General features: G+C 69.2%; 107 protein-coding genes and 1 other RNA gene (2 of these 108 only partly in view). 45 read left to right on the top strand and 63 right to left on the bottom strand.

From position 1 onward, the window contains the following. Nucleotides 1–1,147 carry the 5' portion of a type I glutamate--ammonia ligase gene (gene glnA, locus OVA30_RS08180; RefSeq protein WP_003600520.1) on the bottom strand. Its footprint begins 263 nt before the window's first position, so 1,147 of the gene's 1,410 nt are visible here — the first part of the coding sequence; its start codon is at nt 1,145–1,147; its stop codon lies beyond the left edge, outside the window. 575 nt (nt 1,148–1,722) lie between these two features. On the opposite strand from glnA, the gene OVA30_RS08175 reads away from it, so the two are divergent. Beyond that, nucleotides 1,723–2,769: a glutamine synthetase beta-grasp domain-containing protein gene (locus OVA30_RS08175; RefSeq protein WP_003600521.1), complete on the top strand. Its 1,047-nt coding sequence runs from the start codon at nt 1,723–1,725 to the stop codon at nt 2,767–2,769. Between the two features lie 241 nt (nt 2,770–3,010). On the opposite strand, the gene OVA30_RS08170 is transcribed toward OVA30_RS08175, so the two are convergent. Both OVA30_RS08170 and OVA30_RS08165 read right to left on the bottom strand, forming a co-directional pair. Further along, on the bottom strand, nt 3,011–3,940 hold the full coding sequence (locus tag OVA30_RS08170; RefSeq protein ID WP_003600522.1) for a glutaminase: 930 nt from the start codon (nt 3,938–3,940) through the stop codon (nt 3,011–3,013). A gap of 86 nt (nt 3,941–4,026) precedes the next feature. Further along, nucleotides 4,027–4,365 (bottom strand): P-II family nitrogen regulator, encoded by a 339-nt coding sequence (locus OVA30_RS08165; protein ID WP_003600526.1) that lies wholly within the window; start codon nt 4,363–4,365, stop codon nt 4,027–4,029. A 184-nt stretch (nt 4,366–4,549) separates the two neighbouring features. On the opposite strand from OVA30_RS08165, the gene OVA30_RS08160 reads away from it, so the two are divergent. Continuing rightward, a complete protein-coding gene (locus tag OVA30_RS08160) occupies nt 4,550–6,073 on the top strand; it encodes an NAD(P)H-hydrate dehydratase (RefSeq protein ID WP_268175150.1) in 1,524 nt (507 codons plus the stop codon). A gap of 10 nt (nt 6,074–6,083) precedes the next feature. On the opposite strand, the gene OVA30_RS08155 is transcribed toward OVA30_RS08160, so the two are convergent. The 7 genes from OVA30_RS08155 to gap form a co-directional block, all read right to left on the bottom strand. Next, the gene (locus OVA30_RS08155; RefSeq protein ID WP_268175149.1) at nt 6,084–7,487 is read right to left on the bottom strand and encodes an amino acid permease; all 1,404 of its coding nucleotides are present in this window, start codon (nt 7,485–7,487) and stop codon (nt 6,084–6,086) included. Between the two features lie 229 nt (nt 7,488–7,716). Next, nucleotides 7,717–8,865, bottom strand: a complete 1,149-nt coding sequence (locus OVA30_RS08150; protein WP_268175148.1) for a tetratricopeptide repeat protein — start codon at nt 8,863–8,865, stop codon at nt 7,717–7,719. Further along, nucleotides 8,862–9,530 carry a thiamine phosphate synthase gene (locus tag OVA30_RS08145; RefSeq protein ID WP_268175147.1) on the bottom strand — a complete coding sequence of 223 codons (669 nt, stop codon included), beginning with the start codon at nt 9,528–9,530 and terminating at the stop codon, nt 8,862–8,864. The genes OVA30_RS08150 and OVA30_RS08145 overlap by 4 nt, the downstream gene beginning before the upstream one ends. 6 nt (nt 9,531–9,536) lie before the next feature. Then, nucleotides 9,537–10,604 carry a class II fructose-bisphosphate aldolase gene (fba, locus tag OVA30_RS08140; protein ID WP_268175146.1) on the bottom strand — a complete coding sequence of 356 codons (1,068 nt, stop codon included), beginning with the start codon at nt 10,602–10,604 and terminating at the stop codon, nt 9,537–9,539. 152 nt (nt 10,605–10,756) lie between these two features. Beyond that, nucleotides 10,757–11,959 (bottom strand): phosphoglycerate kinase, encoded by a 1,203-nt coding sequence (locus OVA30_RS08135; protein WP_268175145.1) that lies wholly within the window; start codon nt 11,957–11,959, stop codon nt 10,757–10,759. Between the two features lie 15 nt (nt 11,960–11,974). Continuing rightward, nucleotides 11,975–12,478 carry a hypothetical protein gene (locus tag OVA30_RS08130; RefSeq protein WP_268175144.1) on the bottom strand — a complete coding sequence of 168 codons (504 nt, stop codon included), beginning with the start codon at nt 12,476–12,478 and terminating at the stop codon, nt 11,975–11,977. Between the two features lie 194 nt (nt 12,479–12,672). Continuing rightward, nucleotides 12,673–13,680 carry a type I glyceraldehyde-3-phosphate dehydrogenase gene (gene gap, locus OVA30_RS08125; RefSeq protein ID WP_268175143.1) on the bottom strand — a complete coding sequence of 336 codons (1,008 nt, stop codon included), beginning with the start codon at nt 13,678–13,680 and terminating at the stop codon, nt 12,673–12,675. Nucleotides 13,681–14,142: 462 nt separating this feature from the next. Between gap and OVA30_RS08120 the strand changes: the two genes are divergently transcribed. The 7 genes from OVA30_RS08120 to OVA30_RS08090 all read left to right on the top strand — a co-directional run bounded on the left by OVA30_RS08120 (nt 14,143) and on the right by OVA30_RS08090 (nt 18,754). Further along, entirely contained in the window at nt 14,143–14,463 is a 321-nt protein-coding gene (locus OVA30_RS08120) for a DUF4164 family protein (protein ID WP_268175142.1), read from the top strand. Nucleotides 14,464–14,486: 23 nt separating this feature from the next. Next, nucleotides 14,487–14,858 (top strand): cell division protein ZapA, encoded by a 372-nt coding sequence (locus OVA30_RS08115; protein WP_268175141.1) that lies wholly within the window; start codon nt 14,487–14,489, stop codon nt 14,856–14,858. 101 nt (nt 14,859–14,959) lie between these two features. Beyond that, a non-coding RNA gene (ssrS, locus tag OVA30_RS08110) (6S RNA) lies at nt 14,960–15,116 on the top strand. Then, on the top strand, nt 15,106–15,696 hold the full coding sequence (locus OVA30_RS08105; RefSeq protein ID WP_268175140.1) for a 5-formyltetrahydrofolate cyclo-ligase: 591 nt from the start codon (nt 15,106–15,108) through the stop codon (nt 15,694–15,696). The genes ssrS and OVA30_RS08105 overlap by 11 nt, the downstream gene beginning before the upstream one ends. A 65-nt stretch (nt 15,697–15,761) precedes the next feature. After that, complete coding sequence (locus OVA30_RS08100; RefSeq protein ID WP_268175139.1) at nt 15,762–16,583, top strand: TIGR00282 family metallophosphoesterase; 822 nt, start codon at nt 15,762–15,764, stop codon at nt 16,581–16,583. 161 nt (nt 16,584–16,744) lie between these two features. After that, nucleotides 16,745–17,740, top strand: a complete 996-nt coding sequence (locus tag OVA30_RS08095) for a MotA/TolQ/ExbB proton channel family protein (protein WP_015950992.1) — start codon at nt 16,745–16,747, stop codon at nt 17,738–17,740. Further along, entirely contained in the window at nt 17,741–18,754 is a 1,014-nt protein-coding gene (locus OVA30_RS08090; protein ID WP_003602930.1) for a peptidoglycan -binding protein, read from the top strand. Between the two features lie 39 nt (nt 18,755–18,793). Here the strand turns inward: OVA30_RS08090 and OVA30_RS08085 are convergent, their stop codons facing one another. Then, on the bottom strand, nt 18,794–19,801 hold the full coding sequence (locus tag OVA30_RS08085; RefSeq protein ID WP_268175138.1) for a D-cysteine desulfhydrase family protein: 1,008 nt from the start codon (nt 19,799–19,801) through the stop codon (nt 18,794–18,796). Nucleotides 19,802–19,929: 128 nt separating this feature from the next. Then, nucleotides 19,930–21,786, bottom strand: coding sequence for an ABC transporter transmembrane domain-containing protein (locus OVA30_RS08080; protein WP_003602932.1), 1,857 nt, complete (start codon nt 21,784–21,786; stop codon nt 19,930–19,932). Nucleotides 21,787–22,082: 296 nt separating this feature from the next. On the opposite strand from OVA30_RS08080, the gene rpmE reads away from it, so the two are divergent. Then, nucleotides 22,083–22,337, top strand: coding sequence for a 50S ribosomal protein L31 (rpmE, locus tag OVA30_RS08075; RefSeq protein ID WP_003602933.1), 255 nt, complete (start codon nt 22,083–22,085; stop codon nt 22,335–22,337). 326 nt (nt 22,338–22,663) lie between these two features. Here the strand turns inward: rpmE and rcdA are convergent, their stop codons facing one another. Beyond that, entirely contained in the window at nt 22,664–23,197 is a 534-nt protein-coding gene (gene rcdA / locus OVA30_RS08070) for a protease adaptor protein RcdA (protein WP_253395852.1), read from the bottom strand. Between the two features lie 656 nt (nt 23,198–23,853). Here rcdA and rpmH point away from each other — a divergent pair. From rpmH to OVA30_RS08040, 6 genes are all read left to right on the top strand, one after another. Beyond that, entirely contained in the window at nt 23,854–23,988 is a 135-nt protein-coding gene (gene rpmH / locus OVA30_RS08065) for a 50S ribosomal protein L34 (RefSeq protein WP_012253788.1), read from the top strand. A gap of 75 nt (nt 23,989–24,063) precedes the next feature. Next, a complete protein-coding gene (rnpA, locus tag OVA30_RS08060; RefSeq protein WP_268175137.1) occupies nt 24,064–24,561 on the top strand; it encodes a ribonuclease P protein component in 498 nt (165 codons plus the stop codon). Continuing rightward, nucleotides 24,554–26,404, top strand: a complete 1,851-nt coding sequence (gene yidC, locus OVA30_RS08055; protein ID WP_056119762.1) for a membrane protein insertase YidC — start codon at nt 24,554–24,556, stop codon at nt 26,402–26,404. Before rnpA ends, yidC begins: the two co-directional genes overlap by 8 nt. 247 nt (nt 26,405–26,651) lie before the next feature. Continuing rightward, nucleotides 26,652–27,311, top strand: a complete 660-nt coding sequence (yihA, locus tag OVA30_RS08050) for a ribosome biogenesis GTP-binding protein YihA/YsxC (RefSeq protein ID WP_003606313.1) — start codon at nt 26,652–26,654, stop codon at nt 27,309–27,311. Then, nucleotides 27,308–27,679, top strand: coding sequence for a DUF423 domain-containing protein (locus OVA30_RS08045; protein WP_268175136.1), 372 nt, complete (start codon nt 27,308–27,310; stop codon nt 27,677–27,679). The genes yihA and OVA30_RS08045 overlap by 4 nt, the downstream gene beginning before the upstream one ends. Nucleotides 27,680–27,792: 113 nt before the next feature. Continuing rightward, nucleotides 27,793–27,933 (top strand): hypothetical protein, encoded by a 141-nt coding sequence (locus OVA30_RS08040; RefSeq protein ID WP_268175135.1) that lies wholly within the window; start codon nt 27,793–27,795, stop codon nt 27,931–27,933. Between the two features lie 67 nt (nt 27,934–28,000). Here OVA30_RS08040 and OVA30_RS08035 read toward each other — a convergent pair whose 3' ends face one another. The 4 genes from OVA30_RS08035 to OVA30_RS08020 form a co-directional block, all read right to left on the bottom strand. Next, on the bottom strand, nt 28,001–29,440 hold the full coding sequence (locus OVA30_RS08035; RefSeq protein WP_268175134.1) for a short-chain fatty acid transporter: 1,440 nt from the start codon (nt 29,438–29,440) through the stop codon (nt 28,001–28,003). Nucleotides 29,441–29,567: 127 nt separating this feature from the next. Beyond that, a complete protein-coding gene (locus OVA30_RS08030) occupies nt 29,568–30,242 on the bottom strand; it encodes a metallophosphoesterase family protein (RefSeq protein ID WP_268177468.1) in 675 nt (224 codons plus the stop codon). 176 nt (nt 30,243–30,418) lie between these two features. Continuing rightward, nucleotides 30,419–33,043, bottom strand: a complete 2,625-nt coding sequence (gene clpB / locus OVA30_RS08025; protein ID WP_012253781.1) for an ATP-dependent chaperone ClpB — start codon at nt 33,041–33,043, stop codon at nt 30,419–30,421. 228 nt (nt 33,044–33,271) lie between these two features. Further along, nucleotides 33,272–34,066, bottom strand: a complete 795-nt coding sequence (locus OVA30_RS08020) for an MOSC domain-containing protein (RefSeq protein WP_268175133.1) — start codon at nt 34,064–34,066, stop codon at nt 33,272–33,274. Between the two features lie 136 nt (nt 34,067–34,202). On the opposite strand from OVA30_RS08020, the gene OVA30_RS08015 reads away from it, so the two are divergent. Then, entirely contained in the window at nt 34,203–34,979 is a 777-nt protein-coding gene (locus OVA30_RS08015; protein WP_268175132.1) for an MOSC domain-containing protein, read from the top strand. 21 nt (nt 34,980–35,000) lie between these two features. On the opposite strand, the gene OVA30_RS08010 is transcribed toward OVA30_RS08015, so the two are convergent. Next, nucleotides 35,001–35,225 (bottom strand): hypothetical protein, encoded by a 225-nt coding sequence (locus OVA30_RS08010; RefSeq protein WP_012253778.1) that lies wholly within the window; start codon nt 35,223–35,225, stop codon nt 35,001–35,003. Between the two features lie 399 nt (nt 35,226–35,624). On the opposite strand from OVA30_RS08010, the gene argB reads away from it, so the two are divergent. The 3 genes from argB (at nt 35,625) to OVA30_RS07995 (ending at nt 37,792) form a co-directional block, all read left to right on the top strand. Next, the gene (gene argB, locus OVA30_RS08005; protein ID WP_268175131.1) at nt 35,625–36,521 is read left to right on the top strand and encodes an acetylglutamate kinase; all 897 of its coding nucleotides are present in this window, start codon (nt 35,625–35,627) and stop codon (nt 36,519–36,521) included. Between the two features lie 87 nt (nt 36,522–36,608). Beyond that, nucleotides 36,609–37,355, top strand: a complete 747-nt coding sequence (locus OVA30_RS08000; RefSeq protein ID WP_003605285.1) for a pyrimidine 5'-nucleotidase — start codon at nt 36,609–36,611, stop codon at nt 37,353–37,355. Beyond that, the gene (locus OVA30_RS07995) at nt 37,352–37,792 is read left to right on the top strand and encodes a metallopeptidase family protein (protein ID WP_268175130.1); all 441 of its coding nucleotides are present in this window, start codon (nt 37,352–37,354) and stop codon (nt 37,790–37,792) included. Before OVA30_RS08000 ends, OVA30_RS07995 begins: the two co-directional genes overlap by 4 nt. Before the next feature lie 4 nt (nt 37,793–37,796). On the opposite strand, the gene OVA30_RS07990 is transcribed toward OVA30_RS07995, so the two are convergent. The 5 genes from OVA30_RS07990 to OVA30_RS07970 form a co-directional block, all read right to left on the bottom strand. Beyond that, nucleotides 37,797–39,029: a hypothetical protein gene (locus tag OVA30_RS07990; protein ID WP_056460786.1), complete on the bottom strand. Its 1,233-nt coding sequence runs from the start codon at nt 39,027–39,029 to the stop codon at nt 37,797–37,799. A gap of 129 nt (nt 39,030–39,158) precedes the next feature. After that, nucleotides 39,159–39,689 carry a DUF2937 family protein gene (locus tag OVA30_RS07985; RefSeq protein ID WP_012253775.1) on the bottom strand — a complete coding sequence of 177 codons (531 nt, stop codon included), beginning with the start codon at nt 39,687–39,689 and terminating at the stop codon, nt 39,159–39,161. Between the two features lie 66 nt (nt 39,690–39,755). Next, the gene (locus OVA30_RS07980; RefSeq protein ID WP_060769846.1) at nt 39,756–40,016 is read right to left on the bottom strand and encodes a hypothetical protein; all 261 of its coding nucleotides are present in this window, start codon (nt 40,014–40,016) and stop codon (nt 39,756–39,758) included. A 10-nt stretch (nt 40,017–40,026) separates the two neighbouring features. Continuing rightward, nucleotides 40,027–41,031, bottom strand: coding sequence for a WD40 repeat domain-containing protein (locus OVA30_RS07975; protein ID WP_268175129.1), 1,005 nt, complete (start codon nt 41,029–41,031; stop codon nt 40,027–40,029). A 17-nt stretch (nt 41,032–41,048) separates the two neighbouring features. Further along, nucleotides 41,049–41,723 (bottom strand): YoaK family protein, encoded by a 675-nt coding sequence (locus OVA30_RS07970; RefSeq protein WP_015822797.1) that lies wholly within the window; start codon nt 41,721–41,723, stop codon nt 41,049–41,051. A gap of 267 nt (nt 41,724–41,990) precedes the next feature. Here OVA30_RS07970 and OVA30_RS07965 point away from each other — a divergent pair, with 267 nt between their 5' ends. Continuing rightward, nucleotides 41,991–42,410, top strand: a complete 420-nt coding sequence (locus tag OVA30_RS07965) for a response regulator (RefSeq protein WP_268175128.1) — start codon at nt 41,991–41,993, stop codon at nt 42,408–42,410. Between the two features lie 33 nt (nt 42,411–42,443). After that, a complete protein-coding gene (locus OVA30_RS07960) occupies nt 42,444–42,803 on the top strand; it encodes a photosystem reaction center subunit H (protein WP_268175127.1) in 360 nt (119 codons plus the stop codon). Between the two features lie 6 nt (nt 42,804–42,809). On the opposite strand, the gene bioD is transcribed toward OVA30_RS07960, so the two are convergent. The 10 genes from bioD to ileS all read right to left on the bottom strand — a co-directional run bounded on the left by bioD (nt 42,810) and on the right by ileS (nt 53,929). Then, nucleotides 42,810–43,487, bottom strand: a complete 678-nt coding sequence (bioD, locus tag OVA30_RS07955) for a dethiobiotin synthase (RefSeq protein WP_268175126.1) — start codon at nt 43,485–43,487, stop codon at nt 42,810–42,812. 291 nt (nt 43,488–43,778) lie between these two features. After that, nucleotides 43,779–44,552 (bottom strand): ferredoxin--NADP reductase, encoded by a 774-nt coding sequence (locus OVA30_RS07950; protein ID WP_003599169.1) that lies wholly within the window; start codon nt 44,550–44,552, stop codon nt 43,779–43,781. Nucleotides 44,553–44,721: 169 nt separating this feature from the next. Further along, nucleotides 44,722–45,654, bottom strand: coding sequence for a ring-cleaving dioxygenase (locus tag OVA30_RS07945; RefSeq protein ID WP_056152494.1), 933 nt, complete (start codon nt 45,652–45,654; stop codon nt 44,722–44,724). An 82-nt stretch (nt 45,655–45,736) separates the two neighbouring features. Further along, nucleotides 45,737–46,144: a type II toxin-antitoxin system HicB family antitoxin gene (locus OVA30_RS07940; protein WP_268175125.1), complete on the bottom strand. Its 408-nt coding sequence runs from the start codon at nt 46,142–46,144 to the stop codon at nt 45,737–45,739. A gap of 37 nt (nt 46,145–46,181) precedes the next feature. Further along, nucleotides 46,182–46,385: a type II toxin-antitoxin system HicA family toxin gene (locus tag OVA30_RS07935; RefSeq protein WP_268175124.1), complete on the bottom strand. Its 204-nt coding sequence runs from the start codon at nt 46,383–46,385 to the stop codon at nt 46,182–46,184. Nucleotides 46,386–46,595: 210 nt separating this feature from the next. After that, nucleotides 46,596–47,879 carry a M16 family metallopeptidase gene (locus OVA30_RS07930; protein WP_268175123.1) on the bottom strand — a complete coding sequence of 428 codons (1,284 nt, stop codon included), beginning with the start codon at nt 47,877–47,879 and terminating at the stop codon, nt 46,596–46,598. A 71-nt stretch (nt 47,880–47,950) separates the two neighbouring features. Continuing rightward, a complete protein-coding gene (locus OVA30_RS07925; RefSeq protein WP_268175122.1) occupies nt 47,951–49,333 on the bottom strand; it encodes a M16 family metallopeptidase in 1,383 nt (460 codons plus the stop codon). Nucleotides 49,334–49,525: 192 nt separating this feature from the next. Further along, complete coding sequence (locus OVA30_RS07920; protein ID WP_268175121.1) at nt 49,526–50,230, bottom strand: hypothetical protein; 705 nt, start codon at nt 50,228–50,230, stop codon at nt 49,526–49,528. Nucleotides 50,231–50,390: 160 nt separating this feature from the next. Then, nucleotides 50,391–50,906 (bottom strand): signal peptidase II, encoded by a 516-nt coding sequence (gene lspA / locus OVA30_RS07915; protein WP_268175120.1) that lies wholly within the window; start codon nt 50,904–50,906, stop codon nt 50,391–50,393. After that, the gene (gene ileS / locus OVA30_RS07910; protein WP_268175119.1) at nt 50,903–53,929 is read right to left on the bottom strand and encodes an isoleucine--tRNA ligase; all 3,027 of its coding nucleotides are present in this window, start codon (nt 53,927–53,929) and stop codon (nt 50,903–50,905) included. The genes lspA and ileS overlap by 4 nt, the downstream gene beginning before the upstream one ends. A gap of 482 nt (nt 53,930–54,411) precedes the next feature. Here ileS and OVA30_RS07905 point away from each other — a divergent pair, with 482 nt between their 5' ends. The 4 genes from OVA30_RS07905 to thrS all read left to right on the top strand — a co-directional run bounded on the left by OVA30_RS07905 (nt 54,412) and on the right by thrS (nt 59,682). Continuing rightward, on the top strand, nt 54,412–55,809 hold the full coding sequence (locus OVA30_RS07905) for a dicarboxylate/amino acid:cation symporter (RefSeq protein ID WP_056119805.1): 1,398 nt from the start codon (nt 54,412–54,414) through the stop codon (nt 55,807–55,809). A gap of 22 nt (nt 55,810–55,831) precedes the next feature. Beyond that, on the top strand, nt 55,832–56,734 hold the full coding sequence (locus tag OVA30_RS07900) for an ROK family protein (protein ID WP_268175118.1): 903 nt from the start codon (nt 55,832–55,834) through the stop codon (nt 56,732–56,734). After that, nucleotides 56,713–57,489, top strand: a complete 777-nt coding sequence (locus OVA30_RS07895) for a hypothetical protein (RefSeq protein WP_268175117.1) — start codon at nt 56,713–56,715, stop codon at nt 57,487–57,489. The genes OVA30_RS07900 and OVA30_RS07895 overlap by 22 nt, the downstream gene beginning before the upstream one ends. 165 nt (nt 57,490–57,654) lie before the next feature. Further along, nucleotides 57,655–59,682 carry a threonine--tRNA ligase gene (gene thrS / locus OVA30_RS07890; RefSeq protein WP_268175116.1) on the top strand — a complete coding sequence of 676 codons (2,028 nt, stop codon included), beginning with the start codon at nt 57,655–57,657 and terminating at the stop codon, nt 59,680–59,682. 1 nt (nt 59,683) lies between these two features. Here the strand turns inward: thrS and OVA30_RS07885 are convergent, their stop codons facing one another. Together OVA30_RS07885 and OVA30_RS07880 are read right to left on the bottom strand one after the other, a co-directional pair. Further along, nucleotides 59,684–61,984: a spermidine synthase gene (locus OVA30_RS07885; protein ID WP_268175115.1), complete on the bottom strand. Its 2,301-nt coding sequence runs from the start codon at nt 61,982–61,984 to the stop codon at nt 59,684–59,686. Between the two features lie 71 nt (nt 61,985–62,055). Continuing rightward, complete coding sequence (locus OVA30_RS07880) at nt 62,056–63,450, bottom strand: aminotransferase-like domain-containing protein (protein WP_268175114.1); 1,395 nt, start codon at nt 63,448–63,450, stop codon at nt 62,056–62,058. 126 nt (nt 63,451–63,576) lie between these two features. Here OVA30_RS07880 and OVA30_RS07875 point away from each other — a divergent pair, with 126 nt between their 5' ends. After that, complete coding sequence (locus OVA30_RS07875) at nt 63,577–63,708, top strand: hypothetical protein (protein ID WP_003599152.1); 132 nt, start codon at nt 63,577–63,579, stop codon at nt 63,706–63,708. 186 nt (nt 63,709–63,894) lie between these two features. Here OVA30_RS07875 and OVA30_RS07870 read toward each other — a convergent pair whose 3' ends face one another. Beyond that, on the bottom strand, nt 63,895–64,287 hold the full coding sequence (locus OVA30_RS07870) for a hypothetical protein (protein ID WP_056460827.1): 393 nt from the start codon (nt 64,285–64,287) through the stop codon (nt 63,895–63,897). Nucleotides 64,288–64,292: 5 nt separating this feature from the next. Beyond that, nucleotides 64,293–65,213, bottom strand: a complete 921-nt coding sequence (locus tag OVA30_RS07865; protein WP_042508835.1) for a hypothetical protein — start codon at nt 65,211–65,213, stop codon at nt 64,293–64,295. Between the two features lie 156 nt (nt 65,214–65,369). Between OVA30_RS07865 and OVA30_RS07860 the strand changes: the two genes are divergently transcribed. Beyond that, nucleotides 65,370–65,957, top strand: a complete 588-nt coding sequence (locus OVA30_RS07860; RefSeq protein ID WP_268175113.1) for a nitroreductase family protein — start codon at nt 65,370–65,372, stop codon at nt 65,955–65,957. Nucleotides 65,958–65,967: 10 nt separating this feature from the next. Further along, the gene (locus OVA30_RS07855; protein ID WP_012253755.1) at nt 65,968–66,573 is read left to right on the top strand and encodes a flavin reductase family protein; all 606 of its coding nucleotides are present in this window, start codon (nt 65,968–65,970) and stop codon (nt 66,571–66,573) included. Between the two features lie 432 nt (nt 66,574–67,005). On the opposite strand, the gene OVA30_RS07850 is transcribed toward OVA30_RS07855, so the two are convergent. From OVA30_RS07850 to OVA30_RS07835, 4 genes are all read right to left on the bottom strand, one after another. Then, nucleotides 67,006–67,998 carry a catalase family peroxidase gene (locus tag OVA30_RS07850; RefSeq protein WP_268175112.1) on the bottom strand — a complete coding sequence of 331 codons (993 nt, stop codon included), beginning with the start codon at nt 67,996–67,998 and terminating at the stop codon, nt 67,006–67,008. 219 nt (nt 67,999–68,217) lie between these two features. Next, on the bottom strand, nt 68,218–69,090 hold the full coding sequence (locus OVA30_RS07845) for a hypothetical protein (RefSeq protein WP_268175111.1): 873 nt from the start codon (nt 69,088–69,090) through the stop codon (nt 68,218–68,220). Nucleotides 69,091–69,109: 19 nt separating this feature from the next. After that, nucleotides 69,110–69,721 carry a glutathione S-transferase family protein gene (locus OVA30_RS07840; protein ID WP_268175110.1) on the bottom strand — a complete coding sequence of 204 codons (612 nt, stop codon included), beginning with the start codon at nt 69,719–69,721 and terminating at the stop codon, nt 69,110–69,112. Nucleotides 69,722–69,759: 38 nt separating this feature from the next. Beyond that, nucleotides 69,760–70,422 carry an aldolase/citrate lyase family protein gene (locus OVA30_RS07835; RefSeq protein ID WP_268175109.1) on the bottom strand — a complete coding sequence of 221 codons (663 nt, stop codon included), beginning with the start codon at nt 70,420–70,422 and terminating at the stop codon, nt 69,760–69,762. A gap of 179 nt (nt 70,423–70,601) precedes the next feature. On the opposite strand from OVA30_RS07835, the gene OVA30_RS07830 reads away from it, so the two are divergent. Together OVA30_RS07830 and OVA30_RS07825 are read left to right on the top strand one after the other, a co-directional pair. Further along, the gene (locus tag OVA30_RS07830) at nt 70,602–71,720 is read left to right on the top strand and encodes a transglycosylase SLT domain-containing protein (protein WP_268175108.1); all 1,119 of its coding nucleotides are present in this window, start codon (nt 70,602–70,604) and stop codon (nt 71,718–71,720) included. Further along, nucleotides 71,717–73,414 (top strand): DUF2336 domain-containing protein, encoded by a 1,698-nt coding sequence (locus tag OVA30_RS07825; protein WP_268175107.1) that lies wholly within the window; start codon nt 71,717–71,719, stop codon nt 73,412–73,414. The genes OVA30_RS07830 and OVA30_RS07825 overlap by 4 nt, the downstream gene beginning before the upstream one ends. A gap of 60 nt (nt 73,415–73,474) precedes the next feature. Here OVA30_RS07825 and OVA30_RS07820 read toward each other — a convergent pair whose 3' ends face one another. The 6 genes from OVA30_RS07820 to OVA30_RS07795 all read right to left on the bottom strand — a co-directional run bounded on the left by OVA30_RS07820 (nt 73,475) and on the right by OVA30_RS07795 (nt 79,419). Then, nucleotides 73,475–74,059 carry a cyclase dehydrase gene (locus OVA30_RS07820; RefSeq protein ID WP_082290456.1) on the bottom strand — a complete coding sequence of 195 codons (585 nt, stop codon included), beginning with the start codon at nt 74,057–74,059 and terminating at the stop codon, nt 73,475–73,477. Nucleotides 74,060–74,201: 142 nt separating this feature from the next. After that, a complete protein-coding gene (locus OVA30_RS07815) occupies nt 74,202–75,374 on the bottom strand; it encodes a zinc-dependent alcohol dehydrogenase (protein ID WP_012253746.1) in 1,173 nt (390 codons plus the stop codon). A gap of 270 nt (nt 75,375–75,644) precedes the next feature. Then, nucleotides 75,645–77,102, bottom strand: coding sequence for a UdgX family uracil-DNA binding protein (locus OVA30_RS07810; protein ID WP_268175106.1), 1,458 nt, complete (start codon nt 77,100–77,102; stop codon nt 75,645–75,647). Continuing rightward, the gene (locus tag OVA30_RS07805) at nt 77,102–78,313 is read right to left on the bottom strand and encodes a putative DNA modification/repair radical SAM protein (protein ID WP_268177467.1); all 1,212 of its coding nucleotides are present in this window, start codon (nt 78,311–78,313) and stop codon (nt 77,102–77,104) included. The genes OVA30_RS07810 and OVA30_RS07805 overlap by 1 nt, the downstream gene beginning before the upstream one ends. A gap of 106 nt (nt 78,314–78,419) precedes the next feature. After that, a complete protein-coding gene (locus OVA30_RS07800; RefSeq protein ID WP_012253743.1) occupies nt 78,420–78,851 on the bottom strand; it encodes an OsmC family protein in 432 nt (143 codons plus the stop codon). A gap of 85 nt (nt 78,852–78,936) precedes the next feature. Continuing rightward, a complete protein-coding gene (locus tag OVA30_RS07795) occupies nt 78,937–79,419 on the bottom strand; it encodes a RecX family transcriptional regulator (protein ID WP_309247841.1) in 483 nt (160 codons plus the stop codon). Between the two features lie 248 nt (nt 79,420–79,667). Between OVA30_RS07795 and OVA30_RS07790 the strand changes: the two genes are divergently transcribed. Further along, nucleotides 79,668–81,077 (top strand): TAXI family TRAP transporter solute-binding subunit, encoded by a 1,410-nt coding sequence (locus OVA30_RS07790; RefSeq protein WP_056506426.1) that lies wholly within the window; start codon nt 79,668–79,670, stop codon nt 81,075–81,077. Between the two features lie 6 nt (nt 81,078–81,083). Here the strand turns inward: OVA30_RS07790 and OVA30_RS07785 are convergent, their stop codons facing one another. From OVA30_RS07785 to OVA30_RS07760, 6 genes are all read right to left on the bottom strand, one after another. Then, nucleotides 81,084–82,277 carry an ATP-binding protein gene (locus OVA30_RS07785; RefSeq protein WP_268175104.1) on the bottom strand — a complete coding sequence of 398 codons (1,194 nt, stop codon included), beginning with the start codon at nt 82,275–82,277 and terminating at the stop codon, nt 81,084–81,086. Between the two features lie 83 nt (nt 82,278–82,360). Continuing rightward, complete coding sequence (gene gorA, locus OVA30_RS07780) at nt 82,361–83,761, bottom strand: glutathione-disulfide reductase (RefSeq protein ID WP_268175103.1); 1,401 nt, start codon at nt 83,759–83,761, stop codon at nt 82,361–82,363. Then, on the bottom strand, nt 83,758–84,927 hold the full coding sequence (locus tag OVA30_RS07775) for an O-antigen ligase family protein (protein WP_268177466.1): 1,170 nt from the start codon (nt 84,925–84,927) through the stop codon (nt 83,758–83,760). The genes gorA and OVA30_RS07775 overlap by 4 nt, the downstream gene beginning before the upstream one ends. 171 nt (nt 84,928–85,098) lie before the next feature. Further along, complete coding sequence (locus OVA30_RS07770) at nt 85,099–85,695, bottom strand: DUF2059 domain-containing protein (RefSeq protein WP_015950948.1); 597 nt, start codon at nt 85,693–85,695, stop codon at nt 85,099–85,101. 41 nt (nt 85,696–85,736) lie between these two features. Next, nucleotides 85,737–86,447, bottom strand: coding sequence for a ribose-5-phosphate isomerase RpiA (gene rpiA / locus OVA30_RS07765; protein ID WP_268175100.1), 711 nt, complete (start codon nt 86,445–86,447; stop codon nt 85,737–85,739). Between the two features lie 180 nt (nt 86,448–86,627). Then, a complete protein-coding gene (locus tag OVA30_RS07760) occupies nt 86,628–87,125 on the bottom strand; it encodes a hypothetical protein (RefSeq protein WP_015822764.1) in 498 nt (165 codons plus the stop codon). Between the two features lie 195 nt (nt 87,126–87,320). Here OVA30_RS07760 and gph point away from each other — a divergent pair, with 195 nt between their 5' ends. The 3 genes from gph (at nt 87,321) to OVA30_RS07745 (ending at nt 89,255) form a co-directional block, all read left to right on the top strand. Next, entirely contained in the window at nt 87,321–88,022 is a 702-nt protein-coding gene (gene gph / locus OVA30_RS07755; protein ID WP_268175098.1) for a phosphoglycolate phosphatase, read from the top strand. 195 nt (nt 88,023–88,217) lie between these two features. After that, the gene (locus OVA30_RS07750; protein ID WP_268175096.1) at nt 88,218–88,883 is read left to right on the top strand and encodes a hypothetical protein; all 666 of its coding nucleotides are present in this window, start codon (nt 88,218–88,220) and stop codon (nt 88,881–88,883) included. A gap of 87 nt (nt 88,884–88,970) precedes the next feature. Continuing rightward, entirely contained in the window at nt 88,971–89,255 is a 285-nt protein-coding gene (locus OVA30_RS07745; protein WP_268175095.1) for a DUF4424 family protein, read from the top strand. Nucleotides 89,256–89,457: 202 nt separating this feature from the next. Here OVA30_RS07745 and OVA30_RS07740 read toward each other — a convergent pair whose 3' ends face one another. Continuing rightward, the gene (locus tag OVA30_RS07740) at nt 89,458–90,699 is read right to left on the bottom strand and encodes an argininosuccinate synthase (protein WP_003604474.1); all 1,242 of its coding nucleotides are present in this window, start codon (nt 90,697–90,699) and stop codon (nt 89,458–89,460) included. Nucleotides 90,700–90,873: 174 nt separating this feature from the next. On the opposite strand from OVA30_RS07740, the gene OVA30_RS07735 reads away from it, so the two are divergent. Then, nucleotides 90,874–91,500 carry a 2-hydroxychromene-2-carboxylate isomerase gene (locus OVA30_RS07735; RefSeq protein ID WP_003604476.1) on the top strand — a complete coding sequence of 209 codons (627 nt, stop codon included), beginning with the start codon at nt 90,874–90,876 and terminating at the stop codon, nt 91,498–91,500. 4 nt (nt 91,501–91,504) lie between these two features. Here the strand turns inward: OVA30_RS07735 and OVA30_RS07730 are convergent, their stop codons facing one another. Then, nucleotides 91,505–93,454 carry a putative bifunctional diguanylate cyclase/phosphodiesterase gene (locus OVA30_RS07730; RefSeq protein WP_076644513.1) on the bottom strand — a complete coding sequence of 650 codons (1,950 nt, stop codon included), beginning with the start codon at nt 93,452–93,454 and terminating at the stop codon, nt 91,505–91,507. A 280-nt stretch (nt 93,455–93,734) separates the two neighbouring features. Then, nucleotides 93,735–95,045, bottom strand: coding sequence for an MFS transporter (locus OVA30_RS07725; protein ID WP_268175094.1), 1,311 nt, complete (start codon nt 95,043–95,045; stop codon nt 93,735–93,737). Nucleotides 95,046–95,292: 247 nt separating this feature from the next. Between OVA30_RS07725 and rlmH the strand changes: the two genes are divergently transcribed. From rlmH to OVA30_RS07685, 8 genes are all read left to right on the top strand, one after another. Next, entirely contained in the window at nt 95,293–95,790 is a 498-nt protein-coding gene (gene rlmH / locus OVA30_RS07720; RefSeq protein WP_003604480.1) for a 23S rRNA (pseudouridine(1915)-N(3))-methyltransferase RlmH, read from the top strand. Next, complete coding sequence (locus OVA30_RS07715; RefSeq protein WP_015822757.1) at nt 95,787–97,187, top strand: murein hydrolase activator EnvC family protein; 1,401 nt, start codon at nt 95,787–95,789, stop codon at nt 97,185–97,187. The genes rlmH and OVA30_RS07715 overlap by 4 nt, the downstream gene beginning before the upstream one ends. Then, entirely contained in the window at nt 97,187–98,509 is a 1,323-nt protein-coding gene (locus OVA30_RS07710; protein ID WP_003598707.1) for a S41 family peptidase, read from the top strand. Before OVA30_RS07715 ends, OVA30_RS07710 begins: the two co-directional genes overlap by 1 nt. A gap of 151 nt (nt 98,510–98,660) precedes the next feature. Further along, complete coding sequence (locus OVA30_RS07705) at nt 98,661–99,866, top strand: divergent polysaccharide deacetylase family protein (protein ID WP_268175093.1); 1,206 nt, start codon at nt 98,661–98,663, stop codon at nt 99,864–99,866. 363 nt (nt 99,867–100,229) lie between these two features. Continuing rightward, nucleotides 100,230–101,918 carry a methyl-accepting chemotaxis protein gene (locus OVA30_RS07700; RefSeq protein WP_012253727.1) on the top strand — a complete coding sequence of 563 codons (1,689 nt, stop codon included), beginning with the start codon at nt 100,230–100,232 and terminating at the stop codon, nt 101,916–101,918. 144 nt (nt 101,919–102,062) lie between these two features. Further along, on the top strand, nt 102,063–102,650 hold the full coding sequence (locus OVA30_RS07695) for an RNA pyrophosphohydrolase (protein WP_268175092.1): 588 nt from the start codon (nt 102,063–102,065) through the stop codon (nt 102,648–102,650). Between the two features lie 27 nt (nt 102,651–102,677). Then, a complete protein-coding gene (locus OVA30_RS07690) occupies nt 102,678–103,334 on the top strand; it encodes a DUF2939 domain-containing protein (RefSeq protein WP_268175091.1) in 657 nt (218 codons plus the stop codon). Between the two features lie 199 nt (nt 103,335–103,533). Next, nucleotides 103,534–105,462: a potassium transporter Kup gene (locus OVA30_RS07685; RefSeq protein ID WP_268175090.1), complete on the top strand. Its 1,929-nt coding sequence runs from the start codon at nt 103,534–103,536 to the stop codon at nt 105,460–105,462. Nucleotides 105,463–105,469: 7 nt separating this feature from the next. On the opposite strand, the gene OVA30_RS07680 is transcribed toward OVA30_RS07685, so the two are convergent. After that, nucleotides 105,470–105,775: a hypothetical protein gene (locus OVA30_RS07680; RefSeq protein ID WP_268175089.1), complete on the bottom strand. Its 306-nt coding sequence runs from the start codon at nt 105,773–105,775 to the stop codon at nt 105,470–105,472. 210 nt (nt 105,776–105,985) lie between these two features. Beyond that, nucleotides 105,986–106,777, bottom strand: a complete 792-nt coding sequence (locus OVA30_RS07675; protein WP_268175087.1) for a hypothetical protein — start codon at nt 106,775–106,777, stop codon at nt 105,986–105,988. A 109-nt stretch (nt 106,778–106,886) separates the two neighbouring features. On the opposite strand from OVA30_RS07675, the gene OVA30_RS07670 reads away from it, so the two are divergent. Further along, a complete protein-coding gene (locus tag OVA30_RS07670) occupies nt 106,887–107,510 on the top strand; it encodes a Pr6Pr family membrane protein (RefSeq protein WP_268175086.1) in 624 nt (207 codons plus the stop codon). A 4-nt stretch (nt 107,511–107,514) separates the two neighbouring features. Here the strand turns inward: OVA30_RS07670 and OVA30_RS07665 are convergent, their stop codons facing one another. From OVA30_RS07665 to lepB, 5 genes are all read right to left on the bottom strand, one after another. After that, nucleotides 107,515–108,243 carry a pseudouridine synthase gene (locus OVA30_RS07665; RefSeq protein WP_268175085.1) on the bottom strand — a complete coding sequence of 243 codons (729 nt, stop codon included), beginning with the start codon at nt 108,241–108,243 and terminating at the stop codon, nt 107,515–107,517. Beyond that, on the bottom strand, nt 108,240–109,166 hold the full coding sequence (locus OVA30_RS07660; protein WP_268175084.1) for a class I SAM-dependent methyltransferase: 927 nt from the start codon (nt 109,164–109,166) through the stop codon (nt 108,240–108,242). The genes OVA30_RS07665 and OVA30_RS07660 overlap by 4 nt, the downstream gene beginning before the upstream one ends. Before the next feature lie 195 nt (nt 109,167–109,361). Then, complete coding sequence (gene era / locus OVA30_RS07655) at nt 109,362–110,342, bottom strand: GTPase Era (protein WP_003598769.1); 981 nt, start codon at nt 110,340–110,342, stop codon at nt 109,362–109,364. A gap of 20 nt (nt 110,343–110,362) precedes the next feature. Continuing rightward, the gene (gene rnc / locus OVA30_RS07650; RefSeq protein WP_012253717.1) at nt 110,363–111,133 is read right to left on the bottom strand and encodes a ribonuclease III; all 771 of its coding nucleotides are present in this window, start codon (nt 111,131–111,133) and stop codon (nt 110,363–110,365) included. 60 nt (nt 111,134–111,193) lie between these two features. Continuing rightward, on the bottom strand, nt 111,194–111,561 hold the end of the coding sequence (gene lepB / locus OVA30_RS07645) for a signal peptidase I (RefSeq protein ID WP_003598773.1). 439 nt of this gene lie beyond the right edge of the window; only the last 368 of its 807 coding nucleotides appear in the window; its start codon lies off the right edge, out of view — the gene reads right to left on this strand; it ends in the stop codon at nt 111,194–111,196.

Genomic DNA, 111,561 nt, shown 5'->3' with positions numbered 1-111,561 from the left:
TGCCGTCGAGGCCGGCCATCAGCAGCGCCGAGAAGGCGAGGTAGGGGTTGGCCATCGGATCCGGGAAGCGGACCTCGACGCGCTTGGCCTTCGGGTTCGTCGTCCACGGGATACGGCAGGAGGCCGAGCGGTTGCGGGCCGAGTAGGCGAGCAGCACGGGAGCCTCGTAGCCCGGCACCAGACGCTTGTAGGAGTTGGTGGACGGGTTGGTGAAGGCGTTGAGCGCCTTGGCGTGCTTGATGATGCCGCCGATGTACCACAGGCATTCCTGGCTGAGGTCGGCATACTTGTCGCCGGCGAACAGCGGCTTGCCGTCCTTCCAGATCGACTGGTGCACGTGCATGCCCGAGCCGTTGTCGCCGTAGACGGGCTTGGGCATGAAGGTGGCGGACTTGCCGTAGCTCTGCGCCACGTTGTGGATGCAGTACTTGTAGATCTGCATGTGGTCGGCGAGCAGGGTCAGCGTGTCGAACTTCATGCCGAGCTCGTGCTGGGCGCTCGCCACCTCGTGGTGGTGCTTCTCGACCTTCACGCCCATCGACTGCATCGCGGCCAGCATCTCGCCGCGCATGTCCTGGGCCGAATCCTGCGGCGGGACGGGGAAGTAGCCGCCCTTGGTCTGCACCCGGTGGCCGAGGTTGCCGCCCTCGTAATCGGTGAAGCCGTTGGTCGGCAGCTCGGTCGAGTCGAGCTGGAAGCCGGTATGGTAGGGGTCGGCGCCGAACTTCACGTCGTCGAACACGAAGAACTCGGCCTCGGGGCCGACAAAGATCGTGTCGCCGATGCCGGTGGAGCGCAGATACGCCTCGGCGAGCTTGGCGGTCGAGCGCGGATCGCGGGCATAGGGCTCGCCGGTCGAGGGCTCGAGCACGTCGCAGACGATCGACATGGTGGAGGCCGAGAAGAACGGGTCCATGCAGGCCGTGACCGGATCGGGCATCAGCAGCATGTCGGATTCGTTGATCGCCTTCCAACCGGCGATCGACGAGCCGTCGAACATGGTGCCGTCCTGGAACATCTCCTCGTCGATCAGGGAGACGTCGAAGGTCACATGCTGCCACTTGCCGCGCGGGTCGGTGAAGCGGAAGTCGACGTACTTGACGTCATTGTCCTTGATGGCCTTCAGCACATCGGCGGCCGTATTCATGCTGTGCGTCTCCTCGGCAAATTCTGGAAGCGGGGCGGCGAACCATCGGCCGGGTCCGGGCGCGGTCCGAGCCGGTCCGTTCCTGGGGCGCGATGGGCTGATCGGGAAAGCGGCATGTCTCGACGGGGCGGCTTCACGCCCGCGGCGTCGCTCCTGATCCGGGTCCGGCCCCCTCTCGCGTCCCCGGCCGGTCTCGCCGGCCGCGCGGACGATATCGTCCGCGCTTCGCCGTTGCCACCCGTCGGCAGGCAAAAAATCCACGCAATCGCGGGACGTTCGGACTGTTTCGTCTGCAGGACCGGCCCTTGGGCGGTCATATTTGCCGCATAGGCCGCCGCCTCGCGACCAAGGCGACTGGCACGCGACATGCTTAGGCGGAAACCGGAGCGTCCACCCGCACAGTGGCCGCTCGGGGGTCGGGCTGGCGCCCTGCTCGCCGGTGGATCGGCGTCTCGGATGCGGCGGGGAAGTCACCCGCCGGACGCTGCGATCCAACGGGCGGGCAGGTTCTCAACGACGCCGGTTCCGCAAAGGTTTCGTCAGGACACGGATCCTCAAGGTACGAGAGACTGGGAATGACCAAGTTTAAGCTCGAGTACATCTGGCTCGACGGCTACACGCCCACACCGAACCTGCGCGGCAAGACGCAGATCAAAGAGTACGACAGCTTCCCGACCTTCGAGCAGCTCCCGCTCTGGGGCTTCGACGGCAGCTCGACGCAGCAGGCCGAGGGCTCCTCCTCCGACTGCGTGCTGAAGCCCGTGCGCCACTTCCCCGACCCGGCCCGCACCAACGGCGTGCTCGTGCTGTGCGAAGTGATGATGCCGGACGGCAAGACCCCGCACCCGTCGAACAAGCGCGCGACCGTGCTCGACGATGCCGGCGCGTGGTTCGGCTTCGAGCAGGAGTACTTCCTCTACAAGAACGGCCGCCCGCTCGGCTTCCCCGAGACCGGCTACCCCGCTCCGCAGGGTCCGTATTATTGCGGCGTCGGCGCCTCGAATGTCGGCCCCGTGGCCCGCAAGATCGTCGAGGAGCATCTCGACCTCTGCCTCGCCGCCGGCATCAACCACGAAGGCATCAACGCCGAAGTGGCCAAGGGCCAGTGGGAATTCCAGATCTTCGGCAAGGGCTCCAAGAAGGCCGCCGACGAGATGTGGATGGCCCGCTACCTGCTCCAGCGCCTGTGCGAGACCTACGAGATCGACATCGAGTACCATTGCAAGCCGCTCGGCGACACCGACTGGAACGGCTCGGGCATGCACTGCAACTTCTCGACGACGTTCATGCGCGAGACCGGCGGCAAGGAGTATTTCGAGGCGGTGATGGCCAGCTTCGAAAAGAACCTCGACGACCACATCGCCGTCTACGGCCCCGACAACCACATGCGCCTGACCGGCAAGCACGAGACGGCGCCGTGGAACAAGTTCTCCTACGGCGTGGCCGACCGCGGCGCCTCGGTGCGCGTGCCCCACTCCTTCGTCAACAACGGCTACAAGGGCTACCTTGAGGACCGCCGCCCGAACTCCATGGGCGACCCCTACCAGATCGCCTCGCAGGTTCTGAAGACGATCTCCGAGGTTCCGCTCCCGGGCGAAGCCGCGCAGAAGGCCGTCGCGTAAGACTTTCGAGGCCGACAATAGCGTCTGAAACAGGCCGCCTCCGTCGAAAGACGGGGGCGGTTTTTTGTTTGGCTTATCCCGGTCTCGCCCTCACCCTGAAGTGCCGCAGCGAAGCGGAGGCCTCGAAGGATCCTCCAGTAGCCGTGCGATCCCTGGAGGATCCTTCGAGGGCCGCTGACGCGGCCACCTCAGGACGAGGGGAAGGATGCGGGGATCAGTGCGCTCGGGCGGCCGGCGCGCCTCACACCCCAAAAATCGACCAGCCAGTGCGTTTCACCAGCATCTCCAAGGCGATACGCCCGAGATGGGAGTTGCCGGCCGCATCCAGCCCCGGTGACCAGACGCAGATCGAGGCCTTGCCCGGCGCAACGGCCAAAATGCCGCCGCCGACGCCGCTCTTGCCCGGCAGGCCGACGCGGTAGGCGAAATCGCCCGAGCCGTCGTAGTGGCCGCAGGTCAGCATGATCGCGTTGATGCGCCGCGCCCGCTCAGCCGAGATCACCGAATGCCCGGCCAGCGGATGATGCCCGGAATAGGCCAGGAACAGCCCGGCGGTGGCGAGCTGGCGGCAGGTCATCGCGATGGCGCAATGATGGAAGTAGACGCCGAGCGTGTAATCGACCGGATTCTCGATCACGTCGAAGGAGCGCATGTAGTTGGCGAGCGCCGCGTTGCGGAAGCCCGTGCGCTTCTCGGAGGCCGCCACGCGCTCGTCGATCGTGATGCTGTCGTCCTGTGCCACGAACTGCATGAAGCGCAGGATCTCGCCCAGCGCCTCCCGCGGCTGATGGCCCGACAGGATCAGGTCGGTGACGGCGATGGCGCCGGCATTGATGAAGGGATTGCGCGGGATGCCGTGTTCCCGCTCCAACTGCACGATGGAGTTGAACGGGCTGCCCGACGGCTCGCGGCCGACCCGGCGCCAGAGCCGGTCGCCGACCATGCCGAGGGCCAGCGTCAGGGTGAAGACCTTGGAGATGCTCTGGATCGAGAAGGGGGTGTCGGCATCCCCCCCGGCTGCGACCCGCCCGTCGCCGTCGATCACGACGAGGCCGAAGCCTTGAGCGTCGACACGGGCCAGTTCGGGGATGTAGCTCGCCACCGCGCCGCGATCGGGGCGGGCCCGCATCTCCGCGGCGATGTCTTTGACGATACTGTCGAGATCGGGCACGGCGTCGCTCGGCTACGGCGCTTCACGGCAAGCGCGGACGCGGCCGGCCCTTCACGAAGCGGGCCAGGACAGCGGGGCCGACTGGATCAGATCGCGTCGGTGCCGGTCTCGCCGGTGCGGATGCGGATGGCTTCCTCGATCGTCGAGACGAAGATCTTGCCGTCGCCGATGCGGCCGGTCTGGGCCGACTTGCGGATCGCCTCCACGGCACCCTCGACCAGGGCGTCCGAGAGTACGATCTCCAGCTTCACCTTCGGGAGGAAGTCCACGACGTATTCGGCGCCGCGGTAGAGTTCGGTATGGCCCTTCTGCCGGCCGAAGCCCTTAGCCTCGATCACGGTGATGCCCTGGAGACCGACCTCTTGGAGGGCTTCCTTCACCTCGTCGAGCTTGAACGGCTTGATGATCGCCTCGATCTTCTTCATCCGGAAAAGCCTGATCCGCCTAGTCCCTCAGTCAGCCATTTATGTACCATCGCCGCCGCGTGACCGCCACGGCGATTTGGATGACGGGACCGGGAAGTTGCGCACGGAATATGCAAACAAAGCGGAATATGTAGGCAATTCCGCCAAAAACGATGAATTTAAAGGCATAGGGTGAGCCAGTTGCATGCATGAGCCGGTGAAATCCCCCCAAGCCTCGCATCGGCTGCTCACCGTTGAGGCGATGCGCCGGGTTGATGCCGCCGCGATCGCCGGTGGTACGCCGGGCCTGACGCTGATGGAGGCGGCGGGCGCCGCCATCGCCATGCGTGCCCGCGCCATGGCACCGGAGCGTGGCCGGGTGCTCGTGCTGTGCGGCCCCGGCAACAATGGCGGCGACGGGTTCGTGGCCGCCCACCTGCTGGATGAGGCCGGCTACCACGTCGATCTGCGTCTGCTCGGCGAGCGCGCCGCGCTCATGGGCGATGCCGCCCTCGCCGCCGAGGCCTGGACCGGCCCGGTGGGTGCCGTGGAGACCGCGATTCCGGCGGCCGACCTCATCATCGATGCCGTGTTCGGCGCCGGCCTCTGCCGCGATCTGGAAGGGGCAGCCCGCGCCCTCGTGGAAGCGGTGAACCGCTCGGGCATCCCCGTGCTGGCCGTGGATGTGCCGAGCGGCATCGACGGCGACAGCGGCGCGGTGCGCGGGCTCGCGGTGGAGGCGACCGAGACGGTGACCTTCGTCGCGCCGAAGCCCGGCCACCTGCTCCAGCCCGGCCGGACCCAGTGCGGCGCGCTGCACGTCGCCGATATCGGCACGGGCGAGGCCGCTTTCGCCGCCGGGATCGCCGGGGAGACCCGCGCGCTGTATCGCAACGCGCCCGGCCTGTGGGCGCTGCCGCGGCTCACCGCCGGCAGCCACAAATACACCCGCGGCCATGCCCTGGTGTTGTCGGGCCCCGCCTATCGCACCGGTGCGGCCCGGCTCGCCGCCCGCGGCGCGCTGCGGGTCGGCGCGGGGCTCGTCACCATGGCTTCACCCGCCTCGGCACTGGCGGAGAACGCCGCCCAGCTCACCGCGATCATGCTGCGCCCTTGCGAGAATTCCGACGACCTCGACGACATGCTCGCCGACGAGCGGCTGAACGCGCTGCTGCTCGGCCCCGGCCTCGGGACCGGCCCGGCGACCTGCGACCTCGTCGCGGTGGCGGCCAATGCCGGGCGCGCCCTGGTGCTCGACGCCGACGCGCTCACGAGCTTCCGCAGCGAGGTGCGCACCCTCGCCCGCCACATCCGCGACGGCGAGGCGCGGGCCGTGCTGACGCCGCACGAGGGCGAATTTGCACGGCTGTTCTCCGGCACGGAGGCCGTGGCGGAGGGGCTGACGAAGGTCGAGCGGGCCGCGCGGGCGGCGGAGATCGCCGGGGCGGTCGTGGTGCTGAAGGGCGCCGACACGGTGATCGCTGCCCCGGATGGGCGTGCGGCGATCAACGACCACGGCACGCCGCATCTCGGCACCGCCGGCTCCGGCGACGTGCTCGGCGGCCTCGTCGCCGGGTTGCTGGCGCAGGGGCTAGACCCGTTCGAGGCCGCCTGCGCCGCCGTGTGGCTGCACGGCGATGCGGGCCTGCGCTTCGGGCCGGGGCTGATCTCCGAGGATCTGCCGGAGATGATCCCGGCGGTTCTGCGCGACCTCGCCGACCGCGCCTGACCCGCCCCCGCTATGCGGCTGCGACCGAAGCGTTCTTCCGGCCATAAAGCGCGTAGAACACCAACCCGAGGACGTTCCAGACGGCGAACCAGAGTTGGGTCTTCGCGGGCAGGCTGAAGAACAGATAGCCGCAGCCCAAAATCGTGATCGCCCCGATGAGCCACGGGGCCGGTGCTCGGAAGGTGCGGGGAGCATCCGGTGCACGGACACGCATCACCAGCATGCAGGCCGCGACCGCAATGAACGCCGCCAGCGTTCCGGCATTGGCGAGTGCAGCGAGTTCCCCGAGTGGGACGAGCCCGGCAAGCACGGTCACCACGGCCGCCGTGAAGAGGGTGATCCGAACCGGCGTTCCGGCGGAGGAGAGTTTCGCCAGGCTCTGCGGCAGCATCCCGTCGCGGGCCATGGTGAAGAAGATCCGGCTCTGGCCGTAGAAAAAGGCGAGGATGACGGTGGGCAACGCGATCACCGCCGAGGCCGCGAGATACTGCGCCACCAGCGGCCGGCCGAGTTCGCGCAGGATCAGCGCCAGCGGCTCCGGACTGTCGGCAAAGCGCGTGTAGGACACGGCCCCCACCGCGGTGACCGCGACCGCGACGTAGATCACGACGCAGGCCGCCATCGATCCGACGATGCCGATAATCAGGTCGCGCCCTGGGTTGCGCGTCTCCTCCGCCGCGGTGGCGATGGCGTCGAAGCCGTAGAAGGCGAAGAAGATGATCGCCGCCGCCGCCATGATGCCGCGCTCGACCCCGTCGGCGCCCAGGCTCTTCACGAAGCCGAACGGGTTGAACGGTTCGAGATGGGCCGCGTCGAAGGCGGGCAGCGCGAAGACCACGAAGACGATCAGCGCGGCGATCTTCACCAGCACCAGCGCGGCATTGACGGTGGCGCTCTCCCGCGTGCCGCGCAGGAGCAGCACGGCGACGACGACGATGATCGCGACCGCGGGGAGGTTGACGACCCCGCCCGCATCCGGCCCCTGCATCAGCGCCCTGGGGAACCCGAACAGGTTTTCCAGCAGCGGCGCGGCGTAGCCGGACCAGCCGACCGCCACCGCGCTGACGACGAGCGAATATTCGAGGATCAGGCTCCAGCCGATGATCCAGGCGAGGATCTCGCCGAGCACGACATAGGTGTAGGTGTAGGCGCTGCCCGAGACCGGGATCATCGTCGCCATTTCGGCATAGGCGAGCGCCGCACAGGCGCAGATCGCGCCGGCAATGGCGAAGGACAGGATCACCGCAGGCCCGGCCTTGGCTGCCCCGACGCCGATGAGCGTGAGGATGCCGGTTCCGACGATCGCGCCGACACCGAGGGCCATGAGATGCGGCCAGCCGAGCGCTCGTGCCAGCCGACGCTCTTCACCGGGCTCCAGTTGCAAGGGCTTACGGCGAAGAAGGCTGGACGTCATTCGGGCTCCTGTCACGCGGTTGTCCGAGAGCATAGGGCAGCGTGACCGTCGCACCCTCGCGCAAGCGCCGCCGGATGCGCCAGCCCTCGGCCCAGCTTCTTCGTTTCAAACGCGCCGACAGTTCTACAATTTCTGCGGGCATCGCTCCGAACGGTGTTTGCCGGCTTTCGGGCGATGCCGGCGCGACGGCTCGGAGTCTCGTTCCGGATCCGATCTCGAGGACGATGCCTTAGGGCGCGAGGCTCACCCGGTCCGCCGCCAGCGCCTCGGCGCGCTTGCGCTCGTCGGGGTTGAGGCCGGCGGTCGCTTGATCGAGGCCGGCATCGGCGCGGCCCTGCGAGGCTGCGGTGAGGTTCCAGGCCGCCGCCTCGACCAGGTTCTTGGGCACGCCGCGGCCGGCGACGTAGAGCTTGGCGATCCGGTTCTGGGCGATGGCGTTGCCGCGCTGGGCCGCGTGCAGGAAGTAGCGGGCGGCGCGGGTCTCGTCCTTGGGAACGCCGTCGCCGTTGAACAGCCGGATCGCGAACTCGACCTCGGCGCCGAGATCGCCGTTGTCGGCGGCACGGCGAAACCATTGCGCCGCCTGGGTCGTGTCCTTGGCGACGCCCTTGCCCTGGAGGTAGAGCACGCCCAGCGCATATTGCGCGGCGGGGATCTCGGCCTCGGCCGCAGCCCGGAAATTGGCCAGGGCGGCGGCCAGATCCGCGGGCTTGTCGCTCGCGAGCTGGATCAGAGCGAGATTGTAGCAGGCGCTGGGCTGTCCCTTGCGGGCCGCCTGTTCGAGCCAGGTTCGGCCGGCCTTCTCGTCCTTGGGTTGCCCGCGCCCGTCCATCGCCATCAGGCCGAGGGAGGCCATGGCGTTGGGATCGTTCTGCACCGCCGCCAGCCGGTACCATTCGTGGGCGCGTTTTGGGTCCGGCTTGACCCCGAGTCCCTGGTTGTAGAGTTCGCCGAGCAGCGTCATCGCAGCGGCGTCCTTCGGATTCGCCTCGATCCGCTTGGTCGCCTCGCGGAAGGCGGTGACGTAGCGACCGCGCTGATAGGCGCCATAAGCCGCGTCGGCATTCGGATTCGCCGTCGTGGGCTGCGCCCCCTGGACGTTGGCCGAGTAGGGCGAGGGCAGCTCACGCTTGAGGTCGAACAGGTTCGGCTTGGCCGGCGTCTGCCCGACAGGCTCCTTCGGGGCGGGCTGCTTCGGGGCCGCGTGCAGAGCGCCGATGTCCAGCGCGAGGACGGCGCAGGCGCTCAGGACCGCGAGGGACAGGGTTCCGGCTCGGCGTGCGGCCTTCCCCCTGCGCCCACGCGCCCTTCCCTCCCCCCACAGAGGGAAGAGGGCATTGAAGGTCACTGCCACGGTCCAGTCTTCAGAAGAAATCATCGTGCCCGGTCGAGCTGCGCCTGTGCGGCCCTGACCCCTTCGGGATCGTCGAGCCACAGGGCGCCTTCCAGCCCGACGAATTCGGAACCGGTCAGGACGAGCGCCGCGACATCCTCGGCGGAGGTCGCCACCGCGATGCAGGGCGTCTCGAAGATCTCGGCCCACCACGCCGCGCGCTCGCGCACCTCCTCGGCATCGGGGGCGACGCCGTCGGGGAAGAGGCCGCCGACCATCAGGTAATCGACACCGGTCTCGCCCGCGACCATCGCCGCGTTGCGCGAGCCGAGCACGCCGCCGGTCCCGAGGATGCGCCCGTCCCGTAAGCGCCCGCGAAGATCGCGCAGCGCCTCTTCGTCCGCGCGGTCGAGATGCACCCCATCGGCCCCGCCGCGGGCCGCAACGGAGACGATATCGCCGGTAAAGCCGGGCACGGAGACGAGCACCGCCGCGCCGCGCTCCTGCGCCGGGGGGGACAGCCGCTTGACGAGGGCGACGAGGCTGCGCTCGTCGGACGCCGCCAGCCGCAGGATCACCGCCGCGACATCCCCCGCAGCGCAGGCGGCGTCGAGCGCCCGCGCGGTCGCCTCGGCCTCGGACGCGCCGAGACCGTAGGGGGTGAGGAGGGCGAGGCGGGGCCGGGGCGCGGCCGACTCTGATTCAGCCATGACGGATCAGGCGTCGATCTTCGGGTCGAGCGAGCCGTTGGCGTAGCGCTTCGCCATCTCGGCCACCGAGATCGGGCGGATCTTCGAGCCCTGACCGGCGGTGTTGAACTCCTCGAAGCGCTGGCGGCACAGCTTGGTCATCGCCTCCATGGCGGGCTTCAGGTACTTGCGCGGATCGAACTCGGAGGGGTTTTCGGTCAGCACCTTACGGATCTGGCCGGTCATCGCCATGCGGTTGTCGGTGTCGATGTTGATCTTGCGCACGCCGTGCTTGATGCCGCGCTGGATCTCTTCGACCGGCACGCCCCAGGTCGGCTTCATCTCGCCGCCGTACTGGTTGATGACGTCCTGAAGATCCTGCGGCACCGAGGAGGAGCCGTGCATGACGAGGTGGGTCGTCGGCAGGCGGCGGTGGATCTCCTCGATCACGCCCATGGCGAGCACGTCGCCGTCGGGCTTGCGCGTGAATTTGTAGGCGCCGTGGCTGGTGCCCATGGCCACCGCCAGTGCATCGACCTTGGTGGCGGTCACGAACTTCACCGCCTCGTCCGGATCGGTCAGGAGCTGGTCGTGGGAGAGCACGCCTTCCGCGCCGTGGCCATCCTCGGCCTCGCCCTGGCCGCTCTCTAGCGAGCCGAGCACGCCGAGTTCGCCCTCGACCGAGACGCCGGCCCAGTGGGCCATCTTGGTGACGTTGCGGGTGATCTCGACGTTGTAATTGTAGTCCGCCGGGGTCTTGCCATCGGCCTTGAGCGAACCGTCCATCATCACCGAGGTGAAGCCGTACTGGATCGCGGTGGCGCAGGTGGCTTCGTTGTTGCCGTGGTCGAGATGCATGCAGACGGGGATGTGCGGGTAGATCTCGACGAGGCCGTCGATGAGCTTGGCCAGCACCACGTCGTTGGCATAGGCGCGGGCACCCCGGCTTGCCTGGAGGATCACCGGCGAGTCGGTGGCATCCGCCGCCGCCATGATGGCGAGCCCCTGCTCCATGTTGTTCAGGTTGAACGCGGGCACGCCGTAGCCGTACTCGGCGGCGTGATCGAGGAGCTGCCGAAGGGTGATGCGTGCCATGGTTCGATCCTCGTGCGATGCGGCCTCAGCCGGGCCTGTCCCTTGCTGCGGCCTATATAGGTGAGCCGGTGCCGCCAGCCTGCGGCCCGGCGCTGAAAAATGCGCGCGTTTGTCGCCACCGCCGCCCGCGTTGCGGTGCGGCGGATCCGGCCTCAGCCCTGCGCGCGCAGCGCCTCGACGCCGGGCAGTTCCTTGCCCTCCAGCCATTCGAGGAAGGCGCCGCCCGCGGTGGAGACGTAGGAGAAGTCCTCGCCCACGCCCGCATGGTTGAGGGCCGCCACCGTGTCGCCGCCGCCCGCCACGCTGACGAGCTGGCCCGCCTTCGTACGCCGGGCGGCATGCTGGGCGACCGCGACCGTGCCGGTGTCGAACGGCGTCAGCTCGAAGGCGCCGAGCGGGCCGTTCCAGACCAGCGTCCGGGCTTCCTCGATGGCGCCGTCGATCGTGGCGATCGAGGAGGCGCCGACATCGAGGATCATCGCGTCGGAGGGCACGGCATCGACCGGAACGGTCTCGTTCTCGGCATTGGCCTTGAACTCGCGGGCCACCAGCGCATCGACCGGCAGGATGATGGTGCAGTTCTTCTCCTTGGCCGCAGCCAGGATGCGCTTGGCGGTCTCGGCGAGATCCTTCTCGCAAAGCGACTTGCCGACATCCTTGCCCTGCGCGTGCAGGAAGGTGTTGGCCATGCCACCGCCGATCACCAGCATGTCGACCTTGGCGACGAGATTTTCGAGCAGGTCGATCTTGGTCGAGACCTTGGCGCCGCCGACGATGGCGATGACCGGGCGGGCCGGAGCCTCGAGACCCTTGGTCAGGGCATCGAGTTCGGCCTGCATCAGGCGGCCGGCATAGGCCGGCAGCAGGCGGGCGAGTGCTTCGGTCGAGGCATGCGCGCGGTGGGCGGCGGAGAACGCCTCGTTGACGTAGATGTCGCCATTGGCAGCCAGCGCCTTGGCGAAGTCGGGGTCGTTCTTCTCCTCGCCCGCGTGGTAGCGGGTGTTTTCGAGGAGGATCACGTCGCCGTCCTTGAGCGCCGCGACGGCTGAAGCAGCGGCCTCGCCGACGCAATCCTCACCGAACGCCAACGGCCGCCCGAGCTTCTCCGACAACGTCGAGAGGATGGGCTTGAGCGAGTCCTTCGGGTCCGGCTTGCCCTTGGGGCGGCCGAAATGCGCCAGCAGGATCACCCGCCCGCCCGCATCGGCGATCTCGCGGATCGTCGGCACGACGCGCTCGATCCGGGTCGCGTCGGTGACGCGTCCGCCCTCCATCGGCACGTTGAGATCGACGCGCAGCAGCACGCGCTTGCCCTGGAGCGGGCCGGCATCGTCGAGGGTGCGGAAATCCGTCATGGCGGCGTCTGATTTCTACGGGTTGGAGGCAGAAGGATTGGCGGGCGTCGTCTGGCTCTGGCCGCCGAGGCTGTGCGGCAGCATTCGATCGAGGTTCATCCGCTGCACGGCAACCATCAGCGCAACGGTGAGCACGGCGGTGATGATGGCGGTGAGAACGAGGGCGCCGGTGCCGGGGAGGCGGCTGACCCGGTCGGACAGGGTGCGGACCTCGCTGCGCAGCGACGAGAGGTCGACCTGCCGGGCGGCATCGTTCATGCGGGTCGAGGCTGACTCGACCTTCTCCTCGACGCGCGAGAGCAGCGCCTCGGAGCGGGCGTACTTGTCCTCGATGCGCGCGGTCTTGTCCTCAATGCGGGCGAGCTGGTCGGCGTGGTTGACGGCGCCGGAGGCGGGCAGCGCGGCCTTGCCGGTGCTCGCCGCCGCGACTGCGGGCGTCACGGCGGGCGGCGCGGAGGAGGAAGCGGGAGCGGGGATGAAGTCGGTCCCGGAAGGCTTGGCCGGCGAGGTCTCGGTCATCGCGTACGCACCTTGAAGCTTCGGCGAGCCGGGCTCGCCTGAGTGTCTCTCACGAAACGCCCGCTTCACCGTCACGGCAGACGAGAGGCGGTCAGTCAGCGGGAGTTACGTGAGGGACTCTATGGGAACTCGAAGACAATCGGGGGCGGCCGGCCCGAACGTCCGGCCGCCCCTCGTCAGGCGTAGCTAGCGCGTCAGATCAGCTTGGCCATGGCCACGGCGGTATCGGCCATGCGGTTCGAGAAGCCCCACTCGTTGTCGTACCAGGACAGGATGCGCACGAAGGTGCCGTCCATGACCTTGGTCTGGTCGAGGTGGAAGGTGGACGAGTGCGGATCGTGGTTGAAGTCGATCGACACGTTCGGCCGGTCGGTGACGCCGAGCACGCCCTTGAGCGGGCCGGCGGCGGCCGCCTTGATCGCGTCGTTGATTTCCTGGACCGAGGTCGCGCGCTTGGCCGTGAACACGAGATCGACCGCCGAGACGTTCGGGGTCGGCACGCGGATCGCGGTGCCGTCGAGCTTGCCCTTCAGCTCCGGCAGGACGAGGCCGACGGCCTTGGCCGCGCCGGTCGAGGTCGGGATCATCGAGAGCGCCGCGGCGCGGGCCCGATAGAGATCCTTGTGCATCTGGTCGAGCGACGGCTGGTCGTTGGTGTAGGAGTGGATCGTGGTCATGAAACCGCGCTCGATCCCCACCGTGTCGTTCAGCACCTGTGCCACCGGCGCAAGGCAGTTCGTGGTGCAGGAGGCGTTGGACACGACGAGGTGCTCGCCCGTGAGCTTGTCGTGGTTCACGCCGTACACGACCGTGAGGTCGGCGCCGTCGGCGGGCGCCGAGACGAGCACGCGCTTGGCGCCGGCGTCGAGATGGGCCTTCGCCTTGTCCTTCGAGGTGAAGATGCCGGTGCATTCCAGCGCGACGTCGACGCCGAGCTCGCGGTGCGGCAGCTCGGCCGGGTTGCGCACGGCGGTGACGCGGATGCGCTTGCCGTTGATGACGATGTCGTCACCCTCGACCGCGACCTCGGCCGGGAAGCGGCCATGCACGGAATCGTAGCGCAGCAGGTGGGCGTTGGTCTCGACCGGGCCGAGATCGTTGATCGCGACGACCTCGATATCGGTGCGGCCGGCTTCGACGATGGCGCGCAGCACGTTACGGCCGATGCGCCCGAACCCGTTGATGGCAACCTTGACGGTCACGGCGTGACTCCTTCGAAATGGGGCGCACCCGCGCGCCGATGGAACAACGGTCGGGCCAGCCGGCGGCTTTCGCGCGCGGTGCCCGATGAAGGTGAGACCGCTCCAAGCGGGGCGGGACTGAACGGGGGATGAACCGTGAGGCGGCCCGCAGACGTCCGGTCGGCGGACGGTCTGATCGGGGAGCCGGAGAAAGTCACGGTCTTGAGAATCCGTAGGGCGGCCCCGCGCCGGGGGATCGGGGCCGGGCGCCGGCTCTCTAACATGGCGCCCGAGGCTGTCAAAGATCGGGGGCAAGCCTGTGAATTGTCTGGAATTTCGAATGCGCTTGGCTGAAACCTGTCCGCAGCGAGAGTTCGGAGTACCGCGAAAGTCCTTCCGCCGCCGGCCGTTTGCGTTCTGGCCGTCGCGGCGCGGGACGCGTTTCGTGGCCGACTCCGATGGGACGGCAACCGACGGGTAGATATGGCGCGAGCGGATACGAAGGCAGCGCAGGGCAGAAGGCAGGACGGCGTCGGGCTGGAAGAGGCGCTGAACCGGCTCGACACGGCGCTGGCGCTGCTCGAGACGGCGGTGGCCCGCAAGCTCGAAGCCGAGCGCAGCCGCGGCGACCGGGAGACGGAGTTCGCCCTGCTGGAGGAGGACCGGGTGCGGCTCGCTGCCGAACTCGATGCGGCGGGCGCGCGGCTCGCCCGGATGAATTCCACCACCGGCGAGGTCAACCGCCGCCTCGATCGCGCCATCGAGACGGTGGAAGACGTGCTGTCCGGCCCGTCCGGGCGCTGAGTTCGAGTCAGGTTCAAACGCGGATGCCGCACGTCAACGTCACCATCGCGGGCAAGAGCTACCGGATGGCCTGCGGCCCCGGCGAGGAAGACCATCTCGCGGCTTTGGCCAAGAGCTTCGACGACCGTGTCACCGAGATGCGCGGCACCTTCGGCGAGATCGGCGACATGCGCCTGCACGTCATGGCCTCGCTGACCCTGGCCGACGAACTGCTCGAAGCCCGCCGCCGCATCGCCGACCTGGAGCAGCACGCGGCCCAGGGCGCGGCCGATCAGGCGCGGCTCGCGAGCGGTGTGGGCATCGCCGCCGAGCGGATCGACCGGCTGGCGCGGGCGCTGTCGGGCCAGCCGGGCGGCTCTTCGAGCGGCAAGGGCGAGGCCGAGCGCGGCGGTTGACCCGTCCAACGTCGGTCGGATCGTCGCGCTGGCTTCGAATTTCTGAGGCATGACGCGATCGCCCCCTGGCGCCGGGACGCGAGCACGTCTATCTCTGGCGGGCGGGGCTGCAGAGTTCGTCAGGAGAACTTTCCCCGGGGCCTTATCGACTCCCCAGGGAGCTGTCACTGGCCTCGTCCGTGGACTTGGCCAACACGGCGCCCACCTACACTGTAGGTTTCCCGGGATCGACACTCCAACGGCTCAAGTGGCTCCGCACTCTTCTCCCGAACGCTCCCTGAAGGCGAGCCTCCGCGCCGAGGCACTCAGCCGCCGCGACGCGCTCTCGCCCGAGGCCCGCAAGGCCGGCTCGCTGCGCGCCGCCGAGACTATCGCGTCCATTCCCGAGCTGGCCGAGGCGCCGCTGGTCGGCGCCTTCTGGCCGATCCGCTCCGAGATCGACCCGCGCCCGCTGATCGAGCGCCTGTTCGCCCGCGGCCAGCGGGTCGCGCTGCCGAAGGTCACCAAGCAAGGCCTCGTCTTCCGCGAATGGCGCGCGGGCGAGGAACTGGTGAGCGGCGGCTTCGGCCTCAGCGAGCCCCGCGACGACCTTCCCCCGCTCGACCCCACCGCCCTGATCGTGCCGCTCGCCGCCTTCGACCGCGCGGGCCAGCGCATCGGCTACGGCGCGGGCTATTACGATCAGGCGATCGAGCGGCTCTCGAAGAACGGGCCGGTGCTGACCGTCGGCATCGCCTTCTCCGTGCAGGAGATCGCGCGGGTCCCGGCCGAGCCGCATGACCGCCCGCTCGACCATCTCGTGACCGAGACCGGTCCCGTGCCGCTCCGGCAAAGCTAGACCTTTCATTTGACTCGCATCGGCTCTTTCGAGACGCCGGCGACCACCTTTCGGGCCGATGCTGCATGCGCATCCTCTTCCTCGGCGACATTGTCGGACGCCCCGGCCGCCACGCCGTCACCGAACGTCTGCCGGGCCTGCGTGAGCGCTGGCGTCTCGATTGCGTCGTCATCAACGGCGAGAACGCGGCCGGCGGTTTCGGCATCACCGAATCGATCTGCGACGAGATCCTTCAGGCCGGCGCCGACGCGGTGACCCTCGGCAACCACTCGTTCGACCAGCGCGAGGCGCTCGTCTTCATCGCTCGCCAGCCGCGTCTGATCCGCCCGGCGAACTACCCGCCCGGCACGCCGGGCCGGGGTGCCACCGTGATCGAGACGCCCCGCGGGGCGCGCGTCCTCGTCGTCAACGTGATGGGCCGGATCTACCTCGACCCGCTCGACGACCCCTTCGCCGCGGCCGACCGGGAACTCGACGCCTGCCCGCTCGGCGCGGCGGCGGATGCGGTGATCGTCGACATGCACGCCGAGGCCACGAGCGAGAAGCAGGCCATGGGGCATTTCCTCGACGGCCGCGCCACCCTTGTGGTTGGCACACACACCCATGCGCCGACCGCCGATCACCGCATCCTGCCGGGCGGCACCGCCTACCTGTCGGATGCGGGGATGTGCGGCGACTACGATTCCGTGCTCGGCATGCAGAAGGACGAGCCGGTGCGCCGCTTCCTTCAGAAGACGCCGGGCTCAAGGCTTGAGGCGGCCACCGGCGAGGGCACCTTGTGCGGCATCGCGGTCGAGACCGACGACGCGACGGGGCTGGCCCGGCGGGTCTGGGCCGTGCGCCTTGGGCCGCATCTGGAAGAGACCTGGCCGCGCGAGTGGGATTGAGGCCGCTCGCGTCGCAGCCCCGGACGGGCCACGGTCGAATGCTCGTTGAACGATACGGCACCGCGACTTGATCGCGGCAGGCCGAGCCGCCACAGTGCCGCCGGTTTCGACACAGCGGTGCCGCCGGTCCCGGCGTCAGGCCCAACACGAGTATGGACCCGATGGCGGCCCGTTCCGCGTCCCTCGACACGCCTCCCCTCGCCAAGCCCGGCATGACGCTGGTGCGGATGCTGGTGTTCCTGGCGCTCGCGGGCTTCCTCGCCTTCGTCCTCTACAAGCAGATCACCCCGGCCTTCCTCGCCAATCCAGGCCTGAACGGGCTGATCCTCGGCGTGCTGCTGATCGCGGTGCTGCTCGCCTTCGGGCAGGTGACGCGGCTGTTTCGCGAGGTACGCTACGTCAACGCGGTTGCCGCCGGGCAGAACCCGAAGGACCGGCCGGCCCTGCTCGCACCGCTGCTGCCCGCCATCGCGGCGCGGCGCGATGGGATGACGCTGTCGAGCACCCGCGCGCATCTCGACACCACCGCCGTGCGGCTCGACGAGGGCCGCGAGATCCTGCGCTACATCGCCGGCATCCTGATCCTGCTCGGCCTGCTCGGCACCTTCTGGGGCCTGATCGAGACGCTGTCGGCGGTGGGCTCGGTGATCGGCGGCATGCGCGGCGGCGGCGACGCGGCGGTGATGTTCGATGAACTCAAGAGCGGGCTCGCCGTGCCGCTCTCGGGCATCGGCCTCGCCTTCTCCGCCTCGCTGTTCGGCCTCGCCTCCTCTTTGATCGTCGGCTTCCTCGACCTTCAGACCGGCCAGGCCCATTCGCGTTTCCACAACGAGTTGGAGGATTGGCTCGTCTCCGGCGAGGAGCAGGCGGTCGCCACGACCACCGTCGCGGCACGCCCGGCACCGGAGCACGACCCCGCCATCGCCCGCGAGCTGCAGGCGGCGGTGGACCGCCTGAGCGGCGTCATCGCCGAGGGCGCCGGGGGCCGGGGCGCGACCCAGGCCATGACCAACCTCGCCGAGGGCATCCAGGGGCTCGTGCAGCACATGCGCGCCGAGCAGCAGATGATCCGTGACTGGGTCGAGGCCCAGGCGGCCCGGGAGCGGGAGCTGAAGCAGGTGCTCGAACGGCTGGCGCGCGAGAAGGTCGGCTCCTAAATGGCCTCTGCCCGTGCCCGCTCGCAGCGCAGCCTCAACGTCTGGCCGGGCTATGTCGATGCGCTGGCGACACTCCTGCTCGCCGTCGTCTTCCTGCTCACCGTCTTCGTAGTGGGGCAGTTCTTCCTCTCGCAGGAGTTGACCGGGCGCGACGCGGTCCTGACCCGCCTCAACCGGCAGATCGCCGACCTCACCGACTTGCTGGCACTGGAGCGCTCCAGCCGCCGCGCCCAGGAAGAGGCGGCCTCCGGCCTGCGCAACACCCTGACCGCCACGGAAGCCGAGCGCGACCGGCTCCGGGCGCTCACCGATGCCAGCGAGGCGGCCCAGGGCAAGAGCGCCGACGTCGATGCCCAGCTCGCGGCCGAGCGCGGCGCGACGCAGCGGGCCCAGAATCAGGTCGAGCTTCTGAACGAGCAGATCCGCGCCCTGCGCCGACAGCTCGCGGCGCTCGAAGACGCGCTGGCGGCCTCCGAATCCCGCGACCGGGAAAGCCAAGCCCGCATCGCCGAACTCGGCAGCCGCCTCAACGTGGCGCTCGCCCAGCGGGTGCAGGAACTCGCCCGCTACCGCTCCGACTTCTTTGGGCGGCTGCGTCAAGTCATCGGCAGCCGCACCGATGTCCGCATCGTCGGCGACCGCTTCGTGCTGCAATCCGAGGTTCTGTTCGCGGCCGGCTCCGCCGCGCTGAAGCCCGAGGCCGGGCCGGAACTGGACCGAATCGCCGGGGCGATCCTCGACATCGCGCGGGAGATCCCCGCCGACATCCCCTGGGTGCTGCGCGTCGACGGCCATACCGATGCGCGCCCGATCCAGTCGGCCCAATTCCCCTCGAACTGGGCGCTGTCGGCGTCGCGCGCCATCGCGGTGGTGCAGTATCTGCGGAGCAAGGGCCTCCCGCCGCAGCGCCTCCTGGCCGGCGCTTTCGGCGAGTTCCAGCCGCTCGATTCGGGGACGAGCGAGGAGGCCTATTCCCGAAATCGCCGGATCGAGATGAAGCTGACGGAGCGGTGACGGCGCTTCCTCTCCCCCTGCGGGAGAGGGGTCAGGGCGCTAAAACTCGCTCCGGTAAGCGAACAGCCCCGGCACGCCACCGGTCATCACGAACAGCACCGCCGCGCCGCGCTCGTACCGGCCGGCGCGCACGTCGTGGAGCAGCCCGGCGAACGCCTTGCCGCTGTAGACGGGGTCGAGCAGCAGTCCTTCCGTGCGAGCCATCAACCGCACCGCCTCGCGCATGCCCTCGGTCGGGATGCCGTAGCCCGGCCCGCGATGGGAGCCGTCCACGAGAATGGCGTCATCGGAGAGCGTCTGGCCGCCATCGATCAGCGCGAGGGTGTCGCGGGCCCTGGCCAGCGTTGCGGCCGTCGCCTCGGGCTCGGGGGCGAGCACTGTGTAGGATTGGGCCAGATGCGGGTCGCGGCCGGCGGCGGCGAGGCCGGCGGCGAGCCCCGCATGGGTGCCGGAGCTGCCGTTCGGCACGACGATGCGGGCGAAGGCGAGACCGAGATTGGCCGCCTGCTCCAGGATCTCGGCGGCGCAGGCCGCGTAGCCGAGACAGCCGAGCGGGCTCGACCCGCCGGAGGGGAAGACGTGGACGCGCCGCCCCTCCGCCCTCAACTCCTCCGCCCGCGCCTCGGCCTGCGCCAGCGAATCCGCCTCGCCCGGCAGCAGGTGCACGCGGGCGCCGAACAGATCCTGCAACAGCCGGTTGCCGTTGGCCGTATAGTCGGCGTCCTCCCGCGGGACGCTGCGGGTGAGGAACAGTTCGCAGGCGAGCCCCATCCGCGCGGCGGAGGCGGCGGTGAGCCGGGCGTGGTTCGATTGCAGCGCACCGACGGTGATCACCGTGTCGGCCCGCTCCGCCAGCGCCTGACCGAGCAGGAATTCGAGCTTGCGCAGCTTGTTGCCGCCCAAACCCACCGGGCCGATGTCGTCGCGCTTCACGAACAGGCGGACGCCGTTCAGCTCGGGCCCGAGATGGGTCGAGAGTCGGTCGAGGGAACGGATCGGCGTCGGCCCGTCGGTGAGCGCGACACGGGGGAAGCGGGTGAGAACCATCGATCGCCTTCGTGTGCGTCAGAGCATCGTCCCGAAAGGTGGCCGCCGGCTTTCGGGACGATGCGAAAACAAAACGCGAGAGCATCTCCTTGATCCGAAAGCCGGAAACCGCCTTTCGGGAGGATGCTCTATTCCGCGGCGTGTTTCGGGCGCGGGTCGCGCGCCCGGGCGCTGTCATCGAAGCTGTCGGCGAATTGCAGGCTCGCGAGCTGCGCGTAGAGGGCGCCGCGGGCGAGCAGGCTTTCGTGCGTGCCCTCCTCGACGATCTTGCCGCCGTCGAAGACGAGGATGCGGTCGGCCGCGCGGATGGTCGCGAGCCGGTGGGCGATTACCAGCGTGGTGCGGCCCTGCATCAGCCGGTCGAGGGCGTTCTGCACCGCGCGCTCGCTCTCGGCATCGAGCGCCGAGGTCGCCTCGTCGAGGAGAAGGACCGGCGCATCCTTCAGGATGGCGCGGGCGATGGCGATGCGCTGGCGCTGCCCGCCCGAGAGCGTGGTGCCGCGCTCACCGAGCATTGTTGCGTAGCCCTGCGGCAGGGCACGGACGAAGCCATCGGCGTTGGCGAGGCGCGCCGCCTCCTCGACCTCCGCCTCGCTCGCGCCGGGGCGCCCGTAGCGGATGTTCTCCAGAACCGTGCCGGAGAACACCACCGGGTCCTGCGGCACCAGGGAGAGGCGCGCACGCAGGGCGTCGAGATCGGCTTGCGGCAGCGGCACGCCGTCGATCGTCACGCGCCCCTCGTCGGGGTCGTAGAAGCGCAGCAGCAATTGCAGCACCGTGGTCTTGCCGGCCCCCGAGGGACCGACGAGGGCGATGCGCTCGCCGGGCGCCGCCGTGAAGGAGATGCCGTCCAGCGCCGCGTGTTCGGGCCGGGTCGGGTAGCGGAAGCGCACCGCCTCGAACGCGACCGCGCCACGGGCCGGGCTCGGCAGCGCGACCGGGTGCTCGGGGGACTTGATCGCCGGCTCGGCGGCCAGGATCTCGCCGAGTCGCTCGGCGGCGCCCGCGGCCTGGGCGAGTTCGCCGTAGACCTCGGAGAGCTGCCCGAGGGCGCTGGCGCCGAACACGGCGTAGAGCACGAATTGCGAGAGCTGGCCGGCGCTGGTGGTGCCCGCGAGCACGCCCTTGGCGCCGTACCACATCACGCCGACGACGGAGGCCGAGATCAGGAAGATCGCCACGCCGGTGAGCAGGGCGCGGGCCGTGATCGAGACGCGCGCCGCCCGGTAGGCGTTCTCGGACGCTTGCGCGAAGCGCTCGGCGGTGGCGCGGCCCATGCCGAAGGCCTGCATGGTGCGGACCGCCCCGACCGCTTCCGCGGCGTAGGCCGAGGCGTCGGCGAGCCGGTCCTGCGCCGCGCGCGAGCGCCGCCGCACGCCGCGACCCGACAGGATCAGCGGAAACACGATGAGCGGAATCGCGGCAAGCACCAGGATCGACAGGCCTGGGCTCGTCCAGACCATCATCACCACGGCGCCGACGAACAGGAACAGGTTGCGTAGCAGGATCGAGATCGAGACGCCGAACACCGCCTTGACCTGCGTAGCATCCGCCGTGAGCCGCGAGACGATCTCGCCGGATTGCGACTTGTCGAAGAAAGTCGGGTCGAGGCTTGTCAGGCGCGCGAACACGGCCGAGCGCAGATCCGCGACGACGCGCTCGCCCAGCGTCACCACCGAATAGTAGCGGCCCGCACTCGACACCGCGAGCACCGCCACCACCACTAGCAGCGCCAGGAAGTAGGAATTGATGAGGGCCTGCCCCTCCGGCGAGAAGCCGTGGTCGATCACCCGGCGAATCGCGATCGGCACGACGAGCGTCGCGCCCGACGCCGCGATCAACGAAATCAGCGCCGCGAGGATGCGGCCCCGGTAGCGGCTGGCGAAGGGAATCAGCGGCTTGAGTGCTCCGAGCGGCGCCCGCCCCCGGAGAGCCGCCTGCGGATCGTCACCTGCGCCGGACGACGCATCACGCTTGCGGGCCATCATTCCTCGACATCGTTTCGTCCCGTTCCGTGCCGTTTCTGTCGTGTCGTCTTTGCCTGGACCCATCGCATACGCAGCGACCGCCCGGATTTCCAGTTCGTGCCGGACGAGCGGGCGGATCGCGGCCGATATCCCTGTCATCGTTTTGCGGAAAACCGCCGATGCGCCCGCGCTCTCTTGTTCCTCGTCCGAGGCTGAGGTATAGGCGCGCCTTCATCGGAATGCGCGCGATGTTTTGCCCCTGGCTCCTCCCCTGAGTGGCGGGGCTGGTCGGCGTGCTACCTCAGGAATTCGTCATGGCAAAGAACGAGGCCGGCAAGGCCAAGGGGACCGAGCACCCCGACTACCACTTCATCAAGGTCGTGATGACCGATGGCTCCGACTACAAGACCCGCTCGACCTACGGCAAGGAAGGCGACGTCCTCAACCTGGACATCGACCCGTCCACGCATCCGGCCTGGACCGGCGGCGAGCAGAAGATGCTCGATCGCGGCGGGCGCGTCTCGCGCTTCAACTCGCGCTTCGGCGGCCTCGGCTTCGGCAAGAAGTGATTGTTGGATTTGGGCGCGAGCCCGAATCGACCAGACGGCGCCGCTCGCGGCGCCGTTTTCGTTTGTGCGGATGATCTAACGGCAAGGACCGCTCGGGCGGCAGGTTGAACCGCATCGGCACAATCGGGCAACGATGGGCGGCCGTCGGCCTGCGCCCCTGCGGCCAGCCGAACGGCAAAACGGTTCGGCCAAATCGATTCGGCTGAGGCAATCCGGGCCGGGGCGTCAGCCCGCGAGACCGATACGGGGCGCGCCAAGCGGGCGTGCCGCGCGCACTCCGGATCCAGCCCGGAATGCGGGCCGGATCGGGACAAGGGCAGTCGAAATCACTCTCCGCCGAACGCGGCGCGCAGACGGCCGAACTGGGCGGTCACCGGGCTTTCCCGCGGCACCGGAGCGGGGCGATCCTCGCTGATGAGCGCATCGAGGTGGAGGATGCGCGAGTGAAGCCGGCGCGAACGGCGCACGAGATCCTGAAGCCGCAGCGGCAGGGTGGTGAAGGCTTCGCCGGCCTCGGGCAGGGCGCGCTCCGGCTCGGCGAGCTTGACGCGGGTCTTCTCCTCCTGTGCCTGAACCAGCGAGATCTCACCCTCGGAGACGGCGCGCTGCACCAGCAGCCATGAGGCGATCTGCATCAGCCGGGTCGTGAGGCGCATGCTCTCGCTGGCATAGGCGAGCGTGGCATCGCGGGAGATCAGCCGCGATTCGGAGCGCCCTTCCCCATCGAGATAGGCCGCCGTCTCCTCGACCAGCAGCATGCCCTCGCGGAACAGGGTCTTGAAGCCTTCCGAGGTCACGTAGGACTGGCCGAAGCTCACCCACTCGCGATCGTCCCGGAACGTCACGTCGAACTCGGTCATCCTGCCTCCTGTACCGCCAGCGAACCATCTGCCCCGGATCGGGACGATGCCGGTGCGAATGCGGCCAGTGGGGCAAGTGTAGCGCCGAACGCGAGCCGAAAGGAGGTTCACGTCTTTTTAACGTTAACGGCGCTAGCCGGCACGAGGCCCGAAGCGCGGCACTCGGCGTGCGAAGAGAGGCAAAAAAAGAAGCCGCCCCAGGAGGAGCGGCTTTCGTGAGTCTTACAGGGAGGCATCAAGCAGACTGGAAAGAGATCCCAATCAGGATCCAGACAATCTGGATGTGCCTCTTTGTAGAACGGAAAGGTTAACGCCCCGTTAAGAGCCCGGCCGTCGCTGCGGGAATCGTCGGCACAGGCCCGTGAAGACCCAAGCCGCGACGCGCGCGATCGCAACAGAGCGGTCCGATAGCCACCGCCACCCGCCGAATCGCTCGCGGCATCGCTCGAACCGGCGCAGCGGCGGGCGGGGCCGTCATGAGTTGGGCCTCGTCATTGACTTGCAGCGCCCCCTCCGCCATAAGCCGCGCCATTGCGAAGCGGCGCCCCGTTCCGGGCGCCCTTCGCGTTTGCAGATCCCATTTCGAGGCTTACGCACGGTCCGCGCGCTCATCGGCAGCGCCGCCGGGCCGATACCTCGGCCGCCGGAGACCGACCATGAAGAGAACCTATCAGCCCAGCAAGCTCGTTCGGAAGCGCCGCCACGGCTTCCGCGCCCGCATGGCCACCGCCGGCGGCCGCAAGGTCATCGCGGCCCGCCGCGCGCACGGCCGCAAGCGCCTCTCGGCCTGATACGTCCCGCGGCGCCGCCCTTCGCGCGACGCCGCCTTTTGCAACACGAGCCCGCGAATCGGGATCGGAGCGCCCGTGCCGACGATCGGACGTCTCCGGCGGCGCCCGGACTTCCTGGCAGCCGCCCAGGGCCGGCGTTTTCATACGGAACGCATGAGCGCCCAAGGGCGCATGCGCGATCCGGGCGAGACGCGCGACGGCGCGACCGCCGAGGGCCTCTTCCTCGGCTTCACCATCACCAAGCGCGTAGGGCATGCGACCGAACGCAACCGGATACGGCGACGCCTGCGCAGCGCCGTCGCCGCCGTGGCGGCGGATGCGCCTGCGATCGGAGCGGATGTCGTGGTGATCGCCCGGCGCCCTGCCCTCGACGCCCCGTTCGACAGCCTCGTCGCGGATCTGCGCCGCGCGCTCCAATCGGTGACGCGCCCGGCCACGCCGCGCTCCAGCGACTCCGCCCGGCCGACCCCACCGCGACGCGGCGGGTCCCGCTCCGGGCGCGGTGCGTCGGCTGGCGGCACTCCGCCCTTCCCCCCCACATCGAAAGCGCCTGACGGATCGACCGATGGGTAACGACAAGACGAACATGTTCGTCGCCATCGCCTTGTCGCTGGTGGTCCTGCTTGGCTGGCATTACTTCGTCACCGGGCCGGCCAGCGAGCGGCAGCGACAGGCGGCGCAGAGCCAGACCGCACAGACGGGTGCGCCGCAGACGGCCGACGGCATCCCGTCGCCGAGCCCGCGTGAGGGCAGCCCCAACGCGCCCGCTCCCGGCACCCTGCCGGGCGCCGCGGCGCAGGGGCCCGTCTCCCGCGAGGACGCGCTGGCCCGTTCCGCGCGCGTCCGCATCGACACGCCGGCCCTCTACGGCTCGATCGGCCTCAAGGGCGCCCGCATCGACGATGTGAGCCTGAAGAACTACCACGAGACCGTCAGCGACGAGAGCCCGCGCATCGTGCTGCTCTCGCCCACGGGCACCGCCAACCCGTATTACGCCGAGTTCGGCTGGGTCGGCGCCAATGCGGGTCCGCTGCCCAATGCCGACACCCTCTGGAAGGCGGACGGCGATCTGCTGGCGCCCGGCCGGCCGCTGACGCTGACCTGGGACAACGGCCAGGGCCTCGTCTTCAAGCGCATCGTCGCCGTGGACGACAAGTTCATGTTCACCGTGCGCGACGAGGTGGAGAACACCTCGGCCAACCCGGTGACGCTCTATCCCTACAGCCTCGTCTCGCGCTGGGGTAAGCCGCAGACCCAGGGCTATTACGTCCTGCACGAAGGCCTGATCGGCGTGCTCGGCGGCGACGGCCTGCAGGAATACACTTACGACAAGGTCGGCAAGGAGCCGGCCTATGGCGGAGCCGCCACGCAGGGCAAGGCCTGGACGAACGTGACCGGCGGCTGGGTCGGCATCACCGACAAGTACTGGGCCGCCGCCGCGATCCCGGAGCAGGACAAGCCCTTCACCGGCGCCTTCACCGAGCGCACCGACGGCGCGACCAAGATCTACCAGACCTCCGTGCGCGGCGACGCTGTCACCCTGGCGCCGAACGCGTCGTCCGTGACGACGCAGCGCTTGTTCGCGGGCGCCAAGGAGGTCAACCAGATCAACGCCTACGAGCGCGAGTTCGGCATCAAGCAATTCGATCTGATGATCGACTGGGGCTGGTTCTGGTTCCTGACCAAGCCGATGTTCCGGGCGCTCGACTTCTTCTTCCACCTGCTGGGCAATTTCGGTGTCTCGATCCTGCTCGTGACGCTGATCCTGAAGCTGTTCTTCCTGCCGATCGCCAACCGCTCCTACGTCTCCATGGCCAAGATGAAGGCCGTGCAGCCGGAGATGACCTCCATCCGGGAGCGCTACAAGGACGACCGGGTGAAGCAGCAGCAGGCGATGATGGAGCTGTACAAGAAGGAGAAGATCAATCCGGTTGCCGGCTGCTGGCCGGTGCTGATCCAGATCCCGGTCTTCTTCGCGCTCTACAAGGTGTTGTTCATCACCATCGAGATGCGGCACGCGCCGTTCTTCGGTTGGATTCAGGACCTCGCCGCGCCCGATCCGACGAGCATCGTCAACCTGTTCGGCCTGCTTCCGTTCACGCCGCCCGAGTACATCCCGATCCATCTGGGCGTGTGGCCGATCATCATGGGCATCACGATGTTCATCCAGATGAAGATGAACCCCGCGCCGCCGGACCCGGTCCAGGCGCAGGTCTTCGCCTTCATGCCGATCGTGTTCACCTTCATGCTCGGCTCGTTCCCCGCCGGCCTCGTGATCTACTGGGCCTGGAACAACACCCTCTCGGTCATCCAGCAATACGTCATCATGCGCCGCAACGGCGTGAAGGTGGAGTTGTGGGACAACCTCAGGGGCATGTTCAAACGCGGCAACAAGAGCGCCGCGGCCAAGGGCTGATACCGGGGGCTGACGCTCGACCGTCGAGCGCCGACCTCCCACGAGGGCATCGTCCTGGACGCCTGATCCAGGACGATGCCCTCATCTATTGTTTTGCAGCATCTCCTTCCGAAAGCCGGCCACCACCTTTCGGGACGATGCTCGAGCGGGGAAGAAGCCGGCAGCCGAGCGGAATGCGCCGCCGCGCATCGGCCGGCATCCCCCCATCCCTCCCCTTGCCCGCAGGGGGGAAGAAGCGCGCAGCCTCATGACCGACGACCCGACAGACGCTCCCTCCCCCGAACTGCTCGAAGCCGGCCGCCTGCTGTTTGCCGGTAGCGCGGACTTCGCCACCGCCGCCCCGGCCCTCGGGGCGTTGCCGCCGATGGAGGGTGTCGAGATTGCTTTTGCCGGCCGCTCCAATGTCGGCAAATCGAGCCTCGTCAACGCCCTGACCGGGCGCAACACGCTCGCGCGGACCTCGCACACGCCGGGGCGCACCCAGCAGCTCAACTTCTTCCGGATCGGCGAGCGCCTGACCCTGGTCGATATGCCGGGCTACGGCTACGCAGCGGTGGAAAAGGCCAAGGTCGAGGCCTGGACCAAGCTGATCCACGCCTACCTCAAGGGCCGGTCGAACCTCGCGCGCGTCTACCTGCTGATCGATTCCCGGCACGGCCTCAAGGAGATCGACACCGATCTGCTCGACGGGCTCGACAAGGCGGCGGTCTCTTATCAGATCGTGCTGACCAAGGGCGACGCGCTGAAGAAGGCCGAGATCGAGAAGCGCATCGCCGGCATCCATGCCGCTTTGGCGAAGCGCCCGGCGGCCTATCCCGAAGTGCTGCTGACCTCGAGCCGCGACGACCGCGGCGTGGCGGAACTGCGCGCCAGCATCGCCCGGCTGCTGCAGGAACGCGGCGCGTGACCGGCCTCGACCGCGTCCTCGCTGCCCTGGCGGCGCTGGCCGGCGGGCTCGGCGTCGCGGCGAGTGCCGCCGCAGCGCATACCAGCGGCGGCGAGACGCTGAAGACCGGGGCGCAGTTCCTGCTGTTCCACGCTCCCGCCGTGCTGGCCCTCACCGGCCTCGCCGCGACCGGTTTCGTCCGCAGCGGACTTGCCCGCCTCGCGGCGGCGGCGCTGCTGGTCGGCCTCGCGCTGTTCTCGGGCGATCTTGCTCTCCGCGCGCTGACGGGCACGCCCCTGTTTCCGATGGCAGCGCCCAGCGGCGGCGTGGTGCTGATGGCCGGCTGGCTGCTCGCGGCGATCGCGGTGCTGGTGCCCGCTCGGCGCTGACCCCTCGTTCCAGCCAAACCTGCGGGAGGGACGCCTGCGCCGATCCTGGCTCCCGCTCGCCGCCTGCCTCGACGAAGCCCGCCGGCCGAGACCTTCTCGCTACAAGCCTCTGGTTGGAGAAGAGCACCGGCTATGACAGCGGTGCTCTGCGCCCCGTCCGCTTCACGATTCTCGCCGCCGGCGGCGACGAGGCAGGCGGCCTGAGGGATGCCGGCCTCATCGTGGTGGGCGGCCCGCCGCAGGGCCGCCCTTAGAGCATCGTCCCGAAAGGTGGCCGCCGGCTTTCGGAAAAAGACGATGCAAAAACAAGAGACGCACGTTTCACCCCGGCAGAACCGGCGGGTGGTATTCCAGCGTGAAGGCGAGCGCCCAGAGCAGGAACAGCACCACCGGCAGGTGGACGATGAGCTGGAGGAAGCTGAAGCCGACGATATCGCGGGCCTTCAAGCCGAGGATGCCGAGCAGCGGCAGCATGAAGAACGGGTTGATGAGGTTCGGAAGCGCCTCGGCCGCATTGTAGACCTGCACCGCCCAGCCGAGATGCACCTTCAGCTCGTTGGCCGCCTGCATCACGTAGGGCGCCTCCAGGAGCCACTTGCCGCCCCCCGAGGGGATGAAGAAGCCCAGCAGCGCCGAGTAGACGCCCATGGCGAGCGGGAATGAGCCTTGCGTGTTCATCGCCACGAAGGCGTGGGCGATGACGTCCGAAAGGCTGTGGCCGGCGGCGTTCTTGGCGCCCGTCAGGATCGCGGCGATGGCGGCGTAGAACGGGAACTGGATCAGGATGCCGGCGGTGGCCGGGACCGCCTTGGAGAGCGCCGCCAGGAAGCGCTTGGGCCGCCAGTGCAGCAGGAAGCCGGCCATCAGGAACAGGAAGTTGTAGGTGTTGAGGTTGGAGATCGCGACCATCCAATCCTGACGCGCGAATTCCTGGATCAGCCAACCCGCCGCCAGCAGGCCGATGAGGATCGTCAGGACGGGCGCGTGCTCCAGCCACTCGCCGGGCTGCTTGGGCGGGGCGACGCTATCCTCCTGCTTGGAGACATCGACGCCGAGATCCTGCGCCGTCACCGCGGTCTCGCGGCCCGGCGCGGAGGCGAGCGCGATCAGCGCCGACATCACCACGAGGATGGCGGCAATCAGGATCGACTGCCACAGGAAGATTGTCTCGCTGAACGGGATCACGCCGGTGATCGGCAGCAGGCCCGGCGGCAGGCTTTTCGGGTTGGCCTGAAGCTGCGCCGCGGAGGAGGACAGGCCCATCGCCCAGGTCGCGCCGAGGCCGAGATAGGCGGCGGCACCGGCCGCACGGTAATCCATCCGCAATTCGGTGCGCCGGGCCAGCGCGCGGGCGAGCAGGCCGCCGAAGATCAGACTCAGGCCCCAGCTCAGAAGCGAGGAGAGCATGGTGGCGAGCGCCACGTATCCGATGGCGCCGCGGCCGGTCTTCGGCACCAGCGCCATCCGATCGATCAGGGCCTGCACCGGGGCGGAGGTCGCCACCACGTAGCCGCCGATGGTGACGAAGACCATCTGCATGGTGAAGGGGATCAGGCTCCAGAACCCGTCGCCGAAGCTTTTCGACACCGCCTGGACCGGCGCGCCGTTGATGAGCGCGGCGGATGCCACGATGACGACGGCGATGGCCACGAACACGAAGGCGTCGGGAAACCACTTCTCCGCCCAATCGGTGAAGCGGAGTGCGAGGCGGGCCATGGCCCGCTCCTCGGTCCGCATGCGGGGCTCTGGGGGCGCATCCATCGGCGTCGGCTCCTCATCCGCGGCGCGAACGGCCGCGGTTAGCCCCTGTTAGAGAGGGAGCCGAGGCCGGGTTCAAGCCGGTCCGGTGACGAAACCTTAGCGCTCACAGAAATCGAGGGTGCCTGACTCAACCAGCCGAGACGCGCAGGAATTCCAGCGCCGGGCCCTGCGCCTGCGAAAAGACGCCCGCGGTCAGCGCGTTGCCGAACACGGCCCCCGTGTCGAGATTGGTGCGGAAGCGGCGGCAATCCGGCCCGCCGCGGGTCTGCGGCGTGTGGCCGTGGACGATGTGGCGGCCGAAATCATAATCCTCGGAGAGGAACGGCTCCCGGATCCAGAGCCGGTTGTGAGGGTCGGGGTCCGGCACCTCCCCCTCGGGACGAAAGCCGGCATGGACGTACCAGCGCTGCGCATCCTCGTGCAGGGTCGGCAGGGCCTCAATCCAATCGAGCATCTCGCCGGGCAGCTCTTCCGGCCCCGATACGCCGAACGAGGTGAGAGTCTCGGCGCCGCCGTTATAGACCCAATGGTCGAGTGCGCCGGGCTCGCGCAGGCTCTTCAGCAGCATCTCCTCATGGTTGCCCATCAGGCAGACCACGTCCTCCGGCTCGCGCCATTGCAGGCGCCGCAGAGTCTCGATGACCCGCGCGCTGTCGGGGCCTCGATCGATGTAGTCGCCGAGAAAGACCAGCTTCTTCGCGCGGGTCCCTGCATGGGCCTCGATGCGTTCCAGCAGGCGGTCGAGCAGGTCGGCGCAGCCGTGGATATCGCCGATGGCGTAGGTGATCGTCTCGGCAGCCATCCGCTCGTTGTCGATGGGAAATCGCTGCAACGCAAGACGAGGGCGCTCCGGGCCCAGGGCAACCGATCAAAGCCGCGCGAGTAGCCTCGCGGCGCGTTGACGCGGCCGCTCCAGGGCGGCCGCGACCGAGGCGGCCCCGGCGCAGTCTCCCGCGCCAGGGCCTTTCGTTCACCGGATCAGTTCAGCAGCACGCCCGCGGGCCGGCGCTCGGCGGCGACGTCGCCGATCATCAGCCCGGCCGGGCCGACGCGCACCGGCACCGTCTCGCCGTCGTGGATCACTCCCGAGAGGATCGCTTCGGCGAGCGGATCCTGCACGTTCTTCTGGATCACCCGCTTCAGCGGCCGCGCGCCGTAGGCCGGATCATAGCCCTTGTCGGCGAGCCAGGTGCGGGCCTCGCCGTCCACGTCGAGGGTGATCTTGCGATCCTCCAGGAGCTTTGCGAGACGCCCGAGCTGGATGTCGACGATCGCCCCCATCTCCGAACGCGCGAGGCGGTGGAACAGGATGATCTCGTCCACCCGGTTCAGGAATTCGGGCCGGAAGTGGCCACGCACCACGCCCATCACCTCGTCGCGCACCACGTCGGTGTCCTGGCCGGCCGGCTGGTTCACCAGATACTCCGAGCCGAGGTTCGAGGTCATGATGAGCAGCGTGTTGCGGAAGTCGACCGTGCGGCCCTGCCCGTCCGTCAGGCGCCCGTCGTCGAGCACCTGCAGCAGGACGTTGAACACGTCCGGATGCGCCTTCTCGACCTCGTCGAACAGCACGACCTGATAGGGCCGGCGCCGCACGGCCTCGGTCAGCGCACCGCCCTCCTCGTAGCCGACATAGCCGGGAGGCGCGCCGATGAGACGGGCGACCGCGTGCTTCTCCATGTACTCGGACATGTCGATGCGCACGAGCGCGGTGTCGTCGTCGAACAGGAAGCCGGCCAGCGCCTTGGTCAGCTCGGTCTTGCCGACGCCCGTCGGCCCGAGGAACATGAACGAGCCGATCGGCCGGTTCGGGTCCTGCAGGCCGGCCCGCGCCCGGCGGACCGCGGTCGAGACCGCCTCCACCGCCTCGCGCTGGCCGACGACGCGCTTGGCGAGCGCCTCCTCCATCGCGAGCAGCTTCTCGCGCTCGCCCTCCAGCATCTTGTCCACCGGCACGCCGGTCCAGCGGGAGACGACGCCCGCGATATGGGCCGGCGTCACCGCCTCCTCGACCATGCCGTCGCGGGCGACCGCGCTCTCGGCCGCGGCCTCGATCTCGGAGAGCTGCTTCTCCAGGCCCGGGATCACGCCGTAGGCGAGCTCGCCCGCGCGCTGATACTGGCCCTGGCGCTGCGCCGAGGCGAGTTCATTGCGGGCCTCGTCGAGCTTCTTCTTCAACTCGGCGGCGGCGCCCAGCTTGTCCTTCTCGGCCTTCCAGCGGGCCGTGATGGTGGCGGACTGCTCCTCGAGGTCGGCCAGTTCCTTCTCCAGGCGCTGCAGCCGATCGCGGGAGGCGGAATCCGTCTCCTTCTTCAGCGCCTCGCCCTCGATCTTCAGCCGCACGATCTCACGATCGACGTTGTCGAGTTCTTCCGGCTTCGAATCGACCTGCATGCGCAGGCGCGAGCCGGCCTCGTCGACGAGGTCGATCGCTTTATCGGGCAGGAAGCGGTCGGTGATGTAGCGGTTCGACAGGGTCGCCGCCGCGACGAGCGCGCTGTCCTGGATGCGCACGCCGTGGTGCTGCTCGTACTTCTCCTTGATGCCGCGCAGGATCGAGACTGTGTCCTCGACGGTGGGCTCGGACACGAAGACGGGCTGGAAGCGGCGGGCGAGCGCAGCGTCCTTCTCGACATGCTTGCGGTACTCGTCGAGCGTGGTCGCGCCGACGCAGTGCAGCTCGCCGCGGGCGAGCGCGGGTTTCAGCAGGTTCGAGGCGTCCATCGCCCCATCCGCCTTTCCGGCGCCGACGAGCGTGTGCATCTCGTCGATGAACAGGATGATCTGCCCTTCCGCGGCGGTCACCTCGGAGAGCACGCCCTTCAGCCGCTCCTCGAACTCGCCGCGATACTTCGCACCGGCGATCAGCGCGCCCATGTCGAGGGCGAGCAGGCTCTTCTCCTTGAGGGATTCCGGCACGTCGCCGTTGACGATGCGCAGGGCCAGCCCCTCGACGATGGCGGTCTTGCCGACGCCGGGCTCGCCGATCAACACGGGATTGTTCTTGGTGCGCCGCGACAGCACCTGGATCGTGCGGCGGATCTCCTCGTCGCGGCCGATCACCGGGTCGAGCTTGCCCTCGCGGGCCGCCTCGGTGAGGTCGCGGGCGTATTTCTTCAGCGCGTCGTAGGCGTTCTCGGCCGAGGCATTGTCGGCAGTACGGCCCTTGCGCAGCGCGTTGATCGCCGCGTTGAGCGAGGCCGCAGTGACGCCCGCCGCGGTCAGGATGCGGCCGGCCTCCCCGTCCTTCTCGACGGCGAAGGCCAGCAGCAGGCGCTCGACGGTGACGTAGGAGTCCCCCGCCTTCTCGGCCGCCTGCTCGGCGGTGTCGAATAGGCGCACGAGTTCGCGCGTCGCCTGCGGCTGCGCGGCATTGCCCGAGACCTTCGGCTGCTTGGCGAGCCATTGCTCGACCTGCGCATGCGCGACCCGCGACTGGCCGCCGGCCCGGTCGATAAGACCGGCGCAGAGCCCTTCGGGATCGTCGAGCAGGACCTTGAGGAGATGGCCGGGCGCGAGCTGCGGGTTGCCCTCGCGGACGGCGAGATTCTGAGCGGCCTGGACGAAGCCACGGGCGCGCTCGGTGTACTTTTCGAAATTCATGCGTGTTGCCCTTCCCCGGATCGAAGATCGTCCGCCCGCTTTTCGCGGCACGGAGCCTCCGATGCGTTGTCCCGCGGGGTGAGCCCCACCGGGACACCGGCGCTTTATTGTGAGCCGCCGGTAGGGATGATCTGGTGTTGCGTATACGTGACACAAGAGGGAGAGGGCGCCCAAAACGCATCCCAGGCGGGCATTCGCACCAAGCTTGCGCGGCCGGTGCGTGGCCGTTCAGGCGGCGTCTTCGGCTTGCGGCATCACGTTAAGCCGGTCGCCGACCGCCACGGCGCCGTCGCTGAGCACTTCGAGGTAGATGCCGAGATCGACATGGTCGAAATGGCGTTTCAGCGCCTTCGGCAGGTTGGTGTCGCGCCGGGCCGTCTCCGGATTCACATCGACGGCGGCGCAGCGCGGCGTGCGGGCGAGCCCCCGCAGACGCAAGCCCCCGACGGTCACCTCCCGGCCGACCCAATCCATCTCCGCCCACGGCTCCAGCCCATCGACGTAGATGTTGGCGCGGAAACGCAGAGGGTGGATCGCTTGGCCCGTCCGCTCTTCCAGGGCGCGCACCGAGGCGAGATTGATGAGCGAGACCGCCCGCATGAAGGCCGGCGAGATCACGCTGCCGTCGGTGAACTTGTGGTCGGCCGCCCGCACGAGGCGCGGCCGTCCCTTGGCCGCCGGGCCGACATAGGCCTCGAAGAAGCGCTCAACCGCCTCGCGGCCCTCAGGCCGGGTCAGATCCTCGCTGAGCATCGTCGCGCCGTCGCGCGTGATCGTGAGCTGCCCGGTCTCGGGATCGAACCGCGTCGCGAGCGCCGCCAGCACCTCGTTGCTGCGCAGCATCAGGAAGTAGCCCTTATCGAGCGGCTCCGGGTTCTGCGGGTCGAAGGCCGTGGTGCCGAGCGCGAGGGCGTATTCGCGGTCGAAGGCGAGGCCAGACGCGCGAGCCAGCGTCAGCGCCGGAAGCGGCTCGGCCGAGAGGCCCTTGACCGGATATCTGTAGAGCGCGGTGACCTCGGCCATCTGTCCTCATCCTCGTGACGCAAAGCGGCAGGCTGACCGAGACCGCGGCGCCGGACCATGCGGAATTCTCCGTAGACGGCGCAGGGCCCCACCGGCCCGGTTGCAAAACGGGCGCGTCCGGCCTTAGCGAGTGGAGATGAGCCAGAGCCCTGCCCTCCGCATTGCCGCCCTCTACCGCTATCCGGTCAAAGGCCTCTCGCCCGAGGCCGTAGAGACGGCCGAACTGGAAACCAGCGGCTACTTTCCCGGCGACCGGCTCTACGCCATCGAGAACGGCCCCTCCGGCTTCAACGAGACCGTGCCGCGCCACCTGCCGAAGATCGCCTACCTGATGTTGATGCGCAACGAGGCGCTGGCCCGGCTGCGCACCCGGTTCGACGACGCCACGCACCGCCTCACGGTCGAGGAGAACGGGGTGCAGGCGGTGGATGCGGATCTGAGCACGGTGGAGGGGCGCGAAGCGCTCGCCGAGTTCATGAAGGGCTTCCTGCCGCAGGAACTGCGCGGCGCGCCGCGGGTGCTGACGGCGCCGCCCGGCTACCGCTTCACCGATTCGCGCACAGGCTACGTCTCGCTCATCAACCGTGCGAGCGTGGCGGCAACCGAGGATCTCGCGGGCGCCCCGGTCGATCCCCTGCGCTTCCGCGGCAACCTCTATCTCGACGGGCTGGAGCCTTGGGCCGAACTCGACATGGTCGGCCGGGTGCTGGAAGCGGGCGACGTCCGGCTGAAGATCTCGAGCCGAACCGAGCGCTGCGCGGCCACCAATGTCGATCCGCTGACGGGCCAGCGCGATCTGTCGATCCCGAGGACCCTCATGCAAGGTGTCGGCCACACCGATTGCGGCGTCTACGCCGAGGTTCTGGCCGGCGGCGTGCTGCGGACGGGCGACAGCCTGCGGGTGATCGGCTGAAGGAAATCGGCGCTTGCGGACTCAGCGCTTGCGAGCTTGGGCGCGGGCCGTGAGCCAGAGCGGCTCGGGCTCGGCGCAGGGCAGGAGCGCGGCCACGGCGTCGAGATCGACCGCGTAGTTGTCGGTGAGCTGGCGCCAGATATCGGCGGACGAGCCCGCACCCTGGCCGAGGCGCTCGACGATGCGGGCCAGCAGGCCGGGATGCGTCAGACTCGGACGCGGCATCGCCAGATCGGCACTCAGCATGGTCGGCCCCCTTCGTTCAACCAGGGCATGATTGATCGCGATGGTTAACCGCCGTTTAAGCATCCCGCTGAAATCAGCTGAGACGAAGATCTGAAGAGAGCCGAACGACCACACATAGCCGGTTTTGCCCGCCAGACTTGAGTTTCACCGTCTCCGACCCTCGATCCCGCGATCGGCCAGGCGGCGTTTCAAGAGTGACACGAAGCGTCGCTAGAGCATCGCCCCGTGGGGTGGCCGCCGGCATCCGACGGGCCGGCGCCGGTCGGATGGCCTGACAACGCTCTTCGCATGGCACCCATCGCGGGATCGCGAGCACGCGGACTCTTCGCTCTGCACAAAGCCTGCGCTAGAAGCCTGCCGAATCCGCCTCCGACTCGAGAGAGAGCCAGGACGACCGCGATGACCGATCCGCTGCCGAACGTGCATGTGCGCGCCGAGATCCTGACCCAGGCGCTGCCGCACATGCAGCGCTACGATCAGGAAATCGTCGTCATCAAGTATGGCGGCCACGCCATGGGCGACCCGGCGGCGGCGGAGGACTTCGCCGAAGATATCGTGCTGCTCGAACAATCCGGCCTGAAGCCGATCGTCGTGCATGGCGGCGGGCCGCAGATCGGCAAGATGCTGGCCCGGCTCGGCATCGAATCGGAGTTCCGCGGCGGGTTGCGCGTCACCGACGAGGCCACCGTCGAGGTGGTCGAGATGGTTCTGGCCGGCTCGATCAACAAGCAGATCGTCGGCTGGATCGCCGCCGAGGGCGGCCGGGCGATCGGCCTGTGCGGCAAGGACGGCAACATGGTCCGCGCCAAGCGGGCGATGCGGACGATCAAGGATCCCGACAGCAACATCGAGCAGGCGATCGACCTCGGCCTCGTCGGCGAGCCGGAGCATGTCGAGCGCGGCGTACTCGATGCGGTGCTGAAGGCCGAGCTGATCCCGGTCCTCGCTCCCGTGGCCTATGGCGAGGACGGCAAGACCTACAACGTCAACGCCGACACCTTCGCCGGCGCCATCGCGGGTGCGCTGCGGGCCAAGCGCCTGTTGCTGCTCACCGACGTGCCCGGCGTGCTCGACAAGGACAAGAACCTGATTCAGGAGCTCTCGGTCGAGGATTGCCGCCACCTGATCGCCGACGGCACCATCACCGGCGGCATGATCCCGAAGGTCGAGACCTGCATCTACGCCCTCGAACAGGGCGTCGAGGCGGTGGTCATCCTCAACGGCAAGGTCCCGCACGCGGCGCTGCTCGAGCTGTTCACCGATTTCGGCGCGGGCACTCTGATCCGGCGCAGCTGACGGCAGCGCTTCCCAGCGGCTTTCAACTCCCTACATACGGGACGGGGCATCCCCGTCCCGTTTCTCCTTTCAAGCGTCACCCTCCCCTTGCTTCTTCCCGGCGAGAGTCACTTCACCACCTCCGACGCCCGCGGGTTCTCCCACGTCGATACCTGGGTGTTCGATCTCGACAACACGCTCTACCCGAGCGACGCGCGGGTCTGGCCGCAGGTGGACGAGCGGATCACGCTCTACGTCATGCGGCTCTACGGGCTCGACGCGATCTCGGCGCGCGCCCTGCAGAAGCATTTCTACCACCGCTACGGCACCACCCTGAAGGCGCTGATGGTGGAGGAAGGGGTCGATCCGCACGACTTCCTCGACTTCGCCCACGACATCGACCACTCGACGATCAAGCTCGACGAAGCGCTCGGGACCGCGATCGAGCATCTGCCGGGGCGCAAGCTAATCCTCACCAACGGATCGCGCCGCCACGCGGAATCGGTCGCGGGCAAGCTCGGCATCCTCGACCATTTCGAGGACGTGTTCGACATCGCCGACGCCGACTTCATCCCCAAGCCCGATCGCGGCACCTACGAGCGCTTCCTTCTGCGCCACGGGGTCGATCCCCGGCGCTCGGCCCTGTTCGAGGACATCGCCCGCAACCTCGTGGTGCCGCACGACCTCGGCATGGCGACCGTGCTGGTGGTGCCGCCGACGCCCGATCCGTTCCGCGAACTGTTCGAGCAGGAGGCGGTGCAGGAGCCGCATATCGACCACATCACCAGCGATCTGGCGGCCTTCCTGGTGCGCTGCGTGCTGCCGGTCGTCCCGCCCGAGCCTGCCGCGCCGTGAGTGAGCCGACCGCGGGCCACTGGGCCGAGATCAAGGCTCCGAGTCTGGCCGAGATCGAGGCTCTGGCCGAGGCCGCCTTCGCCGCCCTGCCGGAGGAATTCCGGGCGCTCTGCGCGGGCGTGCGAATCCACATCGACGACTTCCCCGACGACGAGACCCTGACCGAGATGGGGTGCGAGTCGGAGTTCGACCTGCTCGGCCTGTTCCGCGGCATCGGGCTGGCGCAGGCGGGCGAGGTCGCCACGGGGCAGATGCCCAACGCCGTCTGGCTCTATCGCCGGCCGCTGCTCGATTACTGGGCCGAGCACGACGAGACGCTGGGCCACCTCGTCACCCACGTCCTCGTCCACGAGATCGGCCACCATTTCGGCCTCTCCGACGACGACATGGCCGGCATCGAGGCGGTGGCCGACGCGATCGAGACGTCGGACGCCTGAGGCTTCAGCCCCGCGCGGGCAGGCGCGGGATCAGCCCGACCTTGGGCCGGCGGGAGCGGAACTGCCCACGCTCGATCGCTACGAAGGTGAGGATCGCCAGGGCGAGCGTGGTGAGCCACCAGATCGTGGTGAGGCCGACTCCGACGCAGCCGATGGCAAACGCGGTCGCGAAGGCCGCCATGGCGCAGGGCGCCAGCACCGTGGCGTCGCGGCCGGCGCGGTGGATCGCACCGTAGAGGGCGAAGGCCGCAGCGAAGGCGCCGACGATGCCGAGTTCGTACCAGAACTCGAACAGCATCGTGGTCGGCGCATTGATCGGCAGGATGCCGAAGATCTTTCCGCGCAGGGCCGTTTCGAGGCCGTGGCCGGTCACGAGCCGCACCGGCTCCAGGGTGACGACCTTCTGCCACGCCTTGAGCGCCAGCACGCCGGGTGCCACGGGGCCGAACAGGGCGATGCCGATGGGACGCGCGAGGAACGGCAGCAGCGGCGCGGCCACGAGCAGGCCGGCGGCGGTAAGCGCGGTGACGCGCACGCCGAGCGCCAGGCGCCAATGCGTCAGCGCAAAGACGAGTGCCCCGATGGCCAGCGCGAACAGCGCGGTCACGCCCGGCGCGAGCAGCAGCGCGCCCGCGACCAGCACGATCACGACGAGCGAGCCCAGGTCGCGACGGCGCGAGCGAAGCCACGCCACGGCGGGCCAGGCCAGCAGCGCCAGCAGAACCGCGCCGCGCTCCAGGGCGCTGTCGCCGTCCGGGTTGTCCTTGAGCATCGCGTCGCCGACGAGGTTGATCAGGATCGCGACGATGGCCGCCGCGCCGACGCCGAGCGGCAGCAGGTAGAGGTTGGCCGACCGCATCCGGTCGGGCAGCGCGAGATAGGCCAGCAGCGTCATCACCACGATGGCGACGAGGTTGGCCAGCCGCTCGCTCGCGGGCCCGGGAAACGGCGTCCAGACCAGCGACAGCCCCGACCAGAATACCACCAGCATGCCGGCCAGGAAGGACGGCGCGGTCAGCAGCCGCTTCAGGGCCGGACCGACGGCGCGCTGATGCTGGTCGATGGCGCTGGCGGTGATCAGCAGGACGACGGCAATGGGCGCGAGCACCACGGTGGCACGGCGCGAGACCTGTGCGGCCACCGGCAGCACCACGAACAGGCCGAAGAAGCCGATACGGCGCAGCAGGGCCGCCGCGTCGAGGGCGGGATCAACGGTCGTGGTCGGGGGACGCGGCATAATCGAGGGAGGACCGGATCCGGCGCCCCTGCGGAGTGCGGGCGCTTAGCCTACACCTAGTGCAGGCGGGTGGGCCGGGCTGTAGAGGCGCTGCAACACCTCCTCCCCTGTATCAATGCCGGATTTGCATCAAACTGGCGTGGTTTGCGGCCGCGGGCGGCGCCGACGGCGGGCGAGATGGCGACCGACATCGCTGGTGACGCGCCAGCCGCCCCAGGCGGCGAGGAAGCCGAGCAGGCCGGCGACGAGGCCGTCCGCCGTGGTCGGCACCGCCGGCTGATAGTCGCGATAGGTGGCGCGGGCGATGCTCATGTCGGGGTCACGGGCCATGACGCTGAGGCGCCCGAGCGGGCTCGCCGCCGTGTCGAGGGCGAGCTTCTGCGCCTCCAGCCGCTTCAGCCGCTCGACATCGGCCCGGGCCGATTCGCCGCGCCGGGCGATAAAGGCGTCCGGGTTGGTCCGCAGCAGCGCCAGCGCCTCGTCCCGGCTGCGGCCCGTGGCCTGGGCGTCGGCATCGAGGGAAGCGATGGCGCGGCGCAGCTCGTCCAGGGCCCCGCCGAGGCGCTGGGTGTATTGCTGGGCGAATTCCGGCGCCTGCGCGGCGATGACCGCCGCGAGCAGTCCGAAGGCAAGGCCGAGCGTTCGGACGACACGGAACATCAAAACTTCCTTCGCGGGGGCACCCCGGTTTGTAGGGCGATCCGCGGCGCCGGGGAGGGCCGCGGTTCAATCTTGGCCGAGGGCGGCCGCAACATCCGCCTCGCTGAGGGCGTCGAGCGCCCCGGCGATCTTCACCGCCCGCGTCTTCTCGCCCGGCGGGAACAGCAGGACCACGGTCTCGGTGCCGGGACAGGCCGGATCGGTGCAGACGATCTCGCTCACGCTCATCGCCGTCTCCGGGCCGTAACCGCCCGCCTTCCGCAGCCACGCCTCCACCCGCCGCCGGGCGGCGGCGTCGGGCTTCGGGGCGCGTCCGAACAGGGCCACGGCGCGGGCGTCAGGCCGGCAGGGTGAGCAGGCCGGCCTGCCCGTCGGCGCAGCCGAAGGCGAGGCGGGCGCCGGCCGGGTCCCAGGCGAGCGCCGAGATCGCGCTGCCCTTCACCGCCGGGCGCACCAGCAGCTCCGAAGCGTCGGAAAAGCGCACCAGCAGCACGCAGCCATCCTCGTAGCCGATCGCCAGAACCGGCGCCTTCGGATGGAAGGCGACCTGCGAGACCCGCGCCGGCCGCACGCCGCATTCCCGTGGCGCCTTGCCGGTGGGGCCCTCCTTCGAGTCGAACGGCCAGACGATGGCGGCCTCGGCGCCGCTGGTGGCGAGCCACTTGCCGTCCGACGACCACGAGAGCGAACGCACCTTTGCGGGATAGCCCGACATCCGCATGTGGCCGCGGTCGGGCTGGAGGCGCCAGCCGTGCAGCGCGTTCTCCTGCATGGTCGAGACGACGAAGCGGCCGTCGGGCGACCACGTCACGTCGAGATGCGAGCCCTTCCACTCGATGAATTCGGGCGGCGTTTCGAGGTTCGGGTACCAGAGGCTGACGCCGTTGTAGTGGGCCACCGCCAGCCGGTAGCCCTTCGGCGCGAAGGCGAGGCCGCGGCCCGTGGTGGGCGCCGTGAGGGTTTTTTCGCGGCCCTTGGCGTCGCGGGCGACGATCGCGCGGCCTGAGGCGAAGGCGAACGAGCCGTCGCCGTGGAGCGCCAGCGCGTCGATCCAGCCGCCCTTGGCCTGCGCCAACTCGCTCGACCGGCCGTCCGCCGCCGTCGCGACCACGCGGCCGTCGTCGCCCCCGCTCACGAGCCGGGCGCCGTCGCTGGCCGCCACGAGGATGCCGCTGTCGGGATGAGCCGCCACGGTCTCGGTCGCGCCGTCGCGGGCCAGCAACACGCCGCCATCGGCAAGCGCCAGCGCCAACGTCCCCTTGAGCCAGTGGGCGGCGGTGACATGGGCGCCGGCCGCGATATCCGCGACGTGGTCGGTAAGGGAGGGAGCGGAGGCGCTCATGCCGGAGGGGTCTTCCTTCAGATCTTGGTCAGCGTCACCGGCGCGCGCCGGTACACGAGAGTGAACAGGGTCGCGGCAAGGCATAGCCCGGCCGCCACGCCGGCGGGAATCGCCAGGGCCGCGATTCCGAGATGCGCATGGGCGAGCGTGCCCGCAACCGCCCCGACCAAGAGCGAGAGCCAGACCGAGCCGTCGCCGACCCAGCCCAGCCGCGGTCCCCTGCCGGCAAGCGCCAGCGCCGCCTTCTGCCCGAACGCGAACAGCGCGCCCGTGACGAAGGTGGTGCCGGCGCGAAAGCCCTGAACATGGGCGAGCACCGCGTTCTGCCCGCCCATGGCGAGCGCCAGGAACAGCGAGGCCACGCCGACATGGGCGTGCTCGGCCGCCAGGGCGACCGCCGCCGTCAGGGCGACGGCTTCCAGGCCGAGCACCGCGGGCGTGACCCAGCGCGGCGGGCACAGGGCGGCGATGGCGCCCCCCGAGACCGCGCCGACGAGGAAGGCGCCGATCAGCAGGGCCGGCAGCACGGCGCCGAGCGGCTCCCCATGGCCCAGCGCGACGGCGAGCTGCGTCGTGTTCCCGCTCATGAGCGAAGTGTAGAGGCCGCCGAGCCGGATGAAGCCGAGCGCGTCCACGAATCCGGCGAGCGCCGTGAGCACGACGCCGAAGCCGATCTGCCAGGGTCGAGTCACGGGGTCGGCACGATCGTTAAGGCGCTCTTCGAACGGCAGGCGGGTGCGGGGGCGAAAGACGGGCTCATCCGACAAGGGCTTAGGGGTGTCATCGCGTCAGGCGCGACTGAAAACAGTTCCTGCACCGTACCGTCAAGGTTAACCGATCGGTTACCAAATGCGCGCAAATCGAAGCAATCACGGTGAACGAGGCCCTTCACGGCCCCGTTGGTCCGGCGATCCGCAAGCTCGGCTGTTGTCCGAGCACGGGTGAGTTGGAGTTCTGCCATGATCCCCTTCGCCTGCATCCCCGCTGCCCTGCCGCCGTTCTCTCTGGCGCGCCACGCCGACACGATCCTCGTGGTCGAGGACGAGTCCTTCGTCTGCGAGCTGGCCGCCGAGGCGCTGCTCGACGAAGGCTACCGGGTGCTGACCGCCGCCGATGCGGAGGAGGCGGAGGCGATCCTGTCGCGCGAGCACGTGGACCTGCTCTTCACCGATATCGATCTGGCCCGCAACACGAACGGCATCGCGCTCGCCCGCAGCGCCCGGCGCAGCCTGCCGCGCCTGCCGGTGGTCTACACCTCTGGTGGCCGCGACGGCCTCTCCGCCGCCGAGGCGGTGAACGAATCGGTGTTCATGCCCAAGCCCTACCGCGCCGCGCAGCTCGTGGCCGTCACCAACGACCTGCTGCGCCACCGCAGCTGAGTTTCCCCGCCCTCAACCCATACGAGACGTGACATGCGTCGCCTGATCGCCTGCGCCTTCCTAATACTCGCCGCGATGCCGGCCGCCCGAGCCGAGTGCAATGTCGAGGATACCGGGCTCGAACCGACGATCGCGGCAAAGAAGGAGCTTCAGGAAACCAAGAACGCCCAAATCGTGCGCGACCTGCGGACGCTGCGCGATGCGGCGATCGTGCTCGAATCCTACGGCTTCCCGGACGAGTGCAAGCGCCTCGTCGCCATCGTGAAGGGTCTGGCCGCCAAGCCCGACGACACGATCAAGCGCAGCAGCGACACCGACGAGGAGAAGGCCGAGGAGATCCAGGAATCCCGCGAGCCGAAGGCGCCGAAGGAGCGCGGCGGCTCCGGCCGGTAAATCGCCTCAGGCAATCCCGGGGAGGTTTTGCGGAAAATCCCCTCCCCGGCCCAGGCAGCCGACCGGCGCGCGCGCGTGCCGCGCGATCTGCCCGGCCACCGTCTCGACAGAGGTCGGCGCGCCCTCGCTCTCGCTGACCACGATTCCGACGAGCGGGATGGTGTGCGCCCGCAGCGTCTCGACCGCCGTCAGCGCGTGACTGATCGCGCCGAGATAGCTGCCGGACACGAGCAGCGCCGGAATTCCTTGTGATTTCAGCCAGTCGAGGCCGGTCGCGTCCTCGGTGATCGGGCTCATCAGGCCGCCGACGCCCTCGATCACCACGGTCTCACCGTCACCGGCCTCGGCCAGACGCGCGCCGCACCACGCCACAAGCTCAGGCAGCGCGAGGCTGCGCCCCTCGCGGGCGGCGGCGAGGTCGGGCGCGAGCGGCGCGATGAAACGCCAGGGCGAGCAGGCCGCGACCGTCTCGGACGTGATCGCGAGCCCCTGCGCCGCGAGCAGGCGCCCGGTGTCACTCTCTGTAAAGTCGGGATGGTCGAGCGGGGGAACGCCGCTGGCGAGCGGCTTCAGCGCCCGTACCCGCCGGCCCTGGCCGCGCAGCCGGCGGACGAGAGCGGCGGTGGTGTAGGTCTTGCCGATCTCGGTGCCGGCGCCGACAACGAACAGGGCGGGCAGGGACATGGCGTGCGGATCGCTCGATTACGAAAACGGCGTGGTCCCACCCGCGCCCTCATCCTGAGGTGCCCGCGACAGCGGGCCTCGAAGGATCACTTGGTTCTCGCGCGATGTCCGGAACCCCCTTGGGGGCGGCTTCGCAGCTCAGGATGAAGGCGTGAGTCGGAGCGACCGCGGCCGGTCGCTCCGCTAGAGCCATGCCCGACCACGTTGGGCCGGATCACGCCACTATCCTTTTGTTGTGTCGCGCTTTCTTTCTACGAACCGGAACCCACTTCGTCGGAAAGCGCTCGAGCGCTACTTCTCGACGAAGGCCTTCTCGATCACGTAGTGGGCCGCCTCGCCGTGGTTGCCCTCCTCGTAACCGAGGCCCGTCAGCATCTCGCGGGTATCCTTGATCATCTCCGGCGAGCCGCAGAGCATGAAGCGGTCGTTCTCGATCGACATGTTCGGCAGGCCGATATCCTCGAACAGCTTGCCCGAGGTCATCAGGTCGGTGATCCGGCCGCGGTTGCGGAACGGCTCGCGGGTGACCGTCGGGTAGTAGATCAGCTGGTTGGCGATCATCTCGCCGAGGAACTCGTGCTTCGGCAGGGTCTCGGTGATGGTCTCGCCATAGGCCAGTTCCTGCACCTGACGGCAGCCGTGGACGAGCACGACCTTCTCGAAGCGGTCGTAGGTCTCCGGATCCTTGATGATCGACAGGAAGGGGGCGAGCCCCGTGCCGGTGCCGAGCAGGTAGAGGTTCTTGCCGGGCAGGAGGTTGTCGAGCACCAGCGTGCCGGTCGGCTTCTTGCCGATCATGATCGGGTCGCCGACCTTGAGGTGCTGGAGCTTGCTCGTGAGCGGGCCGTTCGGCACCTTGATCGAGAAGAACTCCAGCTCCTCCTCGTAATTGGCCGAGACCACCGAATACGCGCGCAGCAGCGGCCGGCCCTCGACCTCGATGCCGATCATCGTGAACTCGCCGTTGCGGAAGCGGAACGAGGGATCGCGCGTCGTGCGGAAGGAGAAGAGCGTGTCGGTCCAGTGGTGGACGGAGAGGACGCGCTCCTCGTTGTACTTGCTCATCGGCCGCGGGTTTCCCGATTCTGGAAGCGTCGAAACGGGGCTCTTCTCGCAGTCGCAGCATCCGCGTCAAGACGCAGCGCTGCCACAGCGGTTGGAATGTGACTTTGCCTGGAACTGTTCTTGAATCCGGCGCATGCCTGCCCCCGCAGGAGCGCATCGCCGGAGGGGCTTACAGCGGCTTCAAGCCCGCCTCGATCTCCGCCCGGCGCGGTTCGAGGAAGGGCGGCAGCGCGAGACGCTCGCCGAGTGATTCCATCGTCTCGTCGGTGGCGAAGCCAGGCCCGTCGGTGGCGATCTCGAACAGGATGCCGTTCGGCTCGCGGAAATACAGGCTGCGGAAGTAGTAGCGATCCACGGGACCGCTGGAGGGGACGCGGCGCTGCTTGAGCCGGTCGGCCCAGGCGTCGTAATCGGCATCCGGGATGCGGAAGGCGACGTGATGGACGGCACCCGCGCCCTGGCGGGCCGGAGCCCCCGTGTCCTTGAGAAGCTGGACCTCCGCGGCGGGACCGCCCTCGCCGGTCTCGAACACCGTCACCTCGCCCTCGGGCAGCTCGAAAGTCCGGGCGCGGCGGAAGCCGAGGATCTGCGTCAGCACCGCTTCGGTGCGCTCCGGCTGCGAGACCGTGAGGCGGATCGGCCCAAGGCCCCGGATCTGGTGCTCGGGCGGCACCGGGCTGCCCGCCCAGGGATGGGCTGGCCCCACGCCGCCATCATCCACGAGGCTGAGGCGCTGGCCCTCGCCGTCCTCGAAGTCGAGGGTGAGGCGCCCGTCCCGCTCGATCGCCGGATGGTGGTTCACCCCCTGGCGGGCAAGATGCTCGCGCCACCAGTCGAAGCTTGCCGCTCCGCCGACGCGCAGCAGCGTGCGTGAGATGCTGTCGGTGCCGCGCCGTTCGGCGGGCGCCGGCCAGTCGAAGAAGGTGATGTCGGTGCCGGGCGAGGCACGGCCGTCGGCATAGAAGAGGTGGTAGGCCGAGACGTCGTCCTGGTTGACGGTCTTCTTCACGAGCCGGAGCCCCAGCACGCGGGTGTAGAAGGCGAGGTTGTCGGCCGCCTGCGCCGTGATGGCGGTGACGTGGTGGAGTCCGGTGAGCTGCATCGCTTGAGGCCTCGCGCGGGGAGCGGGTTCGGCCTCCACCAGATAGGGGTTTTGGGCGCGAGCCCAAGGCGCAGGGTGCGGTTCAGGCCACCATGGACGTCAGGCGCGCCTTCGCGGCCTGCGCGAGGAAGCCGGATCGGCTCTCGCCGGCGGCCTCGGCCGCGCGGTCGATACGCTTGAGCAGACTCTCCTCGACCGAGATGTTCACCCGCACGGCACGCCCCGGGAGATCGACCTCGATCAGGCCGATCATCGCGTCCCGGCTTTCCTCGATGAAAACGGGGTCGCCGCGCAGTTCTTCGAGCGAACGGGCCCGCGGCACCGGTTCGCCATCCTCCACCAAGCCGCCGACATGGAAAGCCAGCATCTCGGCGGCCTTCCGGTAGAGCTCATCGAGATCGTCGGCGCCCGTCGTCGCACCGGGAAAATCCGGGAAAGACGCGCCGTAATTGCCGGCTTCGCCGTGAATCAGCATGACGACCCGCGTCATCGGCTTCTCTCTCGTGCTCTTCGAAACAGCCCCGCTCTCACCAGTCCCACCCCGCCTGCCGGTAGATGCTGCGGAGCGTCCCCAGCGCCTGCTCGCGGCGCCCGGTATCCAGCGTCACCCGGCCGGGCTTCGCGGGATGTTTGTACTGGACATGATCACCCGGCCCCTTCCGGGCAACGATCCAGCCATCATCGCGCAGTCGGACTATGAGGCTGCGCGTTTCCTTGTCGCGATTCGACACGAGAGGTCTCCGACAGCCCGCTTTCCCGCTGTCCCAAGCCTCCCATTGTCGACCTCTCCGGATCGAACTTCAGAAATATCAGCGCGCCCGACAGCACGCAATCGGCTTATACACAAAGGTACACACTGAAGCGCTCTCCGCTCAATAAAAAGGCCGGCGACGCGTCTCCGCGTGCCGGCCCCGGCCGTGATGGAATTGGTGCGAGGGCGCCTACAGCCCCGTGGGCCGCCCCGCGGCGACGACCAGCATCTTGCCGTCGCCGAGGGTGCGGGCGCCGGCCCGGCGGATGTCGGCCTGGGTCACGCTCGCCACGAGGTCGTTGCGACGGGCGATGTAGTCCATGCCGAGCCCCTCGAAGGCGATCTGCACCAGTTGGTTGGCGATCTTGGTCGAGGTGTCGAAGCCGAGCGCGTAGGAGCCGGTGAGGTAGTCCTTGGCCTTCTGCAGCTCCTCATCGGAGGGGCCGCCGGTGATGAGGCGCTGGATCTCGTCACCGATCACGTCGAGGGCCTCGACGACGCGCTCGTTCTTGGTGGCGGTGTAGCCCCAGGTCATGGCGACCGCGCGGTGCGAGGTCAGCGAAGTGCCGACCGAATAGGCCAGGCCGCGCTTCTCGCGCACCTCCTGGAACAGGCGCGAGGTGAAGGCGCCGCCGCCCAGGATGTGGTTCAGCACATAGGCCGGGATGAAGTCGGGGTCGCGCCACGCCACGCCCGGCATGCCGAAGCGGATCACCGATTGCGGCACGTCGAGATCGACCACGATGCGGCGGCCAAGTTCGTTGATCGCGGTCGGCGGAATGGCTTTGAGCGGGCCGGCTTCCGGCAGAGCGCCGAAGGCGCGGGCGATCATGCCGGTGATCGTCGCCTCGTCGAAGGCGCCCACAGCCGCGACCTTGAGGCTGCCGCGGCCGATCACGGCCCGGTGCAGGGCGACCAAGTCGTCGCGGGTGATCGCCGACAGGGTCTCGATCGTGCCCGACGAGGAGCGGCCGTAGGCGTGCCCCGGAAAGGCTTCGCGGAAGTAGCGGCGGGAGGCCAGCACCCCGGGATCGTTCTGCTGGTAGCGCAGGCTGGCGATCATCTGCGCCCGCACGCGCTCGATCGAGGGCTGATCGAAGCGCGGCTCGGCCAGCGACAGGGCCAACAGACGGATCGCCTCGTCGGCATGCGTGAGCAGCGTCTTGAGCGAGCCGCCGATGGAATCGGGGCCGGTGTGGAAGCTCAGCTCGATCGCGCGGGCCGCGAGCGCCTCCTGGAAGGCATCCGAGTCGAGATCGCCTGCGCCCTCGTCGAGCAGCCGCGCCATCATCTGCGCGGTGCCCGCCTTGCCCTCCGCATCCTGCGCCGCGCCGCCCTCGAAGGTGAAGGAGAGCGCGATCATCGGCACCACCGGCGAGGCGACGTGCCAAGCCTCGATGCCGGGGGCGGCCGCGAGCGGCAACGCCTGGGTCGGCGACGTCGCGGTGCGGGTGCCGGTCTCGGCGAGATTCATCGGAAGTTCCTTAATGCGTCTTTTCGCAAACGGCGCCGCCATCGAGGGCGGCGCGAAGAATCAGGGCCGTCTCAGGCGATCGCCACGTCCGGGTCGCGCGCCTTGGTCAGGTAGCCGGTCACCGAGCGGGCGGGCACGAGGTAGCGGGCGGCGACCGCGACGAGCCGGTCATGGGTGACCGCTTCGATCTCGACCGGCCAGCGGCGCACCTCCTCGACGGTCTCGCCGATGGCGAGCGCCGAGCCGTAGATGCGCGCGAGCGAACTCTGCGAATCGGAGGAATAGACCGTCTCGGCCATGAGCCGGATCTTGGCCCGCTCGATCGCCTCCGCGCCGAGCGCCTCGGGGACGCGGCGCAGCACGCGATCGATATGCTCTTCCAGGGCCTCCAGGGTCACGCCCTCGGCCGGCACGGCGTAGACGGCAAAGCGCGTGTCATCCATCGCCGAGCCCATGTACCAAGCGCCGGCATTCACCGCGACGCCCATCTCCAGCACCAGCTTGCGGTAGAGGAACGAGGTCGAGCCGCCGCCGACGACCTCGGCGAGCAGTTCGAGCGCGTAGCCCTCGCCGTCGCGGGCGGTCATGCAGGAGGGGGTGAGGTAGAGGCGCTGCAGGGTCGGCTGCTCGACCTTCGGGTCGGCCACCGCGATCCGGCGCATCGCCCGCGGCTCCGGCTCGCGCGGGCGGGTGCGCAGCGGCCGCGCGCCCTGCGGCGTCACCCGGCCGTAGGTATCCTCGGCCAGACGCCGCACCTCGTCCGGCGTCACGTCGCCGGCCACCACGAGGATCGCGTTCTCGGGGGTGTAGAAGCGCTTGTAATAGTCGATGGCGTGGGTGCGGTTCAGCTCTTCGATCTCGTGCATCCAGCCGATGATCGGGATGCCGTAGGGATGGTGCACGAACAGCGAGGCGGACATCGCCTCGGAGAGCTGCGCCGACGGATCGGTCTCGACCCGCATCCGGCGCTCCTCCAGCACCACGTCGCGCTCGGGCGCCACCACGGCGTCGTCGAGCACGAGGCCGCTCATCCGGTCGGCCTCGAAGGCCATCATCGTCGAGAGGTGGTCGCGGGCGACGCGCTGGAAATAGGCGGTGTAGTCGTAGCTGGTGAAGGCGTTCTCCTGGCCGCCGAGCGACGAGACCGCCTTCGAGAAGGCGCCGGCCGGGTGCCGCTCGGTGCCCTTGAACATCAGGTGTTCGAGGAAGTGGGCGATACCGGACTGGCGGATCGGATCATCGGCCGAGCCGTTGCGGTACCAGACCATGTGCGTGGCGACCGGCGCCCGGTGATCGGGCACCACCACCACGTCGAGCCCGTTATCGAGCACGAAGGCGGAGACCTCCGGGCCGCCCGCCTCGGAGCGCCCGAACGGGGCGGCGTCCACACGGCCGGCGTGATTCAGGCCTCGCTGCGGTCCCACGGGCGCGATGGCCTTCCGGTAGAGGTGCATCCCACTTTCCTTATGCGGGGGCTCTTCCGCCCTCCGCGCTTTCCGTCCCAAAGAATCCCGGCATTGTCCCGTGATCGGTCGCCGGTGGCAAATCCCATACCGCGCGGCGTGTCCGCGCGGTGACAGTCCCTCCGGATGCCGGGAGCCTTCGCCAACCCGCCGAGATCGACGAAACCGGGCGGAGGTCCGCTCTCAGCGCCCGGACGAGTTTCTCATATAGGCACGCGGGTCAGCCTCTTCACGGTCGCTGATCGGACCACCCACAGGGCCACCCTGCGGTTTGGCGACCTTGATCGGCGCCTTGCGATAGCCGGTGGGCGGATCGGTCAGCGTATCGCGGTCGGGCTCGACCAGCGACGGCTCGGTCTTGTCGGTCGTGCCCTTGAGCAGTTCGAACGGGTTCAGCCAAGTCGAATCGCGGGTGTCGCCCTGGCCGGGAGCGTTCGCCGGCCCGGTGAGCGCCCCGGCGCCCGAGCGGCGGCCGGCCTCCATCTCGTAGACCGAGAGCGTCTCGTTGTTGTCGTTCATGCGGCCTTGCGCGCCGCGCACGATTGGCTTCTTCGCCTCGATGGCAGCGCGCTCGCGCTGGACCACCTCCGGATCCTTGGGCCAAGCCGGATCGGCCTGGCGAGCCCGGGGCGGGGGCAGGCCAGCGGTCAGATCCTCCTTACCGCCGAGCTTGGGCGGCATCGCCAGCGGTGCGCGCTCGCGATAGGTGATGGCGGGACGGTCCGGCTCGATCAGGCCGAGATTGCTCAGCGTGTCGCGCATGAATTCGCCCTCGGCGCGGGCCGCGCCGACGGCGAGGCCGGGCAGCAGGGCTGCGCCCAAAGCCGCTCTCAAAGCCAGAGGACGGATCGATCCGAAAGCCCGCGAGACGCTGCGCCGCCCGTTCATGCCGATTTCCCCAAGGCTACGGACCGGCCCCGCCCGCTTCTGATCCGGGACGGTCAGCCGGACATCACTTCATCGTGAAGCGCGTCGAGCCCACAAACCGAGGTGAGCCGGGTTTCAGGCGAAGGTATGGCACCTTGACGCGGCTGGGGCGCGCCTGACGTCAAGCTTGGGGACGGCCGCCATTCCCGGCGACGTCCGTGCTCGGGGCGCGTGGGGCCGGCCGCAGGCTGTCGAGGATCAACCCGACGACGCCCGCGACGATGGCCGCATCCGCCACGTTGAACACGTACCAGGACCACGTTCCCGCGTGCAGGTGAACGAAGTCGAACACCGCCCCGTAGGCCGCCCGGTCGATGGCGTTGCCGAGCGCGCCGCCGACGATGAGGCCGAGCGCCACCGCGAGCAGCCGCGAGCCGGCCCGGCGCATCCACACCGACAAGCCGATCGCGGCAGCGAGCGAGACCCCGACGAGCAGCCAGCGCCCGAGCCCGCCCTCCTGCTGGAACAGACCGTAGGAGACACCCCGGTTCCAGACCACGACGAAGTCCGCGAACGGCGCCAGCCGCCAGGGCTGCGTCATCACGAGGTCGGTGCCGAAATAGAGCCAGAGCTTGGAGGCCTGATCGAGGACCAGCGTGGCCAGCAACGCGATCAGGCCGGAGCGGAAGGCGGTCACGCCGCCTCCGGATGGGCGGCGTCCCACTCCCGCAGGGCCCGCGCGTCGCGGGGCGTCACCTCGGGATAATCGGGATCGCTGCCGACCTCCGGCGTGACCCGCCAGGAGCGAGCGCATTTGATGCCCTCGGCCCGCTCGGGCACCACGGCCACGCCCTTCACCTCGTCGAGGCGGAAGGCGTCGGCCGGGCCCTCGCCGGCGCGCACCATGATCGCCGAGGTGATGCAAGTATCGGCGAAGTCCACGCCGTCGAGCGCGCCGAGCAGATCGGAATCCGACACGTAGACGGTCGGCGCCGCCTCGAGGCTGGCACCGATGCGCTTGGCCGCGCGCTCGATCTCGAGCGCGCCGGTGACGACGCGGCGGACCTTGCGGATTTTCTGCCAGCGGGCGGCGAGCGCGTCGTCGCGCCATTCGGCGGGCGTCTCCGGCAGGGTCTGGAGATGCACCGAGCCGTCCTGCGACGGGTAGCGGTCGAGCCAGGCCTCCTCCGCCGTGAAGGCGAGAACCGGCGCGAGCCAGATCACCACCCGGCGGAAGGCCTCGTCGATGACCTGCAGCGCGGCGCGGCGGGTCACCGAGGAGATCGGATCGCAGTAGAGCGCGTCCTTGCGCACGTCGAAATAGAAGGCCGAAAGGTCGCCGGTCATGAAGCCGTTGAGCAGCGCGACGATCCGCTTGGTATCGAAGGCCGCGTAGGCGTCGCGGATCTCGCCGTCGAGCTGCGCCAGACGATGCAGGATGAAGCGCTCCAGCTCCGGCATCTCGGTGAACGGCACGTCGTCACCGGGTACGCGGTGGGCGAGCGAGCCGAGCATCCAGCGGAGCGAGTTGCGCAGCTTGCGGTAGGTCTCGGCGAAGGTTTTGACGATCTCCGGGCCGATGCGCAGATCGTCGGAATAGTCGGCCGCCGCGACCCAGAGGCGGAGGATGTCGGCGCCCGATTCCTTGATGACATTCTGCGGCGCGACGACGTTGCCGCGCGACTTCGACATCTTCTCGCCCTTGGCGTCGAGAACGAATCCGTGGGTGAGCACCACGTCGTAGGGCGCGTGCCCCCGCGTGCCGCAGGATTCGAGCAGCGAGGACTGGAACCAGCCGCGATGCTGGTCGGAGCCTTCGAGATACATCACCGTATCAGGCCCGCCATCGACCGCGCGGCGGATGCCGGCGAGGCCGGGGAAGGCTTGCGCGTCGTCGAGCACGAAGGCGTGGGTCGAGCCGGAATCGAACCACACGTCGAGGACGTCGGTCACCTTCTCATAGTTCGCCGGATCGTAATCGGGCGCGAGGAAGCGCTCGGTGGCGCCCTCCGCGAACCACGCATCCGCGCCCTCGGCGGCAAAAGCCTCGGCGATGCGGGCGTTAACCCGCTCGTCGCGCAACACCTTCCCGGACTCACGCTCGACGAAGACGGTGATCGGCACGCCCCAGGCGCGCTGGCGCGAGACCACCCAATCGGGCCGGCCCGCGACCATGCCGTTGATGCGGTTCCTGCCCTGCGGCGGCACCCACTGCGTCTGCTCGATGGCGTGGAGCGCCGTCTCGCGCAGGGTGCGGTTGCCGAGAGAATCCACCGGCCGATCCATGGCGATGAACCATTGCGGCGTGTTGCGGAACAGCACCGGCTTCTTCGAGCGCCAGGAATGCGGGTACTGGTGGCGCAGGACCCCGCGGGCGACCAGCGCGCCGGCCTCGGTCAGCGCGGCGATGAGCGCCTTGTTGGCGTCGCCCTTGTCGCCTTTGGCGGTGAAGACGAAGCGGCCGGTGAAGCCCGGCGCCTCCTCCGTCAGCATGCCATCGGCATCGACGGTGTAGGGGATGCGGGTGTCGATACCGGCTTCCGTGAGGCGGCGGCCATTGGCCATCCAGACCTCGAAATCCTCGCGGCCATGGCTCGGCGCCGTGTGGACGAAGCCGGTGCCGGCCTCGTCGGTGACGTGCTCGCCCTCCAGCATCGGCACCGCGAAGCCGTAGCCGGGATCGAAGGCGGCAAGCGGATGCGACAGGGTGAGCCCGGCCAGATTCGCCGCAGGCACGTCGGCCACGCGCTCGAACGCCTCGACGCGGGCGGCCTTGAACACACCCTCGGCGAGCGCATCGGCCAGCAGGTAGGTGTCGCCGACCTTGGCCCAGTTGTCGTCGGCCGCTTGCGTGACCCGGTAGAGCCCGTAGGCGACGCGCTTCGAGTAGGCGACGGCGCGGTTGGCCGGCAGCGTCCAGGGCGTGGTCGTCCAGATCACGACGCGGGCGTTCTTCAGGCTATCGTTGTTAGGATCTGCCGCGAATGATCCTGGAACGATGTCTTCGGCGAGCGCAAATTTGATCTCGCGGATCGGGAAGGCCACGAACACCGTGTCGCTGACATGCTCCTCGTACTCGACCTCGGCCTCGGCGAGGGCGGTCTTCTCCACCACCGACCACATCACCGGCTTCGAGCCGCGATAGAGCTGGCCGGAGGCGGCGAACTTCATCAGCTCGGCGGCGATGCGCGCCTCGGCCGGGTAGGCCATGGTCGAGTAGGGATGATCCCAATCGCCGGTGACGCCGAGGCGCTTGAACTCGTCGCGCTGGATGCTCAGCCACTCGGCGGCGAAGGCGCGGCATTGCTGGCGGAATTCCAGCACCGGCACCTCGTCCTTGTTCTTGCCCTTGGCGCGGTACTGCTCCTCGATCTTCCACTCGATCGGCAGGCCGTGGCAGTCCCAGCCCGGAACGTAGTTCGCATCGCGGCCGAGCGCGCCCTGCGAGCGGACGACGACGTCCTTCAGGATCTTGTTGAGCGCGTGCCCGATATGGATGTTGCCGTTGGCGTAGGGCGGGCCATCATGCAGCACGAAGCGCGGGCGGCCTTTCGCGGCGGCACGGATCTTTTCGTAGAGGCCGATGTCTTTCCAGCGCTCCAGCAGGAGCGGCTCGCGGGTGGGCAGCCCCGCGCGCATCGGAAAATCGGTCTTCGGCAGGAACAGGGTCCGCGAATAGTCGCGGGCGGCCACGGGGGCGGCGTCGGTCTGGTCGCTCATGGCGGGGTTCGGCAGGGCTTTCGTCGCGGGGACGGTCGAAGAAAAACGGGCGGACGCGCTTCACCCGGCATCCGGCGCGGCCGCTGAACGCGGCGCCTACGCGGAGGCCGGGCCCGTAATTCGCGGCGGAAAGCGGATGAGGCCGAACATGGAGCGCTTCTAGAGCGCCCGCCCGCCAAGGGGAAGCCGCTTCGTCGCGGGGACGGAGGACAAAGCGGAGGGCCGGCCCCGATGCAGCGGGCCGGCATCGCACAGAACATGGCTTGCACCGGCCCCGCTTCCTTGCCATCAGCCCGGCCCGAACGTCGCCCTGGCGGCCCTGACGCGATGCGCGGCCAAAATACGCGGCTAGGTCGAAAGACTCATTAGTTACAAACGCCGCGCCGACTACCGAGGTGCGATTGAGCACCGCGATCAAACGGAATAGCGTCCGCCCAAAGCCGCCCGGGCGTGGCCGCGCAACACGGTATCGGTGAGGAAACATGGCCCATTCCGCAACGCCTGATGCGGGCGCCCCCGGTACATCCGGCGCGCACACTCCCTGGTACCGGGTGCTCTATATCCAGGTGCTGATCGCCATCGTGCTCGGCGTGCTGCTCGGCTGGCTCCAGCCGGAATGGGGCAAGTCGCTCAAATGGCTCGGCGACGGCTTCATCGCGCTGATCAAGATGCTGATCGCGCCGATCATCTTCTGTACCATCGTCCACGGCATCGCCTCGATCGGCGACCTGAAGAAGGTCGGCCGCGTCGGCCTCAAGGCCCTGATCTACTTCGAGGTCGTCTCCTCCCTCGCGCTCCTCATCGGCATCATCGTCGGCGAGGTGGTTCAGCCGGGCGCGGGCTTCGGCGCCGACGTGTCGAAGCTCGATGCCAAGGCGGTCGAGGGCTACGCCAGCAAGGCGGCGGCGGATTCGACGGTCGCCCACCTCCTCGGGATCATTCCCAAAAGCTTCTTCGACGCCTTCGCCACGGGCGACCTGCTGCAGGTGCTGCTGATCTCGGTGCTGACCGGCGTCGTGCTCACCGGCATGGGCAAGAAGGGCGAGAGCATCACCCACGGCATCGATGCCGCGGGTCAGGTGTTCTTCCGCATCATCGGCCTCATCGTGAAGCTCGCGCCCATCGGCGCCTTCGGCGCCATGGCCTTCACGGTGGGCCAGTACGGCATCGGCAAGGTCATCGACCTCGCTTGGCTGGTGGGCACCTTCTACACCACCTCGCTGCTGTTCATCTTCGTCGTGCTCGGCGGCATCGCGGCCTTCGCCGGCTTCTCGATCATCAAGTTCCTCGCCTACATCAAGGACGAGCTACTGATCGTGCTCGGCACCTCCTCCTCCGAGACCGTGCTGCCGCACATGATGACCAAGATGAAGCGCCTCGGCGCCTCGGACTCGGTCGTCGGCCTCGTGATCCCGACGGGCTACTCGTTCAACCTCGACGGCACCAACATCTACATGACGCTCACCACGCTGTTCCTGGCGCAGGCGGTGGGCGCCGACCTCTCGGTCGGGCAGTACGCGACGATCTTCCTCGTCGCCATGCTGACCTCGAAGGGCGCCTCGGGCGTGACCGGCGCGGGCTTTATCACGCTGGCCGCGACGCTGGCCGCCATCCCCGGCGCGCCGGTGCCGGTGGCGGCGATGACGCTGGTGCTCGGCGTCGACAAGTTCATGTCGGAATGCCGTGCGCTCACCAACCTCATCGGCAACGGTGTCGCCACCATCGTCGTCTCCCGCTGGGAGGGCGAGCTCGACAGGAAGAAGCTCGCCGAGGTGATGGCGCATCCGGTCGCGATCGGCACCGAGATCTCCGACGAGGCGCCGGAAGGCCCCGGCGAGGATGAGCCCGCCACCGCTCCGAAGGTCGTGGCGGCGCAGTAAGTCCGCTTTGGCCTCCGACCGGTTGCGAATCGGGATCGATCTCGGCGGCACCAAGATCGCCGGGATCGCGCTCGACGCCGACGGGACGACGCGCGCCGAGACCCGCGTGCCGACCCCGCGGGGCGACTATGCCGGCACCCTCGACGCCATCGCCGATGTCGTCGCCGCTTTGGAACGGCAGTCCGGCGTGACGGAGGCGAGCGTCGGCGTCGGCATGCCCGGCGCGGTCTCTCGCGCCACCGGCCTGATCAAGAACGCCAACTCGGTCTGGCTGAACGGTCGCCCCTTCGCAGGCGATCTCGCCGCCCGGCTCGGCCGCCCGGTGCAGGTCGAGAACGACGCCAACTGCCTCGCCGTCTCGGAGGCGGTGGACGGAGCCGGCGCGGGCGAGACCCTCGTCTGGGCGATCATCCTCGGCACCGGCGTCGGTTCGGGCATCGCTGTTCGGGGACAGGCGCTGACGGGCCGCAACGCCATCGCCGGGGAATGGGGTCACAACCCGCTCCCCCAGCCCCGCGACGACGAGCGCCCCGGCCCCGCCTGCTATTGCGGCCGCAACAGTTGCATCGAGACCTGGCTCTCCGGTCCCGGCCTCGCCGCGGACTTTTTCCGGTGTACGGGCCAGACTCTGACCGGCGAGGCGATCGTCGCCCGGGCGCAGGCCGGGGATGCGGAGGCCGCCGCGGCGATGGCCCGCTACCGCGACCGCCTCGGCCGCAGCATCGCCCAGGTGGTCAACATCCTCGACCCCGACGTGATCGTACTCGGCGGCGGCCTCTCGCGGGTCGAGGGCCTCGTCGCCGCCTTGCCCGGGGCAATCGCGCCGCACGTCTTCTCCGACCGCTTCGACACGCCGGTGCGGGCGAGCCGGCACGGCGACGCCTCCGGCGTGCGCGGAGCCGCATGGCTCTGGGGCGCCGGATGATCGGTTGGCTCCGCCGCCTGCTCGGCCAGGACCGTCCGCCCCCGCACCCCGTGCCGGCCTGGGAACCGGAACCACCGCCGCCCGTGCCCGCCTGGGAGCCGGAACCGCAGCCGCCGCAACGGCGCAGCGAGGCGGAGATCGACGTTGTCGAGGCGGCCCTGAACGGCTTGATCGCGGCCGGCCTCCGGCTTGGACCCCATTACGAAGGGATGGACCGGCGCGCCGTCGCGCGAGCGATGGCGGAACATCTCGAATTCGCTGTCGGCGACGGCAACGAGACCCTGCCGCTGACCGAGCACAGCTCGGACGCGCTGTCGATCGACATCCTGTGGAGCTATCGCGCCCTCGCCGACGCGATCGAGGACGAATTCGCCAACGCGGCGATCTTCGAAGATCACTGCTACGACGGCGCCGACGAGGAGACCTATCGCGCGCTGTTCGCCCGGCTGATCGAACTCGCCGGGGCCTGGACCGGCCGCGGCGTCACCGTCTCCCGTGTGCCGGGACTGGGGCCCTACGGGCACGGCTTCCGCATCGCGTTCGAGACGCAGCCGCCGATCCCGCCCCTCACCTTCCCGGCCGACAAGAACTTCGACTGGAGCCTGCTCGAACGGCTCGATGCGTGCCGGCCGGCGGGCGAGACGCGCCGGTTCCGGATCGCCGCCGATGGCGGAGCGGGGCTGGTGCTGTTCCTCGACGACACCGAGGCCAGAGCGATCGCCGCGCGCCTGGGCTGGGGGCCGGACGATCTCTGAACGGCTCCGTCCGGTTTGGTTCTCTGGCCAGCGCCCCGTCAAACAGGCTCTGAGGGCTGCTGTTGTCTCTTGGTGTGGTGAGTCAGCATTGACTTCACCCGCCCGCCTTCCGAAAACCCGCCGTCCCCTCCGCGGGGCGTCATCGACGAAAAACACGGTCCCATCATGCCCATCCTGACCTTCCCCGACGGCAACACCCGCGCGTACGACGCCGCGGTGACCGGTCGGACCGTGGTGGAGGGCATCGCCAAGTCGCTCGCCAAGCGCACGGTCGCCATGGCGCTCGACGGCACGGTCTGCGACCTCGACGACACGATCGCGCGCGACGCCGCGATCGAGTTCATCTCGCGCGACGATCCGCGGGCGCTCGAACTGATCCGCCACGACTGCGCCCACGTGCTGGCGGAAGCCGTGCAGGCGCTCTGGCCCGGCACGCAGGTGACGATCGGCCCCGTCATCGAGAACGGCTTCTACTACGACTTCGCCAAGGACGAGCCGTTCACGCCGGAGGACTTCCCGAAGATCGAGGCGAAGATGCGCGAGATCATTGCGCGCGACGCACCGTTCACCAAGGAAGTCTGGAAGCGCGACGACGTCAAAGCGCTCTTCGCCGAGAAGGGCGAGAGCTACAAGGTCGAGCTGGTCGATGCGATTCCGCCGGGCGAGGATCTGAAGATCTACCGCCAGGGCGAGTGGTTCGACCTCTGCCGCGGCCCGCACATGACCTCGACCGGCAAGGTCGGCGCGGCCTTCAAACTGATGAAGGTCGCGGGCGCCTATTGGCGGGGTGATTCCAACAACCCGATGCTGACGCGCATCTACGGCACCGCCTGGGCCTCTCAAGCCGATCTCGACGCCTACCTGCACCGGCTGGAGGAGGCTGAGCGCCGCGATCACCGGCGCCTGGGCAAGGAGATGGATCTCTTCCACTTCCAGGAAGAGGGGCCGGGCGTGGTGTTCTGGCACGCCAAGGGCTGGACGATCTTCCAGGAGCTGATCGCCTACATGCGCCGCCGCCTGAAGGGCGACTACGCCGAGGTGAACGCGCCGCAGATCCTCGACAAGTCGCTGTGGGAGACCTCCGGCCACTGGGGCTGGTACCGCGAGAACATGTTCGCGGCCCAATCCGCCGGCGAGGAGGCCGAGGACAAGCGCTGGTTCGCCTTGAAGCCGATGAACTGCCCCGGCCACGTGCAGATCTTCAAGCACGGGCTGAAATCCTACCGTGACCTGCCCCTGCGCATGGCCGAGTTCGGCGTCGTCCACCGCTACGAGCCGTCCGGCGCGATGCACGGCCTGATGCGGGTGCGCGGCTTCACCCAGGACGACGCGCATATCTTCTGCACCGAGGACCAGCTCGCCGCCGAGTGCCTGAAGATCAACGACCTGATCCTCTCGACCTATGCCGATTTCGGCTTCGACCAGATCCTGGTGAAGCTCTCGACGCGGCCCGAGAAGCGCGTCGGCTCCGACGCCCTGTGGGACCATGCCGAAGCGGTGATGACCCAGGTGCTGGCGCAGATCGAGGAGCAGTCCGGCGGACGGATCAAGACCGCGGTCAATCCCGGCGAGGGCGCGTTCTACGGGCCGAAATTCGAGTACGTGCTGCGCGATGCCATCGGCCGCGACTGGCAGTGTGGCACGACGCAGGTGGACTTCAACCTGCCGGAGCGGTTCGATGCGAGCTACATCGACGCCGACAGTCAGAAGAAGCCGCCGGTGATGATCCACCGCGCCATCTGCGGCTCGATGGAGCGCTTCACCGGCATCCTGATCGAGCATTTCGCCGGCCACTTCCCGCTCTGGCTCGCGCCGGTGCAGGTGGTGGTGGCCACGATCACCAGCGACGCCGACCCTTACGCCCGCGAGGTCGTCCGCGTTCTGGAGCGCGCCGGGCTCCGGGTTGAAGCCGACCTGCGCAACGAGAAGATCAACTACAAGGTCCGCGAGCACTCGCTGGCCAAGGTGCCGGTGCTGCTGGCGCTCGGCCGTCGCGAGGCGGAGGAGCGCACGGTCTCGGTGCGCCGCATGGGAAGCCAGAAGACCACCACGATGGCGCTCGATGCGGCGCTCGCCGCCTTCATCGAGGAGGCGACCTCCCCGGATCGCCGCCGGGCCGACGCCGCGGCCGAGAGCCTCCCAAGCACCGACGCGGTGCTCGACGGCCAGCACGTCGAGCTTCCGGCGCCGTAGGTCAGGGCGTCGCCGGGAGCGGTGCGCGCCAACGGTCTCGCAACGCTTCCAGAGCGTTGGCGTAATCGTCGCTCCAAGGCCGTCGCGACATGTCGGGCGCCACCACGCTCCACCCCAGCGCTTGCGCCTCGCGTATCGCCGCGGGATCGCGCGTGATCAGGACGGCGCTGGATTTCGTCCGCTCAATCTGAACGTCCTTCCCCTGAGACGATTCCAGGCGCGCAAGCAACGTCAGCTCCCGCTCGGCCGCCAGCCGGGCCAAGACCTGCCGCAGGTCGAAGTGGCGGTTGCTGATGTGAAGTGCGAGCAAGCCTTGTCGGTCGAGATGGGCAAGGTACACGGCGAGCGCCTCTCCGGTCAGAAGATGGACCGGGATCGCATCAGAGGAAAAGGCGTCGATGATCAGTATCCGCGCCTGTCCGGTTCGGTCGGAGAGGGACAGACGCGCATCGCCCTGAACTGTGCGGGCATCGGGGGCGCATTCGGACAGAAATCGGAAAAGCTTCGCATCCCGGGCGAGGCGGATCACCACCGGGTCAATCTCGTAGAATGTCCAGGCCTCGCCAGGGCGCGCATAGCAGGCAAGGCTGCCAGCTCCGAGCCCGACCACAGAAACCGCAGGGATCGCTACGTTCACCCGGCGGCTGATCTCGAACACATCCGAGAGAGGGCCGCCGGGGGCGTAGTAAGTGGCCGGCGCAGGGCGTCCGCGGCTCGGCGTGCCGTCGTCCTCGCGCAGGCGCATGGCGCCGTGGATGGTGGTGCCGTGCGCCAGGACGCGGAAGCGTTCATCCTGCGTGGTTTGGAGACGGTGGAGGCCGAAGAAGCTGCGGTACTTCCCGCCGTCGGTTGAGACCGTGGATTGGATTAGGACCGCGACGACACCAACTGCACTCCCCATTAGCGCGAACCGGGTCGGATTGCGCCAGGTCGTCGCAAAACAGAGGAGAAGGCCGATCAGCAACGCCCCCTTCCCGAACGACGCGCTCCCCGCCATGGTGGCCATCACTGTCGCAAGGACGGCACAGACCACAACTGCGATCGTGCGGGCCGCCCCTCCCATCACGTCCCGGAGGTGACTGGCCATGACGGCGGGCCGACATAGCAGAGCAGCGGCGAGGAGGAGCGGATATTCGTAGACGCCAGAGAAGATGCTCGGTGCCAAAAGTGCGGCGAATATGCCGCCGATGACCCCCCCCAAAGATGTGCAGAGATAGAAGTCGGTGAGCCGGGTCGCGGAGGGCCGCAGGGCATAGACGGCACGATGGGCGATCAGGGCGTTCACGAGGAGCAGGCTGAGCGTCACGCCGAGATCAAGCAGAAACGACGTCTGTCCGATGAACATCGCGGCGAAAGCGAAGGCCGTACCCGCTGCCTGCATGCCACCGAGCAGCAAGCCCGGCCAAGCGCGCTCCGGGCGTGAGGGCCGGAAGGCGACGATGAAACTTGCGAGGTAGAGCGCGAGCGGAACGACCCAGATCAGCGGAATCGCAACGACGTCCGTCGAGATATGGGCGGTCGTGGCCACCAGCAGGCCAGATGGCACGGCCGAAAGGGCGATCCAGGCGAGTCGGCGACCAGCGTTCGGGTATTCGGTATTCCCCTCCTCGGCGGAGGAAGCCGCGGGCGACCCGTTGCTCAGGCGCAGGCCGCAGGCCAGGACGGCGCAAGTCAGCGCGGCGTAACCCAGTGACCAGAAGCGGGCCTGTGCGTCGAGGCCGAGCAGCGGCTCGACCAGCAGAGGATAGGACAGGAGCGCGACGAAGGAGCCGGCATTCGAGGCGCGGTAGAGGAAGTACGGGTCAGCGCTGCGCGCATCGCCTGAGCGGGCGAACCATGCCTGGAGGAGAGGGGCGCTCGCGGACAGTGCAAAGAATGGCAGACCGACCGACGCGAGGAACAGGCCGATGAGCCAGAGCGCTTCGCCCTCTGCCGGCGGTGCCCCGAACCCCGTAGCCAAGGTCACCGGCAGAAAGATGAAGCCAGTCAACAGCACGAGAACGTGAGTAACCAGCGCGGCCTGGGGTCGAAGCCAGCGCGTCAGTGCGTGCGCGTAGGCGTAGCCGGCAAGCAAAAGCGCCTGGAACACCACCATCGCCACCGACCACACAGCGGGCGAGCCCCCGAGGATTGGCAACACACGCTTGGTGAACATGGGCTGCAGGCTGAACAGCAGCATGGCTGCGAGGCCGAGCGTTCCAGAAAACAGGCTGACGAGACCGATACGGCCAGCAATCCGTACCGCCGGAGAGAAGGACGATCTGTCCCGCACCCGCTGGCGAGATGTCCCGACGAATGCCATCGCCTATCCCTGAACTTTGCGCGTCCTCGGATACACGCAAAAGATTAAGACTCGGCTTGTTGCTGAAACGTCTACCCCTCCATCGCCCGCGCCAGCTCCGAAAACACCCGCGGGTCGGCGCATTGCGCCACGTTGAAGCGCATGGCGCCGGCGGCGCCTTGGCTCAGCGAGAATACGTTGCCCGGCGCCAGCACCACGCCGCGGGCGAGCGCCCGGCGGGAAATCTCGGCCGCGTCGAGGCCGTCCGGCAGGCGCGCCCAGAGGAACATGCCCCCCGTCGGCACGAAGGGCACGGTGACGCCGACCTCCGCGAGCCGCCGCACCACCGTGCCGCGGGCCTCCGCCAGCCGGGTGCGCATGGCATCGACATGGTGGCGGTAGCTGCCCTCGGCCAGGAAGCGGTGGACGGTGGCCGCGGTGAGGTGGTTGTCGCTGAGCGAGACCGCGAGCTTGAGATCGACGAGGCGCTCGACCCAGTCGCCGCGGATCGCGACCGCGCCGACGCGGGCGCCGGTCGAGATCGTCTTCGAGAAGCCGCCGACATGGATCACCCGGTCGAGCCCGTCGAAGCCGGCGAGCCGCGGGCCCGGCTCCGCCTCGAAATCGGCATAGGCGTCGTCCTCGACGATGAGCGTGCCGTGCATCTCGGCAAGCCGCAGGATGCGATGGACGGCGACCGGGCTCAGGGTCGCGCCCGTCGGGTTCTGAAGGCCGGAATTGGTGATGTAGAAGCGTGGCCTGTGCTCGATCAGCGCCTGCTCGAACGCGGCGAGATCCGGCCCATCCGGCCCGAACGGCACGCCGACCATATTCAGGCGGTGGGCACGGGCGAGCGCCTGGAACGAGAAGTAGCAGGGATCGTCGAGCAGCACCGTATCGCCGGGCTCGGCGAGGAAGCGGATGATCAGGTCGAGCGCGTGGGTCACCGAATCGGTCAGCACGAGCTGATCGGGATGGGCGCGGATGCCGCGCTCGGTCAGCCGCAGCGCGAGGTGCTGACGCAAGGGGGCGTGGCCCTGCGGCGTGTCGTAGAACATCACCGCCGCGCTCTGGCGGGCGACTTGGCGCAGCGCCCGGCGCAGCTCCGCCTCCGGCAACCAGTCCGGCGGGAGCCAGCCGCAGCCGGGCCTCAGAGAATCCGGCCGCGCCTCGAGTGATTGCCGGGTGATCCAGATCGGATCGACTGCCCGGTCGAGCCGCGGCCCGATCGCGGTGAGGCAGAGCGGCTCCGGGCGGGCGGAGACGAAGAAGCCCGAGCCCGGCCGCGAGACGATGGCGCCGCGCGCCGCCAGCCGGTCATAGGCCTCGACCACGGTCGATTTCGAGACCTGCATGCTGTCGGCGAGGCCCCGCACCGAGGGCAACCGCGCGCCGGGGCCGAGCGCCCGGCCCTCGATCCGCGCCTCGATGGCCCGCATCACCGTCTCGACCCGCGAGAGGACCGGTTCCGCGACTGTCACCGTCATGACTGTCCCTCCGAACTGTACCAGCGCTCGTCCCGGACAGTTCGTTGAAATCGTACCGCAACCGTCCCTGTCGGGAAAGCGGCGGCGCCGTCATATCGGGGCCATCGAACCGACAGGAGACAGACCATGACGTTTTTTGAAGACACCCACGCACAGCATCCCGATGCCCGCGCCTGGATCGGCCGGCGCCTGCGCGATGCCATCGTCCTCGCCGCCGGCGCCCTGCTCGCGCTGCCGCTGATCGTGCCGTTCGCCTGAGATTCTATTCGACTGGTTTTCCCAGGACTTACCTCATCCTGAGGTGCCGCGGAGCGGCCTCGAAGGACGGTTCCAGGGATCGCGGCGCCGTCTGGAGCCCTCCTTCGAGGCCTCCGCTTCGCTCCGCACCTCACGATGGGGGGGTCTGATCCACCAACCGGCTGACCCTATTCGCTGAACACGCGATCAGCCGGCGGTGCAGTTCGCCTCGAACAGCGCCTTCGCCCGCTCCATGGCCCGGAACGCCGCCACGGAGCCCGGGCTGCGCAGTTCCGGCCCCTCGGGCAGACGCCCGAGGAAGGGTTCGGACAGGTCGGCTACGAACGGCCGGGGCCCGGTATAGGCGCCCATGCGGTTGCGCAGATCGACCGTGCCGCACAAAGCCCCGGCCCGGCCGATCCGCAGGCCGGCCACCTTCGCCTCGGGGTCGCGCATCTGCCGCTCGATCAGGCTCAGCGCGGTCCGCGCCGCCTCCGCCCCGACGCCGGCCTCCGAGCCGTCCACGACGGTCTGGGCGCCCGCCGCACCTGCGCCGGACAGGATCAGAAGGGCCGCGAGGGCGGTCTTGCGCAGGCGCATCGGGCTCAGCTTCCTTTGGCCACCACTTCGATGTCGCGGTCCATGCCGCTCTCCACCTTGAACTCGCGGGTGAAGACCTGCCCGTCGTGGCGGGCGATCAGCACGTAGTCGCCCTCGGCCAGCGTGACGGACGGGAAGGCGCCGATCGCCTCGCGGATCGTGTCGCCGCCCGGTGTCAGCACGCTGAAGGCGGTGCCGGCGAAGGCCTCGGAGCCGGGGGCGGCCACGAGCTTCAGGGTCACGGTCGCGGCGCGGTGGTTCATGGTCGCGTCGGTGACCTTGCCGTTCTCGACCCGGAGGTCGGCGCGCTGGATCGCGTTCGAATCGCCGTAGCTCGACACGACGTGGTAGGTGCCCTCGGGCAGACGCACGATCTCGCCGGCCTTGATGCCGCTGCGCACGAGGCGCCCTTCCGAATTCGTCCCGATCGGCACGTAGACCGAGAAGCCGAGCTGGTTGCCCGGAATCTTCTGGTCGCCGACCGCCCCCGACAGCTTGAGCGCGCCCGCGGCGACGCGGAGCTGATCCGTGTTGGCGGTGCCCGCCATGGTGATGCGCTTCGAGGCGCTGGCATAGCCGTAGGTGACGGTGGCGACGTAGGCGCCGGCCGCGAGCTTGAAGGTCGGGGCGGGATCGTTCGACCGGGCGACGATGGCCGGACGGGTACCGTCCCCGTTCTCGCCGTAGACGCGCCAGGTCAGGCCGGAGCGGATCGGCCCGTTCGCGCCAACGAAGACTGCCGAGAGCGTGAGGTCAGCCTCGCCCTCCGCCGCGGGCGGGGGCAGCACCGGCCCGGTGACGCCCGGCGAGGGCAGGCCCGGCCCGAACGGCGTCGGCGCCTGCGCGGCCGCGGGCGGGATCGCGAGGAGAGCAGCCAGGGCAAAGACCGAGGCGACGGTTCTGCAGCCTGCGGACCCGCGTCCCATCGTCCCTCGATCCTTCTGCCCGCGCCGTCCGGGGCCATGTTGGCCCTCGTTGCGCCCGTAGTGCACCTGCGCGCTCTTGAAACCCGACCGTGGCGGCGGCATGGCGGTCGGCAAGTGAGTATCACCCATCCTTCAGCCTCTGCACGCGGATTGTCCATGACCGAGATTCGAGACGCCGCGCAGGGCAGCACCCTCGACCTGCTGCGTACCCGCCGCTCGGTGCCGCCGATTCTGCTCGACGGACCCGGCCCCACGGCGGAGGAACTCGATGGCTGGCTCGCGATCGCGGCGCGGGTGCCCGATCACGGCAAGCTGAGCCCCTGGCGCTTCCTCGTGATCGAGGGCGAGGCGCGCGAGCGCGTCGGCGCGATCATCGAGCAGACCTTCCTCGCCGACTTCCCCCAAGCCGACGAGAAGCGGCGTGCGCAAGAGCGGCAGCGCCTCGCCCATGCGCCGATGGTGGTGGGTGTCGTCTCCCGCGCCGGGCCGCACGTCAAAATTCCGGAATGGGAGCAGGTGCTGTCGGTGGGCGCCGTCTGCATGAACCTCGTGGTCGCCGCCAACGCGGCGGGCTACGCCACCGCCTGGCTTACCGAGTGGTTCGCCTATGACCGCCGGGTGCTCGATGCCCTCGGGCTCGACCCGGCCGAGCGCATCGCCGGCTTCATCCATATCGGCCGCGCCCGTGAGGTGCCCTCCGACCGGCCGCGGCCGGACCTCGCCCAGATCGTCACGCGGCTTTGAGGCTGACCCCATGTATTACGAGGCCGAGACGCCCAGCCTGCCGCACAACCCGCTGAAAGCCATCGTCGCCCCGCGCCCGATCGGCTGGATCAGCGCCATGGACCGGGCGGGGCGGGTGAACCTCGCGCCCTACTCGTTCTTCAACGCGGTCGGCGGCGAGCCCGACATGGTGATGTTCTCCTCGTCGGGCCGCAAGGACGCGATGACCTTCGCGGAAGAGGGTGGCGAGTTCGTGTGCAGCCTCGCCACCTTCGATCTGCGCGAGGCTGTCAACGCCACCTCGGCGCCGCTGGCACGGGGCGAGAGCGAGTTCGGCTTTGCCGGACTGACCCCCGCGCCGTCGCGCCGCGTGCGCCCGCCCCGCGTCGCGGAATCGCCCGCGGCGATCGAGTGCAAGTGGCTTCAGACCGTGCCGCTGGTGCCGCTCGGCGGGGGTGAGCCGGCGAATTTCATGGTGATCGGGCAGGTGGTCTCAATCTACGTGGACGACCGCTTCGTGAAGGACGGCCGGGTCGATACCGGCGCCATGCGCCCGATCCTGCGCGGCGGCTATTTCGACTACTTCACCACCGAGTCCGAGAACCGGTTCGAGCTGCGACGGCCGAAGGCCGGCTGACGGCGTGGGGTGAGGTCCCGATCGGCGTGATCGCTGCTTGGTCTGCGGAACCCAGGAACCGAGGCCCCGGAACACGGCCGAGCGCCTGCGGTTGGTGACGCAGGACGGCAGCACGACCTGCCGCACGCGGGAGCGAATGCATGATGGGACTGTCTGGACGCGGAATTCTCCTGGGTGCTGCGCTTCTCACCGGTCTCGCCGGCAGCGCTGCGGCGGCCGAGGACAAACGGGCCGCTTCCCCGTCCCCGGCAAAAGACCGGAATGAGGCCACCCCTTCCACGGGCAGCGTGGGTGCGGGTGGACTGACCGGCTCGGGCGCCACGAAGGACGGGGCCCGCACCGGCGCCTCGGATACGCCGCGCCCCGCCGGATCCTCGGCTCCGGCCGCCGGGACCGCCCGTTAGGCGGAGCGATCCCGGCCACACCGATCGCCTATTGCGCGCGCCGGCCGAACGACACCGCGTAGGCCTGAACACGCGCATCGATGAGCGGATCGTCCGACACGTCGATGCCGTCGGTGAGCGCGTTCGGCATGAACAGCAGCGCCTTCTCGGCCTCAGCACTGTCCGGCACGACCTTGGTGACCGTCAGCGTGCCGAGGTCGAGGGTCTTCCGGCTTTCCGGCCACGGCTTCGTGGCGTCGTTGGTGGGATCGCCCGCCTCAGCGAGTTGCGCCAGCACCCGGAACTTCGCCGGCTCCTTGGCGACGCGTGGGCCGATCTCGTCCACGAGGTAGTTCGGCTCCCGCTTGGCCGCCTCCTCGGGGGCCAGAATCTCCTCGCCCTGAACCGGGACGACCCGGAACCGGAACGGCTGCCGCTTGCCGTCCTTATCGACGAAAACGAAGGCGTTGACGCCGTTATAGGTCTGCCGGGCGAAGCTCGACGGGGTCTTGGCCGTGGAACCCGCCGTGGCGGCGGCCGGGTGCGTGGCGACGAAGCGCTCCAGTGCGGTCGGCTTCTTCGCGTCCGGCCCGCTCTCGGACACCGCCTTCAGCAGGTCGCGGAACTCCTCGCCGGTGGCGACAGGGAAATAGGCGAGCGAGTTCAGGACGACGTCCATATCCGAGCCGTCGCCGAGTTTGAACTTGAGCGACATGCCGTGAGGATTGGCGTTGGCGGCGCCGTCCGCGATCGTCGGCACACCGGTCGCATCCGAGAAGCGGATCGTCACCGGCACGGCCGGCCCCGCGAACAGGGACGCCTTGCTGATCTTCGCCGCGTCGGCAGAGGGGGTGAAGCTGCCCTCGGCGACCACGCCCTTGGCGTGGTTGGCACGCTTTCCGGGATGCTTGCCGAACAGGGTGTTCATGACGTCGATGGTCTGCTCGGCCGTCGAGCTGTCCTGCGCTCGGGCCGGAAGACCGCCGAGGAGAGCCAGCGCGACACCCGCAGCCAGGGCACGTCCGTATCGTGAGACCACCATTCATTCCTCTCGGGGCATGTCGCGACATCGGACAGGGGCCGCCCTCGCGAAATGGAACGGTTTTAATCCAAAGCCAAGCGCCGTTGCTTTGGTTACGAACATGCGCTGACCACCGAGTCCGAAAACCGGTTCGAGCTGCGGCTGCCCAAGGGCGGCCGAGGGCGTGCCGGGTCTATCGGCCTGATCGGGTCCAGAGCCGCGAGGATCGGAAGCGGTCCTTCACGGCCGCTGCTCCGAGGCCGCCCGATGCGTCACGATCTCCGTATGGGTCGAGCTTTCCGGCGTCCCGTCCGAACCGACGGCTTCCAGTGTCGTGACCCTCGTTCGACGCCAGACCGTCCCAGCCGCATCCGTCTCGAGCGTGATCGCGATCGTACCCGAGATGGTGTCCCGCGCCCGCCTGCGAAGCGCGTCATCCAGGGTCAACGTCTTATCCATGATCTGCGCGACAGCAACATCCCCTTCGGCGCGTGTTCGGCGGACCGCGTCGGGATCGATCGGGAGAAGCGCGGTGTAGGTCTCGCCGCGTGGGCCGGCCTGCGTCCGCGTCAACATCCCGGACACCCGCGATTCGATATCCCGGTAGGGTTCGCCCTCGCCGGCCCTCAGGGATCGCAGGTCGATCGCCTCGACCGTCGCGATGATGGATTGCGGATCGCACTCGATCTTGAACATGGTCCACGTGAACAGCCAGCCCCCGCATGACGCCCGCGTCAGCCCGGCCGCCTTGATCCACGCGTCGATGCGCGCGTCGATCTCGTCAGCATTGACCAGCTTTGCAGGCCCGCTCGACGGCTTGAACAGGCGGGCCGGAAACTGCCACTGGCGCGCTCTGTCCGGCGCGGACGTGTTCTTCGGCAGATCATATTCCAGCTCCACGCCGTCGTCCCTGACGGCGACCACCCGTTCGAGAAGGGCGTCGCTGCCCCGCGAATTCGATGAACTGCTGCCGTTTCGACCCGAGGTTTCGTAACGCCTGACGATCTCCCGTTCATCGCCGACGATGCGGTGGGCCGCGTGATCCGAAGCCCACGCCGTCACAGGCCCGGCCAGGAGCGCAGCGGTCACGGCGACGATCTGGGTCAGCTTCACGTTTGCACGCCGGCTCCGGTTACGACGTCACGCCGGATCGGTCCGCCGCGCCGATCCCGAGTCCGGCCTCGACGCGGGCGATCCAGGCCCGCAAGGCCGGATAGGGCGTGAGGTCGAAGCCGCCCTCGTGAGCAAGACGGGTGTAGGCCACGAGGGCCACGTCGGCGAGGCTCAAGGCGGAGCCGACGAGGAAGGGCCGCTCCGCCAGGGCGCCCTCCATCAGCGCCAGCGCGGCGTGGCCCCGCTCGAACAGCTTCGGTTCCAGTTCGGCCTCCGACCGGCCGAGATAGAGAAGCTGGAAGCGGCGCACGGCGATGTACGGCTCGTGGCTGTACTGCTCCCAGAACAGCCATTGCCGCATCTTCGCCTGCGCGAAGGCATCCGCCGGGATTAGCGCGGAATCGCGGGCGAGATAGCCGATGATCGCGTTCGACTCGGCGAGGCTGCGCCCGTCCTCCAGCACGAGGGTCGGCACGCGCCCGTCCGGGTTGAGGGCGAGGAAGTCGGGGGTGCGCGTCTCCCCCTTCAGGATGTCGAGCTCGCGCCAGTCGAGGTCAATCCCGAGATGCGCCGCGACCCAGGCCACCTTCAGGCAATTGCCCGACTTGCGGTCGCCGTAGACGGTGAGCATGGCAACCTCTCCTGTCCCGCTTGCGCCCGAGGGATGCCTCACCCGGCGCCGTCGCGCGGCCGGACCGCGACGCTCACCGGGGCCCGCACCACGACCCACTCGAAGCCGTTTTGCTGCACCGCCGCAAGCCGCTCGGGTGAGCAATCCTCGCCCTCTGTCACCATGTCGAAGGCGGCCACCCCAGCGGCCGCGGCGGCGAGGCGGACAAGGCTGCGGGCCTGGGCGAGCGCGCCCGTTTCTCGCAGGACGACCGCAAACGCCGTTGCGTCGAGGCCGAGGCCGGTCAGCCGCGGGCTCGCTCCGGCAAAGCTGCGGGCGTCGAGCACACCGAGGGGATGGCCGATCACCGCGAGGATCGCGGTCGCGCCGTCGGGCAGGCCGGCCTGCGCCTCGCAGACGGCGAGCCGGCCCCCGAGGGCGGCCACGTCGCGGCCGGAGCGCGCATCGCGCAGCAGCACGCCGTCCGGCGCTTGCGCCATGAGTGCATCGAGGCTGGAATCGTCGGGACCGTCGAGCGTGGCGTAGAGCGTCAGATCCGGCCGGCGCGCCCGCAGATCCGCTACGAACCCCGGAGGAAGCCCGGCCTCGAACACCAACGCATCGGCGCCCGCCGCCAGAGCCGCAGCGGCCGATGCCGCGTCCACGATGACGACGGCCCGGCGCAGGCCGTCAGGCTCGGATTGGGGCGAGGCGGGGCGCATGCGGCCTTCGATGGATCGGGGCGGATTCAGAACGGCGCCTTTCTGCCCAAGCGGGCGGAAAACCTACGCTTTCTTGTGATGCGACAGGTTGGGAAACGGCCTCATTCAAGCTTCCTTTACCATATGTGCAGGAAAGTCGGGTCTCGCGGGGCCGAATGACGGTCCCGGCGGGACACGTCATGTTCCTGTTCAACAATTCTCCCGTCGCCACCCGCGAGACCGCCGCCCCGGCGCGGGCGGCCGCGGCGAGCGGCGAGGTCGTCGATGCGATCCGCGAAGGGGCGCAGACGAGCGGCGTCGGCTTCGATTACCTGCTCGCCACGGCCCAGCGCGAATCGAGCCTCAACCCCTCGGCCAAGGCGAGCACCTCCACCGCGACCGGCCTGTTCCAGTTCATCGAGCAGACCTGGCTCGGCGTCATGAAGAATGCCGGGCCCAAGCTCGGCCTCTCCTCCTACGCCGACGCGATCTCCTCCGGCGCGGACGGCCGCTACAGCGTGGCGGACCCGGCAGCGCGGCAGGCGATCCTCGACCTGCGCCGCGATCCCAAGGTCTCGGCGGCGATGGCGGGCGCGCTGACGCAGCGCAACGGCGAGGCGCTGAGCGCGGCGCTCGGGCGCGAGCCGAATGCGGGCGACCTCTACGCGGCCCATGTCCTCGGGGCGAAGGGCGCGAGCGCCCTGATCGCGTCGGCGCAGGCGAACCCGTCCCGGCCCGCCGCCCTCGACATGCCGGAGGCGGCCGCCGCCAACCGCAGCCTGTTCTACGACCGCGCCGGGCGCCCGCGCAGCGCCTCCGAACTCTACGGATTGTTGAGCCAGACCACCTCCGGCGTGGCGACCCCGGTCGCGACTGCCGCGGCCGACGCGAACCCGCCGACGTCCTACGCCTCGTTGGAGGGCGGTCTGCGCTCGCTGTTCCAGACCGACCGGCGCCAGGGCGCGGTGTCGGAAGGGGTGGCCAAGCTCTGGCAGAACCGCGCCGCCGCGAGCAATGCGGAGCGCACCGGCCCGACCTACTTTCCGCGCTCCGACGCCTGGAACGAGACCGAGAGTACGGCCGCGCCGAGCGCCGCCAGAAGCGACATCACGACGACGGGCACGGCCGTGGCGGACACCGCGGCCGCCTCGGAGGCCATCGTCGTGCCGCTGCCGCCGCGCCGGCCCGCCGGACTGACGGCGATGGCGGCAGCGACCACCACCTTCATGGCCGGCCCGACGACGGACCGGCCACCCGCCACACCTGCGAAAAACTCGCTGTTCGATCCCTCCGCCTTCCGGCTCAGGAGCGGCTCATGATTCTCCGCCAGTTCCTCACCCTCACCCAGAACGCATCCCCCGAGCGGCGCGCCGAGGCCGCAGGCGCGCTGACCCGCAGCTACCTCCAGGGCACGCTGGGCCCGGAGGCGGCCTGGGAAGCCAAGACGGCCCTGCTCGCCCTGCTCGACGACCCCGCCGCGGCGGTGCGCCGGGCGCTGGCGCAGGCCTGCGCCGATTCGGATCAGGCACCGCGCCCGCTGATCGTGGCGCTCGCCTCCGACCAGCCGGACATCGCCTGCCTCGTGCTGGCGCGCTCGCCCGTGCTGATGGATGCCGACCTCGTCGATTGCGTCGCGATGGGCTGCGAGGAAACCCGCACCGCGGTGGCCGGGCGGCTCGACCTGTCGAAGCCGGTCGCCGCCGCCCTGGCGGAGGTGGGCGGCGCCCCCTCGCTCATCGCCCTGGCACAGAATCCCTTCGCCGCGATCGGCACCGCCGCGCTGCTGCGGATGGTCGAGCGGCATGGCGACGACGCGGCCTTGCGCCAAGCCCTGCTCGCGCGCACCGATCTCGCCATCGAGGTGCGCCACGCCATCGTCACCCTGATCGCCGAGCAGCTCTCGCGCTTCGGCCAGGATGCCGGCTGGATCAGCTCCGAGCGCGGCGCCCGCACCGCCCGCGAGGCCCGCGACGCGGCAGCGCTGGCGCTCAGCGACGAGGCCGGGGCAGCAGGGCTCGCCCGGCTCGTCGCGCATCTGCGGGTGCAGGAGCAGCTCACCGCCGGGCTGATGCTGCGGGCGGTCCTTTCACTGCGCCTGCCCTTCGCGGAGATGGCGCTGGCCGAGTTGAGCGGACTGAGCCGCGCCCGCGTCGCCGGGCTGATGCGCGAGCCGCAGGGAGCGGGCTTTTCCGCCCTGCATCGCCGCGCCGGATTGCCCGACCTGCTGCTGCCGGCCGTGCGCGCGGCGCTGACCGTGTGGCGCGATTCCAATGACGGCCGCAACGGCATCGACGGGCCGCGTCTCGCCCGCTCGATGATCGAGGCGGCGCTGACCGCCTGCGAGACCCTGCCCTTCACCGAGGCACGCGGCCTGATGGCGCTGCTCGCCCGCTTCGAGGCCGAGGCGGCGCGGGACGAGGCCCGCATCCTGGCGCACGAGCAGGCCGGGGCGCAGGCGCAGGAAACGGGCGAGGCCGCCATCCTGCTCACCGCACCGGCGCCGGTGGAGGTCGTCGCCGCGACCGCGCCCTCCGAAATCCTCGTCCTGTCCCCGGCCTCCACCACGTTGGAGCCGAACATGCCCGACGCCTCGACCGCGTGGCCGCTGGCGCCGCGGCCGGAAGACCGGATCGGCGCGACCGTGGTCTCGGCCGGGCCGGACGCGGCGAGCGTGCCGGAATCGGCCGAGATCGTGCTCGCCGGCCTCGCTGACGCGATCATCGCGCAGTTCATGGCCGACCGTGCCGCCGCCTCGGCGCCGATCCCGGCACAGATCGCGGCGCCCTCGCCGAAGCCGCTGGCGGAGATCGTTCCGGAACTCTTGCCCAAACTCGTGCCGGAACCCCTGCCGGAACTCTTGCCCGAAATCTCGGCCGAACCCCTGCCCGAGATCGTGGTCGCGCCCAAGCGCATCGCACGCCCGCGCGCGATCGCCGTGGCGGTGGCCGCCGGCATGATCCCGGAGCACCTGATCCTCAGCTACCGCGCGGACCGCGAGCGCCTCGCCGCGTGAGGCGGTCTTTACGCGGAAGCGGCCTTGACGCGGAGACGGCTTGTACGCCGCCTCGGCGCCCTAGGCCTCGGCCGACGTCCAAGGCCGCATCGCCTGCGGCCCGACGATGTCGAGCGGCGGCTCGAAATCGCTGGCCCGGCCGCGCATCGCCTCCGGCGATTCCGGGAAGCCGCTGCGGCGGCCATAATCGCTGCGGACCCGGCGCGAGGGACGGAGCGGCGCCTCCGACAGGTTGTGGGCGCAGACCACATCGAGGGCGGTGACGCCGGCCAGGGCCATGAGCGCGATCATCGCGTTGCCCCGTTTCGGGTTGCTCTCCTCCAGGGCCGGCAGCACCGTGGCGATATCGACGGCATCACCCCCGACCCGCCCCCAGATCCAGGGCGTGGGATCCTGCGTGCCGAGGATGCCGACGCCGGTGACGATCTCGCGCACGCCGTAAGCTTGGATGACGGGGGTCAGCTCGGGCTTGCCGAGCCAGCGGGCGATCGCCGCACCGCCGACGATCTCGGCGGCGCCGAGACCGAGAGAGAACCAACCGAGTCCCTGGGCGAGCCCTTCCGTCGCCGGATCGGGCCGTCGTCGAGAATCGGGCGCGATCCGAGCGAGCGCGCCGCCGTTCGATCTGTCGTTGTCGCGGGCCATGACACCTCCGCTTTCGAGATTGAATCGGGTCATACCAAATCCGGTTGATCCCTTCGGGATGGCGGATTTGGGCTTCGCTCAAGCGCCGCGCGGGCTGACAGATACGGTTCCCGCTTTGATCAAGCGGAAACCGTATCTGTCGTCAGGGCCGCAGCACGACCTTGATGCAATTGTCCTTCTTGTCCCGGAACGTCCGGTACAGCTCGGGGCCCTGCTCCAGCCCGGCCCGGTGGGTGATGACGAAAGAGGGATCGATTTGGCCCTCCTCGATCCGCCGCACGAGGTCGTCGGTCCAGCGGTTCACGTGGGTCTGCCCGGCGCGGATCGTCAGGCCCTTGTTCATCAACGCGCCCATCGGCATCTTGTCGACGAGGCCGCCATAGACGCCGGGGATCGAGAGAATGCCGGCGGGGCGGCAGACATAGATCATCTCCCGCAGCACCGAGGCGCGATCGCTCTCCAGCATCATCGCCTGCTTCACCCGGTCATAGACCTGCTCGACGGCGCGGGGCGAATGCGCCTCCATGCCGACCGCGTCGATGCACTTCTCCGGACCCTTGCCGTGGGTCAGCTCGTTCAGGCGCTCGACCACGCTCTCGCGGCTGTTGTCGATGACGATCGCACCGCCCGCCCGCGCCATGTCGAGGCGCTCCGGCACGCTGTCGATGCACACGACCTGCTTGGCGCCGAGCAGGATCGCCGAGCGGATCGCCATCTGCCCGACCGGGCCTGCGCCCCAGATCGCCACGGTGTCGTGCGGCTGGATGTCGGCCTGCACCGCCGCCTGCCAGCCGGTGGGGAAGATGTCGCCGAGGAACAGCACCTGCTCGTCGGTGAGCGAATCCGGCACCTTGATATGCGTCTTGTCGGCGAACGGCACCCGCACGTATTCCGCCTGCCCGCCGGGATAGCCGCCGGTGAGATGCGAGTAGCCGAACAGGCCCGCCGTGCCGTGGCCGAACACCTTGGCAGCGAGATCCCGGTTGCGGTTCGAGCGCTCGCAGACCGAGAAGAAGCCGCGCTTGCACTGGTCGCACTCGCCGCAGATGATCGTGAACGGGATGACGACCCGGTCACCCTTCTTCAGCGCGCCGTTCAGGCCGCGGCCGGTCTCGACCACCTCTCCCATGAACTCGTGGCCGAGGATGTCGCCCTTCTTCATCGCCGGGATGAAGTGGTCGTAGAGGTGGAGGTCCGAGCCGCAGATGGCGCAGGCAGTGACCTTGATGATCGCGTCGCGATCGTCTTCGATTTCGGGATCGGGAACCGTATCGCAGCGGATGTCCTGGGTGCCGTGCCAGACGAGGGCTCTCATCGGATCTCTCCCAAGGATTATTTTCGGACACGCGCGAATGCTTGCGCACGCTGCCTGCATATCCACGGGATGACGGGTTTTGTTTCGATCTTGATCGATGATGTTTGGAGCTGCTTACAATTGATCGTTTTGCAGCTTCCCGGCGCCTCTTAGAGCCGTATCCGGCCTGATTGTCTCAGGCCGGCGTCTCTTGGTCTTTGTATCAACGGGCTTCCTTGCGCCGAACCGGTGACCGCTTCGTCGGAAAGCGCTCTGGGAGAAGCGCTCGCCTCACGCCGCGAGGGCGTTGGCCCGCCGCAGATCATCGACAAAGGCTTGATAGGCCGCCGCTTTCGCCGCCTCGTCGGGCAGGCGCAGCAGGTAGGAGGGGTGGACCGTGATGAAGCCCGCGAACGGCCGCCCGAACTCGGCGGGGCCGCGGGCGCGGGTGATCGGGATCTGCTTGCCCGTCAGCGACAGCACCGCGGTGGCCCCCAGCGCCACGACGAGCTTGGGGGCGACGAAGTCCAGTTCTTTCTCGAGCCACCAGCGATAGTGGCTCACTTCGCCGGCGGTCGGCTTCTCGTGGATGCGGCGCTTGCCGCGCAGCGTGAATTTGAAGTGCTTGACCGCATTCGTCAGGTAAGCCTCCCCCCGGTCGATCCCCGCCTCTTCCAGCGCGCGGGAGAGAAGCTGACCCGCCGGCCCGACGAAGGGCCGGCCCTGGCGATCCTCCTGATCGCCCGGCTGCTCGCCGACGAAGGCGATCCGCGCGCCGACCGGCCCTTCGCCGAGCACGGCTTGTGTGGCGCCGGGCACCAGCGGTTCGGAGCGGGCGATGATCGCGTTGAGGGCTTCCAGCGAATCCGGCTCGTCCTGGGCCATCTTCGCCACGGCGCGGACGGGGTCACGCTTGACCGGCATCGTCGGCTCCTTCTCGATCATCGCCTGCGCGCGGGCGCTCGCGGCCCGCACGAGACCGGGAATCGCCGCCGTCTCCGGCATGTTCCGCCAGTACTTGCGGGGCATCTCGGCGCGCATGGCATCGAGGTTGAGCCGGGCCGGATTGAAGGTGCTCTCGTAATAGTCGCGCCAACCGGCCTCGAAGCCGTCGCCCTCCGGCACATCCTCGCGACGGCCGGGTGGGCCGAAGCGGAGCGTGCCGTCCCAATGCGCCGACCCTTCCGGCGTCAGGATCGACCATGTCAGCCCGCGGAAGCGATCGACGAAGAAGGGTGCCGCGGCCCCCAGGATGTGGTGGTCGGGCTCGAACCACGCCACGAAGCGCTCAGCCCCCTCCCCCGGCACCCGGCGGAAGCGCAGGAAGGCGTGCATCTTGTGCAGGTCGCGACCGATCGCCTTGCGCATCCGGTGGAGGCGGTGGACGAGCGGATCGCTCAGGACATCCATCAGCGCCCGCTCACCGTGCAGGACGCGCCAGAGCAGGGCGTAGAGCAGGCCGTAGCGCTCGGGATCGCGGTGGGGCACCACCATCGGGATCAGCTCGGTCACCGCGCGGGGAAGCCGCAACGGCGGGCCGTCCACGGAGCCGGACTCGGCGCCGAACAGGCTCGGAGCCTCGGTCTGCCAGACGATGTTTTTCGGCGGGGTCTCGGCCGCGATCAGGCGGCGCGCCGCGGTGCGAAACCCCGAAAGATCCGCGCCGGGGGCGAGGCTGATGACATGGATGCCGCCGCCAAAACGCCCTCCCCCCTCTGCGGGGGAGGGGTTTTCCAACGGCTCGCCCATCAGAACAGACTCAACTGCTCGGCCGGCTCCGCGAGCTTCGCCCGCAGATCGAGCCGGTCGGTCAGCGTCGTCGGCCGGAAGTCCTCGGCGATGAGGAAGGGCCGCGCCCGCTTCAGCCCCGAGCTCAGGCGGGCCACGTCGTCGAGGCGCAGGCGGCCATGGCGGCGGGCCTTGATGATGGCATCGACCGCCCGTGCCCCGAGTCCCGGCACCCGCAGCAGCATCTCGCGGTCGGCGCGGTTCACATCGACGGGAAAACAGTGGCGGTTCTTGAGTGCCCAGGCGAGCTTGGGGTCGATGTCGAGGGCGAGCATGCCGTCCTCGGAGGCCCCGGCCACGTCGTCGGGGGAAAACTCGTAATACCGGATCAGCCAATCGGCCTGATACAGCCGGTGCTCGCGCCGCAGCGGCGGCGCCTGGGGCGGCAGGGCCGCGGAGGCGTCGGGGATCGGGCTGAAGGCCGAGTAGTAGACGCGCTTGAGACCGTAGGTGCCATAGAGCAAAGCGGATTTGCGGATCATCGCCTCGTCGGTGGTGGCGTCGGCCCCGACGATCACCTGCGTCGATTGCCCGGCCGGCGAGAAGCGGCGGCGCTCCTCCTTGGCCTGGACGATGCGCTCGCCGATCTGGCCCATCGCGCTCTCGATCGCCGTGCCGTCCTTCTCCGGCGCGAGGCGGTTCAGGCTCGCCTCGGTCGGCAGTTCGAGGTTGATCGACAGCCGGTCGGCGTAGAGCCCCGCCTCCTCGATCAGCCAGGGGCTCGCCTCGGGGATCGACTTCAGGTGGATGTAGCCGCGAAAGCCGTGCTCGCGCCGAAGCTTCTTGGCGACGCGGGTCAGCATCTCCATCGTGTAGTCCGGCGAGCGGATGATGCCCGAGGAGAGGAACAGCCCCTCGATGTAGTTGCGCTTGTAGAACTCGATCGTCAGCGTCACGACCTCCTCGACCGAGAAGCGCGCGCGGGCGACGTTCGAGGAGCGCCGGTTCACGCAATAGGCGCAGTCGAACAGGCAATAGTTGGTCAGCAGGATCTTGAGCAGCGAGACGCAGCGCCCGTCCGGAGTGTAGGCGTGGCAGATGCCGGCGCCCGTGGTCGAGCCGAGCCCGTCCGCGCCGGCCTTGCGCTTGGGCGCACCGGAGGACGCGCAGGAGGCGTCGTATTTGGCGGCATCCGCGAGGATGCGCAGCTTGCGCGCGAGCTTCTCGTCCATCGAACGGAAGATGAACGCACGCGCGCCGGGATCAATGCGGCGCGTTAGCCTGCGCACCGAAAAAGCGCCCTCCCGCCGCGCAGCGCGACGGGAGGGCCGGGACGGCTCAGCTCGGGCTCAGCGTCTTGTCGAGGGTGATCTCGGCGTTGAGGAGCTTCGAGATCGGGCAGCCCTTCTCGGCATTGCCGGCGAGTTCATCGAACTTCGCCCCATCGATGCCGGGGATCACTGCCTTGAGGGTGAGGGCCGACTTCGTCACCTTGAAGCCGTCGCCGTCCTGCACGAGCGTGACGACCGCCTTGGTGTCGAGCGAGGTCGCCTTGAGGCCGGCGGACTGGAGCTGGAAGGCGAGCGCCATGGTGAAGCAGCTCGCATGCGCGGCGGCGATCAGCTCTTCCGGATTGGTGCCGGGCTCGTTCTCGAAGCGGGTGTTGAAACCGTAGGGGTTGTCCGAGAGCACGCCGGATTGCGTCGTGATCTTGCCCTTGCCGGTCTTGCCGTCGCCTTCCCAGTGGGCGCTCGCGTGGCGGTCGGTCATGCTGTCGTCCTCGTCGTCTTCAAGCGGAAGCGATCCGCGTGGCCTTCGACGTGGAGCGGTGGACGGTCATGTCGAGGGGCAGCCCTCACTCTTGGTTGATGGATGTCTCGTCCTCGCCTGCCTCGCTGGCCAGCACAGCCTTGGCGAGCGCGTAGGAGAAACCGGCCCGCGCCATGGCGGCGAGATCGCGCTCGCGGTTGGCCTCGCGGGTTTCCGGCCGGCGATAGGGGCCGAGGCGGCGGCGGCGGGCATAGGCAAAGGCCGCCCGCTCCTCGGTATCGGCCTCGCCCTCTTGCGTCCCGGCCGCCTCGTCCTCCTCGGCAAGGGTCGCCGCGATCGTCTCCCGGTCGATCCCCTTGGCGGCGAGTCGCGCCTGCGCCTGCCGGGTCGAGGTGCCGCGCCGCCTCAGGCCGCGCAGGCGGGCGGCGGCAAAGCGCGCGTCATCGACGAGCCCGGCCTTCTGCGCGCGGGCGACCGTCTCCTCGATCAGGCCGGCATGCGCGCTCGCATCCTCGTCGCGGGAGCGGCAACGGCGGTCGATGCGGCGGGCGAGCACCCGGCGCAGCATCTCGGACGAGGCGCCGTAGCGGTCAAGATAATGCGTCGTGACCCGTTCCAGCCACGCGGCGGTGACCGGCGGCTCAGGCCTTGCTTCAGGTCGCCCATCATGTCGCCCATCTGTTGGGCCATCACGTCGGCTTGAAACGGTTCGCGCGATCATTCGTTCTTCACGATCCGGACAGGTTTTCGATTCATGAATCTTGGATGGATCGCACGCGATTTCGAGGGCTCCGCCGCCGCATGGTGGCCACGCTCATGAGGCGCGAATGGCTCTACGTGCTGCTGGCCCTCGGGTTCGCGGCCGTGGCCGGCCTCGTCGTCACCCTATCACGTCCCACGCTGCTCACGGTGGCGGTCGGCCCGCGCGACGGGGTCGAAGCCGGGCTGATCGAGACCTATGCGCGGGCGCTGACCCGCAATCACGAGGACGTGCGTCTGAAGGTCGCGCCCTTCGACGACGTGCGCGACAGCGCCGCCGCTCTGGAGCAGGGCCGCGCCGACCTCGCCGTGGTGCGGCCCGATGTGAAGCTTCCGGATAACGGCCTGACGCTGGCCATCCTCCACGACGAGGCGCTGATCGTCGCCGCCCCCGAAGCCAACGGGATCGAAAGTTTTTCGGATCTCTCGACCCGGCGCCTCGGCGTCGTCACACGCCACGAGGCCGACCTGCCGGTGCTGACGAGCCTGCTCGATTTCTACGACTTCAAGGCGGCCCCGGAAGACGAGGCGCTCGCCAGCGACGCCCTCGCGGCGGGACGCATCGGCCTCGTGCCGCTCAAGGCCACCGAGATCACCGCGGCGCTGGAGGGCAAGCGGGTCGATGCGGTGGCGATCATCGCCTCGCCCACCGCCAAGCCGGCGCAGGCGATGCTGCGGGCGGTCGAGGCGGCCTCGCCGGAGCGCAAGGTCACCCTCGTCAGCGTGCCGGACGGGAAGGCGATCGTGCAGCGCGTGCCGACGCTCCAGGCCGTCACCCTGTCGGCGGGCACCTTCGGCGGACGGCCGAAGCGCCCGGAAGAGGATGTCGAGACGGTGGGCGTCTCCTACCGGCTGATGGCCCGCGGCGCGGTGAGCCGCGTCGCCGTCGCCTCCGTGGTGCAGCACCTGTTCGAGTGGCGCTCGCGCCTCGCGGCCGCCGCCCCGATCGCGCATCAGATGAAGCCGCCCGACTACGACACCACGGTCACGGCGACGAGCGCCCAGCTTCCCAACCATCCCGGCGCAGTGGATTATTTCGAGCGCGAGCAGCAGACCTTCCTCGATCGCTACGAGGACTGGATCTACCTGTTCGCCTTCTTCGGCGGCACGCTGGGCTCGGGCGTCGCGTGGCTCGGCCAGCGCCTCGCCCGCAAGCGGCGCGAGCGCATCGACATCGTCCTCGACCGCCTGCTCGACATCCTGGCCGAAGCCCGCGAGGCGCAATCGGCGGCGGCCCTCGACACGCTCACCCGCGAGACCGACGCGCTGATCACCGACGTGGTGCGCCAAGCCCGCGAGCGCAGCATCGATTCGCGGATGATCAGCGCGCTGATCCTCGCCATCGACGCGGTGAACGGCGCCCTCGACGACGGTCGCCGCGCCTTCGAGCCCAGCGCCGATCCGAACACCGGCAGCCGGGCGCGCACGGCGCGGCTGCTGTCGCTGAGCCTGCCGGCGGCGGAATAGGCGACCTCAGACGCGACCCGCACCGAAAATCGGGATCGCCCTTCTCATGTATTGATCGAACAGGGGAACGGTAAATTCGGTATCGCCGTGAGCGGGCGAATAGATCATGCCTTTTTTGATCAATGCGCTTCTGGTCGGCGCGACGGACTGGACCTTGACGCCGAGCAAATCCGCGATCTCGCCGGATCTCTGCTTTCCTGCTCCGAACTCGGCGAGCGCTCGCATGTACCGCTTTTCAGATGGCGTGCAGCGCTCGAACCGCATTTGGAAGAAGCTTTTGTCCAATTCGGCAATCGCCAAAGCGTCAGCTCGCCTCGCCGTCTCTTCCGTTATGACATTTGTTTGAGAAATATTCCAAGCAACATAGCCCCATTGCTGTAAAAAGTAGGGGTAGCGTTCCGTGATTGCGAGAATATGAGCGATGGCGCGGTCATCGAAACGCGCTCCCTCGCTCATGGCGGGCTGCTGAATGGCTTCAACAGCATCCAAGGTCTTCAACGCGCCAATATCCGGAAAACGAAACAACCGCTCGGCGTAGGATTTCGAATTTCCGGCCAGCGCGCGGATTTGCGGCAAGCCTGCACCGATGACGATCAGAGGAAGATTTTTCTGATTGACCTTGTGAACGCCCATGATGAGCGCACTGAACTCCTTTTCCGACAGGTATTGTAATTCATCGATCAACAGAGCGACCGGTTTCGAGGCGGCCTTCGCTGCTTGAGCGACGGCGACGATCAGTTCCGGAAAGTCAGCCTCGATGTTTCCGCTGTCGGCCAGCCCTTCCTCGGCATCAATGCTCAATCCGAAATCGATATCGCTGATGTTGACGCGCAGCCCGTTCAGAAAGCCTTTGAGACCACGGAGCCCTCTCCGAGCTAAGTCCTTCGCGTTCTGGACGTGACTGAGGCTGTAAAGGATCGACCGCAAATGCGGTGCGAGAAGCTCGGGCAGGCCCTTTCCCTCGTGCGCCTCGACGAGCGAGACCCTGCACCCGCTCTCGGTTGCCATCTCCTCGAATCGGTTCAGCAGAACGGTCTTCCCGACACCGCGGAGACCGACCATGATGATGCTCTGGGTGGGCCGCCCCGCAGCCATGCGCTGGATGGCAATCGTACCTTCCTGAATGAGATCGGTACGACCGGCCAATTCGGGCGGCGGCGTGCCAGCCCCCGGTGCATAGGGGTTGCGCACCACATCCATATTGAGCGACCTTATGCGTTTATAGCAAGAAACGTCTATAAATCGATAAACTCGCTATCGCAAGCGCGGTGACTCCGACGAGGCTAGCCCACGCCGACGGGATGCTTCACCACGAACGGCGTCCGCATCGTCACCAGCTCCTCGCCGAGCGTCGGATGCACGGCGATGGTGCGATCGAAGTCGGCCTTGGTCGCGCCCATGGTCACGGCGATGCCGACCGCCTGGATGATCTCGCCGGCATCCGTCCCGAGCACGTGGACGCCGACCACGCGGTCGCTGGCCCGGTCCACCAGAATCTTCATGATCACCCGCTCGTCGCGGCCCGAGAGCGTCGCCTTCATCGGGCGGAAGCTCGCCTTGTAGACGTCGATCTCCCCGTAGCAGCGCCGGGCCACGTCCTCGTTGTGGCCGATCACGCCGATCTCCGGCGTCGAGAACACGGCGGTCGCGATCAGGCGGTGATCGACGCACCAGGGCTTGTTGCCGAACACCGTGTCGGCGAAGGCGTGGCCCTCACGAATCGCCACGGGGGTCAGCGCCGCGCGGCCGTTCACGTCACCGACGGCGTAGATCGACGGCACCCGGGTGCGCGAATCCGCCTCGACGGGGATCGCGCCGCGTTCGTCGAGGTCGATCCCGACCCGTTCCAGCCCGAGTCCGGCGACGTTCGGTCGCCGGCCCGTGGCCACCAGCACGCAATCGACGGTGAGGCTCTCGCCCCCGTTCAGGGTGGCGCGGATCGCCGAGCCGTCGCGCTCCAGGCGCTCGACGGTCTGTTCCAGCCTTAGATCCATCCGCTTGGCATAGGCCTCGCCGAGCGCGTCGGCGATCTCGGGATCGAAGCCGCGCAGCAGGCTTTGTCCGCGATGGAGCAGCGTGGTTTTGGAGCCGAGGCTGGCGAAGACGCCCGCGAATTCCACGGCGATGTAGCCGCCGCCGACCACGAGGATGCGCTCGGGCTGGGTCTCCAGCTCGAACACGCCGTTCGAATCGATGGCGAGCTCCGCGCCGGGAATCAGCGGCTCGCGTACCGGTGTGGCGCCGGTCGCGATCAGGATGAAGCGGGCCCGGACCGTGCGGTCCGCGTGCACGAGGCGTACCGTGTGCGGGTCCTCGATCACCGCGCGGTCGGCCACGACCTCGACCCCTGCGCCCGCGAGGTTGCGGCCGTAGATGCCCTCCAGCCGCGCGACCTCTGCGTCGCGGGAGCGCTTCAGAACGGCCCAGTCGAAGCGCGGCGTCTCGAGGTGCCAGCCGAAGCCGGCGGCATCTTCGAACTCGTCGGTGAAGCGGCCGGCATAGACCATCAGCTTCTTCGGGACGCAGCCGCGGATCACGCAGGTGCCGCCGACGCGGTACTCCTCGGCCAGCATCACCCGCGCGCCGTGGCCGGCGGCGATGCGGGCCGCCCGCACCCCGCCCGAACCGCCGCCGATCACGAACAGGTCGACGTCGAAGGACTCGCTCATCGGTGTCTCGCTCATGCGCGCGCGTCTTCAGTCTCGTCTGCGGGCTCGTATGGGGGCTTGGCGCAAGCCGCCGCCCGCAGCCATGTGATGGCGGCCCCGAGGCCCGCCGTCCACCATCCCTGCCACGCGCCGTGCTCGACGAACATCACCGCCACCGCCGCGCCCAACAAGCCGAGCGCCGTAGCGAATAGGAGCCGCGGCAGGGCCGCCGCCGCCCGCAGGGCCAGGAAGGCGACCAATGCCGCGAGCGCCGCGCCGACGAAGCCGAGTTCGGCCCAGATCTGGAGGAAGCTGTTATGCGGATGGCCGACGGCCAGCATCGCCCGCATCTCCGGCTCGAGTGTCACCGCCGCCGGCACCTCGGCGAAGCGCAGGCCCATGCCGTAGCCGGAGCCGATCCAGGGCGCCTGCGCCACCGCGGCGCCGAAGCTCTGGGCGATGGCGACCCGCGCCCGCGACGAAGACTGCGTCAGCCGCTCATGCGCCGCCTCCGGCATTAGCCGGTGGAGGATGTCGCCCTCGACCGGGGCCAGGGCGAAGGCGAGCCCGAGGGTCAGCGCCGCGAGCGCCAGGGCCACGGATCGGGGCGCCAAGCGCCCGACCGCGAACATCACAGCGCCCGCGAGCAGCCCGAGCATGGCCGCGCCGCTGATCGAGCGCAGGATCGCCAGCGCCGCCACCCCGAGCAGGATCACGGCGGCGAGGCGATGGCCGCGCAGGGCGAGGAAGGCGGCGATGGGCCCGGCCAGCAGCAGCACAGTCAGCAGCGGGCGGTTGAACATGAACAGGGCCACGCGCTGCCCGAGCCAGGCCTGCGGCGCCAGCCCGAGGGCGAGGCTTGCCGCGATGAAAAGGCAGGCTGCGGCGAGCAATCCGGCGCCGAGGGGCAGCGCCCAGGGCGGCAGCCGGGCCGGCGCGAGCCGGGCGAGGATCGCCGCGGCGGCGAGCGTCGGCAGGAATTCGGACAGTACACGGCCCCAGAGCGCGGGAAACGGGCTCCAGGCCAGCGAGACGAAGCACCAAGCGAGTAAGGCGAGCGCGGCGAGGCCGAGCAGAGAGCGCAGGGGGGTGATCAGGTCGGAGGCGGCGCGCCCGCCGCGCTCGGCGACGGCGCCGGCGAGGAACAGCAGTGCCGCGATGCCGACGACGAGCGGGCTCGACCGATTGGCGAGGGCCATCATCGGCGCCACCAGCGCCAGCGCGACGGCTCCGGCAGCGTAGAGCCGCGTCGCCGCGCTAGAGCATCGTCCTGGATACCTGATCCAGGACAATGCTCTAGGCATTTGTCTCTGCATCATCTTCTTTCCGAAAGCCGGCAACCACCTTTCGGGATGATGCTCTAGGGCCGGCGATCACTGGAGCTGGTGGCCGCGCTTGCCCATCTCGGCGCGGGTGCGGACCATGATGTATTCCGAGACCTCCTGGGTCCAATCCTGCATGGCGCCGACCATGTCATCGAGGATCTGCGGCTGGGTCTCGACGTAGCGCTTGCCCGCGGGCGAACGGAAGAAGGTGACGATGTCCGTCAGCTCGGCCTCGTTCAGGCGCTTGGCGTAGATCCGCGCGGCGATGTTGATCAGCCGCTGCTTCTGCAGCTCCATCTCGGAATCGAGCCCTTTCAGCACCTCGTCCAGATCCTTGGCGAGATCGGGCCGCGTCACCGCGTTCTTGCGGATCTGCTCGGCCATGGTCGGGATGATCGAGTCGAAGGAGCGGGCGATGCCGGAACTCAGCATCACCTCGCGGGCGAGTGCGAGGTGGGCGGCGCTGAGATCTGGCTCCGGTGCGGCGGCCGGCGGCGGGGCCGCGCCGGGCTTCACCGTCGGCTTCGGCGAGGTGGCGGGGGGCTTGGCGGCCGGCTGCTGCGCCTGCGCCGCCGGCATGAGGACGGCCTGCGACAGCAGGGCCGCGAGGAAGGGGCCGCCCAGGGCAGCGAGACGGAGAACCATGCGGGAGAAGCTCCGAAGAAGGGAAAGGCGGCGGCCGGGCGTTAGAGGCTGCCGAGAACGCTGACGACGGCCGCATCGCCGTCGGCCGCGGCAAGGATGGCCGCATCGGCGATGCCGAGGAACAGGCCGTGCTCGACCACGCCGGGCACCGCCCAGAGCCCGGCGGACAAAGCCTCCGGATCGGGAATGCGGCCGAGCCGCAGATCGAGGATGGCATGGCCGCCATCGGTGAGGAGGGGGACACCAGAGGCGTCGTGGCGGCGCACGATCTCGCCCGTGCAGCCGGCCTGCGCCACCGCCGCCTCGACGGCGCGGGTGGTGGCGCCGATGCCGAACAGGTTCACCTCCACCGGCAGCGGAAAGGCACCCAGGGTCTCGACGTGCTTTGAGGCGTCGGCAATCACGACCATGCGGCGGCTCGCGACCGCGACGATCTTCTCGCGCAGCAGGGCGGCACCGCCGCCCTTGATGAGGCGCAAGCTTCCATCGACCTCGTCGGCCCCATCGATGGTGAGATCGAGTTCGGGCAGGTCTTCGAGGGTGGCGAGCGGGATGCCCTGGCGCTCGCAGGCGATGCGGGTCGCCTCCGAGGTGGGCACGCCGGTCACTTTCAGCCCCGCGCGCACGCGCTCGCCCAGCAGCTTGATGAAGGCCGCGGCCGTGCTGCCCGTGCCGATGCCGAGGCGCATCCCGTCCTCGACCAGGGGGATCGCGCGCTCGGCCGCCGCCCGCTTCAGATCCGGCGCGCTCACGAAACGACCTCGGGAAGCGAATTCATCGGGGGCACTCGGACCATCGAAGCTGGGGCGGCGAATCTGGGACGGTTGGGGAGGCAGGCCCTAGCACGCCTCCCGGCGACCGTAAAAGACGGATGCTAAGAAGCACGGATGCTTCCCAAGGGCCCAGAACGGCGTCCGGCGCTTCGTCGGCGGTCAGGGCCGCGTTCCCTGCGGCGGCGTGGCGCTCGGGCCGGCGCGGCCGGGGGCCGGTCCGGTCGCGGCGGCGCCCGCCCCGCTCGCGGTGCCGGCGGGCGGCGGGCCGGCCTGCTCGGTGCAGACGACGAGCTCCTGACGGATCTGCACGTAGCAGGCGCTGGTTTCGCCCGTGCGGTAGTTGACCCGGTAGATCCCCGACTCGCGGGCATGGCGCGAGGCGATCAGGCCGTACTCGCCGGGCGTCTGCGGGCCGGCGCCCTCTCCGGCGGCAAAGCACAGCGTGACGCCGACGCTGTCGTCGCGCAGGCCGTACTGGCAGGAGGTGACCTCGCCGTTGGCGCGATCGATCCGGTAGATCCGGTTCAGATCGACCGCGGGCGCGGCCACGAACTCGTAGGGCCCGGCAGCCTCGGCTGCCAAGGGCAGTCCGGCCAGGGCCGCGACGAGCAGGCCGGCGGACGACCGGGAGAGAGAACGACGCGAAGGAACACGCATGGGGCGGGACATCGTCTTGTTGCGAAAGAGCGAAACGGCGAATCATCGGCGGCGCGATCAAACACCTGCTCCGTGGCGGAGCTTGGGCAGAGAGGCAACACTGAGTGCCCGCGCTAACCGGGTATCAACCGCTAGGGTTGATCGTAGGAGAGACGACCGCTAGCCAGCTTGACAATGAAACGCACCGGGACGCCGATGAACGCGCACAGCTCCCCGATCGTCGTGTTCGATCTCGACGGGACCCTCGCCGAGACCGCGGGCGACCTCATCGGCACCCTGAACGTCATCCTGGCTCGGGACGGCCAAGCGCCGCTTCCCCTCGAACAGGCCCGCGACCTGCTCGGCGCGGGCGCGCGCGCCCTGATCCAGCGCGGCTTCACGGTCGCGGGCGCGAGCCTGACGCCGGAGCGGCTGGAGACGCTGTTCCAGGATTTCCTCGTCTATTACGGCGAGCATCTCACCGACAATTCCTACCTCTTCCCCGGCGTGGTCGAGGCGCTGGACCGGCTGGAGGCGGCGGGCTTCCGCCTCGCGATCTGCACCAACAAGGTCGAGTCGCACGCCGTGGCTTTGCTCGATGCGCTGGGCATCGGCCACCGCTTCTGCACGATCGTCGGCAAGGAGACCTTCGCCTTCTCGAAGCCGGACCCGCGCCACATCACCGCGACCATCGAGCGCGCCGGGGGCGATCTCCGCCGCGCGGTGATGGTGGGTGATTCGAAGGCCGACGTTGCCGCGGCCAAGGCGGCCGGCATCCCCGTCGTCGGCGTGACCTTCGGCTACACCCCCGTGCCGATGCGCGAGCTGGCGCCCGACTGGGTCATCGAGCATTTCGACGCCCTGCCCGACGCGGTCGACGCCCTCCTCGCCCGCGAGACCGTGAAGCCGGCGGCCTGAGTTCCGGCCGGCCTTAATCGCCGGCGCCCGCCTCCGCGGGCTCAAGGCTTTCGCGCCACGAAACCGCTCGCGCGGCTTCGTGCGTTGGCCCTTGAGAGTGTCGCGACACGGCTTGCACCCGCGCGGGCGCTGGGCCACTGAGCGTTGCAACGGGGCCTTGACCGCCCCGAGGGGCGCGAGAGGCAGACCGGCGACATGAGCGAGACGGACACCTTCGACCTGACGCTGGAGCGCATCGCGCTGATCCGGCGGATGGTCGTGGCCTGGAACGGAGCGGAGACCGGCGCGCCGATGATCCATCCGGACGCGCCCTACGGCAGCACCGACCGCGACGGCGACATTTTCAACGTCACCGGCGACGACGAGGGCGCGGACGAGGAGCACCGGGCGATGGGCGATGCGCTCGCCGTGTTCCTGCAGAACGCGACGCTGAAGCCCGGCCGCTACCAGTACCACAACCCGCTCGCCAAGCTTGCGCCGGGGGAGCTCCTCGACGTGTTCCGCGACGAGGCCACCGGCGAGACGCCCGAGCACATCACCTTCGAGGTCACCGACGCGCACCTACGGCTGCTGCGGGCGTTCAGCCTCGAATGGGACCAGGCCTACGACGTGCCGCGCGTCGATCCGAAGCGGCCCTACGGCGGCACGACGTGGCACACGGCGGAGATGGCGACCCATCTCGGCGAGCCGCCGGAAAAGGACGCGGAAGGCCGTGCCAGCCTGACCGACGAACAGGAGGCCCGCCTGGAGCGCCTGCACCGCGAGATGCAGCCGGCGATGCAGATCTTCCTGCGGTACGGCGATCTCGGGCCGGGACCGTTCCGGCAGTCCGAGGGCACGACCGGCTGGGAGCCGGCCTAAGCGCATCCGCTCCCCCTTTGGGCATCGCTGCGCCGGCCGCCTATCAGCGGTCGGGCCGTGCCGCGGTTGCGAAGGGGGGAGGCCGGATTGGCCGGCATCCGGCGCCTCGCGGCGGCGAAGCCCGAGGGCTACACCCGCGCCTTCGAGGTGCCCTACATCGTGACCACGGCCCGCAACTGGGCCGGGCGCATCGGCCGCTTCACCCTGACGGTGGACAAGGGCCGCGCGGACGCCCTGGTCAGCTTCTGCCGACAGGGCGTGCGCAAGACGGGTCCGACCACCTTCGCCTGGGAAGCCCGCGACTACGTCCCGGATTCCGACCTGCGCGTGCTTCTCGTCTCGAACGATCCCGCCTTCCTGGGGGATCGCTGAGATCCACTTCGACCCTAACGTCAGCGAGTTATCCGACCCCTCCCCCTCATCCTGAGGTGCGCCTTGCCTTAGCAAGGCGCCTCGAAGGAGACCTCCAGAGGCCGCCGCGATTCCTGGAGCCCTCCTTCGAGGCCGCTTCGCGGCACCTCAGGATGAGGAAACGTCTCGGAGAAGCGAAGCGAACAGGCGCTGAAGCCGAGGCTCAGCCCTCGCGCTTCTTGCGCTGCGCCAGGGTGCGCAGGCGCAGGGCGTTGAGCTTGATGAAGCCGGCCGCGTCGCGGTGATCGTAGGCGACGGCGCCCTCCTCGAAGGTGACGAGGTCCTGATCGTAGAGCGAGTGCGGGCTCGTGCGGCCGATGACGTGGACGCCGCCCTTGTAGAGCTTGAGCCGCACCTCGCCGGTCACCTTCTCCTGGCTCTTGTCGATCAGCGCCTGGAGCATCTCGCGCTCCGGCGAGAACCAGAAGCCGTTATAGATCAGCTCCGCATATTGCGGCATCAGCTGATCCTTGAGATGCGCCGCGCCGCGGTCGAGCGTGATCGACTCGATGGCGCGGTGGGCCGGCAGCAGGATCGTGCCGCCGGGCGTCTCGTACATGCCGCGGCTCTTCATGCCGACGAAGCGGTTCTCGACCAGATCGAGCCGGCCGATGCCGTTGGCGTGGCCGAGCTCATTGAGCTTGGCCAGCAGCGTGGCGGGCGAGAGCGCCTCGCCGTCGATGGAGACCGCGTCGCCCCGCTCGAAGCCGATGGTGACGATCGTGGGCGTATCCGGCGCCTCCTCGGGGGAGAGGGTGCGCGAATAGACGTAATCCGGCACCTCGACCGCCGGGTCCTCCAGAACCTTGCCCTCGGAGGAGGCATGCAGGAGGTTGGCATCGACCGAGAACGGGCTCTCGCCGCGCTTGTCCTTGGCGATCGGGATCTGGTGCTGCTCGGCGAACGCGATGAGCTGCTCGCGCGAGCGCAGATCCCACTCGCGCCACGGCGCGATCACCGTCACATCGGGCTTGAGCGCGTAGTAGCCGAGTTCGAACCGGACCTGATCGTTCCCCTTGCCGGTGGCGCCGTGGCACACCGCGTCGGCGCCGACGCGCTCGGCGATCTCGATCTGCTTCTTGGCGATCAGCGGCCGGGCGATCGAGGTGCCAAGGAGATAGATCCCCTCATAGACCGCGTTGGCACGGAACATCGGGAAGACGTAGTCGCGGACGAATTCCTCGCGCAGGTCTTCGATGAAGATGTTTTCCGGCTTGATGCCGAGCAACTCGGCCTTGCGGCGCGCCGGCTCCAGCTCCTCGCCTTGGCCGAGATCGGCGGTGAAGGTCACGACCTCGCAGCCATAGGTGGTCTGAAGCCACTTGAGGATGATCGAGGTGTCGAGCCCGCCAGAATAGGCGAGAACGACCTTCTTGACGGATTTGTTCGGGAGGGCGTCGGACATGGTGTTGGGCTCGGGCAACAGGGTGAAGGCGGATTAACAGCGGAGGCGCGCGGCGCGCAACCGGCGGGGCGGGATGCCGGTTGCCTCGTTTGCGATCCAGCCTGCCCCGGCGCGTCTCCGCAGACGTGGTAGGGTCACCGGCAGGACGGACCAGACGATCCGGAGAATCGACGAATGCGGCGGCGAGCGACCCTGGAATTCTGGTACGAGTTCGCCTCGACCTACTCTTACCTGTCGGCCATGCGCATCGAAGCGCTGGCCAGGACGGCCGACGTCGAACTGCGCTGGCGACCGTTCCTGCTCGGGCCGATCTTCGCGACGCAGGGATGGACCAACTCGCCCTTCAACCTCTACCCGGCCAAGGGCCGCAACATGTGGCGCGACCTCGACCGCGAGGCCGCGCGGCTCGGGCTCCCGCCGGTCACGCGCCCCACGCCCTTCCCGCAGAATTCCCTCAGCGCAGTGCGCGTGGCGACCTACGGCGCGGACCAGGACTGGCTGGTGCCGTTCTCGAAGGCGGTGTTCGAGACGAGCTTTGCCAAGGGCGGCTCCATCGCCGAGCCGGCGGCGGTGGGGCGCATCCTCGATTCGCTCGGGCTCGACGGCACCCAGATCCTCAAGGCGGCGGCCTCCGAGGCCAACAAGGGCCGCCTGAAGGTGGCCGGCGAGGAGGCCCGCTCCCGCGGCATCTACGGTGCGCCGAGCTTCCTCACCGAGGACGGCGAGCTGTTCTGGGGCAACGACCGCCTGGAACAGGCGATCGCCTGGGCCGCGGGCGACCGGCCCGACGGGCTGCGGTGAGGGATCAGGCGGAGACCGGCTCGGCCTCCGCCGCGCCGCGAAGGCCGCCGAGCAGGTCCGTCATCGGCATCGGCACCCCGATCAGGTAGCCCTGAACGTAGCGACAGCCGTGACGGCGCACCGCGCTCAGTTGCTCCGTGGTCTCGATCCCCTCGGCGATGCCGTCCAGGCCGAGATTCTGGCAGAGATCGAGGATGGTGATCACGACGCTGCGCCCGAGGTCGGATTCGACATCGGCCATGAAGCCGCGGTCGATCTTGATCCGGTCCAGCGGCAGGCGGTGGACGTAGTTCAGGCTCGAATACCCCGTCCCGAAATCGTCCAGCGCGATCTTGATGCCGAGTGCGCGCAGCAGCGTGATCGCCTTCTGCGCCCCCTCGAAGTCGCGCATCAGCGCGGTCTCCGTCAGCTCCAGCGTGATCCGCCGGGGATCGAGCCCGCTCTGCCGGACCGCGGCGAGGATCGCGATGACCGTCTCGGGCGAGGCGAGATCATGTGAGGAGAGATTGAACGACAATCCGATGTCGTCCGGAAGCCGGGCCGCGTCGGCGAGCGCCTTGCGCAGGAGAAGCAGGGTCACCGAGTGGATCATGCCGCAGCGCTCCGCCACGGCGATGAAGCGGTCGGGCGGCACGCGCCCGAGCTTGGGGCTCGTCCAGCGCGCCAGCGCCTCGACCGTGGTGATGCGGTCCGTCACCGTGTCGAGGATCGGCTGGTAGTGCATCTCCATCTCGGCGGCGAGATCCGCGCTTTGGAGGGCGGCCTCCACCGCGCGCTCGGCCCGGATCGCGTCCTCATGCTCCTGCGAGAACAGGGTCGTGGTCCCGCGCTTGCGCTCCTTGGAATGGTAGAGCGCATAATCGGCCCGGTCGAACAGCGCATCCGCCGCCCGTCCGGCGCTGGGATACAGCGCCAGACCGCCGGAGCATCCCGGCACGACCTGGGTCTCGCCGAGCGAAATCGGCGCGTGCAGCGCCGTACAGATGCGGTTGCAAAGCTCGACCGCGTCGGCCGTGCGGTCGGCCGCGTGGATCAGCACGCCGAACTCGTCGCCGCCGAGGCGCGCAATCGTCACGCCATCCGCGGCGAAGGCGCTGAGACGGCGCCCGGTCTCTTCCAGCACCCGGTCTCCGGCGGTGTGGCCGAACGTGTCGTTGATCGGCTTGAACCGGTCGAGGTCGAAGATTGCGAGGGCGAAGGCGGCGTTTCCGGTCGCCGAGGCGGCGATCAGCGCATCGAGGCGCTGAAAGAAATAGCGCCGATTGGGCAACCCGGTGAGGCTGTCGGTATGCGCCAGGCGCTGGTTCTCCTCGCCGAGCCGCTGGGCTTCGGCCTTGGACTCGAGCAGTTGGAGGAAGGCCAGGAAGTTGTTGGTGAGGATGCGCACCATCACCACCGTGACGAAGGCGGTGTTGAGCGCGATCGCGATGAAGACGCTGTTGCCGCTCGTGAAGCAGTGAATCAGGAAGCTGCCCATGACGATGATCGTCACGACGAGCGCCGCGGCCGGCAGATGCGTCAGGCAGAAGATGCAGGCTATGACGGTGATCGCGACGAAGATCGCGACGTGACCCTGCTCGAACGGTCCGCCATAGGACGTGAGCTTCATCGCCCAGCCGACGAAGAGGGCCGAGAACAGGACGGTGAGGAGGCTGGTGCCGCGCAGCCGTTTGACGGCCTCTTCACCGGAGATCGACTGTGGCCGGAGATGCCACCAATGCGTGGCCCGCACCACACACAGCCCGATCATCGCGCCGGGCAGCCCGACGGTCAGCCAGGCCGGCGCAAGTGGGTAATGGGTGAATGCGAGGGCGCAGGCGTTGACGGAGAGCAGCGCGTAGAGCGACGGGATCTGCTTCTGCAACTCCCCGATCTGACGGATGCAGGCTTCCGGGTCGGTATAGCTCGGTACGATACCGCTCAGGAGCTCTCGGCGGCCGTAAATGAATTTCATTCTCATCTTGCCGAACACCAGACCATGAACACGTCGCCGCGCGTCCTCTCCCGGAGATGCATTTGGTCTAATTTTTCCTAAAAATTCATTGCATCGAAATAGTCAGTCTTCGCCCGTCCGACATGGGCGAAAGAACGTTTGCGCCGCGATGCAACCGCTGTCGGCCCGGCACGCGGGCCGGGTCCGCCCGTTCTTGGCGATCGACTTGAATGCCCAGGCTCGATTGGGACTTCTCCGGCCCGTGACAGCCTGCTCCTCGGCGGTGATGCGCCGCCGGAATTCACCGCCGCGTCGCCGTATCGACATGGATATCCCGCCCCCGCGTCTCCGGCAGCAGCAGGGCGGCGATCGTGCCGACGAGGCTGAAGGCGGCGAGGTAGTAGGCCGGCGCCATCCGGTCGCCGGTGGCGGCGATCAGCCAGTTCACGACGTAGTTCGTGCTGCCGCCGAAGATCGAGACCGAGAGCGCGTAGACGATCGACAGCCCGGCGCTGCGCACCGCCCGCGGCAGGGCTTCGGGGATGGCGACGATGATCGCCGCCGCGTTTATCGAGGACAGGGCCGAGAGCAGGAAGGTCACGGCGTAGACGCTGAGCGCGCTCGGGCTGCCCAGCATCCATAGGAAGGTTGGCACGGCGAGCAACAGGATCAGCGCGCGCGGCCAGATCATCACCGGCTTGCGCCCGAACCGGTCGGCGAGCCAGCCGCCGAGGAGCGGAAAGATCACGGAGGCCAGCCCCAGGGCGATCGGCACGGCGTTGGCCGCCATCTCCGAGAGGCCGAGCGTCGCCCCCGCATAGACCGGCATGTTGGTGCCCACCGCGTTCGAGACGGTCGAGGCGGCGATGACGAGGAAGGTCAGCCCGAGCATCCGCCCGTGCTGGCGCAGCAGCCGACCGAGCACCGCACCCGTCGAATCGGCGGCAGCGGGGTCGTGCCCCTCGCCTGCCGTCTCCGGCAGGTGGCTGCGGATCACGAGGCCGACCGGCACGACGAGAAGGCCGAGACCGAACATCAGCCGCCAGCCCCAATCGGCCATGGCCGCGTCGCCGAGCACGAGGGTCAGCACGGTGGCGAACAGGCCGGCGAACAGCGCGGCGCAACCCTGGCTCGCGATCTGCCAACTTGCCACGAAGCCGCGATGCCGCGCCGGGGCCGCCTCGATCAGGAAGGCGGTGGAGGGTCCGACCTCGCCGCCGAGCGCCAGCCCCTGGATCAGCCGACCGGCGATCACGATCACCTGTGCCCAGACGCCGAGGACCGCCGTGCCGGGGCAGGCCGCCAGCATCAGCATGCCCACCGCCATCAGCGCGATGGTGATGAGCATCGCGGGCTTGCGCCCGGCCCGGTCGGCGAAGGCGCCGATCAGCACGCCGCCCACCGGGCGCATGACGTAGCCGATCCCGAACAGGGCGAGCGAGGCGAGCAGGCTGTCGGTCGGGCTGTCCGAGGGGAAGAAGGTCGCGCCGATCGACTTGGCGAAGAAGGCGTAGATCGTGAAATCGTAGAATTCGAGGGCGTTGCCGAGAACGACCGCTCCCACGGCCTTGCGGTCGAGGCGCGGGGGCGCGGCGCTTGCGGGCGAGTGCATCGTGATCCTGTTGTGAGATCCCGGACGGGTGGGCGCGGCGGGAGGCCGGGTCCGGGTCGAAGGCATGGTTGAGGGCGGCAGGTAGGTCGCCGCCGCCGTGCCGCCACCCCGGCGAAGTCGCACCGTGGCGCTCGGGCCGGCCTTGCCTGCATTGCCGGCGACGTTTTCCGGCGCGATCGGCTCCCCGTCCCCGGCGTGATCGTGCTATCGCGCCCTAACACCTCGCTCCCGGGATCGTTCAACCCCCTTGCGCCTGCTCGTCGTCGCCATCGGACGCCTGAAGAATGGGCCGGAGCGGGATCTCGCCGCCCGTTACCGCGAGCGCGCGGTCGCGCTCGGCAAGGGCCTGGGCGTCACCGCCTGCGACCTGACCGAGATTCCCGAATCGCGCGCCCGCCGGAGCGCCGACCGCATCGCCGAGGAGGCGGCGGCGATCCTGGCTCTCGTGCCGGCGGACGCGGCGGTGATCGCCTGTGACGAGCGCGGCCGCTCCGACTGGCCGAGCGAGCGCATCGCGGACAAGATCGGGGCGTGGCGTGATGCAGGGCGCAGCACGCTTGTTCTCGTCGTCGGCGGTGCGGATGGCCTTCACGAGACCGTGCGCGGACGCGCCGACCATATTCTCGCCTTCGGGGCGGCGACACTGCCGCACGGCCTGGTTCGTGTGCTCGCCCTCGAGCAGGTCTACCGGGCGCTGACCATCCTGGCCGGGCACCCCTATCACCGGGGCGATCCCGAGGCATGAGATCCAAGGTGGCGGTCCACTCCCGGTCGGCGACGATCCTGACGGCCAAGTCCGCTCTGGTGCTGACGGCTCTTGCCTGCCTCGCGGGCGGCCTCGCCCTGCCCGTGCGTGCGCAAACGACGCCTGACCCGGAGGCGATGCGGCGTACGCAGGAGGAGCGGGACCGGCGCGCCCAGAGCCTCAAGCAGATCGAGGACGCGCTGGCCGCCAGCAGCGGCAGCCGGGCGGCGCTCGAGGCCGAGATCGCCGCGATCGGCTCCGACCGGACCAAGCTCAGCACCGCGCTGCTCGATGCCGGACGCCAGGCCCAGGCGACCGAGGACCGGATGAACCGGCTGGAGGAGCGCCTGCGCGCGCTGACCGACAGCGACGCAGCGATCCGCAAATCGCTGGAAGCGCGCCGCGCGGTCATCGCCGAGATCCTGGCCGCGCTCCAGAGGATGGGCCGGCGCCCGCCGCCCGCCGTGCTGGTGCGCCCCGAGGACGTGCTCGCGGCGATCCGCACTTCGATGATGCTCGGCGCGGTGGTGCCGGAGTTGCGCGGCGAGGCCGATACGCTCGCCGGCGACCTCACCGAACTGGTGCGGGTGCGCGGCCTCATCGCTGCCGACCGCGAGGCACTGAAAAAAGATCTCGCGGGCTGGGCCGCCGAGCGCCAGCGCCTCGACGCGCTGATCGCCGCCCGCCGCAGCCGGCAGGCGGAGGTCGAATCCAGCCTCACCGCCGAGCGCCGCAAGAGCGCCGAACTCGGCACGCAGGCCAAATCGCTCAAGGAACTCGTGGACCGGATGGAGGGCGAGCTGTCGAGCGCCCGCCGCGCCGCCGACGAGGTCCGCGCCGCCGCCGAACGCGAGCAGCGGGCGATCCAGGACAAGTTTGCGGCGGCCGGTGCCCGCGATCCGGCGCGGCTCGCGCCGAAGGTGAAGTTCGCCGAGGCCCGCGGCGATCTGCCCAGGCCGGTGAGCGGCCCCCTGCTGCGCGGCTTCAACCAGCCGGACGGCCAGGGCGGCACCACCCGCGGCATCTCGCTGCGGGCACGGCCGAAGGCGGTGGTCTCCTCGCCCGCGGACGGATGGGTTTCCTTCGCCGGACCCTTTCGCTCCTACGGGCGTCTCTTGATCATCAATGCGGGCGACGGCTACTATCTGTTGCTCGCGGGGATGGATCAGATCAACGTCGAGGTCGGCCAGTTCGTACTGGCGGGCGAACCGGTGGCCGTGATGGGCGAGGGCAGCGGCACCCCGGCAAGCACGCCGTCGAACGTGACGCAGGCTGCGTCACAGAAGGACGATGATCGGATTGATCCCGTCCTGTACGTCGAGTTCAGGAAAGACGGCGGCTCTATCGATCCGGAGCCGTGGTGGGCGAGAAGTTCCAGCGAGAAGGTTCGCGGATAATGCGCAAAGTGTCCCTCGTGTTACTCGGCGCGGCCCTCGGCATCGGCGCCTCGGCCCTGTCGACCCAGACCCAGCTGCTGTCCGGTACGAGCGCCATCGCGGCCTCGGCGGAAACCTACCGGCAACTGAGCCTGTTCGGCGACGTGTTCGAGAAGGTGCGGACCGACTACGTCGAGAAGCCCGAGGAAGCGAAGCTGATCGAGTCGGCCGTCAACGGCATGCTGACCTCGCTCGATCCGCATTCGAGCTACATGGACGCGAAAGCCTTCCGCGACATGCAGACGACGACGAAGGGCGAGTTCGGTGGCCTCGGCATCGAGGTCACCATGGAGGACGGCCTGATCAAGGTCGTCTCGCCGATCGACGACACGCCCGCCTCCAAGGCCGGCCTGCTCGCCAACGACATCATCACCCAGATCGACGAGGATCAGGTCCAGGGGCTGACCCTGAACCAGGCCGTCGACAAGATGCGCGGCCCCGTGAACTCCACGGTGAAGCTGAAGATCTCCCGCAAGGAGGCCAAGGAGCCGCTCGACGTCTCGCTGACGCGCGACGTCATCAAGATCCGCCCCGTGCGCTCGAAGGTCGAGAGCGGCGATGTCGGCTATGTCCGCCTGACCCAGTTCAACGAGCAGACCTATGACGGCCTCAAGACGGCGATCGACAAGCTCCAGGGCGAGATCGGCGGCGACAAGCTGAAGGGCTTCGTGCTCGATCTGCGCAACAATCCCGGCGGCCTGCTCGATCAGGCGGTGATGGTCTCCGACGCCTTCCTCGACCGTGGCGAGATCGTCTCGACCCGCGGCCGCAACCCGGACGAGACCCAGCGCTTCTCCGCCAAGGCCGGCGACCTCGCCAAGGGCAAGCCGATCGTGGTGCTCGTGAACGGCGGCGCGGCCTCGGCCTCCGAGATCGTGGCCGGCGCTCTGCAGGATCACAAGCGCGCGACCATCATGGGCACGCGCTCCTTCGGCAAGGGCTCGGTGCAGTCGATCATCCCGCTCGGCGGCCAGGGCGCCCTGCGCCTCACCACCGCGCGCTACTACACACCGTCCGGCCGCTCGATCCAGGCGAAGGGCATCGAGCCGGATCAGGAGGTGCTGCAGGAGGTGCCCGACGATCTGAAGGGCAAGGACGAGACCAAGGGCGAGGCCGGCCTGAAGGGCCACCTCAAGCAGAAGGACACCGAGGAGCGCGGCGGTTCCTCGGCCTACATCCCGCCGGACCCGGCCAAGGACAAGCAGCTCATCGCCGCGGTCGATTTCCTGCACGGCATCCAAAAGGGTGCGGCCAACGTGACGAAGCCGGCCACGCAGAACTGATTGAGCCAGCCCGCCGCGGGCATCCGCCGCGGTGTTAGCGAAAGATTAACCATGACGGCCCGCAATACCGGTTCAGACCGGGGTTGCGGGCCGTTTCTCGTTGAAGGCCGCGCCCGGTCGTCCGAGCATGGGCCAACAGGCAGGACGGCGGGTGAGCGACGCGGCCGACGACATCCTGACGAAGCCTCTCGGTGTCGCGGACAAGGCGGCCCGTCCGCGCTTGGCCCTGCGCCCGTCCGCAGGCGCGGCGGCGGGCGTCGGTGCGCTGGTCGTGGCCCTGCTCGCCGGTGGCATCGCCCTCACCGGTGATCCCCGCGGCGGCGAGCCTCGGGCGCAGGCGCTCATCGAGATCCGCGAGGCCCCGGCCTCCGTCCCCCGCATCGCCGACGCCGCACCGCCCGCCGCGAAAGGACCGGCCCAGTCCGCCAGCGAGGTCGAGCAGGCCTCCGGCGTCAGCGTGTTCCGCCCCGACGGTTCGACGGCCCCCGATGCGCCGGTGATCATCCGCGTCCCGAACGCCGCCCAGGTGAAGCTCGCGCCGGCCCCCGATGCACGCCTGACCGAGCGCGGGCGCCACGGCCCCCTGCCCCGGATCGGCGAAGGGCGGCTGCGGCCGCTCGACGTCTATGCCCGCCCGGACGAGCCCGGCACCGGACCGCGCATCGCCGTCCTCGTCTCCGGTCTCGGCATCGGCGAGATGGCCACCCTCGGCGCCATCGCCCGGCTTCCCGCCGCGGTCAGCCTCGCGCTGTCGCCCTACGGCACCGACCTCGAGAAGACCGCGACCCGCGCCCGCGAGGCCGGCCACGAGATCCTGCTCCAACTGCCGATGGAGCCGTTCGACTATCCCGACAGCGATCCCGGTCCGCAGACGCTCCTGGCCTCGGCCCGCCCCGGCGAGAACCTCGATCGGGCCGCCTGGGCGATGAGCCGGTTTCCGGGATTCGTCGGGGCCGTGAACTTCATGGGCGCCAAGCTGATGAGCGAGGCGGGGGCCCTGGAACCGGTGCTGAAGGATCTGTCCGCCCGCGGGCTCGGCTTCGTCGATGACGGCGCGGCGCCCGGTACCCAGGTCGCGACCGTCGCGGCGAAGACCAAGCTGCCATCCGCGCGGGCCGAGATCGTGATCGACGCCGTCGCGCGGCCCGATGCGATCGACGCGGAACTCGCCCGCCTGGAGACGCTGGCCCGGCAGAAGGGCCTGGTGCTGGCCTCTTCCAGCGCCTCGCCGCTGACGATCGAGCGCCTGTCGCGCTGGTCGCGCGATCTGGAGGCGCGCGGCATCCGGCTCGTGCCGGTGAGCGCGATCCTGCGCCGCCCGGGCGGCGTCTCGAAGCTGTCGAGCGCGACGCCTTAGGAGATCGCCCGAACGGCCTTTGCCGGAATCGGGATGGCGGCGATCCGAAATCGATCATCCGACCGGATCGGTCGGGAGACGGGCCAATCTGCCGAATTCGTCGCCGTAATATCGGCCTGAGCCCGCCGCCGAGTACCAGCCGCGACACGCTTGCCCTGCTTTCTCGGCGCATGGGACACGCGCAGATTGAAGCCAAAAAAACAGCTTATGTCAGTTTTCATTCCGCCACAAAACGTACAGCAATTTTAATCCCACTCCTCCCCGCGAAATCGCATAAACAATTCGTGATCCGGTAAGTGTTTCCGGGCCAGGATCCGGCCGCTCGCTCAGCAAATTCGCGCGCCGTTCCTGTCGGAGTCCTCCGTGTCGCTCCAAACACTTCCCATTCGCAGCAAGCTCATCGCTTCATTCACGGTGCTGACGATCCTTCTCGTCAGCTTAGGGGTTCTGGGCCTCGTCGGAACGCAGACGATGCGCGACCAAGCGCTCGATATCGAACGCAATTGGCTTCCCAGCGTGCGCCTGCTCGGCGAGATCGACACGGCGGCGGCGCGGATGAACACCGTGATGCTGCGGCACACGCAAGCGACCGACCCGCAGATGGTGTCCGCGATGGACAAGGACTTCGAGCGCTTCGGCAAGCTGATCGACGACAAGCGGGCGGCCTACGAACGGCTCATCGCGAATGCCGAGGAGCGGGCGCTCTACGAGACCTATGTGCGGGATACCGCGACCTTCGAGAACGAACGGCGCAACGTGATGGACCTGTCGCGCCAGGGCCGGAAGGCGGACGCTTTCTCCTACTACGAATCGAAGGGTCTCGCGCCGCGCCGGGCGATGTCGAATTCGCTGGAGAAGCTGGTCAATTTCAACAACGAGGGTGCCGCCCGCGCGATGGCGGCGGGCGAGGCCGTGTTCCAGCAGGTGCGGACAATCGGCCTTGCCGTCCTCGCCCTCGGGCTCGGCCTCGCGGTCCTGCTCGCGGTCCTGATCACCCGCGGCGTAACCCGCGGCATCGCCTCCGTGGTCGGGCCGATGCAGGCGCTGGCCGCGGGCGACCTTTCGGTCACGATCCCGCATCAGGGCCAGCGGACCGAGATCGGCACAATCGCCGACGCGGTTCAGATCTTCAAGGCCGGGCTGATCCGCATGCGCGACCTCGAAGAGGAGAGCGCCGCGGCTCGCGCCGGGGCGGAGGCGCAGCGCAAGGCGGCGATGCGCGAGATGGCCGAGCGGTTCGAGGGTGCGGTCGGCGGCGTCGTCAGCCTCGTCTCGTCGGCTGCGGCCCAGTTGCAGGCCTCGGCGCACGGCATGACCGGTGCCGCGACCCGGACCGCCGGCCAGTCGGTCAGCGTGGCCGCCGCGGCCGAGGAAGCCGCCACCAACGTCAACACCGTGGCGGCCGCCGCCGAGGAGCTGGGCGCCTCGGTGCAGGAGATCGGCCGGCAGGTCAGCGGCTCCTCGACGCTGGCCCAGGCGGCAGTGGGAGAGGCGGCGCAGACGGCGGCCCATGTCCGGGCGCTCAGCGCGGCCGTCTCCAAGATCGGCGACGTCGTCACCATGATCACCACCATCGCCGGGCAGACCAATCTGCTCGCGCTCAACGCCACCATCGAGGCGGCCCGCGCGGGCGAGGCTGGCCGCGGCTTTGCGGTGGTGGCCGCCGAGGTCAAGGAACTCGCCAACCAGACCGCGCGCGCCACGGAGGAAATCTCCGGCCAGATCGGCCGGATTCAGGAGACCACCGGCCACGCGGTCTCGGCCATCGGCAGCATCACCGGGCGCATCGAGGAGATCAGTTCGGTGGCGGCCTCGATCGCCGCGGCGGTGGAGCAGCAAGGTGCGGCGACCCAGGAGATCGTGCGCAACGTCGCCCAGGCGGCGATGGGTGCGGGCGAGGTGACGAGCAACATCACGGGCGTGGCCCAGGCCGCCGAGGAAGCCGGGGCGACCGCTGCCGAAGTGCTCGCCGCTTCTTCCGAGCTGTCGCGCCAGTCCGAGCACCTCTCGGCGGAAGTCGGCCGCTTCCTCGCGAACGTGCGCGCCGCCTGAACTGTACCTCGAAAACGACAGAGAAATTCGTGGGCGCGGCCGAGGCCGCGCCCATGCTCGTTTTACGGCCTCAGATGGGGGTTAGGTCGGCGTTGCCCGCACCGGTTCGGCCTCCTATGGTCGCGCCGCCAGCATGAGCCCGCGATGACCCGCCCCGACGACAACCTTCTACGCCTGCCCGAGGGCAGCGCGCTGCCCTACCGCCCCTGCGTGGGCGTGACCCTGTTTCATCGTGACGGCCGCGTCTTCATCGGCCGGCGCAAGCGCGAGGCGGGCCCCGAGCATGTCGACGGCGATCTCGCGTGGCAGATGCCGCAGGGCGGGATCGACGAGGGGGAAGAGCCCCTCGCCGCGGCCCTGCGCGAACTCCACGAGGAGACCAACGTGCCGGCCGACGCCGTCACGCTGCTCGGCGAAACCCGCGACTGGCTCGCCTACGACCTGCCGCCGGCGGTGATGAAGCAGGCCTGGAAGGGTCGCTACCGCGGTCAGCGCCAGAAATGGTTCGCCTTCGGGCTCACCGGGAATGAATCGGCGATCGACGTGGACGCCCCCGGCGGCGGCCATCACAAGCCCGAATTCGAGGCGTGGCGCTGGGAGCGGCTGGAGGCGCTGCCGGACCTCATCGTCCCCTTCAAGCGTCCGGTCTACGAGGGCGTCGTCGCGGCCTTCTCCGGGCTGACGGGCTGGCATGGCGCCGGGGACAATGGGACCGGGGACAACCCGGCATGATCCAACCGCGCATCCGCGGCTGATCCGATGCGGTGGTGGCTCATTCCCCTTCTCGCGGTGGCGGCTTGGTTCGCCTACACGCTGACGCCGTTCTGGTCGCTCTACGGCTTCGCCGCGGCGGTGCAGGCGGGTGATGCGGCGGCGGTGGAGCAGCGCGTCAACTTCCGCACGCTGCGCCTATCGCTCGCCCGGCAGATCAGCGCGGCCGTCAAGGCCGACAGCAACGCCCTCGATCCCCGCGAACGGCAGCGCATCGCCGACGCGGCGGCAGCTGTCGCGCTCCCGATCATGGAATCGGCGCTGACGCCGAAAGCCGTGATCGACCTCCTCGACGATGGCTGGCCGCAGGGCGCCGACCTCGCCGCGCCGGCCGGCCGGCATGAACGGCGCGACGGCCTGCGCATCCCCGATCTCAAGCGGCTGCTGCGCTACTATCTCGCCGCCGACATGCGCGGCTTCCGCTCCGTGCTGGTTGCCGTGCCGCCGGACCGGCCCCGCCACGAGCAGTTCCGCATCCGCCTGCGCCTGCGCGACTGGGGCTGGCGCCTCGTCGATATCGAGCTGTCCGACGACCTGCGCCGCCGGATCGGCGAGAAGGCCGCCGCCGCCGCCGCTCGGCTGCGCGAAGGCCGCACGAACCCCGACAAGACCGGACCGGATGCCTCCCCGCATCGCGAGCCGTGAGTGACCCGGTCGCACGCCCACGAAAGACTCTGGCTTTTAATCCATCGCTCCATAGGTGAACCGCCACGAGAGCCGTTTGCGATCTGATGGCATCAGGCCGGCGTCTCTCGATCTTTCGTCTCAGCGCGCTTTCGTTCGCCGAACCGGCATCCACTTCGTCGGAAAGCGCTCTGACGGCCCCGCTTCCCGGAGCACATTCGTGAGCCAGCCCGCCGCCCAGCCCTCGGAAGCGAGCCGATCGGAGTCCGGGCCGGGCCGTCGCCTCGGGGCGGGCCTGCTGATCGCGACCCTCGGCGTCGTCTACGGCGATATCGGCACGAGCCCGCTCTACGCCCTCAAGGAAGCGGTGCGCGCCGCGAGTCCGGGCGGTGATCCGAGCCCGGTCGCGGTGACCGGCGCCGTCTCGCTGATCCTGTGGGCGCTGATCCTCGTCGTCTCGCTGAAATACGCGGTGCTGATCCTGCGGGCCGACAACCGTGGCGAGGGCGGCATCGTGGCGATGCTGGCGCTGCTCGGCGCCCGCCACGCGCAACCCGGCTCGCGGCAGGCGCTGCTGCTCGTGGTCGGCCTCGTCGGCGCCGCCCTGCTCTACGGCGACGGGGCGATCACCCCAGCCATCTCGGTGCTCTCGGCGGTCGAGGGCCTGCGGGTCGATGCGCCCGCCCTCGACCGCTTCATCGTGCCGATCACGCTGGTGATCCTCGTCGGCCTGTTCCTCGTCCAGCGCCGGGGCGCGGCCTTCATCGGCAAGATCTTCGGGCCGGTGATGCTGGTCTGGTTTCTCGTGCTGGCCGCACTCGGCCTCGGCGGCATCGTGCAGGCGCCGCAGATCCTGGCGGCGGTCAATCCGCTGCGCGCGGTCGAGTTCACGGCGCATGCCGGCCTGCATGTCGGCTTCACGATGCTGGGCGCGGCCTTCCTCGCGGTCACCGGCGGCGAGGCAATGTATGCCGATCTCGGCCATTTCGGCGCGCGGGCGATCCGCGTCGCGTGGTTCGTCCTCGTTCTGCCGGCGCTGGTGGTCCATTATTTCGGGCAGGGCGCGATCCTGCTGGTCGATCCGTCGGCGGCCGAGAACCCATTCTACCGCCTCGCGCCGGGCGTCCTGCATTACCCGCTGATCGGGCTGGCGACGCTTGCCGCCGTCATCGCCTCGCAGGCGGTGATCTCGGGCGTGTTCTCGCTGACCCGGCAATCAATCCAGCTCGGCTTCCTGCCGCCTCTGCACATCGTCCACACCGCGTCCGACGAGAGCGGCCAGATCTACGTGCCGCTGGTGAACTGGCTGCTCGCCGCCGCCACGCTCTCGGCCGTCCTGATCTTCCGCTCCTCCGACGCGCTGGCCGGGGCCTACGGCATCGCCGTGTCGCTGCTGATGGCGATCACCACCCTGCTCGCCGGCCTCGTCGCCCGCAAATGGGGCTTCGGCCTGCCCCTCGTGCTCGCGGTCAACGGCTTCTTCCTCGTGATCGACCTGATCTTCCTCTCGGCCAACAGCGTGAAGCTGTTCGAGGGCGGCTGGTTTCCGCTGCTGCTGGCGGGCATCATCGCCTTCCTGATGCTGACCTGGCGCAAGGGCCAGCTCTGCCTGGAACAGGCGCGCGTGGATCTGCGCCCGCCGGAGGCCCGCTTCCTCGAAAGCCTGCGCCACAATCCGCCGACAACCCTGCCGGGCTCGGCCGCCTTCCTGTCCTCGGCGACCGAGGGCATCCCGCTGCCGATGATGCGCTTCGTCGAGCGCCTGGGCGCGCTGCACGCCCGCGTGCTGATCGTGACCGCTCTGTTCGAGGAGACGCCGACCGTGCCGCGCGAGGAGCGCGCCCGCGTCACCGAGATCACCCCCGACATCCGCCGGGTGGTGCTGCATTACGGCTTCATGCAATCGGCCTCGATCCCCGAGGGGCTGGACTGCGCCGTCGGCGCCGGCCTCCTTCCAAAGGCGTTCGCGGAGGATCTCACCGTCTTCGTTGGCCACGAGACGATCATCCCCGTCTCCGACCAGCGCGGCATGTCGGATTGGCGCGAGGCGGTCTTCGCGGTGATGCAGAACAACGCCGAGCGCACCGGCGCCCATTTCTGCGTGCCGGCGCGGCAGGTGATCGAGATCGGCACCGAGATCGAGATCTGAAGGGGGGTTACTCGTCCGCTTGCCCCTTGCCGGTCACCCGGAGCTGCGAGGCGACGCATTCGCGGACCGCATCCTCGATCTTGGCCTTCTGCGAATTGGAATAGCCCGCCACCTCGTCGATGCATTTGACGAAGTAGCCCGCGGTGAAACTCTCATTGACCGACACGAATGACTTGCCGAAGCGGGTCGCGAGTTGGAGGCGGTCCAGGGCCGAGCTCTGCTTCCAGGCCTCCAGCGTGTCGGTCATCGACAGGGCGCTGGCGGCACAGGGCACGAGGGTCGCGGCAAGGAACAGGGCGGAGAAGCGGCGCATCGTACCAAAACCTCCCGAAGGTCTTTTCTGGTTTTCCCACTCAGATCTTCCGATCACTCCGCCTCGATCCTGCAATCGAGCGGGAAATGTCGGATGATCGCGCCAGATAAACCCTTCGGGATTGTCGGACAGCCGAACAGCCGGATCGCTCTTCTTATTTTGCTCTGAGAGTTCTGAGAATCCCGGCTGCGATGAGCACGCCCGCTGTCCTCACGGTCGCCAATCCGAAAACCCAGCCACACCATGGATCAGGCGCCGGTGGCGCGCAGTCTCGCCGAACGGAGCAAGCTCCCAGGTCCAGGCCCGCTCGGAGCTTCCAAGCGATACGCCGTAGAGAAGGTCGTGCCGCGCATGGACCTGCCCCTCTCGGTCCTCCTCGGTCTCGTCGATATCGGTGACGAGGCAGACCCGCGCCGTGAGCCTACCCAGGGCGTCGAGATGGCCCTCGACGATCCGCCGGCCGAAGGCGTCGCCGTCCTCCGGCGTCCAGGCTCCAAGGGGACGGCGTGAGGCCTCCAGCCGCTCGACCGGGCGGATCGGCAGTTGCGAGAGCAGGTTGGCCGAGATGACGAGGCCGGTGCGCGGCTCGGCGCAGACCGGCGGCAGGCGGGGGTCGAGATCGCGCGCCGCGCCGGTCATCAGCGCCATCGCGCCGCTCAGATCCGCCGTCAGCGTTTCGACATTGGGATGGGCGCGGATCGCGCGCCGGGCGGGCGCGAGATGCACGGCATCGACCAGCACCACCCGCCGGAAAGCCCCGGCGAGATCCGCCAGCGGTACGTCGAGCAGGAGCCCGGAGCCCAGCACCACGGCGGTGTCGCGCCGTTCGGTGGCGGCGATGGCCGCGCGCATCACCGCCCGGCTCGCCTCCAGATGCGGCGCCCAGGCCCGGCGGCAGCGGCGCGCCCGCGACATCAGCCAGATGCTGTCGCGCAGGTAGCCGAGCCGGCGCTGGGCCCGCGGCGCGGGCGTGGTGAGGAGATGCAGGAGATCGAGCAGCACGGGCGTGGCCGTCCGGCACGGGGCCCGACCTGTCAAGCGGACCGCGTCATGCCATGGTCGCGATGGGCCGCCAGAACGCTGTCCCTTCTCGCCTCGGACGCTCGCTCTCATGGAATCCCGAAGCGCCCGCCTCGCCGCTTCCCTGATCGCGCTCTGCGCCGCCGTCGGCGTCGGGTTCGGCTTCTCCGCCGTATTCGGGCGAACCGGCTCGGTGCCGCTCACGGCCTGGATCATGGCCGCCTATTTCACGAACCTCACCGGGCTCCTCGTCCTCGCGGTGTTCGGCGGGATCGCCCTGCGGGTGCCAGCCCTGGCCCAGCCCCGGCTCGTCGCGACGACCGTGCTCGCGACCCTGCTCGTCGGACTCGTGCAGCGGCTGCTGCTCTACGGGGTCAGGACCCTGCGCGGCGGCGACCTCGTCGGCGACATCCTGCTCCACCAAGTGCTGCCGGTGCTGGTGCCGCTGTTCTGGCTCGCCTTCGTGCCGAAGGGGCGCCTCGCAGGACGCGACCTCGCGTTGTTTGCGAGCTACCCGCTGCTCTACCTCGGCTACACGCTCCTGCGCGGCGCCTATGACGCGCGCTATCCCTACCCGTTCCTCGATGTGGGGAAGATCGGCTGGGGCCCGGTCGCGGCCTATGCCGGGGCGATCGCGGCGGCCTTCCTCGGCGTCGGATGGGCGCTGGTTCTCCTCGACCGGCGCCTCGCACGGCGCAGGGCCGTGGCGGGATGAACCGCTACCCCTCGAACAGAGTCGCGATCTCGCCCGGCCCCAGGATCCGGAATTCCCCCGCCGGCAGATCGGCCGGAAGCGCCAGGCCGCCGACACGGTCGCGGTGGAGCGCATCGACATGGTTGCCGAGCGCGGCGAACATCCGCCGGACCTGATGGTAGCGGCCCTCGTGCAGGGTCACCGTGCAATGGGTCGGGTCGTCGGTCTCCATCTCCACCGGCAGGAGCGGCTTGTCCTCGCCCTCCAGCATCATCTCGCCCGAGGCGAGGATCGCGGCCTCGTCGCCCTGGAGCGGGCGGGCCAGCGTCACCCGGTAGCGCTTGGAGACCTTGGCCTTCGGCGAGATGATCCGGTGCAGGAGTGCGCCGTCATCGGTCATCAGCAGGAGGCCCGAGGTCTCCTTGTCGAGGCGTCCGACGGTGGAGAGCGCCGGATCGCGCCGCCGCCAGCGCTCGGGCAGCAGGCTGTAGACCAGCGGCCCGACCTCCTTGTGCGAGCAGGTGACGCCGAGCGGCTTGTGCAGCATCAGACAGACGCCCGGCAGCGGATCGAGCGCATCACCCTGCACCGTCATCCGGGCGGAGAGATCGGGCTCCAGCGGGATGCGCTGCGAAGCGTCCCGCAGGGCCTGCCCGTCGAGGCGGACGAGACCGGCGCGGGCCAGTCCCTCGACCTCCCGGCGCGAGCCGTAGCCGAGATTGGCCAGCAACCGGTCGAGGCGGAGCGCCTTCATTTGCGCGCCTCGAACAGCTTGTAGCCCCCCTCCGTCGCCAGCGTCGTGACGGTTCGGAAGGCGGCGCGCAGGGGCGCCTCATAGGGCAGGTGGGTGTTGGCGACGAGATAGAGCGTTCCGCTCGGCCGCAGCACCGCCGCCGCGCGGGTGATGAAGGTTTGGCCGAGCGCCTGATCCTCGGCGCCGCCATCGTGGAAGGGCGGGTTGGTGACGACGAAGTCGAGGCCCGACAGGGCCGGCTCGGCGCTGCGCAGGTCCGCCCAGTGCAGGGTCGCGCCCGGCTCGCCGACGTTGCGGCAGGCCATCTCGATGGCGCGGCGGTCGATGTCGATTAGGGCGAGCGACGCGACTTTCGGCGATTTCAGCACCGCGCGGGCCAGGATGCCGAGGCCGCAGCCGAAATCGGCCCCGCGCCCGGAGAGAGCGGGCAGGTGGCGCAGCAGCAGGGCGCTGCCGGGATCGAGCCGGTCCCAGGAGAAGATGCCGGGCTGCGTGCAGAGCGCGAGGTTGTCGATGTGGCGCGGCGCGCCGCCCGCCAGAGCGGTCTCGATGCCGGCGGGCATTTCGGGACGCGTCGCCGTGCAGATGCGGTGGTGGCGGCGCGGCTCGTCGGTGACGGCGCAGCCGAAGCCGCGCAGCTCCTTGGCGAGCCGGGTGCCGCCCTTGTCCTTGGGCGCCATCGCCACCAGCCGCCCGCCGGGCTTCACGGCCCGGATCGCGAGTGCCAAGGCGTAGCGCCGCTCCGCCGTGCCGGGCGGGGCCAGCAGCAGGGCGGCATCGAGGCTCGCTTCAGCGACATCCTCCAGCCGCGCCGAGCCGGGAATCAGCGGCGAAACCTGGGCGGCGTCCTCGGGCACCTCCGCCAGATCGGTCGGCGGGAGGCCGTAGAGGATGGCCCGGATGTCGGAGTCGGTATGGGGCATAGGAGTCGGCATTCAGGCTGTGGCCATCGGCATCATGATCCGTCCGGCCCTCGCCCTCATCCTGAGGTGCCGACGCGGAGCGGCGGCCTCGAAGGATCGTCCAGATCCCGCGCGATCCCTGGAGGATCCGTCAAAGCCCGCTCGCACGGGCACCTCAGGATGAGGACGAGGATGGAATGGATGAGGGAATAGAGGTCAGCCGGTTGGGAATTCGAGGCCCATCTCGCGATAGCGCGCGGGATCGTCGGCCCAGTTCTCGCGGACCTTCACGTGCAGGAACAGGTGCACCTTGGCCTCGGCCGCCTCGGTGATCTCGATGCGGGCCGCCTGCCCGATCGCCTTGATGGTCTGGCCATTCTTGCCCAGCACGATCGAGCGCTGGCTCTCGCGCTCGACGAAGATCGTCTGCTCGATCCGCACCGAGCCGTCGGGCCGCACCTGCCACTGGTCGGTCTCGACGGTGGAGCGGTAGGGCAGTTCCTCGTGCAGGCGGTCGTAGATCTTTTCCCGGGTGATCTCGGCGGCCAGCATGCGCAGCGGCGCGTCGGAGATCTGATCCTCGGGATAGAGCCACGGGCTCGGCGGCATCCGGGCGGCCAGCGCCTTGCGCAGGTCGGCGATGCCGTCGCCCTTGAGCGCCGAGATCAGGAAGGTGTCCTCGAACGGCACCATCGCGTTGAGCTTGGCCACCAGTTCGAGCAGGCGCTCGCGGGCGATCAGGTCGATCTTGTTGAGGATCAGGATCTTGGGCCGCTTCACCTCGGGCAGGCGGCGCAGGATGGTCTCGACCTCCTCGTCCACGCCTTTCCGGGCATCGATCAGCAGGCAGATCGCGTCGGCATCCGCCGCGCCGCTCCAGGCGGAATGCACCATCGCCCGGTCGAGGCGGCGCTTCGGGGCGAAGATGCCGGGCGTATCCACCAGCACGATCTGCGCGTTGCCCTCCATGACGATGCCGCGCACCAGCGCCCGCGTCGTCTGGACCTTTCGCGAAACGATCGAGACCTTGGCGCCGACGAGCGCGTTCAGCAGGGTCGACTTGCCCGCATTCGGCACGCCGATCAGCGCGACGAAGCCCGCACGCGTCTCTTCGCGCGGCTGACCCTGCGCGTCCTGCCGCTGTTCCTGCGGGGCGCCGTCTTCGTCAGCCTCGTGTTCCGGCTCGTGCTCAGACATCCGATTCGACCATCCGCGTCTCAACCACTCGATCCATCCTGTCCCTGCGTCCCGCCGATGCCCTCGCGGGCGAGTACGGCGCGGGCCGCCTCCTGCTCGGCGACGCGCTTCGAGGCGCCCTCGCCGTAGCCGGGTTCGATGCCTTCGACCCGTGCCGCGATCCGGAAGACCGGGGCGTGGTCGGGTCCCGAGCGCTCCACCACCTCGTAGACCGGGATCGCGAGGCTGCGCGCCATCGCCCATTCCTGCAAGGCCGATTTCGCGTCACGCCCGCGCGGGGCCGCGGTTTCTTCGCCGGGGCGGAACGCGCGCTGCACGATCGCCCGCGTCGCCTCGTAGCCGGCGTCGAGGAACACCGCGCCGAGGATCGCCTCGCAGACGTCGGCCAGAATGGTCTGGTTGCGCCGCCCGCCGGTCTGGATCTCGCCGGGGCCGAGATTGAGATGCGGCCCGACTTCCCAGGCCTCGGCCACCACGGCGCAGGTCTCGCGCCGTACGAGGCCGGCAAGGCGGCGCGACAGCTCACCCTCCTCCGCGCCGGGCAGCGCCTTGTACAGCGTCTCGGCCACCGCGAGCCCGAGCACCCGGTCGCCCAGGAATTCGAGGCGCTGGTAGCTGCCGACCCGGCCCGACTGGCCGGCCTTGCTCACATGGGTGAGCGCCAGCGGCAGCAGCGTCGGGTCCGCGAAGACATGGCCGATGCGCGCTTCCAGCACCGCGAGGCTCGGTCGCGGGCGATGCGCACGCCGGGCGCGGCTGGAGCGAGCGGCGCCTTCGCCGTCCTCGCTCATCGCCGTCCGCCCCGAGGCAGACCGGCGGATCGTTCCGTCGCTGTCACGTTCGTCAGTAGGTCAGTGAATCGTCGAGAAGATGCGGCTCCAGCGCACGTCCGACGGCCAGCGCCAGATCTGCCAGGCGGGGGTACGCTCGTCGATGGAGAAGAAGATCATCTCGGCACGGCCGACGAAGTTCTCGAACGGCACGTAGCCGACGCTGGCGAGGTCGCGCGAATCGGTGGAGTTGTCGCGGTTGTCGCCCATCATGAAGAAGTGACCGGCCGGCACCGTGTAGACTTCGGTGTTGTCCCAGAAGCCGCGGTCGCCGTCGCGCTCGATCACCCGGTGCGTCACGCCGCCCGGCAGCGTCTCGTTGTACTGCGCGACCTTCACCGTCTGGTCGAAGGCGTCCAGGGTCTCGTAATCGGCGATGCGCTCGCGCT

Source organism: Methylorubrum sp. SL192, assembly GCF_026672325.1.
Taxonomy (GTDB): Bacteria; Pseudomonadota; Alphaproteobacteria; order Rhizobiales; family Beijerinckiaceae; genus Methylobacterium; species Methylobacterium extorquens.
This window is presented reverse-complemented; position numbering and strand designations above follow the sequence as displayed.

Excerpts from the sequence above, each read along its gene's own strand:
- OVA30_RS07690 (WP_268175091.1), top strand. The coding sequence starts at position 102,678 with ATGCGGTGGTGGCTCATTCCCCTTCTCGCGGTGGCGGCTTGGTTCGCC.
- OVA30_RS08150 (WP_268175148.1), bottom strand. The coding sequence starts at position 8,865 with ATGATTTCTTCTGAAGACTGGACCGTGGCAGTGACCTTCAATGCCCTC.
- OVA30_RS08145 (WP_268175147.1), bottom strand. The coding sequence starts at position 9,530 with ATGGCTGAATCAGAGTCGGCCGCGCCCCGGCCCCGCCTCGCCCTCCTC.
- OVA30_RS07875 (WP_003599152.1), top strand. The coding sequence starts at position 63,577 with ATGACGTTTTTTGAAGACACCCACGCACAGCATCCCGATGCCCGCGCC.
- clpB (WP_012253781.1), bottom strand. The coding sequence starts at position 33,043 with ATGAATTTCGAAAAGTACACCGAGCGCGCCCGTGGCTTCGTCCAGGCC.
- OVA30_RS08020 (WP_268175133.1), bottom strand. The coding sequence starts at position 34,066 with ATGGCCGAGGTCACCGCGCTCTACAGATATCCGGTCAAGGGCCTCTCG.
- OVA30_RS07850 (WP_268175112.1), bottom strand. The coding sequence starts at position 67,998 with ATGGTGGTCTCACGATACGGACGTGCCCTGGCTGCGGGTGTCGCGCTG.
- OVA30_RS07860 (WP_268175113.1), top strand. The coding sequence starts at position 65,370 with ATGACCGAGATTCGAGACGCCGCGCAGGGCAGCACCCTCGACCTGCTG.
- gorA (WP_268175103.1), bottom strand. The coding sequence starts at position 83,761 with ATGAGCGAGACACCGATGAGCGAGTCCTTCGACGTCGACCTGTTCGTG.
- OVA30_RS07990 (WP_056460786.1), bottom strand. The coding sequence starts at position 39,029 with ATGCCGCGTCCCCCGACCACGACCGTTGATCCCGCCCTCGACGCGGCG.
- OVA30_RS07880 (WP_268175114.1), bottom strand. The coding sequence starts at position 63,450 with ATGACGGTGACAGTCGCGGAACCGGTCCTCTCGCGGGTCGAGACGGTG.
- OVA30_RS07805 (WP_268177467.1), bottom strand. The coding sequence starts at position 78,313 with ATGGACGAGAAGCTCGCGCGCAAGCTGCGCATCCTCGCGGATGCCGCC.
- OVA30_RS07975 (WP_268175129.1), bottom strand. The coding sequence starts at position 41,031 with ATGAGCGCCTCCGCTCCCTCCCTTACCGACCACGTCGCGGATATCGCG.
- OVA30_RS08130 (WP_268175144.1), bottom strand. The coding sequence starts at position 12,478 with ATGACCGAGACCTCGCCGGCCAAGCCTTCCGGGACCGACTTCATCCCC.
- rpmH (WP_012253788.1), top strand. The coding sequence starts at position 23,854 with ATGAAGAGAACCTATCAGCCCAGCAAGCTCGTTCGGAAGCGCCGCCAC.
- OVA30_RS07660 (WP_268175084.1), bottom strand. The coding sequence starts at position 109,166 with ATGCCCCATACCGACTCCGACATCCGGGCCATCCTCTACGGCCTCCCG.
- OVA30_RS07930 (WP_268175123.1), bottom strand. The coding sequence starts at position 47,879 with ATGAATCTCGCCGAGACCGGCACCCGCACCGCGACGTCGCCGACCCAG.
- OVA30_RS07920 (WP_268175121.1), bottom strand. The coding sequence starts at position 50,230 with ATGAACGGGCGGCGCAGCGTCTCGCGGGCTTTCGGATCGATCCGTCCT.
- OVA30_RS07985 (WP_012253775.1), bottom strand. The coding sequence starts at position 39,689 with ATGTTCCGTGTCGTCCGAACGCTCGGCCTTGCCTTCGGACTGCTCGCG.
- OVA30_RS08090 (WP_003602930.1), top strand. The coding sequence starts at position 17,741 with ATGGCCTCTGCCCGTGCCCGCTCGCAGCGCAGCCTCAACGTCTGGCCG.
- OVA30_RS07790 (WP_056506426.1), top strand. The coding sequence starts at position 79,668 with ATGAGGCGCGAATGGCTCTACGTGCTGCTGGCCCTCGGGTTCGCGGCC.
- bioD (WP_268175126.1), bottom strand. The coding sequence starts at position 43,487 with ATGTCCCTGCCCGCCCTGTTCGTTGTCGGCGCCGGCACCGAGATCGGC.
- OVA30_RS07865 (WP_042508835.1), bottom strand. The coding sequence starts at position 65,213 with ATGGGACGCGGGTCCGCAGGCTGCAGAACCGTCGCCTCGGTCTTTGCC.
- OVA30_RS07695 (WP_268175092.1), top strand. The coding sequence starts at position 102,063 with ATGACCCGCCCCGACGACAACCTTCTACGCCTGCCCGAGGGCAGCGCG.
- OVA30_RS07825 (WP_268175107.1), top strand. The coding sequence starts at position 71,717 with ATGATTCTCCGCCAGTTCCTCACCCTCACCCAGAACGCATCCCCCGAG.
- OVA30_RS07740 (WP_003604474.1), bottom strand. The coding sequence starts at position 90,699 with ATGTCCGACGCCCTCCCGAACAAATCCGTCAAGAAGGTCGTTCTCGCC.
- OVA30_RS08030 (WP_268177468.1), bottom strand. The coding sequence starts at position 30,242 with ATGGCTGCCGAGACGATCACCTACGCCATCGGCGATATCCACGGCTGC.
- yihA (WP_003606313.1), top strand. The coding sequence starts at position 26,652 with ATGACCGACGACCCGACAGACGCTCCCTCCCCCGAACTGCTCGAAGCC.
- OVA30_RS08120 (WP_268175142.1), top strand. The coding sequence starts at position 14,143 with ATGGCGCGAGCGGATACGAAGGCAGCGCAGGGCAGAAGGCAGGACGGC.
- OVA30_RS07710 (WP_003598707.1), top strand. The coding sequence starts at position 97,187 with ATGCGCAAAGTGTCCCTCGTGTTACTCGGCGCGGCCCTCGGCATCGGC.
- OVA30_RS07670 (WP_268175086.1), top strand. The coding sequence starts at position 106,887 with ATGGAATCCCGAAGCGCCCGCCTCGCCGCTTCCCTGATCGCGCTCTGC.
- ileS (WP_268175119.1), bottom strand. The coding sequence starts at position 53,929 with ATGAGCGACCAGACCGACGCCGCCCCCGTGGCCGCCCGCGACTATTCG.
- rpmE (WP_003602933.1), top strand. The coding sequence starts at position 22,083 with ATGGCAAAGAACGAGGCCGGCAAGGCCAAGGGGACCGAGCACCCCGAC.
- OVA30_RS08100 (WP_268175139.1), top strand. The coding sequence starts at position 15,762 with ATGCGCATCCTCTTCCTCGGCGACATTGTCGGACGCCCCGGCCGCCAC.
- OVA30_RS07940 (WP_268175125.1), bottom strand. The coding sequence starts at position 46,144 with ATGACGCGGGTCGTCATGCTGATTCACGGCGAAGCCGGCAATTACGGC.
- OVA30_RS07810 (WP_268175106.1), bottom strand. The coding sequence starts at position 77,102 with ATGGGCGAGCCGTTGGAAAACCCCTCCCCCGCAGAGGGGGGAGGGCGT.
- OVA30_RS07855 (WP_012253755.1), top strand. The coding sequence starts at position 65,968 with ATGTATTACGAGGCCGAGACGCCCAGCCTGCCGCACAACCCGCTGAAA.
- rnc (WP_012253717.1), bottom strand. The coding sequence starts at position 111,133 with ATGAGCGAGGACGGCGAAGGCGCCGCTCGCTCCAGCCGCGCCCGGCGT.
- OVA30_RS08155 (WP_268175149.1), bottom strand. The coding sequence starts at position 7,487 with ATGACGTCCAGCCTTCTTCGCCGTAAGCCCTTGCAACTGGAGCCCGGT.
- OVA30_RS07730 (WP_076644513.1), bottom strand. The coding sequence starts at position 93,454 with ATGAAATTCATTTACGGCCGCCGAGAGCTCCTGAGCGGTATCGTACCG.
- OVA30_RS07945 (WP_056152494.1), bottom strand. The coding sequence starts at position 45,654 with ATGCAGCTCACCGGACTCCACCACGTCACCGCCATCACGGCGCAGGCG.
- OVA30_RS08135 (WP_268175145.1), bottom strand. The coding sequence starts at position 11,959 with ATGACGGATTTCCGCACCCTCGACGATGCCGGCCCGCTCCAGGGCAAG.
- OVA30_RS07870 (WP_056460827.1), bottom strand. The coding sequence starts at position 64,287 with ATGCGCCTGCGCAAGACCGCCCTCGCGGCCCTTCTGATCCTGTCCGGC.
- OVA30_RS07665 (WP_268175085.1), bottom strand. The coding sequence starts at position 108,243 with ATGAAGGCGCTCCGCCTCGACCGGTTGCTGGCCAATCTCGGCTACGGC.
- gph (WP_268175098.1), top strand. The coding sequence starts at position 87,321 with ATGAACGCGCACAGCTCCCCGATCGTCGTGTTCGATCTCGACGGGACC.
- era (WP_003598769.1), bottom strand. The coding sequence starts at position 110,342 with ATGTCTGAGCACGAGCCGGAACACGAGGCTGACGAAGACGGCGCCCCG.
- OVA30_RS07735 (WP_003604476.1), top strand. The coding sequence starts at position 90,874 with ATGCGGCGGCGAGCGACCCTGGAATTCTGGTACGAGTTCGCCTCGACC.
- OVA30_RS07895 (WP_268175117.1), top strand. The coding sequence starts at position 56,713 with ATGGCTCTGGGGCGCCGGATGATCGGTTGGCTCCGCCGCCTGCTCGGC.
- OVA30_RS07680 (WP_268175089.1), bottom strand. The coding sequence starts at position 105,775 with ATGCGCCGCTTCTCCGCCCTGTTCCTTGCCGCGACCCTCGTGCCCTGT.
- OVA30_RS07965 (WP_268175128.1), top strand. The coding sequence starts at position 41,991 with ATGATCCCCTTCGCCTGCATCCCCGCTGCCCTGCCGCCGTTCTCTCTG.
- OVA30_RS08015 (WP_268175132.1), top strand. The coding sequence starts at position 34,203 with ATGAGCCAGAGCCCTGCCCTCCGCATTGCCGCCCTCTACCGCTATCCG.
- OVA30_RS08115 (WP_268175141.1), top strand. The coding sequence starts at position 14,487 with ATGCCGCACGTCAACGTCACCATCGCGGGCAAGAGCTACCGGATGGCC.
- OVA30_RS07840 (WP_268175110.1), bottom strand. The coding sequence starts at position 69,721 with ATGCTCACCGTCTACGGCGACCGCAAGTCGGGCAATTGCCTGAAGGTG.
- OVA30_RS07925 (WP_268175122.1), bottom strand. The coding sequence starts at position 49,333 with ATGCACCTCTACCGGAAGGCCATCGCGCCCGTGGGACCGCAGCGAGGC.
- OVA30_RS07760 (WP_015822764.1), bottom strand. The coding sequence starts at position 87,125 with ATGCGTGTTCCTTCGCGTCGTTCTCTCTCCCGGTCGTCCGCCGGCCTG.
- OVA30_RS07960 (WP_268175127.1), top strand. The coding sequence starts at position 42,444 with ATGCGTCGCCTGATCGCCTGCGCCTTCCTAATACTCGCCGCGATGCCG.
- OVA30_RS07820 (WP_082290456.1), bottom strand. The coding sequence starts at position 74,059 with ATGGCCCGCGACAACGACAGATCGAACGGCGGCGCGCTCGCTCGGATC.
- OVA30_RS08085 (WP_268175138.1), bottom strand. The coding sequence starts at position 19,801 with ATGGTTCTCACCCGCTTCCCCCGTGTCGCGCTCACCGACGGGCCGACG.
- yidC (WP_056119762.1), top strand. The coding sequence starts at position 24,554 with ATGGGTAACGACAAGACGAACATGTTCGTCGCCATCGCCTTGTCGCTG.
- OVA30_RS07750 (WP_268175096.1), top strand. The coding sequence starts at position 88,218 with ATGAGCGAGACGGACACCTTCGACCTGACGCTGGAGCGCATCGCGCTG.
- argB (WP_268175131.1), top strand. The coding sequence starts at position 35,625 with ATGACCGATCCGCTGCCGAACGTGCATGTGCGCGCCGAGATCCTGACC.
- OVA30_RS08080 (WP_003602932.1), bottom strand. The coding sequence starts at position 21,786 with ATGGCCCGCAAGCGTGATGCGTCGTCCGGCGCAGGTGACGATCCGCAG.
- OVA30_RS08160 (WP_268175150.1), top strand. The coding sequence starts at position 4,550 with ATGCATGAGCCGGTGAAATCCCCCCAAGCCTCGCATCGGCTGCTCACC.
- OVA30_RS07775 (WP_268177466.1), bottom strand. The coding sequence starts at position 84,927 with ATGATGGCCCTCGCCAATCGGTCGAGCCCGCTCGTCGTCGGCATCGCG.
- OVA30_RS07885 (WP_268175115.1), bottom strand. The coding sequence starts at position 61,984 with ATGGCATTCGTCGGGACATCTCGCCAGCGGGTGCGGGACAGATCGTCC.
- OVA30_RS07785 (WP_268175104.1), bottom strand. The coding sequence starts at position 82,277 with ATGGATGTGGTGCGCAACCCCTATGCACCGGGGGCTGGCACGCCGCCG.
- OVA30_RS07830 (WP_268175108.1), top strand. The coding sequence starts at position 70,602 with ATGTTCCTGTTCAACAATTCTCCCGTCGCCACCCGCGAGACCGCCGCC.
- OVA30_RS07770 (WP_015950948.1), bottom strand. The coding sequence starts at position 85,695 with ATGGTTCTCCGTCTCGCTGCCCTGGGCGGCCCCTTCCTCGCGGCCCTG.
- OVA30_RS07715 (WP_015822757.1), top strand. The coding sequence starts at position 95,787 with ATGAGATCCAAGGTGGCGGTCCACTCCCGGTCGGCGACGATCCTGACG.
- OVA30_RS07815 (WP_012253746.1), bottom strand. The coding sequence starts at position 75,374 with ATGAGAGCCCTCGTCTGGCACGGCACCCAGGACATCCGCTGCGATACG.
- OVA30_RS07950 (WP_003599169.1), bottom strand. The coding sequence starts at position 44,552 with ATGAGCAAGTACAACGAGGAGCGCGTCCTCTCCGTCCACCACTGGACC.
- OVA30_RS07795 (WP_309247841.1), bottom strand. The coding sequence starts at position 79,419 with ATGCTGCGCCGGGTGCTCGCCCGCCGCATCGACCGCCGTTGCCGCTCC.
- OVA30_RS08035 (WP_268175134.1), bottom strand. The coding sequence starts at position 29,440 with ATGGATGCGCCCCCAGAGCCCCGCATGCGGACCGAGGAGCGGGCCATG.
- fba (WP_268175146.1), bottom strand. The coding sequence starts at position 10,604 with ATGGCACGCATCACCCTTCGGCAGCTCCTCGATCACGCCGCCGAGTAC.
- OVA30_RS07905 (WP_056119805.1), top strand. The coding sequence starts at position 54,412 with ATGGCCCATTCCGCAACGCCTGATGCGGGCGCCCCCGGTACATCCGGC.
- thrS (WP_268175116.1), top strand. The coding sequence starts at position 57,655 with ATGCCCATCCTGACCTTCCCCGACGGCAACACCCGCGCGTACGACGCC.
- rcdA (WP_253395852.1), bottom strand. The coding sequence starts at position 23,197 with ATGACCGAGTTCGACGTGACGTTCCGGGACGATCGCGAGTGGGTGAGC.
- OVA30_RS07835 (WP_268175109.1), bottom strand. The coding sequence starts at position 70,422 with ATGCGCCCCGCCTCGCCCCAATCCGAGCCTGACGGCCTGCGCCGGGCC.
- OVA30_RS08010 (WP_012253778.1), bottom strand. The coding sequence starts at position 35,225 with ATGCTGAGTGCCGATCTGGCGATGCCGCGTCCGAGTCTGACGCATCCC.
- OVA30_RS07725 (WP_268175094.1), bottom strand. The coding sequence starts at position 95,045 with ATGCACTCGCCCGCAAGCGCCGCGCCCCCGCGCCTCGACCGCAAGGCC.
- OVA30_RS08095 (WP_015950992.1), top strand. The coding sequence starts at position 16,745 with ATGGCGGCCCGTTCCGCGTCCCTCGACACGCCTCCCCTCGCCAAGCCC.
- OVA30_RS08165 (WP_003600526.1), bottom strand. The coding sequence starts at position 4,365 with ATGAAGAAGATCGAGGCGATCATCAAGCCGTTCAAGCTCGACGAGGTG.
- OVA30_RS07800 (WP_012253743.1), bottom strand. The coding sequence starts at position 78,851 with ATGACCGACCGCCACGCGAGCGCCCACTGGGAAGGCGACGGCAAGACC.
- OVA30_RS08175 (WP_003600521.1), top strand. The coding sequence starts at position 1,723 with ATGACCAAGTTTAAGCTCGAGTACATCTGGCTCGACGGCTACACGCCC.